We start from the raw sequence: 115,343 nt of genomic DNA on the forward strand, positions 1-115,343 counted from the left end.
CTTCTATCTTTTTCCACAGAATCCTTAACAATATTTCTTAAGTGTGCATCAAAATATCTTCTATTATAACAGTTAGTTAATGGATCCTTTATAGACATTTCCACATTATTAAATAAATTCATTCTCAAGGCATCTTGATACCTTTTGCGTTTCACTTGCAAATTAACCCTAGCTATTAATTCACTCTCATCTAAAGGTACTGTTAAATAATCATTAGCACCTACATCAAGTGCCTTTACTAAATTGCTTTTATCATAATCTTCAGAAAGGATCAGAATTGGTGTATAACGTGTTTCTACTTTACTACGAAACTTAGAACACAACCGTAGGCCGTCAGTTTTTGAAAACTGCATGTCAGAAATAATCAGGTCGTAATTATCCTTAATACCAACCTTTAATGCTTCTTTTGGATCGTGCAGTATTTTAATTGATCTGAAGCGTTGCTTTAGAACATTGTGTATCTGCTCTGCTTGAAAGGTGTCCTCATCTACAACAAGTATGTTAGCATCAAAAATCTGATTAGAATAATCCATAATACTGCTTTCTGCTACTCCACCAATCTCAGCATTAGTTTCTCCTCTCAAGCACAACTCATCTATTATCATCTTTAAGCGCACAAGAGACTTAATTCTTGCAGATAAAGCAGTTTCATCTATCGGCTTAGTTAGAAAGTCATCCGCACCAGCATTAATTCCTTCCACTCTATCATGAGTGTCATGCAGCGCAGTTACCATAATTATTGGAATATAAGTCGTTAAGGGATCATTCTTTAGCTTCTTACAAACCTCAAAACCACTCATTTTTGGCATCATGACATCAAGTAAGATAATATCTGGCTGCTGTTCCGCTACTAAATCTATCGCCTCCTCGCCATCATAAGCTACAATAACTGTATAGTACTCTGCTTTTAGCTGAGCCTCCAAAAGCTTAACATTAGATGGTATATCATCTACTACTAGGATTTTTGCTGTCATTTTTTGTACTATCTACATTGTAAGTAGGATAAAGCTTGCCATCTTCACCAATTATGTAATTGACTTTTTCAACGTTATGCTCTTCATATAATTCTTTAATTCCGGTATCCTTCAACAATTTCCTAACTCTTGATTTTACAACCCAGAAATACCTATATATATTTTTAATAAGATTAAGAAATACAGGTACTTTACTTTTATCAAGAACAATTATACTCACTAAAGCTACAACTAAAACTTCTGACAGACCTATATTAAACATTTTTCCTATGAAGCAAGTATTTTAACTCTTCTGATTATGAGTATTAATTTACTTAAATCAAGTTTATAAGCGACCATCTCATCTAAAAAGCTATTGTAGCGCTCTATATAATCCTTATCATTAATAGCCCAAGTTTGAACCTTGTCTACATGATTATCAGTAGCTTTTATAACTTTAACAGCTAGCTTATGTTGATAATTGCTTAAATCATCTAATAAATCATTAATTAAGCTGCGATCCCAATAGGAAGAATGGCTTTTCATCTTGCCAGCAACTGTTCTAATCATATCAAATCTTAGCAGCGACTTTAATTCAAAGTATATTCTACCAGCCTCAAGGATGGACAAAGATGTCTGCTCAGCAACAGATATAACGTCCAGCGCATAAATAAGAATACGTAGATCAGCAACCCTTTTTGCTAGATCTTTATTTATGTTAAGCTCTAACAAAGAAGCTAATCCATGATTATAGACCTCTAATAGGTGCTCATCTAAAATATCATGGCCTAAAGTTTCAATTGCACCCCTAAATTTTGTAACACCATCTAGTTCTACAAGATTAAGCTTACCAAGATTTTTTACTAACCAAAATGATACCCTACCAATAAATTTTTGCACACTTCTCACTACTTGCAAATATGAATCAACATCAATTTTTCCATCCAATTCATCAATTTTCTGCCAAAGGCTACTTAAATTATATAGGTGATTAACAACGATATATATGTTAACTGCTTCATGTACTTTAATTCCAGTACTCTCGACCAAATTATTAATAAATATACAGCCCATCCTATTTACTACATCGTTTGTAATGCAAGTAGAAATAATTTCCCTACAAAGTTGGTGTTTCAATATGGAATCCTTGAACTCTGTTACCATCCTTTGTGGAAAGTAATTTAGTAAGTAATCACGGCACAAAAAATCTTTTTCAGGTAGCTCAGAGTGTATAACTTCATTTTTTATTGCTGTTCTTGCATAAGACATCAGAACAGAAAGCTGAGGAGAACAGAAACCTTCTCCATCAGTTAACATTCTTGCTACCTCTTCTTCAGCTGGAAGAAATTCTACATCTCGGTTTAGCAGCCCAAATTTCTCTAAACTGAGTAATAATTTATGGTGCTGCTCCAACTTTTCTTTAGCTTGCAAGCACTCAAGAAGCAATGCTTTTGTTTCAATCCTGTTATGGTTTTCAAGTACCTTAGATGCAACTTCATCTATCATGCTAGCCAGTATTTCATTCCTTTTTTCCAAGGAAATTCCCCCTTCTTTCATAATTGCAACAAAAGCAATCTTGATGTTAACTTCAAGATCAGAACATATTACTCCTGCTGAATTATCAATAAAATCTGCATTGATATACCCACCTATTTTAGCGTATTCTACCCTTCCAAGCTGCGTGCAACCAAGGTTGCCACCCTCTATAAACATAGAAGCTCTAATATCATGACCGTTTACTCTTAATTCATCATTTGCTTTATCGCCAACCATGCCATGGCTTTCACTTTTTGCCTTAACAAAGGTGCCAATTCCTCCATTCCATATGAAATCCACTTTTGCCTTGAGCAAATATCGAATCAAATCATTTGGAGATAATGTATCTTCCGTTATATCAAAGCACTTTTTCATTTCTTGAGAAATTTCTACTTGTTTGCTACTACGTTCAAATACCCCGCCACCATGAGAAATCAAATCTCTATTGTAATCCATCCAAGTGGAAAACGGTAATTCAAAGAGCCGTTTACGCTCCACGAAACTCTTTTCCGCATCAGGATTTGGATCAACAAAAATATGCATATGATTAAATGCTCCAATTAAACTCATATTTCTTGAAAGCAGCATGCCGTTCCCAAATAGATCGCCAGCCATATCTCCAATTCCAATAACAGTTGTATCCTGGTAAATATCCTTATTCATTCTCCAAAAATGGCGTTGTGCTGCAATCCATGCACCTCTTGCTGTAATACCCATCTTTTTGTGGTCATAACCTGCTGATCCACCAGATGCAAATGCATCTTCGAGCCAAAAGTTACATTCAGAGGATATTTCGTTTGCATAATCAGAAAATGAAGCAGTGCCTTTATCTGCTGCAACTACCAAATATGGATCATCTTCGTCATACCTAATCACATTTTCTGGTGGAGTTATTTTGCCATCAACTACATTATCAGTAATATCAAGCATTCCTCTGATGAAATTCTTATAGCATTCAACACCTTTCTCCCTTAAAATGTTTTTGTCTTTATAAACTTGCTTTATTACAAACCCACCCTTTGCGCCAACAGGTACAATGACCGCATTTTTTGTCATCTGGGCTTTCATGAGTCCCAAAACTTCAGTGCGAAAATCTTCCGTTCTATCCGACCATCTCAAACCACCACGAGCCAACTTCCCTCCTCTTAGATGTATTCCCTCAAAAAGGTTTGAATAAACATACAATTCACGGTATGGGCGCGGGTCAGGTAAACCATTTATTTTACTTGAATCAAATTTGATAGATAAGTATGGCTTATCATCTTGATAATAACTGGTTCTCAAAATTGCCATTATCAAGTTAAATATCGAACGCAAAACGTAATCATGTGAAACGTTGCTGATCTCTTTTAGTAGTTCTTCAATTTTTTCTATCAAAATGCTAGTAGTTTCTGCCCTATCAATATCTATTTTAGTATCAAATCTTGAATGAAATAATTCTACTAAATACCTTACTACTTTTGGATACTCTGATACTACTTTCTGGATATATTCTGGGTTATAGCTAAATGATGTCTGCTTTAGGTAGGCGCTTAGCGCTCTAATCAGAAGCACTTCCTTCCACTCGAGCCCAGAAATAATGATCAAGCTGTTAAAATAGTCATTTTTTATTTCCTTGCTGAACACTTTTACAAGTGTTACCTCAAACTGCTCTTTTAAAGTAATGTTGTCTATTAATTCATCAACTCTTGACAACACAAAATGATGTATCCATATTCCACCGTTGATTTCTATATAATAACCATTATGAGATAGAATCTTAGCCCCTAAATTCTTAGTAACCTTTAATATCTTTGACAATTCAAGGCCTCCGTTGCTTGGAGTGTAAACCTTCAATTGATAGTTGAGATTGTCACGAGTAAGCCTCAAATCAACTTCACTGACTTTTTTCTTTCTCACTATCTCCAATTTTTTCATATCATAATACGCATCATGAGGTTCAAAATTCTCTTGATAACTTATCGGAAATGCCTTGCAATAGCGGATAAATATATCCTCAACAGTGCTAAAAGTATTATATAAATTGTCTATAAAACGATCTTCCCACTTTTCTGTAATGTTTCTTAACTTGTTTTCGATACGCAAAACTTCATCATCAAAAACGCTAGCGCTTTTGGTTCTTAGCACCACGTGTAATTTCATCAAATCATATTCATTGATAATGTGATTGTTATAAATATCTGAACTTTCTGCATTCGTTTCATCTTTCAATATATCGCGTATCTTAAACATTAGTCTTGCACTAGCATAACGCATCGGTATCAATACTATGCAACTAATAAAGTTCCCTACCTTTCTCAAAAATAATTTGACTCTTGGTCTAATCGCAAGAGACATGATCGAGGTGCAAATTTCAAATAACTCGTCTTCATTTGATTGGAATAATTCGTCACAAGAAAATGCCTGTAAAATGGAAATTAAAGCTTTATTGTTATGGCCACCAGGAACAAATCCTGCCTTTTTTTCTATTGTTGTAACCTTATCCTTTATTACCGGAATAGTTCGAATATCTTGAACTTCTGCTATAGAAGTAAATAGCCCAAAAAAATGCTGTTCCCTTATTACATCACCCTGATCATTAAATTCTTTCACTCCTATACAATTCATATAGGTACGCCGATGAACTATTGAGATTAGGTCTGATCTTAGTATGTATAAAGAATTCAAGCTTTCAGAAAAAATTGATGAATTTTGGTACTCTTCACTTGCTCTCATTAACCCGAGGCTCTCCTTACCACTTAGAGCAAGCTTTCCTTCTTTATTAGTAATGTATTCTTGATAACCTAAAAATACAAAATTGTTATTTTTCAACCAAGCTAGAAAATCTCTGCCTCCAGCATCCAATGCCGGATGCTCAAGAAGCTTCTTGAGCATCCATTGCCAGTCCTTTACAACGCAGTTAACTGCTTTTAGCGTCTTTCGTAGAGATTCTTCTAGTGTATCAACAAAGCTATCACTTATGCCTTTAATAATTACATATATTACTGACTCTTTGATTCCATTACTTTCTTCCAAAAGATGAATTTTATCTATTAGGCTATTTTTTCTTTGAACATTAATTATGCTGTTACTATAATAGCATATAGTTAAACCGTGTGACTTAATAGTGGAAATGACAGAATCCACTAAAAAGGGCATGTCATAATTTGTGATTTTAATTATAGTGAAATTGCCTTCTATTCCTGAAATATCATTTACATTACTTACTGCCAATTTACTTTCTTCTTTTTCTTTTTTAAGAATGAAGTTGTATGCATCTTCTGCAATGTATAAAAGAAATTTATCGTTGACTTTTAGGTCACTATTATAAACAAAATTATAAAAGTACTGTATAAACTCTTTAATTTTTGCTTTCTCTTTTTTATTCCCTTGATCAACTAGCTTAAATAAAGACTCAACATTAACATTATGATTTATACACATTTTTCAAAACAAAAATACACAGCGAATCTAGATCTTTTTAACTAAGATTTCGTTACCAGAAGTATACACTATTAGCTCATCTCCTTCTACTATTTCCCCCGATAAAACTAACTTAGCTAGATTATTTTGAATGCATTCTTGTATTACCCTTTTCAGAGGCCGCACTCCATATTCAGGGTCATATCCAGTTTGTGCTATTAGTTCTTTAGCTTCTTGCGATAAACTAATACTCAGTTTACGCTTAGCAAGCATCTTTTGTAAATAAGAGAATTGAACATCTATAATTTTATCAATGTCATCTTTGGTTAAGCTGTGGAATATAATAATTTCATCCAGTCTATTTAAAAATTCTGGACGAAACGCTGACTTAACTATTTTCATCACCTCATCTTTCACAGATTCGGTAGCTCCTCTTAGCATCACCTCAGCACCAAGGTTAGAAGTTAGAATCAGTATGGTATTGCGAAAATCAATCAATTTACCGTGGCTATCGGTGAGCCTGCCTTCATCCAAGATCTGCAGCAATATATTAAATATATCTGGATTTGCCTTTTCTATCTCATCAAACAAAATTACCTGATATGGTCTTCTCCTTACTGCCTCAGTTAACCTGCCACCTTGTTCATAGCCAACATATCCTGGAGGCGCACCAATTAACTTTGAAACGGAGTGTTTTTCCATATATTCTGACATATCAAAGCGTAGAAGTGCTGATTGATCATCAAACAAAAATTCGGCAAGGGATTTTGCCAACTCTGTTTTTCCAACTCCGGTTGGACCTAAGAATAAAAATGAACCAAAAGGTCGATTAGTATCCTGAACACCAGAGCGGGAGCGCCTTACTGCATTACTTATCGCTTCAATTGCATCTCTCTGCCCTATTACTCTTTTTCCTATTTCATTTTCCATGTTAAGGAGCTTTTCCTTTTCACTATGTATCATGTTATCAACTGGAATGCCTGTCCATTTTGAAACAATATTTGCAATATCACTCTCAGTAACTTCTTTCTTTAGGAAACTATCAGTAACTTTTTCCTGATTTTTTAACTCATTTTCAAGTTGAGGAATCACACCATACATCAATTCCCCTGCCCTTCCTAAATTTCCATTACGCTGAGCCAGTTCCAACTCTTTTCTCGAGTTATCCAATTTTTCAGCTGTTTCTTGTATTTTAGCTATCTTATTCTTTTCCATCTGCCATTTACTGCTTAAGTCAGCAAATTTACTGTTTAGACTCTCAATTTCCTCATTTATCTTTTTTAAACGTTGCTTAGAGTTTTCATCACTTTCTTTTTTCAAAGCCTCTGATTCAATTTTTAGTTGTATAATCTTTCTCTCAAGTTCGTCAATAACCTCAGGTTTGCTATCCATCTCAATTCTTACTCTGCTTGCTGCCTCATCAATTAAATCAATCGCTTTATCAGGTAAAAATCTATCTGTTATATATCTATTAGAAAGCGTTGCAGCAGCAATTATTGCACCATCTGTGATTCTAATACCATGATGCACCTCATATCTCTCCTTCAAACCTCTCAGTATTGAAATAGTATCAGTTTCAGTTGGTTGAGAAATAAACACAGGCTGAAAACGCCTTGCAAGCGCAGGATCTTTCTCTATATGTTGACGATACTCATCTAAAGTTGTAGCTCCTATACAGCGAATTTCTCCACGCGCAAGAGCAGGCTTTAGCAAATTTGAAGCGTCCATTGCACCACTTGTTGCTCCTGCTCCAACTAAAGTATGAAGCTCATCTATAAATAAGATAACTTTCCCCTCTGCTTTTGAAATATCATTGATTACTGCTTTTAATCTTTCTTCGAATTCTCCTCTGAATTTTGTTCCAGCAATTAACGCACCTAGATCCAAAGCTAAAACTTTTGCATCACGCAAACCAAGTGGTACATCATTTGCAACAATTCTGTTTGCTAAACCTTCAACTATTGCAGTTTTTCCAACACCAGGTTCACCTATCAGTACTGGATTATTTTTTGTTCGCCTCAACGATACCTGCATAGTTCTTCTGATTTCCTCATCACGACCAATTACAGGATCAAGCTTACCTTGCATAGCAAGCTCTGTAATATCTTTTGTATACCTCTTTGCCGCATTTAATTTTTCCTCGCTATTTGGAGAGTCTGCACTGCCACCTTTTCTCATTTCTTCAATAACTGAATTTAATTTTTGCGGTGTTACACCACCTTCTGCTAAAATTTTACCTACAATTTCATCTTTTTGTGCAGCAAGGCCCTGCAGTAACCGCTCAACAGTAACAAATGTGTCTTTATTTCTCCTCGCAATACCAATTGAATCATCAAAAACTTTTGCTACCTCTCTTGAAAGCTGAAGTCCACCACTACCTGGTCCTCCAACCACTGGAAACTTTTTAATTGCACTACTCACAGCATCAGAAATATTCTGAACATTTCCACCACAAGCGCCTATCAAATCCTGAACTAAACCTGACTCATCTTCAAGCATTACTTTAAGTAAATGTTCAGGCATAAAAATCTGATGCCCAGCTCCCAATGCTTTCATTTGAGCGCTCTGGATTAGGCTTTTTGCTTTTTCGGTAAATTTATTCAAGTCCATAATACAAATTTAACTCATACTTGCTGGTATATATAACAACTACTTTCTCAATTTTAAACTTAAAGTCATTCATCAATAAAAATTTTCTAAGTTCATACAAAACAAGAAAAAGCAGATTCTCTACAAAAGAGAAAACTTATATTAAAATATTAATTTGTTTTAAAACTAAACTAATGTTAAGATATAAAGCATATAGCTTAATTTTTTTATAAAAGAGCAATGAATATCAATGATTTTAACATAAAGAACTTAACAACAATTTCTATAGTACAAGAAATAAAGAATGGCGTTAGGCTTGTTCCAGACATAATCAAACCTGGAATACAGGGTATATTTTAGGTTCTGTCGAATCTATAAACCATAGGAAAGAAGATCATTAAAGGTGGGATTATAGGAGTTATTAACATAGCAAAATTCTCAAAAGTAGAAACATTATTTAATAATTTGTCTTTTTTGAATCATACGAATATTTTCTATGCCTGTGATGGTAATCTTTGCGGAATGGAAGCTTTTAAACCCAAGCATTGGCTTTATTAGTTTTTTGATAAATCTATCAACAATATTATTTAGATATTTTATTTGAAGAACTGTAATCTTCAGAAATTTCTGCATTCAAATCATCAAGAGCAGCAGTATTACTGCCGCTTTTATCAATTACAATTTTCTCAGGAAGATAGTTACTCCTGAAGGCTTTACGAAAGAATGCAAGTGCTGCAGACTTGTCTCTACTAACACACAAGTCTACAGTATATAAATAAACCCATTTACCGTTTAATTTAATGTAAGTCTCTCCAACTACTACCAACCTGCTTCTTTCTTTTCCTTACTGCCTCATCTATCAGTGGTGATAACCCACCTTTGTAACGTAGCATTTTGCTCCCCTTATACTCATCATTTCTTCCAAATCTCGATAGCTCAAAGAGAATCGACATTTCATGTATACAGATAACATCCGCTGAAAAGCTAAATCCTTTGAAATATGGCAACAATTTTTGATTGATACGAAACATCTTTGCTTTTTTTTAGACAATTATATCATTCTTCTTTCTACTTCCCTACAAATGCGACAGAACCGAAAAACTTCCTCTTATGGCTGTAAAAATGTTATGATAAGAGCTAATTTTCATGAGTAGGGAAATACCCAAATATTACTATCTTTCACCTTTTCTCCCTTCAAATTTTTTAACCATTTCTTTTACACTTACATTCGTGGAAGGTAAATTTTTGCTGGCAAGATGGTTGATCGAAGATTTTTTATTCCCTACTGGAAATGAACGAGATTGTTTTCTCTTCACACTGATATCCGTTTGTGTTACTGAAGCAGTTTTGTTTTCAGCAGGCAACACGTTCTTTACTTGATTTCGCTCAAATCTTTCTTTTAATGCCTTTACTTTACTACTCTCGCGAGTCACTTCTTTTTTCATAGCAACTACTAGTACTTTTGGTCCATCAGCTTTTTTTGCTGATTCTTTACCATCTTGATTTTCAGATTTTAGTGGTAGTGTAGGTTTACTCTCAGCTGATTTTTCCACTACTATTTTTTGCTCTGTGCTTACTTTTTCGCCTAAATCTTTAGGCTTTGGTGGTACTGCAGGTTTATCTTTTTTCGGTTCTTGTCTAATTTTTTGATTGGCAGTAAACATTTTCTCTGGTACTGGTGGTACTCTTGGTGGTTTTGGTGGTGCAAGAGATTGAAGTTGTTGTTTCTTCCTATTTTCTCTTTTTGCTTCTATATGTTCTTTAGGAATTGTTGCATAAATCGGCTCCTCTTTAATTGATTGTAGATTACGCAAATCTTTTGTTAAAGATTTACTTTTTTCCTCTTGATAATTTGATATTTCTTCATACTCAGGATCTTCGTTTAATGAACCTCCATAACCTGAATCTTCTCGCTCATATAAGAGATTTTTCTTTTGCTGTCTATTTTCTAAATTTATTCCATATGACCTATATTTATCTTGACTTCTTTCTATTCGCTCTAAATCTGAAATTTTTTGAATAACATCTGTATATTCGATTGCTGTTCTAGCAGTTGAAGGAGGCAATTTATCTTTTATAAAATTACTTATATTCCTAATCGAAACATCTCTTCCTAATATTCTATTGAATATCCTAAAAATTAATGGCTTTTTATTTGCCTTCTTTACACAATTATTCAAGTCATCACGTATAACAAGTTTAGCTACATCTTCTGCCTTATCTGTAAAACCCTCTAAAGCATGAGATAAATCTGTTACTGTTTTACCATATTGTTTCTCTGAATTCCCTAGCTTTATAGCTTTGATCAGAGAATCGAGATTTTTTTTATAATCCTCACTTTTAAATGGATCATTCATACTAATTGTAATATTTTATTGAAATATAGATCTAAAATATTAAGATCTAGTGAATATTACTTTTTTAGTTCATATATAGCTATAGTTATACGGCGATAATGCGTAGCAGAATAACGATTTCGTCATTCTAGTATCTGCTTTTACCCCTTATCTAGGTGTGTAAAAGTGAAATCTAGTTTCGCTATATAACACAGTCTCATATAAGTAGCTTCTCGATTGAGAGTTGTCTTCTGCATTGAGCTCAACATTATTTACTACTTTTTCAGTAATAATTTCGGCAAACTCAGGAGAAAGTTCTTTTGCAGAAAATGCAGCATGTACAGCATTTTTAACAAAGAAACACGTAGCAAGTGCAAATACTGCTGTTGGTACATAGCACCAATATACTAAAAAAAGTTGTAGAAGCTACTAAAGTAAATATTGATTGAAGCATAATATACTGTTTATCAATGCCAACATATTCAGCCATCAATTTTCTAACTTTGTTATTGCTGCCATATGGCAAAAAATATCTTAATAAAAGCTGTTACACTATTACTAGCAAGATATCAATCACGCTCTATTGGATCTACATTTTGATTTAAAATCGCCTATTTTCTTGCACCTTTTTGCCATTCATAGAATGTTAACTTTAAACCTCTTGGCTACAAATGCTCTACTTTCCCCTACATCCAATGCTTTTTTCCTTAAATCATAACTATATGCTGCTGGCATTTATATCTCCTCGCTACTTTACCTATTCCATCATGTTCACACTATTAGGAAAAGAGCTATAATTTTCAACACTAACAAAACTACTTCCTAATCTTTTACGCAGCAACCTATAGAACTTAATGCTGTGAATATATGATCAACAAAAAAAACTTTGAGAAAAGGAAGAAGACTTCTTCCTTTCACTTAACTACGCTGTTATACTTGACCCTATACTAACTCCTTGCTCTACATTAGCTCTATCTAGATTCTTACTAGAATTTGACATTACATATGTAATACCACCAGCAACAAGTCCAGCTAATACAGCAGCAGCTACAGCTATACCAATTATAGGCAATACCGGTAATGCAGCACCAAAATACAATCCTAACCCAACTGCCAATGCAGCTATAACACCACAAACATTACCAATGATTATTGGTTTATTAGTAGTTTTTACTGTGTCTTTTTGGTCACTTTGCCCTTGATTGTGCAATATATTGCTAGTTTCCTGTTGCAATTTAATTTTGCCAACATTATCTTTACTTTCACAACTAGATATACTCTTTGCAAGTATTTTTAGCCAACCATCAATTTTAGCTTTTTGCTCTTCATCTTGCTCTTGATTTTTTAGTATTTCTAAGAACCTGTCTTGAAAGGAGTTAATTGGCTAATTTAGTAAGCATAGAAGTAATCATATTAAATAAGATATTGTTTTTTGAAGTAAGAGGAGAATGTTCGTAATCCTTGCTCATGCGTCTAAAATTGGAAAGCCAGGCAAAGGTTCGTTCTACAATCCAACGTTTAGGAATAACTTGAAATCCTGTATCAACCAATTTCTTGGTAATCGTTAGCAAACATCCAGTTTCCAACAAACATCGATTTTGTAATTTACCTTTATACCCTTGATCAGCAAAAAACCTACGTAATGTTGGAGCTTTGCATTTAGCTTGAACAAAAAGATTGGTAGCACCATCACGGTCCTGAATGCTTGCGCTGTGTACTTCTGCAGTAATTACAAGACCTAGTGTATCTACAATAATATGACGTTTTCTACCCTTTATTTTTTTACCGGCATCATATCCTCTTGATCCCCTTTTTGAGTCGTTTTCACTGATTGACTGTCAATTATACCTACTGAAGGTGTTTCATTTTTGCCAACCATTTTTCTTACCTCTTTTACTAGCATGTCATGTATTTTTTTCAATTTTCCATTATTACGCCACCTGAGAAAATAGTCATACACCGTTTTCCATGGAGGAAAATCTTTTGGTAGCATTCTCCACTGGCAACCACCCCTCATTATGTACCTTATTGCATTAATAATTGTTCTTATGTTATGTTTTCTTGGTCGTCCTATCGCTCCTTGTGCAACATAGGGCTCTAAAATTTCCCATTCCTTGTCACTTATATCACTTGGATACAACTTACCCTCCTATTTTTTGCTTACCTCATCATACTCTTTTCTTCATTACCTTTCAAGACAGGTTCTAAAATATTCTTGGTTTTGTTAAGATGATCTTTTTTTATACTAGCGAAAACTTTTTCTAACATATCATTATCTTGAGCTACATCTATAATAGCTTTAATACTTTTCTGACTAACTTCCTGATTAGTAAGATTTATAGCACAGCTAAGCGGTGTTAGAGTATGTTCTTGATCATCTGAAAGCCTGATCTTTATATTCTCAGTAGTAAGAACTTTTTCTAATAACTCTTTATCTTTTTTGGCTATATTTAGAATAGTGTCAATGCCTATCTGATTATTAAGAATTATAGCATAGGCAAGTGGTGTTAAAGTAATTTCTTGACCATTTGAAAACTTGATCTTTATATTCGCAGTAGTAAGAATTTTTTCTAATATACTATTTCTTTTAGCTACATCTAGAATACCTTGAATGCTTTCCTGTTGTTTTTGATTTATAACAAAGCCAAGCAGTGTTAGAGTATGCTCTTGATCATCGCAATTAACACATTTCACATGAGTAAGAACTTGCTCCCAATCCTCTTTTGCTGGAATGTCTTCATAAATAGCACAACTAATATCTTCGTAAAGATCATTAATATTATCTTGATTTCGTATTGTAGTCTTTAACTTATCATATAATCCTTGTTGTGTTTTGTTTAACTCTTCATAACTTAGCATATCAAATTCTCCTATTCAAAATAATAATATACTTTAATTATTATATATTTAAGCAAACAAGTCAATAAATCAATAAAATGCTGTGGTGCCAAAAACACTCAAACAAGAAAAAGTGCTCCGGTGCTCATTCTTTGTTTATAAATAATATTCTTAATTCAATCCTTTGCTTTCTTCTCAATATATCTACATATTAGGATAGACAGCTCATATAATACCAACATTGGAATTGCAAGCCCTACTTGGCTTAGTACATCAGGTGGAGTTAAGATTGCAGCAATAATGAAAATTACCACTATCGCAATTCTGCGTTTATTTGACAAACTTTGTGCAGTGATTAGCCCTACTCTCACCATTAAGGTTAGTATGACTGGAATTTGAAATGCAGTACCAAACGCAAACATGAATTGAAGAACAAGGTCTAAATATTCACTAACTGATGGCATAAACTCTATTGGTATACCGAAAGATTTACCGCTATGTTCAAAAGCAATAAAAAATTTCCAGGCTAGGGGAAATATGTAGTAGTAAACTACAGCGGCTCCCGTTACAAACAAAACCGGTGTTGCAATTAAGTATGGCAATAACACTGCCCTTTCTCTTTTATATAAGCCAGGTGCTAGAAACATATAGAATTGCCATGCAAACACAGGAAAAGAAAACAACAGTGCACTCATTATTGCAACCCTGAGATATACAAAAAACGCTTCTGTTAAGTCTGTATAGATTAGAGAAAAATCATTGCTATCTTTTGTAACTTCTATTAAAGGTGCAAGTAAAAAGCGGTATATATTTTCTTTAAAGTAGTAACAAAACCCGAAGGTAACACAAAAAAATAGAAAGCAAAAAATAACCCTTTTTCTAAGTTCCGCAAAGTGCTCATAAAATGAAGCATATTTTTGTGAGTTTTCGTTCATACTTTACAATAAAGCTATATCTAACATTCTCAGTGAAAAAGCCCATTCATTATCGTACCACGCTGCAACTCTACAGATATCACCTGTGACATATGTACCAGCTAAATCCACAATTGCACTATAAGGGTTATGGACAAAGTCTATTGAAACTAAAGGCTCGTTACATACGGAAAGCACATGATTTGCTGAATTCTTAAACATTTCATTTATTTCTCCAGCTGTTACCTTCTTACCAGTCGTAAATTTAAAATCAACCATAGAAACGTTGCTAACCGGAACTCTAATAGCAGTACCATCTAGCTTACCCTTTAACTGAGGAATGACAGAACCAATTGTTTTTGCTGCTCCAGTTGTAGTTGGCACCATAGAAAGGCCACAAGCTCTTGCCCTACGTAAGTCTCTATGGTTGCCATCAAGAATATTTTGATCATTCGTATAGGCATGTATAGTGGTCATAAAACCGCTTTTTATACCTAAATTGGAGTGTAAAACGTGTACAATCGGAGCCAGACAGTTTGTAGTACAAGAACCTGCTGAGATCACTTTATGCTCCTTTTTTAGCATATCGTTATTTACGCCGTAAACTACAGTTACATCAGCATCTGAAACTGGAGCAGAGACAATTACTCTCTCTGCATTATGCTTTGCTGCTTCCGCACGCTTGTTGAATGCACCAGTGCATTCAAGCACTACATCAACATTCCAAGGAATATTTTCAGGGCTACGTTCTCTATATAAAGAAAATTTCCTGCCATTTATAGATAGCCAATTTTCAGACTCGTTAAAATCAATATCGCCGTTAAATTTGCCATGAACAGAGTCATATTTAATCAAATGTGCATGCTGCTCAGCACTGAGCGACCCATTTACCGCCACAACTTCTATTTGCTCGCTATAGTTTTCTACTTCAAAAATAGCACGCAATACACTTCTGCCTATTCTACCAAGACCATTAATTCCTACACGAATTGTCATTTTTCCATCTTAAAAGTTTAATTATAGAGGATATTGCCTGATATTTCATTCTATTCTTTTAGCTGTTAATCCTAATGTTATAATATATTGATTGACTAAAGAAACTGTATCACTTAATTAATAATATCTAAATTTTAACTTGGAGTAGGTTATGCATGGATTACCAATGACAAATTCAGATAATCAGTATCAGCAAAGAAAAATAGAAGCATTGCAAAAAGAAAATAAAGGACTGTCAGAAAAAGTGAAAACACTACAGAAAATGTCAGTGCTGCACAATGAAATGCTAGTAATGCTACAGTGGAAATCAATACCAGAGAAACTGCGCACAGAAATATTAAAAAAACTGCTAGAAACACCTCAAGAAGCAGCAGCATTTCAATTAGAAGAAAGAGATGAAGATCAGCAAGTAATAGAAGACATACTGGATATGCAAGAAGAATTTGAATCTTCACAAAATTTGGAAATGCGGGAGTGTTAAATAAACCATACGCGTCAAGTTAAGGAAAAGTGGTATAAGGAAGAAAGGAAACGAAAAAAAACTATTTTATATATTAAGTAATAAAGTTATTAATTTATAGATTCTTCTGAAAAAATCATCTTCTTCTAGATAAGAACTCCCTAAAAAAATAAATGTAACAAATAAAATGCCCATCTCAAATGTTGCTATATTTCACGATATTTCCTTAACTTGACGCGTATGGTTAAATAAACCATACGCGTCAAGTTAAGAGATTGTGAGCAAATTTAGAGAAGTTAAGGTGGATACTCTAGTTTTTCTGTACTTGTCTTTTAATGAAAACTGCGACCAAGTTATGGTAAGCTTTTTGAGAAAAATATTTAAGCCTTTAATTTTATTATTTAGTGCTAAAAATAACTCTCTAACCCGTCTTTTTAGCTCAATAAATGCCTTTGTTAAGCTAAGCTCCGTATTTTTTTTCAGTTCTGTGCAACCCACTATTCCATGAAATATAAGAATTGCACACAATTTGGCATATAGCTCACATAATACTCTGTATGGCTTTCCTCTCAGCTTATCAAGCCTTATATTACTCTTATATAATTTGAACAATAATTCAATTTGCCATCTTATTCGGTAAACTACTAGTATTTGCTCAGCATTAATCTTACTTTTTGGAACATTAGTTATAAATATCGACCAATTTAGTAACTTTTGGTTCCTTTGAGAAGATGTGTATCCATGTGATCTTGCTAACCTATTAGCCTTTCTTCTTCTAGCCATAGCTTGTTCTTCAGTTAGTTTTTTAAATATAATTCTTACTTTAACCCTTGTCTCTTTTCCTCACAATACCTCCTGTTCTAGAAAAGATCGATCTCCCAAATGTTCTAGTAAATCTATTTTTTGACCTGTCTCTATATCATATATGTTAGTATCGGATTTATAACGACTTATGAAATAAGCTCCTATTTCATTGATTTGTTTAAAAGAACTTGGCACAAAATAACCCAAATCAGATATTAGTAAATCGTTGTTCGATATATTGCTTAAATGGCTTCTATAACCCTGATCTGACCTTATTCCCTCAGTTATATTAAGCTGGTCTAATGTCTGGTTTAGGTAGTCAAAAACTAATTGTAACTTTATTCCAGACTTAGTATTGCTTTCATAACCACTGTAGCTGGTACCATAACCTTTATACATTTCTTCCATACTGTTAGGTAAGCTAATGTAGCTGCTGTCTAATAATTTAACACCTCCAAAGTGCTTCAAGATTCTGCAATCAACTTGTAAGGTATTTTTAAGTAACGTTAAAGATTCATTATACATTCTTTTCATAAATTCCACTGCTTCCTTGGTAAATCTAAAGTCCAGACCTTGTTTTGTTATATTTATCGAGTCTTCATTCAATAATTGACACACTGTCTCTATACTACAATTATCAACCCCTATATTACCCAAAACGATGGCTTTTATGAACGACGAGCCTTTTAGCTTCCTCTTTCTTTTTATGAACCCTGTTGTAGCTGAGATTTTATCTGCTTTTTCATTAAAAAATTCTTTGAGCTTTTTTGAGATGCAAACTATTCTTTTCATTGTATAAGTTCTCCGTTTTCTTTGTTAGATTTAAGAGAACTTATATCTTTTTTTTCTCTTCCTTACACTAAGTTTATTACCACAGTTCCTTAACTTGACGCGTATGGTTTATTTAACACTCCCAACTTGTCCGGGAATTGATAAACTCAAGCATATTTCTCTCCTTAACATAACTCTACTCATAGCCAGATATATGAAATTTTCAGTGAGTAAATCTTATTCTTTCGATAGTCTTCTATTCCTAAAGCAAAAGTCCTTTCTACAACCCACCTTCTTGGCTGTACTTTAAACCCCTCATTGGTAGTAGCTAAGGCGGTGTGTCTTTGTTGACTTAGAACCTACATGAAGGCCTTTTGACAATCTCAATATCCATACCATATTCTTCCTTTATATGATTTTTTAAATTTTCTCCTTGGTATCCCACCACATAGTAAATACCGCCATTTACACCTGTACACAATACATAGAAAATTGCTTCTAATATTTCTCTTTTGCTATACTTTGACGACCTTCCTCCTTTCCTGTATGATACTCTGGAGTAGCTTTCTATTCTTGTCCATTCCCTTTGACTTAGGTCTGCTGGATGCTTTTTTCTCATCTTTACCCAGCACTAAAACTTTAGATATTATAGCCTTTTACTAATCTCTGGACAAGCTCTAGCTTCGGTAAACTCAGTAGAAGGTTCTTTTGCAAAAAATGCAGCATGTACAGCATTTTTAATAAAAAAACATGCAGCAAGTGCAAATATTGCTGTCGGTACATAGCGCAAAGGAGAAGCTATACTAAAAAAAGTAGCAGAAGCGACGATTAAGCAACAACAAGTCAGTATCGTTTGATCACGTAGATAACGTCTATCAACTCCACCGTACTCAGCCATCAACCTTTTAACTTTATCATTGTTACCGTATGGCAAAGTAAGCGTTTTAATCCAATTCATTATACCATTATTAATGAAATATGGAGCATACTCTATAACTCTGGAGCCATTAACCTTCTGATTAGGATCTGCACCATACTTTAGAAGCAACTCTACATATTTTTCGCGTTTATCGTTGTCAAAATTGATTGCTTGATATAATGGACCTCGATCATTTTTATCTAACATATTAGGATTAGCACCATATTTCAAAAGTATTTCCATAGTATGATCATCATAACACAAAAACGCTTCAAACAACGGATTTTTACCATTTCTATCTACCATATTAGGATCAGCACCATATTGTAACAATAACTCTACAATTCTGCTGTCATCGAGAACCATATAATAGTGTAACGAAGCTTCATTATGTAATAGCTTTATATTAGGATCAGCACCATTTTCTAAAAGAAGTTTCAGAATACTATAATTTCTTGAATCTAAAGCAATAGATAATGGAAAGTAAATATAAATTTCTTCATTGATGTAATCACCAAATCTTTCATCTTTACCATTTTTGAATTTGGAAAAAAGCTTTTTAAGAAACGCTATATCCTGATTGCGGATAGCCCAATATAAGTAAAACCTCAAATCTTCAGGCGAATTAATTCCATTTAAATTTTCGTCAGTTAGATTTGTAACCTCTTCTATATTTTTCTTAGTGAGAAATTCATATGCAGAACCTAGCTGCTTAAATTTCTCTTCATTTTGTTTCTTCACAACCTCATTTTTACCTGAATGTTTATCAGGATGATATTTCAAAGCTAATTTTCTATAAGCTGATTTAATTTCTTGTTTACTAGGCTCATCACTTGATTCAAAACCTAATATTTTTAAAGCTTCGTCTCTTTGTATGGTCATAATGTTTCTTTAATAAATTTATATATATAGTTTATTATATAATATCTATGATATAAAATCAAGTAATTCCCGATAATCTAGAAAAGCAAATTTTTCCATTAGCTGGTTTTTAGAAAAATTTAATCCCCTCTAATAAAATTCATTTTTCACATCAGATTTACAGTAATCATGAACCTGTCACGTGTAATGCTTCTCCACATAATCACTAATAATTGCCTTAAATTCTTCAAAAATATTATCACCTTGTAAAGTTTTGAAATATTTGCCGTCTTTGTAGACTGCTGAAACAGGTTTTTCTCCATACCCAGGCAGGCTGATCCCCAGATTTGCATGTTTGCTCTCTCCAGGACCATTTACTATGCATCCCATAACAGCAACTTTCATATACTCTACACCAGGATTATTTTTCTTCCATACCGGCATATGAGTTTTTATGTAGCCATTTACTTCCTCAGTTAATATACGAAAACGATCGCTACTTGTGCGTCCACAACCAGGACATGAACTCACCTGAGGGTTAAAGTGACGTAAACCTATAGACTGTAGTATTTCCTGACATACTACCACCTCATTAGTGCGTGATTCACCAGGGCGCTGAGTTAAAGAAGCCCGGATAGTGTCTCCAATACCATTTTGCAATAAATAAGTAAGCCCTGCTGTGGTATTTACTACGCCTTTGTTACCCATACCAGCTTCGGTTAAACCCAAATGCAGCGCATAATTGGAAGATTGTGCAAGTGCCGTATAAACTAAAATTAAATCTTGCACTCTACTGACTTTACATGAAATGATTATTTTCTCTGCATTAAGGCCAATCTTTTCAGCTTTTTTTGCACTACCAAGAGCAGACATTACAAGCGTCTTACGTAATATAACATCAGAAGTTTTTGGATTACTAGACAAGGAGTTTTCATCCATTAATTTTTGTGAAAGGTACTTATCAAGACTACCCCAATTTACTCCAATTCTGACAGGAAGATCATGCGTTATTGCATACTCTATAATTTTTTCAAATTTTTCATCACGTTTATCACCAAAGCCTATATTACCTGGATTTATCCTAATTTTACCCAGAATTTTAATGTTGTCTGGATAATCCTGAATCAGCCTGTAGAGCTCATATTGTCCACAGCCTACTAATATCTTACCATCAAAGCCTTCTTTATTTATTTCCTCTACTATATAAGGTATTGCTTTTGCTACTTCCTCTGAGTTCAAAGCAATTCGCACCAATTCTGAACCTGCATGCGCTAGTTCTATTACTTCTTTTGCATATTTCTGAGCACTACTTTTTATGTTGTCAGAATCTATATGTGCACCAAGTGCCATGGATTGAACAACTATAGGATTATTTCCACCTATCTTCACTTGTCCAACTTTTACAGTATGAGTTTTATGCCTGGAAACCGGCGATGACTCATATGCATCATCACTCAATGTCAGGTCTCTATCTAGCATATTATTAATCGTGACACTATTTTACTGTGTCAACTACACTGCCAAATGAACTTGAACCATTTAAACTATGCTGTGGTGTTCTATTTAGATCAGTAATAGAATCATGAGAGCACGTTCTTCTTGATGGACTTTCTTTTATAGTAACATTTATAGGGGAAACTTTTTTTTCTCGTGTTGAAGTAACTTTTTTCCCTTTTTGTTGTTCACTTTTATGCTGCTTACTTTCATACTGAGAAACTGGCTCTTGATCTATAAATACAGCACCCTTTAAACGTGCAAGATTAATACCATGCTGATTGATCATAGCATCCTCCCCATCTTCAACTATGCAAGCTCCCACGTTGTTTGGCTCGTTATCAAGGCTAGCAATTTTTTTTTCTTTTAATTTTTTGATTAGATCTTCTTTATTTATGTTAGCATTAGATTGCACTTGTAACTTTTTTTTCTTGAGAATCTCCCTACGCTTTTCATATAATTTATATGAATCAGCAAATTCCTCATCTTCATGAAAGTTTGCACCACCAGGATTACCAGGAGGTATGTATCTCTTACTGAGCTTTACTTTAGACTTAGCTTCAACATTATGTACAGTTAAGAAACTAGAAACCAAAAGTATTAATGTAAATAAAACTTTAGAAAAGATCTTAAGCATGCTATAGTGAATATTGTACTTTAAAAGATACCAATTAACGAACTTTAAGTAAATCAGAATCTCTACTAACTTTATAATACAAACATCTTTCTAAAAAATTTACTACCAAAACCTGCAAAATCTAAAGAAAGTTTAAGGTGTTACAAATTTTACGTAACACCTTTTCAAGAAGAGCATTATCAACTCAAAAAGTCAATCAGTGGTGTTTCATGACTAACAACATTGCTTGCGTCAACTTTTCCATTTGGTGTACCTTGAGACAAGTCATTTTTCTTCTCTTTATCAAGTTTAACTCCCTGATAGATACAGAATGCAACAAAACTAGTTACAGCTATTGCAGCAACAGCACTGACTATGGCACAAGTTAGTATTGCTTGTTCTTGTCCCCCTACCATGTCTGCAAATGTTTCTACTTTTTCTTCTAAGCCTGTAAATTTTTCTTGCAAGCCGCTTAAGTGCTCTTGCATAGCTTGAAACTGCTCAGTACCAATCTTGTCTTCTAATGCACCAAAAACTCTTTCAAATTGCTCAGCATCTATCTTTTGAGCTTCTTGCCATTCTTTTAATGCACTAAATACCTCTTCAAACTGTTTAGCATCAATATTTTGAGCTTCTTGCCATTTTTTTAATTCACCAAAAACTTTTTCAAACTTCTCAGCATCTATCTTTTGACTTTCTTGCAATTCTGTTATACCTAACCAATTGCGGAAAATTCCTTTTACCATTTTAACCCCCTAGCTAATTAATATATTATAATTTTACATTCCCAATGTTTAAATTATTATTAAATTAACTATCACTATACATTGATCTTAAAATAACTTTCCTTGGTTTAAGTTAAGGGTTATTCTACCAATATCTCTCTCTTTCCTGAGTAACTCGGAGCGCTGACAATGCCTTCTTTCTCCATTCTTTCAACAATATTTGCAGCTCTGTTATAGCCTATTCTAAGCTGTCTTTGAATATAACTAGTTGAAACCTTTTGATCCCTCTGAATGATGGCTACTGCTTGCTTGTATAGATCGTTCTCTTCATCTTCTGTTTCACCTTCTGATTCCGCGAAAGAATTTTCATCTTCTTGAGTGATTTCCTCCATGTAGTTTGGCTCACCTTGCGTTTTTAGATGATCAACTATATTTTGCACCTCATCATCACTTACAAATGGACCGTGAACTCGAATAATCTTACCACCAGAGGCCATATAAAGCATATCACCCATACCGAGCAATTGTTCAGCCCCTTGTTCACCAAGTATTGTACGGCTATCTATCTTAGAAGTAACAGCAAAACTAATTCTCGTTGGAAAGTTTGCTTTTATCACACCTGTTATCACATCTACAGATGGGCGTTGTGTTGCCATTATGATGTGTATTCCTGCAGCACGAGCCATCTGAGCTAAACGTTGAATAGAGCATTCTATATCTTTGCCAGCAACAAGCATTAAATCTGCCATTTCATCTACAATCACCACAATATACGGAAATGTCTCCATTTTAATCGGTATTTTTTCAAACAAAGGTTTACCAGTTGTTGAGTTAAAGCCAATCTGTACAACACGTTCCAATTCTATTCCGCTATTCATCGCTTCTGTAATTTTTTGATTATAGTTTATTACATTCCGCACATTTAAATATGACATCATACGATAGCGATTTTCCATCTCTTTCACGATCCACTTAAGAGCAATAACAGCTTTTTTTGGCTCTGTTACCACTGGTGTTATTAGATGCGGTATTGCATCATATATTGAAAGCTCAAGCATTTTTGGATCGATCATTATCATCTTGCATTCATCAGGACTTAGTCGATAAACAAGCGACAGAATCATCGTGTTAATTGCAACCGACTTACCTGACCCTGTAGTTCCGGCAACAAGCAAGTGGGGCATTTTAGTCAGATCTGCAATAACTGGTTTTCCGCTTATTTCCTTGCCAAGCGCAATTGGAAGATTTAAGTTTGCATTTTGGTATTCTGGCGATTCAAGTAAATCACGCAGCATCACAATCTCTCGCTCCTTGTTTGGCAATTCTATTCCCATGGCATTTTGTCCACGAATTATTGAAATACGTGCAGAGAGTGCACTCATTGAACGTGCAATATCATCTGCAAGACCAATTACTCTTGCAGATTTTGTACCTGCTTGTGGTTCAAGTTTGTATAAAGTCACAACCGGTCCATAACATACACTTATAATTTTTCCTTGCACGCCAAAATCACTCAGCACCTGTTCGAGCAGAGATAAATTCTTATTGCTCTCTAATGCATTCAACTGTTTTCTCTGCATAGATTCTTCTACTTTAGAAAGTAAGTGAATGCTTGGAAACTCAAACTCGCTAGAAGGTGGTTTAAAAATCTCTTCGGTAGCTTTTTTCTGTCTTTCTTTTGATTGTTGTCTAGTGGTTCTATATTTTCCCTCTATTACTAATGGTGCTATTGAATAATCAGTAGTTTTACGTAACCTGAAAAACAGAAACTTTGCAAAAAAGGAAGCTATTTTTTTGCATAGGAAAAGTAAAGAATAAACTGTTCTCTTCCAACCAACCAACCCTACAACACCTATTGATGCTACTACTGTGAATATGTAAAATGGGCAGTGGTCAATTAGAGCATTACCGACTATTCCACCGTGCATGTATCTAGCAGTAATGCCAAGCGAAAGTTGCGACAATATAGCATATATTGCTACATTGATTAACGTTAGGTAGATAATTTTCAGCAATGATGCTCTGAAAATTAAAAAGTAAACTATGGTTGTAGCTATTGTAATACTAGCGAGTCCAAAAAATTGAACTAATATATCAGCTAAATATGAACCTACTATTCCACCTAAATTTGTTACTTTCTCATCTGTAGCTGTATTTAAGGATGGATCTTGATAATTATAGCTAAAAACCGATATATATATATACATTAAGAGTAACAGGTATATCGCTGATTTTAGCTGTTTTTTTAACATCTACTTAAAGTAATAAGTAATTGTATATTTTACAAAGTGAATTGCTATTATCAATATCATCACGGATAAATCTAATCCATTGAACGGTTGTATATACCTTCTGATAACCTTTAGTGGAGGATGGGTAAGTCGGTTTAAAGTTTGCATTATGTTGCTTACAACTTCATTATACATGTTCACTACATTCAATTTAATCAACAAATCGAGAACAACTGAGCATATTAGAATGAAGCTGTAAAGATCAAGTAGCAGGTTAAGTAAGTATATGATTGGATGCATATTACTAATTTATACTAAAGTCTATTATGTGTAGTGATATATATAAAATCAAGCCTCACAATAATTTTCATGCTGAAATAGGTATAAATAATAACTGATTAGTCTGTTTATCAACTGATATGTCGGTTCTGTCGCATCTATAAACCATAGGAAAAAAGCTGAGATTATAGGAGTTATGAAGCCATTAACATAGCAAAATTCTCAAAAGTAGAAACATTATTTTAATAATTTGTCTTTTTTTTAATCATACGAATATTTTCTATGCCTGTGATGGTAATCTTTGCGGAATGGAAGCTTTTAAACCCAAGCATTGGCTTTATTAGTTTTTTGATAAATCTATCAACAATATTATTTAGATATTTTATTTGAAGAACTGTAATCTTCAGAAATTTCTGCATTCAAATCATCAAGAGCAGCAGTATTACTGCCGCTTTTATCAATTACAATTTTCTCAGGAAGATAGTTACTCCTGAAGGCTTTACGAAAGAATGCAAGTGCTGCAGACTTGTCTCTACTAACACACAAGTCTACAGTATATAAATAAACCCATTTACCGTTTAATTTAATGTAAGTCTCTCCAACTACTACCAACCTGCTTCTTTCTTTTCCTTACTGCTTCATCTATCAGTGGTGATAACCCACCTTTGTAACGTAGCATTTTGCTCCCCTTATACTCATCATTTCTTCCAAATCTCGATAGCTCAAAGAGAATCGACATTTCATGTATACAGATAACATCCGCTGAAAAGCTAAATCCTTTGAAATATGGCAACAATTTTTGATTGATACGAAACATCTTTGCTTTTTTTTTAGACAATTATATCATTCTTCTTTCTACTTCCCTACAAATGCGACAGAACCCTTAATCCACTCTATTATGTTCTGAGACCATACATCTAAGACTTTTACTTGTTACAACTACTGTGCCTGCAATCTTATCGTGCCAAGTTTGGCAACGTTTGTCGAAGCTTGCCCATATGAAACCTAAGAATAGTGGTGAAGTTGACAATATAAAGGAAAAAAACCTCTTTATTGCTTGTTTTAGAGTCAATTTTTCAAAAGTTTGTGCATTTACAACTCTGAGTCCAAGTAATAACTTTCCAGGTGTAGCGCCAAATCTTATCCACATATATGCTACATAACTAAAAAGCATAATAAATTGAACTATCTGATTTAGAACTAGTAACTTGATTAGTTTACTCTGCATTGCTGTTTCCTCTGCAGATAATGGTGTTTGCATCTGATATTTCGCAGCAATTTGGCCTAATATTTTACTGCTCTCTGAGTTCATGAAGAGTTGGCTTAAGGCTTGGCCGCAAAGCTGCAAGAACAAAACGATGATAATTAAATCAAGCAGCACTGACAAATAGCGTCTAAGTCCTGTTACGTAACATATTCCATTTTCATCTTTCTTTACCCTTTGAATAGCATTTATCGAAGAAAGAATGGAAAATAAACGATTAAAAAACTTGTGTAACATAAAGCATTTTCCAATATTTGAGTGCCCCTGGCCGGACTTGAACCAGCATGCTTTTGCAAGCAACAGATTTTGAGTCTGCCGTGTCTACCATTCCACCACAGAGGCCTACTTTAATGCTATAAGCAACACAGGATTAGTCAAATTTTTTCTCTTTCAAGTAAGGACTGAATATTCTACAATAATCAATCATTACTCTGAAAAATTAAAATGAATGAATTAGCCAATCTTATTGATTCAAGAGAAGAAATATGTAAATTGCCACACAATTTAGAAGCAGAGCAAATGCTCATTGGTGCAATGGTTCGTGATAATAGAATTTGTGATGCAGTCGAAGATATAATTGCAGCAGATAATTTCTATGATCCACTACATCAAAGCATTTTTACCCAGATATCTAAAACCAGAAAACACGGTATAGTTGCTAATGAACTGAGCCTCAAGATGTTTTTCGAGAATGATAAAGCATTTGCCGAATGTGGTGGAGTTGAGTACCTAGCAAAACTTGCAGCAAAGGCAAGCATTGCGCTTGACATCTATAGCTTGACCAGAATAATCCGTGATACTTATTTAAGGAGATGCTTAATCAAGCTCGGACAGGAGATAGTTGACGATAGTTACAACTACGACATTGAAAATCCTGCACAGGTACAAATTGAGCAGGCAATGACAAAGTTGTTCAACTTAGCAGTAAAAAAGCAAGGTGATAAGACATATATAAAGCTTGCAAGTTCAATTAAAGATGTGGTTGAGAAGATCAGCAAGCTGAAGAATAACCCAGAGGCTCTAGGTATTACAACCGGACTTCAAGACCTAAACCAGCTTCTTGGTGGTTTGCAGAAATCTGATCTGTTAATTATAGCTGCAAGGCCCTCAATGGGAAAGACAGCATTGGCGCTGAACATCGCACTTAATTCTTGTAAGATTTTGCAAAAAAGAACAGATAAACAACATTATGTAGCATTCTTTTCACTTGAAATGTCAGCAGAGCAATTGACCGCAAGATTGATTACTATAGATTCAGGCATTGGTTATTATAAGGCACTGACTGGGAGAATTAGTGATTTTGAATTACACGAATTCATTAATGCTAGTACAGATCTATCCGAATTACCTTTCATCATAGATGACACTCCTGCGTTATCAATTAGTGCTCTTCGTACCAGAATACGTCTTCTCTATCAACTATATAATGTAGAGTTGGTCTTTATCGATTATCTGCAGTTAATTCGAGGAACAACAAAAAGGAGTAGTGAAAATAGAGTGCAAGAAATCTCAGAAGTGACGCAGGGTTTAAAAGCAATTGCAAAGGAACTAAATATTCCCATTGTTGCACTATCACAGCTCTCTCGTTCTGTTGAGCAAAGGGATGATAAAAAACCACAACTTTCTGATTTACGTGATTCAGGAAGCATAGAGCAGGATGCGGATATAGTAATGTTCCTTTATAGAGAAGAATATTATGAATTAAGAAAGCAACCAAATGAAGGAAGTAATAAACATCGAGAGTGGCAAGAGAAAATGGAGAAAATTAGAAATATTGCAGAACTGATCATTGCAAAACAAAGAAACGGGCCAATTGGTAGTGTGAAACTACATTTTGACTCCAATAGAGGTGCATTTAAAGATTATACAGAAAGATATAGTCTGTAGCGGTTTTGAGTAATTCTGGAAGTGTTTAACAAACCATACGTGCCAAATTAAGTAGCTATCGTGAAATATAGCAATATTTAAGATTGGCATTTTATTTGTTACATTTATTTTTTTAGGAAATTCTTATCTAGGATAAGATATTTTTTTAGAAAAATCTATAAATTACTAACTTTATTACTTAATATATAAAATAGTTTTTTCTTATTTCCTTTCTTCCTTACGCCACTTTTTCTTAACTTGATGCGTATGGTTTATTTAACACTTCCGATATACAACTAAAAAATAGCAAATTCTCTATAACTTGAATATAATTTTAGCTTTACCTAAACAGAAAGATGAATTACTTAATGGATTTTGTTTTAATATCTCTTTCCTTGCCACTTTTTATTACTGAGAATTATTTGTTAATTACTGCGTTGATCCCACTTTTAAGTGCATTAGCTATTTCTTTTACTAGTAAATGGCCAAGAGTAAGCAGTGGCGTTACTGTTGCTTCTTCTATGCTTCTATTTGCGTATACATCTCTATGCACTTTATATTTGGTATATGGTGATCATTCTCAATTTATTCTCATGGATTTTGGTAATAATTTGCATATTAGTTTAAAGCTAGAGTCTAGTGGAGCAATATTCAGTTTATTAATATCATTTTTGTGGGTACTAACCAGTATATATGCAATATGTTATATGAGAAATAACTATGCTGATAGCAATCACTCAAGTTTTCTATGCTTTTTTTCAACATCAATCAGTTGTGCAATGTTTATTGCTTTTTCTGGAGATTTGCTCACTACATTTGTCTTTTATGAGCTTCTAACTATTAGTACATACCCTCTGATTACTTACAACTCAACAAATGAATCAGTAATTGCAGGACGCTATTACTTTGGTTTACTATTTTTCTCTTCTTTAGTATTATTTTTTCCTGCAATAGGCCTATTATATAATGAATTCCATACTTTAGATTTTGTAAGTGGTGGAATATTCAAGTTTGATACTTCACTCATCACTTTTATTGCAGTGTGTTTTGCTATGCTGATTTATGGAATAGGAAAAGCTGCATTAATGCCAATGCATTTTTGGTTACCAAAAGCAATGGTTGCACCAACTCCTGTGAGTGCACTATTACATGCTGTTGCTGTTGTGAAATCCGGAGTTTTCATCATCATCAAAGTTATATTATACACTTTTGGCGTCGATAATATGCAACGTTTTGTGCAGCAAAATTGGTTTGCTGGAGGGTGGCTTCCGTACGCTGCTGGATTTACTATCATTACTGCATCGTTGATTGCATTAAAGCAAAAGGAATTAAAGAAATTGCTTGCTTACTCTACCATCTCCCAATTGTCGTATATTATATTGTTCGCTTCAATTTTTAGTGAATTCAGCATGAAGATTGCAATCTTTCAATTAGTTTGCCATGCATTTGCAAAAATTACTTTATTTTTTTTTGCAGGTATCATAATAACGAAAACGGGTGAAAAATATATAGATAGAATTCACGGTATAGGACGTAGTATGCCAATTAGCATGATAGCATTCACTATAGGTGCATTGTCCATGATAGGAGTACCTCCTGCTCCGACTTTTTGGAGCAAATTTCTCATCTTTCAAGCTGTTTTCAACTCTAGTAATGTAACACTTTCTGTGTTTGTAACTCTAGTGTTAATTGTTAGTACTATACTCAATGCTCTATACTTTTTACCAATAATTTACAACGCCTTTTTCTCAAAACCTTCTAGAAATTATTTTATTAAAAAGACACCAATGCTTCTAGTTTTACCCCCAGTTATTACTGCTATATGCACTTTAGTTATTTTTTTTAGCTACCAAATAATGTTATAAATATAATCATCTATATTTATAGCTATTAACAATAAATTTAAATGGCACTATTCCAGCTAGAGTTGCTTTTATATTTGACAAAGTGAAGCTGACCTCCACAGCATAATCTTTCATCTTCTTATTTTGCTCAGCTGTAAAAACTACAGTAGCGTTTCCAGCAAATGTAACTAAGTTCTTGGTCAACCGGTCAATAGATAATGTTGTTACGTTTATGTTGGTAATTTTTCTTGTGGATGAAACAGCTTCATTGTTCACTTTTTCCTGAAAGTTTTGGTAGATTTTGTATACAGAATTGTTTTTTATAAAATTTTCTTGATACTTTGGCTCAACAGTCCGAGAGGACTCATATGTTTCAATATATTTACTTATTAAATACCTTGCTATGGAAATGTACTCATCTTCTTTTTTACTAAAACTAAGTTTATGTATTGCAGAGAACTCATCTTCTGTGTGGTTCATATACTTCACAAAATTTAAATCTTTTTTAACAGGAAGTAATAGGTATATGTTTAGTAGTGATAAAAATAAACATACTAAGAGAAGTAACGCTATTAACGCCATCCAAGATCTTTCTACAACGCAGAACAGGTATCTGTGGCAATACCATTCAACTGCTTTCCTGAAGTAACTTTTGTTTTTTACTGATTCAAGTAATTTATCTTCCATAATACAAACCCAATTATATAATATACTGGATACTCTAAAAAACTTTAAAATATGTCTAAATTTTCCAAAATGGGATGAATTATTATATCACCTTGTTCTGCAATAAGGTGAAATTTATCAATTTTGCTCACATCTAAATTTATCATTTTTACACTGAAGCTTTCAGGATCATAAGTATTACTTTCTGCACTTTTGTGATAATTATAGTAGTGTAATTTATTTTGATCATCAAAATAACCAAATTCATCAGCAAGAGTTCCCACTTTTTTGCCTTTACCGTCTCTGACTAGCTCAAATAGATCAATTACATGGTTTTCAGATCCAGGCTCAATAGATCCTTCTACAGCAAAAAATTTAGGTGCATGACCAACATACTCCTTAAGTTTTAGATTATTAGTCTTTTTTATACTACCAAAATCCATGAGTTTATATTCATCTGAAAGACCAGAATATTGTGGATCATACTTTTTATATTCAAAAAACTCATTACCTAAAAAATTACAAAACGTTAATTTACAATCATCGTGATTGGATTTAACAACTTTAAAGTAATGAAAATCTCTAGGGATCTTTACTTCCTCTTTCGTAATATGATTACGTACAACAAGTTCATCATTAATCATATAATAGCCAATTCTTGGCAAAGTAGCTATATTGATTGCCTTGTTTAGCTTAAAATTTGCCTCATAGATGCCACTTGATAGCTCCTTCCCTTTTTCTAAAGTGACGTCTTGATCTAAAGATGTATTCTTGATTAAACTCAATTCTTTCTGCATGTTCAGTATAGTGTTTGTTAAAACTTCTATTGATTGCCATACAGTTAATTTATTATCATTCAAGTTATATACTTTCAGTATTAAATTAGCAGAATTTTATCATAAATTTATGTTAAAAGTATTACATTTTTGTGTCATGATGTTAACTACATTAGCTAAAACATGCTTTTTATCTAAGCGAAATTGCTTTGCAGCAACGAAAAGTTCATCTATTTCTTTCCATTGACTTAGTAGAATTTCAACATTATTTACTTCTTTCTTTATACTTTCTAAAATGGAGGTTTGAATTATATGTGATGCTAGTTCTAGCTCAATCTCACTATTAATTATTTTATTAACTATATCAGAATTATTTAGATTACGGAAAAATGTATAAAAATGCTTATGTGACTCATAAGCACCACTGTTTATTGCATTTATTATTACTCCCGGAGTTCCAGGAAACAAAGTAATGATCTCACTAAATATTTTATCGTCGAATTTACACTGAGATGAAACAACCTGCTTTGTTTCATCGTAAGTTAATGGAAGTAAATTCAGCTGAAAACACCTACACCGGATGGTGATTTGTACATCATATGGCTTATGGCTAATTACAAATATTTTAGAATTTTGTGGCGGCTCCTCTAATATTTTTAATATTGCATTTTTAGCATTATTAGTCATTGACTCTAAGCTATCTATTATAGCTATTTTATATTCTGATTGAATGGGGCTTAAGTGCAAAAAGTTTTTCATTTCTCTCACCTTTTCCACTCCTATTGTATCACCTTCAACAATGTGTAAGTCTAATGCTACTTCATCGTAATTTTTTATAAGAAACCAATTAGAAAAGGATTTTGCGAATGTTGCTTTTCCTATACCTTTTTTACCACAGATCAGCCAAGATTGAACAGACAAGTTGTTCATTATCTTTTTTTTTGCTTGGTTGTGGCCTATCACCTTTTTCATTCTTTCTCCTATAGATCTTAGTTTGAAAATTCGTTATTTATTGTTTGTAATGAAATTTTACCTTTTCTTAAAACCTTAATCTTGTCTCCAGTTAAGTCAATAATAGTAGATTCTATACCAGAAACTAATTCATCATCTTCAATTACTGCAGATAAGTGTTGCTTAATAGACTGAGGTATATCTCTTGCTTTGCATATACTTTTTTCTCCTGAAATGTTAATACTAGTTGCAACTACTGGAGTTTTCAGTTCATTTAATATTGAAATCGCAATAGGATGATCAGGAATTCTTATGCCTATACTATCTTTAAAGAACTCATTTGGTAATATACTGTTATCTTGAAGTGGTAAAATATAGGTCATTGGTCCAGGAGAAAAATAGTTTATTAAATCGATATACTCTTCCTTTACCTTTGCTATATTTATCAAACTATCAATATTACTAACAAATACAGAGAGCGGCTTGTTTTGAGAACGCTTTTTTATTCGATATATTTTTTCTATAGATTCGTTACCTAGCGCATTACAAGAAAGAGCATATACTGTCTCTGTTGGAAAGCATGCTAACAAATTATTTTTTATTGCATTTATTACTTCAAATACCATATAGCTAAAACTTATGTCTACAATAGCTCTGGGTTTACAGTTATCTCGCTATATGGTAGCAATTAAGATACCGAAATGGCTAGCACGCATCTGTTGTATACTTACAGTAAATTTTATTAGCAACTGCTCGTTTTTACAACAGATTTACTACAATCCGAACTCCGCATTGATTTTATCGACTATCTCCTGTGGTGGATCATCTCCCCATCCTGAATATAAAATCTCTCCATAATCTGCAACATCTATAGAGCCAGTTCTACTTTTTGCCAGAAACATTTCTCTTTTATCTTTATCAACTAATACATAGTGCCAAGCTGATCTTCCTCGATCTTTACCACGAACTAGATATATGAGATCTGATCTACTTCTTCTTGTTGCATCAGCAAAGGATCTTTCGTTGATAGTTCTGCTTTTACTCTTTATGCCGCCACTTTCAGAAAAAGCTTCCTTGGCTTCAGCTTTTTTGTTTGCCAATTCAGAAATTTTTCCTTTTGCTCCTAGTGCATGTTCTTTGGTATTTTGAGATGAATACTTACTGGAAAAACCTCCTCTTGTCTCATTAGAGGTCCTATTTGTAAAACGCTTAGTAAACGAGTTATCGTTATCATTTTCTGCCATAAAAGTCTCCAAATTTTAGATTGTAGAATCCAAATTTTTACTACACCCTATCATAGGTTAGTTAAATTAATATAAATGAAGGATAATATAGTAATTATTACAGGAATTACAGCCTCAGGTAAATCAGAATTATGCGATAACTTGATAAAAAAGTATAAAAACATTAGCATAATAAACTGTGACTCAAAGCAGGTATACAAAGAGATTCCCGTAATTACTGCTCAACCACCAAAGCAGAAAGAATTTTATAGGCTATACGGTTATGTTTCAGCAAGAGAAAATTATTCCGTAGGTTTATGGCTAGAGGATTTAAAGAGGGAAGTTAACAACGCGCTGAAAAATTCACGAATACCCATCATCACTGGAGGAAGTGGGCTTTACATTAGCAGCTTAATCAAGGGATTATCATCGATTCCACAAATAAGCCAGGAAGTGAGAGAAAACGTAAATGAACTTAGGAAAAATTTAAGTAAAGAGGAATTCTACAAATTAGTGCTAAGCAAAGATCCAAGGATTCAAGGTAAAATATTTATTAATGACTCACATCGCCTCTCAAGAGCACTTGAAGTTATCACTGAAACTGGCAAGACAATCTTTGTATGGCAAGAAAATAGACAGCCTCCTTTGTTCAATAATTTTAAGGTATATACAATTCTACCTAAACGTGAGGATATATACCGAAAAATAAATTCTCGTTTTATTGAAATGGTTGAAAATGGAGCAATTGATGAAGTAAAAAACCTACTTAGCATGAACCCATCTCCACATTTGCCAGCTATGCAAGCACATGGAGTACCAGAAATTATAAGATACTTAAAAGGGGAGATTACTTTAGACGAAGCAATACAGATTGCTCAAACAAACACAAGGCATTATGCAAAACGCCAGTACACTTGGTTTAAAAATCAATTTCCGAATTCTCAAGTGATTGACTGTGCAAATAAATTGACAGAATTTTAGATATTTTGATTATTATGTATTATATTGCTATGCCTATGCAAACTTTTCTTGATAGTATTAAACTTTTTTCTTAAAGAACTTTCATCATTGCCTAAATTGTGATTATTAAATTCTTTGTAAAAATATTCTTACTTATGAAGCGCTACTATACCTGTAAGAGCCTTTATCACTAAATGAACTATATCACGCAATATTTCATCCTCAATTTTTCTATATTCTCTCACTAATCTTGTAACCACAATCTCCACTTTCATATCCTTGTATAGCTCTTCTCATAATAGTAGGAACAAGATAAGATAGTGATTTAGTATAACAAGAAGGTAAAAATGCCAGCAGCGTACAGTTATGACTTAAGGAAAAAAGCCATTCAGGCGTTGGATGAAGGAGAGAGCAAAACAGCAGTAGCAAATTTTTGGCCCTCTCTAATAACTTCAACATCACTAAATTCAAGGGATTGGCCTTCTATTATTTGGAATCTTTCATGTCCTTTTCCTGCAACTAGCAGAATCATATTTTCATCATGTGCTATATTTATACCTTTCTCTATAGCTTTTTTTCTATCTCCTATCTCCAGTGCATCAGGGCAATGTAACAAAATATCGTGACGAATTTTCCCCGGATCTTCATCACGCGGATTGTCATCTGTGACTATAACTTTACCTGCAAGCATTTGTGCTATTTTACCCATCTCTGCACGTTTTGTTTGATCACGATTCCCGCCACAACCGAACACTAGAACTATCTTTTTATTGAAGTGCCATTTTAAAGACAACAGAGCTTGTTTGAGTGCACTTGGAGTATGAGCGTAATCGACAAATGCAAAAGTGTTCACTTTTTCCATTCTTCCAGGTGGAGAAGCGAGTTTATCTATACACATTCTTTGATAGTCCATACCAGATGAAATAACTATACCGATTGCACACAACAAATTATATGCTTGAAATTGCCCAAAAATCGGAAAAAATGCGTTATAAATTTCATCACCGATTTGAATTGTTAGGTATTGACCATTGGCAGTGGGTATCTGCTTTAATAAAGTAATGTCAGAGTTTTTTTTTCCATAGGTTATAACTTTGTTGCCACGCTTTTCAGCTATGTTGAGCAACTCTCCATATTCGCCTATATCTGCATTTAAAATCGCTGTTTTTTCTTTTGGCAATACCTCATCAAACAACCTTTTCTTGGCCTCAAAATACTCATCGATACTTTTGTGATAGTCCAAATGATCTTGAGAAAAATTAGTAAAAGCTGCAGCATTGAGCCTGAGTCCATGGATTCTGTATTGATCGATTCCATGGCTTGAAGCTTCTAATGCTAAGTGTTCTACGTTCTTATTATTTATGTCACGCAATGTGGAATAAAGATCATCTGCACTTGGCGTTGTAAGGCTATTATCTTTTCTATTATTATTGACACATGTTCCCAGTGTTCCTATAGACGCTGCATTATCTTGCCAAATCTGGCGACAAAACTCCACTACTGAAGTTTTACCATTCGTACCAGTTACAGCAGCAATATATTTAGGTTGTTTGAATTGATAAAACCTGCTGACTATTTCACTGTATATTCCTTGAGGGTCCGAGTGGTAAAGCACTGCAAAACTTGGAGTACTTGTCATTCGAGTAGCGGACACTGGAATCCAGTTTTCATTATACAATTGTCTAGTATGCTTATTTACAATTAAATTTTCTGGATCCCAGTGTCTGAGCACTGGGATGACATCTTTCTTGGCCCCTTGTATTACAACGTCTACACAGTTGTGTACACATCCATTAGGAAGACATGTTACGTGTTCTTTACTCCTTTCTGACACACAAACAAAAAGGTAACCTTCTTTAACTCTCTTAGGATTACATGTGACGCCTTTGATTTCAATATCAAAGTCAGCATTTACAATGTTATGCAGTAGCTCTTTCAGTCTCACAATCATCTTTAACACTTGAACATGGCAGTCTTATTAATGCAGTATTCAAGTCAAAAATCAAATCTTCAGGATCTTCTAGTCCGCAAAATATTCGCACAAAACTTCCACCATAATCTGAATTCATGACAGATCTTGACATAGATCTATGGTCTACTGGTAGTATCAAACTGTCACATCCTCCCCAAGAAGCACCAATGCCGAAAACTTTCATGTGATCAACCATGCAGCCTAGTTCTTCACATGAATATTCTCTATCGAGTACTATACTAAATACGCTACTTGCCCCTTTGAAATAACTTTTCCATAATTCATGTTGAGGATGGGGGGGAAGTGCTGGATACAAAACTCTTTTGATTTTTGGATGTTTTTCCAGCCACTTTGCCACTTGCATTGCTGTACTTTGATGCTTCCTCATGCGTGTTTGCAGTGTTCTAAGTCCCCTGTGTGCAAGGTAACAGTCATGCGATTGAATGGTGACTCCATAATTTTTATAGCTCTCATAAAGCAATTTAAAAGTTTCACCTTCAGCAACCATAGCTCCCATCACTAAATCTGAGTGACCAGCTAGATACTTTGTCACCGCATATAGTGCAACATCAATTCCATAATCAAGCGGCTTAAACAACAAAGGAGTGGCCCATGAATTGTCACAAACGGTTACGATTCCACGTGCTTTAGCAACTTTTACTATATGCTCTATATTTGAAATCTCAAACGTTATAGAACCAGGAGTCTCAATCATGATGAGTGAAGTATTACTCTGAACTAAATCAGTTATATCCTGTGTCGGATTATAAAAAGTTACTTCTACTCCTCTTTTTGGTAGCTCATTTTCGGCAAATCTCTTTAGCCTATAATAACTATTATCTTGTATCAGGACATGTGAACCTGCTTTAGTGAAAGTCAAAATAGCAAAAGTAAGTGCAAATAATCCAGAAGGGTAGATGAGTGCTTGTCCCCTACCCTCAATTTCAGCCAGTGCATTTGAAAAATAATGAACAGTAGGCGTACCAACATTACTGTAACTGTAATCCCTTGCAACACCATCATTGATTACATCGTATATACTTTCTCCATTTGCTGCATTTAAGTAGTCCTTGTAAGTAGGAAATAATATAGTAGAAGAATGATAAACTGGTGGGTTCATCGACCCTTTATAATCATTAAATTTTCTTCCTGCTTTAACTAATAAAGACTCTTCGTTCACATTTTTATTATTTATTTTTTAGATTGTATTCGCTTTGCGTATACAAGTGAAGAGAAATCGCATGTACTCGTTCTATTTCACTCTTTAATAATTCATAGATCAATTTATGCCTCTTTAAAGAGCTCATTCCAGAAAAGTCGTTAGATATTAATACTAATTTGATATGTGAAGGTAGTGTCGAAGAAGAAGCAAAATAATGATCTACATGCTTTGCTGATTCATCGATAATATTAATATCAATTACACCTATTGAATCGCGTAATTTTTCTTCTATTGTCTTAATAATATCCACAATAGTTCCTTTAAGCAACAATACGCTCCTCTTGTCATCCCACAGTATCTGGGCACTGGGATGACAATCGAATTACTTATTCTCTTCTTTATTATCCATGTCTTGATAATCAGAATCTACTACTTTTTCTTCCTTATCATTTGGATTTCCTTCTGATGAAAAGCCATTTTCAGCACTGTTTTGCTGAGATGCTTGATACATAGCTTCTCCAAGTTTCATAGATAACTGAGAGAGGTTAGTAACTTTCTGTTGTATTGAATCAGCATCATCAATGTTGTCAGATTTACTCACTTCCTTTAACTCATTAACTGCATTTTCAATAGCAGATTTATCTTCTGGAGAAATTTTATCACCATATTCTGTCAGAGATTTTTCTGTAGAATGAACTAAACTATCCGCTTGATTCTTCACTTCAATAAATTTCTTACGCTTTTCATCTTCTTGTGCTTTTTCCTCAGCTTCTCTCACCATGCGATTTATTTCATCCTCCGATAAACCACCTGAAGACTGAATACGTATTTTTTGCTCTTTTCCAGTAGCTTTATCCTTTGCAGAAACATGTGCTATTCCATTTGCATCTATATCAAATGTCACCTCAATTTGAGGAACCCCGCGAGGAGCAGGTGGTATTCCTTCTAAACTAAACTGACCAAGCAGTTTATTATCAATCGCCAATTTTCTTTCACCTTGATGTACCTTAATTGTAACGGCTGTTTGGTTATCTTCTGCAGTTGAAAATACCTGAGATTTTTTTGTGGGAATAGTAGTATTACGTTCAATAAGTGGAGTGAACACTCCCCCTAGAGTTTCAATACCAAGAGAAAGTGGAGTTACGTCAAGTAGTAACACATCTCTTACATCACCTTGAATAATTCCTGCTTGTATTGCAGCCCCAATTGCTACAACTTCATCAGGGTTAACTCCTCTATGTGGATCTTTGCCAAAGAATTCTTTAACTTTCTCTATGACTTTTGGCATACGAGTCATGCCACCAACAAGAACTACTTCACCAATTTGACTAGCAGACAAACCAGCATCTTCAAGAGCTTTTTTGCAAGGAATTATAGTCCTTTCAATCAAATCATTCACTAAGCTTTCAAGCTTTGCTCTTGTTAGCTTCATATTTAAGTGTTTTGGGCCACTTGCATCAGCTGTAACAAACGGTAGATTTACTTCTGTTTCCATTGCACTTGACAATTCTACCTTTGCTTTTTCTGCAGCTTCTTTGATTCTTTGCATAGCCATTGGATCGTTTTTCAAATCAATGCCATTACTTTTCTTGAATTCACCCAGTAAATAATTCACTACTGCATTATCGAAGTCTTCCCCTCCAAGGTGAGTATCACCATTTGTAGCCTTTACTTCAAAAACTCCATCACCTATTTCAAGAACTGAAACATCAAATGTACCACCACCAAGATCATACACTACTATTGTGTGTCCGTGCTTTTTATCAAGACCATAAGCAAGTGCTGCAGCAGTTGGTTCGTTAATTATTCTGAGGACATTTAATCCAGCAATTTTTCCTGCATCTTTTGTTGCTTGACGTTGAGAATCATTGAAGTACGCCGGCACTGTTATCACAGCATCCTTTACTTCTTCCCCAAGATAAGCTTCCGCTGCTTCTTTCAGGTTTTGCAATATAAATGCACCAATTTGACTAGGAGAGTATTCTTTACTATCAGTTGTTTTAACCCATGCATCACCATTTTTTGCTGCAAATACCTTATACGGTACACCTAGATTCTTCATTTCAGGATCGCTATATTGGCGACCTATCAATCTCTTAGTTGCAAAAAAAGTATTACTTGCATTGGTAGTTGCTTGCCTTTTTGCTGGAGCACCAATCAACCTTTCTCCAGATGAAGTAAATGCAACTATAGATGGAGTAGTTCTTGCTCCTTCTTTATTCTCAATTACTTTTGTATCCTTACCTTGCATTATTGCAACACAAGAATTTGTCGTTCCAAGATCTATACCTATTGCTCTTCCCATAATGAATACTCCCTTTTAAATATTATCTGATGTAAAATATATAAGTATAAAACTCGTTAATTACAAGTCCCGTTTAGTTGTTAGAGCCCAAAAGGCGCGAAAGCCATTTAGTTAACCAAAAGTTGCCCGGTAGTTTATCTGAACTACCAGCTTCTTTATCCCTGCTATTCACAATTTGACATCCAGAATTCTGCAATGGCTTATAATCATTAAAATTAATATGGTCTCCTTGCTTTAAAATAAATGTATCTGCATCTAAACTATTATCAATACTAACATTTAATGTAATATTGAACTCTTTTTCGATTGTAGAAACGATATCACGCTTATTATTAAAAATGTGCGCTATAACTGCACTGCGTGCTATTAAATCAAAGGACTTATTTTGATTTTTATTAGCAATATGTTGCAAATCCCTTAGTATCGATGCAACAACCACTTCGTTTGATTTTACTCTTCCAATACCTTTACAGCGTAAGCACTCTGTAGTATTAATTTCCTGTATATTTGGTTTAATTCTTTGTCTTGAAAAGACCATTAAACCAAAGTCATTGATAAAGCTAAATTGAACTTTAGCTCTATCATCTTTAAACGCCTGCTTGATAGCAAATTCAACATTTTTGCAATACTCAAGTTTCAACATGTCAATAAAATCAACAACTATTAACCCTGATAAGCCCCTGAGATTCGCTTGCCTTGATATTTCAGATAATGCCTCCATATTAGTTCTATAAGCTGTTTCTTCTATGTTATCTTCTCCTGTCATTTTCCCTGAATTTACGTCTATTGAAACAAATGCCTCAGTTAAGGTTATCACCAAAGACCCACCAGATGGTAATTCTACTCTATTGCTATATAATTCAGAAATTTGATCTTCGACTCGATAGTAAGTAAAGATTGGAACAGAGCCTCTATATAACCTAGGACGTAATTTTCCTTGTAACACATTTTTAGTGTATTTTCTTACCGCTTCACAAACTTCTCTATCAGATACTATAATTTCTGTATCATTACTACAAAAGTCACGTACAGATCTCATAATTACATCTGCTTCGTTGTAAATTAATGATGGAACATTTAAAGAAGAGAAGTTTTGCTGGATATTTTGCCATAATAAGGTCAAATTATCGTAATCTTGCTCAATTTCTTTCTTACTTTTTCCTGCACCAACAGTTCTTACTATTAAACCTGAGCCTTTTGGTAAATTTATTGAATTTAATATATCCTTTAACTGTTTTCTAACGTTGGTATCTTCAATTCTGCGAGATACTCCACCCCTACTTATGGAATTGGGCATGAAAACACAGTATCTACCGACCAAAGTTACGTATGTTGTAAATGAAGCTCCTTTATTTCCTCGTTCTTCTTTAGTTAATTGAACCAATAACTTTTGATTTACTGAAATCACATCTTGTAACTTATATTTTCTATGTAAAGGTACCTCCCTCACAAAACCACTGCTGGATTCATTACTAGCTGTAGAATCTAGGCCTTCTTCTGTGCAATTATCATTTGAACAGTCCACACCGCTCGAATAGCCTTCGTCAGGGAAAATTTCCTTCTCTTTTTCTGGAATATTAAAGTAATTGAGAGATATCTCAGAAAAAGACAAAAAACCTTGCTTATTTTTTCCATACTCAATGAACACGGCCTGCAAAGCAGGCTCTATACGCTTTACATAAGCAACGTATATATTACCTCTTAATTGTCTTTTTTCCTTGAATTCTTGTTCAAACTCTACAACTCTACCATTAACTAGTAGGGCAACCCTTACCTCGTTAGAACAGGTAGTACTTTCTATCAATAATAACCTTTTGCCATCACTCGCCACTTATTTACCGTCTGCTTTTCATTCTGAAATCTTTTTATACTACTTAATATATTATTGATTGTCAAGAATTTTGCGACCTGCATTATTGGGTTGACTTTCAGTGTTTTGCGTTCTAAACTTGCATAGAGTTTATTATATCACTAACAATTATGGCGAAAAAAAATGCTTCTTTGCTTGTCAAGCTAGTTAGCACTGCAACTAAAACAACAAAAACTGGAGAAGAGAAACTAACAGGCTATTTTTGTGTAAAAAAACGTAATCCTAAGAACCTTCCCAAAAAGCTCGAGTTTAGGAAGTATGACCCAGTGGTCAGAAGACACGTATTATTTAAAGAAGAAAAATTAAAGTAAGTTTATTGTTATATATAGTTTATAATCAAGTTATACTCTAATAATAGAGCTCAGAGATATAATGGAAGGGAAGGTGAAACTCATAGTGTTGATCATTACACAATTAATAAACATAAAGTATAAAACACAGAAAACGCTCTAAAACCTAAAGTGTCACACGTTAGTAGGTCAAAAATCTAAGGGTTTTCCTTAGAGGGTTTATTGGACCATACGCGTCAAGTTAAGGAACTGTGGTAATAAACTTAGTGTAAGGAAGAGAAAAAAAAGATATAAGTTCTCTTAAATCTAACAAAGAAAACGGAGAACTTATACAATGAAAAGAATAGTTTGCATCTCAAAAAAGCTCAAAGAATTTTTTAATGAAAAAGCAGATAAAATCTCAGCTACAACAGGGTTCATAAAAAGAAAGAGGAAGCTAAAAGGCTCGTCGTTCATAAAAGCCATCGTTTTGGGTAATATAGGGGTTGATAATTGTAGTATAGAGACAGTGTGTCAATTATTGAATGAAGACTCGATAAATATAACAAAACAAGGTCTGGACTTTAGATTTACCAAGGAAGCAGTGGAATTTATGAAAAGAATGTATAATGAATCTTTAACGTTACTTAAAAATACCTTACAAGTTGATTGCAGAATCTTGAAGCACTTTGGAGGTGTTAAATTATTAGACAGCAGCTACATTAGCTTACCTAACAGTATGGAAGAAATGTATAAAGGTTATGGTACCAGCTACAGTGGTTATGAAAGCAATACTAAGTCTGGAATAAAGTTACAATTAGTTTTTGACTACCTAAACCAGACATTAGACCAGCTTAATATAACTGAGGGAATAAGGTCAGATCAGGGTTATAGAAGCCATTTAAGCAATATATCGAACAACGATTTACTAATATCTGATTTGGGTTATTTTGTGCCAAGTTCTTTTAAACAAATCAATGAAATAGGAGCTTATTTCATAAGTCGTTATAAATCCGATACTAACATATATGATATAGAGACAGGTCAAAAAATAGATTTACTAGAACATTTGGGAGATCGATCTTTTCTAGAACAGGAGGTATTGTGAGGAAAAGAGACAAGGGTTAAAGTAAGAATTATATTTAAAAAACTAACTGAAGAACAAGCTATGGCTAGAAGAAGAAAGGCTAATAGGTTAGCAAGATCACATGGATACACATCTTCTCAAAGGAACCAAAAGTTACTAAATTGGTCGATATTTATAACTAATGTTCCAAAAAGTAAGATTAATGCTGAGCAAATACTAGTAGTTTACCGAATAAGATGGCAAATTGAATTATTGTTCAAATTATATAAGAGTAATATAAGGCTTGATAAGCTGAGAGGAAAGCCATACAGAGTATTATGTGAGCTATATGCCAAATTGTGTGCAATTCTTATATTTCATGGAATAGTGGGTTGCACAGAACTGAAAAAAAATACGGAGCTTAGCTTAACAAAGGCATTTATTGAGCTAAAAAGACGGGTTAGAGAGTTATTTTTAGCACTAAATAATAAAATTAAAGGCTTAAATATTTTTCTCAAAAAGCTTACCATAACTTGGTCGCAGTTTTCATTAAAAGACAAGTACAGAAAAACTAGAGTATCCACCTTAACTTCTCTAAATTTGCTCACAATCTCTTAACTTGACGCGTATGGTTTATTTAACACTCCCTATTTCTCTAAAAAATACTATCTTCAACTTGAATATGTTGAAAAATATTTTGCGTATTATCCAAAAAGTCATCCTTTATAGCAGCTAGCTCGGATTGTTTTTGAGATAGATTATCTTCTATTGTTCTATTGAAACAATCAAGATCATTGCATTTTAGTTGAGAGTGCATGTCTCCATTTTCATATAAACCTCGTATAACGTCATAATATGCTCGAGTTTCATCAGTTTCTGGTTGTTGCTTTTCTTTGAGTATTGCCTTTAATTTCGAATCTATGTCTAATTCTTTTTTTATAGCTTCAGTAGCATTTTCATGATACTGTTTATAATCCTCAAGACTCTTTGATATTTTATTTTTTACTTCGTTTTGTAACATTCCTAGAAAATCTTTAGCATGAGATTTTTCAATTTTTTCCTTCCACTCATCATACGTATATTCTTGTCGACTACCATATTTTGTATCTTGACACTCACTTCCTATGTTAAACAGCTCTTTGTTACAGATTTTATCACCCTGATAAAAGTAATCGCTTATATTAATTTTATCGCTAGTTAAAGTTTGTCTAATTGCTGCTTTATTTTCTGCAAGTTCTTCTCTATATTTAGAGATACAGTTTCTCATTTCTTCTTTACAATCTGTAGTCATAAGCTGTTTCCTTTAATAAAATTAAAACCTATTTTAGCATAAAATAATTAATACTTTATTACTAATCTGAGGTATACTAAGGTAGTGATAAGAAGTCCAGCATCTACGAAGTTTATTTAAACTATTTTCAAAACGAATAAAATGTAATTTTAGGTAAATAAAATGAATTACGATGTAATCATTTCAGGTAGTGGGCTAATTGGTCTTATTACTGCTATTGGCCTGAGTAATGACTCTGTATCTGTAGCCGTAATTGAGAAAAATAGTTTACCACGTGCAGTTGATGATAATCGAGCATTTGCTATTTCTCAAGGATCAAAAAAAATACTAGAAAAATTAGGGATTTGGCGGCTCTTAGAAGGCGAAGCTGAACCAATACTTGATATATGCATATTAGATGGAGATAGCCCATTTACTGTGCATTATGACCATAAAATGGTTGGTGAAGAGCCAATGGGCTACGTAATCAAGAGCGCTATTATATGGAATGCAATCAATAACAATTTTTTGCATAAACTCAATATATATTCTCCACGTTCCTATAAAACAATCTCTTGTGACGAAGGATACATGGAAGTTACTCTTGATAATGATCAAAAATTGATATCATCACTATTTATCTGTGCTGAAGGTAAAAACTCTAAGTTGCCAGAGTTGTTTTCTATACCAATGATAAAATTTGATTATAAACAAAATAGCATGGTATTTAATGTAAAACATGAATTACATCACCAAAACTTAGAACCTGTCTTGAAAGGAGTTAATTGGCTAATTTAGTAAGCATAGAAGTAATCATATTAAATAAGATATTGTTTTTTGAAGTAAGAGGAGAATGTTCGTAATCCTTGCTCATGCGTCTAAAATTGGAAAGCCAGGCAAAGGTTCGTTCTACAATCCAACGTTTAGGAATAACTTGAAATCCTGTATCAACCAATTTCTTGGTAATCGTTAGCAAACATCCAGTTTCCAACAAACATCGATTTTGTAATTTACCTTTATACCCTTGATCAGCAAAAAACCTACGTAATGTTGGAGCTTTGCATTTAGCTTGAACAAAAAGATTGGTAGCACCATCACGGTCCTGAATGCTTGCGCTGTGTACTTCTGCAGTAATTACAAGACCTAGTGTATCTACAATAATATGACGTTTTCTACCCTTTATTTTTTTACCGGCATCATATCCTCTTGATCCCCTTTTTGAGTCGTTTTCACTGATTGACTGTCAATTATACCTACTGAAGGTGTTTCATTTTTGCCAACCATTTTTCTTACCTCTTTTACTAGCATGTCATGTATTTTTTTCAATTTTCCATTATTACGCCACCTGAGAAAATAGTCATACACCGTTTTCCATGGAGGAAAATCTTTTGGTAGCATTCTCCACTGGCAACCACCCCTCATTATGTACCTTATTGCATTAATAATTGTTCTTATGTTATGTTTTCTTGGTCGTCCTATCGCTCCTTGTGCAACATAGGGCTCTAAAATTTCCCATTCCTTGTCACTTATATCACTTGGATACAACTTACCCTCCTATTTTTTGCTTACCTCATCATACTCTTTTCTTCATTACCTTTCAAGACAGGTTCTTAGCTGTAGAGCGGTTTTTTCCTGGTGGTCCATTTGCAATTTTGCCAATGAAAGGTGGCTATACTTCTTCAATAGTTTGGACAGAAAAATGCGAAATTTCAAAAATGCTGATGAGCTTATCTGAAGAGGAGTTTATCATAGAACTCAAAAAAAGATTTGGTTCTTATTTGGGAGAAATTGAATTAGAGGGTGAAAGAAAATCTTACCCTTTGAGTTTTACTTTTGCGAGAAAGCTTCATAAAAGCAGAATTTTGCTGATTGGCGATGCAGCACATTCAATCCACCCGGTTGCAGGTCAAGGACTTAACCTTGGAATGAGAGATGTAGAGAGTGTTATTAGACAAATAACTGCTGCAAAATCCTCTGGCATTGATGTTGGCAGTAATTATCTATTGAAGAAAATTTCACGTGATAGATACTTTGATAATTTTACTATGGCACTTGCAACTGATGGACTAAATAGAATATTTTCCAACAGAATACTTTGCGTTAAAGTTCTGAGCAATCTTGGTTTAATGATAGTTGAAAATTCAGATTTTCTTAAAAAAAGCTTCGTTCGACATGCTATGGGGTTGGTTCTGTCGCATTTGTAGGGAAGTAGAAAGAAGAATGATATAATTGTCTAAAAAAAAAGCAAAGATGTTTCGTATCAATCAAAAATTGTTGCCATATTTCAAAGGATTTAGCTTTTCAGCGGATGTTATCTGTATACATGAAATGTCGATTCTCTTTGAGCTATCGAGATTTGGAAGAAATGATGAGTATAAGGGGAGCAAAATGCTACGTTACAAAGGTGGGTTATCACCACTGATAGATGAGGCAGTAAGGAAAAGAAAGAAGCAGGTTGGTAGTAGTTGGAGAGACTTACATTAAATTAAACGGTAAATGGGTTTATTTATATACTGTAGACTTGTGTGTTAGTAGAGACAAGTCTGCAGCACTTGCATTCTTTCGTAAAGCCTTCAGGAGTAACTATCTTCCTGAGAAAATTGTAATTGATAAAAGCGGCAGTAATACTGCTGCTCTTGATGATTTGAATGCAGAAATTTCTGAAGATTACAGTTCTTCAAATAAAATATCTAAATAATATTGTTGATAGATTTATCAAAAAACTAATAAAGCCAATGCTTGGGTTTAAAAGCTTCCATTCCGCAAAGATTACCATCACAAGCATAGAAAATATTCGTATGATTCAAAAAAGACAAATTATTAAAATAATGTTTCTACTTTTGAGAATTTTGCTATGTTAATAACTCCTATAATCCCACCTTTAATGATCTTCTTTCCTATGGTTTATAGATTCGACAGAACCTTTTTTTTGACTCTGTTGAATTAAAAAGGCTAACTACAGAACGGCCAACTCAGTCTAGTCTTGTAACGGCTTACTAAGGATTCTTTAAATATCGATCCTCAAAAAAATCGGCGTAGGTTTAGGCAGTGTAATGCCTAAGCTTACACATGCGTTGCACAGAGATTTTAAATCACGTTGTTCTTTTGGAATTTGCAACTGATCGAGTATCATTTTTGCTGACTTTGGAGCAATTGGCTGCAGCAAAATGCCAATCATTCTAATGTATTCAAGTAATTTGTAGATTACTAAATCCATGCGCTCTCTATCGGTTTTACTGAGTGTCCAGGGTGCACTTTTATCTATGTAAGCATTGGCCTTGGAAGAGATATTGATAATCAGGAGTATAATCTGGTTAAATTCATACTTTGATAGATGATCCATTACTTGATCAATTATGGCTTTGCAATTTGGTAAACTCTCATCATCTTTAAGCAAATTGCGATCGACCACTGGTACAACTCCAAAGCATTGCTTGTGCAGAAATGAAATTGTTCTTTGCACTAAATTGCCTATATTGTTTGCCAGCTCTGAGTTTATGCGGCTGATCATGTTCTTCTTACTGAAATTACCATCTTGACCGAAACTTGCTTCCCGAAGGAGAAAATAGCGTAGTTGATCAACACCAAACTCTTCTGCCAGACCAATTGGATCTATAACGTTACCAAGGGATTTGGATATTTTTTCCCCCTCGTTCAGCCACCAACCATGAACTGCAATTTGCTTTGGCAGTGGTAAATCTGCTGCAAGAAGAATAGCTGGCCAGTATACAGCGTGAAAACGCAATATGTCTTTACCGATCACATGAACGTTGAAGGAGTTTGTCCAAAATTTCTTATATTCCTCATCTTCTATATTAGGAAAGCCTATTGATGTGAGATAGTTAGTGAGCGCATCTATCCAAACATAAATTACGTGCTTGTCATTCCCTGGTACTTTTATTCCCCAATTAAAACTAGTACGAGAAATCGAAAGGTCAGTAAGTCCTGATTTTACAAACGATACCACCTCGTTTTTTCTGCTCTCAGGAAAGATGAAATTCGGCTGATTTTCGTATAACTCTAGTAATTTATTTTGCCAACTTGACAAACGAAAAAAGTAGCTCTCTTCTTTTATCCACTGAACTTCAGCACCTGTTGGTGCTCTGCCATCTATCAACTCTGATTCCTGATAAAACGCTTCATCACGAACTGAATACCAACCTGAGTAAGAATCCAGATATATTTGCCCTCTCTCTTCAAGCCTATTCCATAGAGCTATAACTGCTTTTTCATGACGTTCTTCTGTGGTGCGAATAAAATCATCATAATCAAAGTTCATTAGCTCAGCCAATTTTCTGAACGTAACACTTATTTCATCTGTAAATTCTTTTGGCTCTATTCCCTTTACCTTAGCCGCTTTTTCAATTTTCTGTCCATGTTCATCTGTACCAGTGGTAAATTTGACGTTCTTTCCAGCTAATTTCATAAATCTAGCTGTAACATCACAGATAAGGGAAGTATATGCGTGGCCGATATGTGGCTTGTCGTTTACGTAATATATTGGCGTAGTGATGTAAAAGCTCTCAAATTGCTCCATCTTGTAGTGCTTAAAGCTTTATCGTATCTGTACTAGTAATAAAAATCAATATATATCCTATCGTACAAGCAATCTGAAAAGCCATTATACCGCTGCGTTTGCAGCGGTATAATGTGAGTAACTTACGTTTGAGTTGCTATGATATTGTTGTCCATAACTTCACAACTGTACAAACATTCATCTGTGAAAGCAGTGTGTTAAATATTATAGCAGATTTTGCCTCAAACACAAAAATGTCATCCCAGTGCCCAGACACTGGGATCCAGAAAAATTAATTGTAAACAAACGACTATACAACATGTTCAATAAAATTACAAAAAAGCTGGATTCCAGTGTCAAGCACTGGAATGACACTATTTGCTGTACAATTTACCTTCTAAAATCAATATTATATCCATGATTTCCAGAATGTTTTTCCGCATTAGAATGAGAAAACAACCCACCAGGTCTGGTGTCATCATAAGAAGAAGCACTTGAAACAGTATTAGGATTTTGAGAAAAGTAAGAAGGTGGTGGTGAATCATAACCTCCACAACTAAGCCCTTGTCCAGAATAGCTATCTACCGCTTCTTCAGCCTTCTTAATATTTTCTGACTCTTTCTTATGTTTCATATGAAAAGCCACACCACCAGCAAGACACACAAGAGAATTAATGCCAAGAATGACTAAACCCCAAACTGGTAAGACTGGGTTAATAGCGAAACCTATCAAAGCTGCTAAAGAAATTGCACCAACTGCAAATTCTATATTTCTGAACATTTTAAGTTGACTATCTAGATAATCTATTTTTTCTGACTTTCTAGCCGTTTTTTCGCTGCTGTTGTACCAAACACACATTAAAGCATGGAAAGCAACACACGCAACTACAGCTACTATCCCTAAAGCTAATAATTTCCTGCTGTCTTCTGAGTCTTTTTTCTTATCTTCTCTGCTTTGGTAGCCAACAGTATCAAAACCAGGGTTATTTATAACTGTAGTACGACCACCAAACAGGTTGCTAAGTAGTAAATAATCCCAAAAATCTAAACCTCTATTATCGTTTATATGTACGTGCGTGACTTGAGGGCCTGTAGTTTGTTGCCTATTGCTTCTATCATATTCTGTACTGTTCTGCTCATTAGTTAGATTACTGAGCTTAAATTCCTTATACGCATCTTCAAAAATTTTATCACTCCAGTTCTCAATATTTTGCATACCACGAGAACGTAAAAATTCTTGAACACCATTGTCACTGCCATTTTCTTTTATATAGGCAAGTGCATACCTTTTTAAAACACTACTACGCATAAAAATTCCCCCAGAATTAAGATTAAATTAATAAAGACTTATTATAACAGAGTAACGTTTTCTTGTCAATTCAACCATACCCTAATACCCAGTTAATATCCTTTCCACCAATTCTTTTACTGTCGGTACGTAGCCATTCTCATAAAATGGGTCTTGCTTAAATCTGTAAACATTGTGTCCAGAAAACATGAGTTCATTTTCAACATTGCCGTCATGTACAATGTTTTGCAGTGTCTTTTGTATACAGAAACTCCGTGGATCTGGCTTTCGCCCTGTTGAATGGTCACCATGATCTTTCCAATTGCTAAACAGACAATGGCTCAAACATCCCATGCAATTAATTTGATCTTGTCTTATCTCCGCAAATTTGCTTGGTGTCACAAAAATAACAGTTGTATCTGGAGTTTTCATTGCCTCTGTATAACCTTCCTGAGTCCACTTATCTGCCAGTTCTTTGTCTTGTGCAGTAAGGTAAATCTTTCTACCTCTGCTGCCCATTGCAAATTCATTGTTAAACTCTCCGCTTGCACTTTCCGAAAATTTTATTTGACGTGAATTCCTCTCCTGTAGCTCACGTATGAAGTTATTTCTTACTGCAGATGAGTAAAACCCTGTTGGACTAAATTTGTTTAAAAATACATCACCTTCTTCTAAAGTAAGTAACTTCTTTTTCCACTCTGTAGAAATCGGGCTTTCTTTTGTTAAAAGTGGACGAGTACCAAGCTGAAAAGCTATTGGTCCGATTTGTAAATTGTCAAACCAATGTTCCCAATCCTTCAAATGCCACACTCCCCCTGCCATAACAATTGGCGTTTCAGCAAGACCAACTTCGTTCATGAAAGATCTAAGCTCTGCAACTCTTTCAAATGGAGCCTGTAGTAATTCCGGATCTTCACTATTACTTAGTCCATTGTGACCACCAGCAAGCCACGGATCCTCGTATACTACTCCACCAAGTAAAAAAGAAGATATTTTTTGGTAAGCACGTTTCCATAACGCTTTAAAAGCGCGCGCTGATGAGATAATAGGGTAGTAATAAACTTGATATTTAGCTGCAATTTCTCCGAGTCTGTAAGGCATACCAGCACCGCAAGTGATGCCATGAACTAAGCCTTTTGCTTTTTCTAATATACCATGAAGTACATGTTCTGCTGCCCCCATTTCCCAAAGCACATTCATATGTACTCTCCCATGGCCTTTTGATATTTCATTTGCTATTTTTACTTGACTAACTCCAGCCTCAATGCTATATTTAATTAATTCTTCGTGCTTTTCATTTCTTGTTTTACCTTTATAAATTAGTGGTACCAGCTCGCCATTGCCATCGATAAGTTTAGCATTTGCACCAGAAAACGTACCAACAGCATCCGCTGCAGCAAATGCCCCACTTGATCCTCCATCACTGATTGCAATACCTTTACCGCCCTCAATGATTGGCCACACTTCTTTCCCTGAAATCACTATCTTTTTTATCTTATCTTTCAAAATTTCCTCTTAATCTTTCACTCTATTTTACTTAATTACTAAAAAAATCATAGCTTTTCTTTTTATACCTATGCATTCAGTTTTAAATAGGCATAGGAGATGCTATAAATATAGTTTTATAAGAAATTTGCTATATGATCATAGGTTTAACAGGTGGGATTGCAGTTGGAAAGAGCTTTGTAGCCAATTGCTTTAAAGAATTTGGTGCCGCTTTGTTTGATGCCGACTCTGTCGTACACCAGCTTTATAAAGTGGACAAAAACATAATAAGTTATGCAGAAGAAAAATTTCCTGGGGTAGTAGTAAATGGAAAAATTGATAGAACAGTATTGTCTAAATATTTTTTAGCACATGATGAAAATTGGAAGCAATTCCAGTCTTTATTACATTCCGCTGTGCAAAATGAATTAGAATTTTTTATTGCTCATGAGAAAGAAAACAACAGAAAACTTCTAGTTCTAGACATTCCACTCCTGCTGGAAACGAGATTCCATTTGTATTGCGATTTTATTGTTTTTATCCATGCAGATAGCGTTGTGCAAGCTCAAAGGATTAGTGAGCGTAATATGGATAAAAAAAAGCTGAATCTAATGTCTAGTATTCAGCTCCCTATTGAAGAAAAAAAGCAAATGAGCGACTTTATCATCGATACCAGCGCAAATGTTTTTTCTCAAGTGAAAGATATAATAAACTCGTTAGACCTCAACACGTGATACGGTTATTCTCCACAAGATTACTCCGAATTTTAGCTGTACTATCAGCAGATTTTACCATTAAAATTTCAAACCTTGAGCCTGCATTCAAAAACGATTCTACTGATCTGCCGAAAAAATCATATCTCCATCCCTTGAACAATTTATCTATCTTCCCAGATATTGATCCAGCTAACTCATCTTTTGACGAAACTAACTTTCTCGATATGTTATTTTCCTTACATTTGCTCTCTAAAATAATCGAGAGTATATCAAAGACAGATTTATCATAATTATCCGACAGAGTATAATTTTGCTGCACAAATTCCTTCTCATTCTCATTGAAAATATCTATAAATTCTAATAAATCTTCCTCTTTTATATTTTTTGTGTTTCTCTTAAGGTCATCTAAAATGTCATCAATATGTTCCACGTTTTTTTCAATTAAACCAGTTATTACGGCATTATTGACTACCTTATTACGATTTATATTGTAACGCTGTGCTAAGGTCTCTTGCCACTCACTAACTGCTTTAACAACTAACATTAGCCTCGGATTTGCTTCATAATTAAATTTAATCCTCTTCCATGCATCTTTTGGATTATGCAAATACTTATTGACATCAACTATTGATTCCATTTCTTCTTGAAACCAGCCCATCCTATTATTTTCTTCAAGTTTATTGCACAATATTTGGTGTAGGTCATATAGGTGTATCACGTCATTTACTGCATAATCTAATTGATCCTCAGATAATGGCCGTTTTAACCAATCTGAATTTTTAGCTTTAATTTTATCCAGCGCTACCCCCTGATATTGCTCTACTACTTTTGAATAACCAATAAAGTCGTGATAATAATGACAAAACATAGCAGCAACTTGGGTATCAAAAATGGGAGTAGGAACACATTTAAGCACGGTGAGTAAGGATTCTATGTCTTGCCGACAACTATGAAAAACTTTGGTTATTTCTCGATTCAGCATTATTTTCTTAATAAGCGATAAGTCAATTTCTGGCACTAATGCATCTACAATAAAACTCTTCTCTCCGTAAGAAATTTGAATTAACGATAATTTTGGGTAGTAGGTTAAATTATTTCTAATGAACTCCGTGTCAATTGCTATAAATTTTGGATCTTTTTCCATCAATTCTTTACATGCATTTTCCAGTTCCGATGTCGTACTAATTAGCATATATTTTTTATTCAGTGGCTATATTTTACCACTTATATTAAATCTTTACAATTGATTGAAATTGAGAGCACAATTGTATAATAACTAACTCTTCTGTAAATATACAGTTTTGCCAGACACAACGGTACGTACTACGTGCCCTTTCACTTTGCGTCCACCGAAAGGCGAATTCTTTGATTTACTAGCAAAGTTGTCAACTTTAATTTCCCATTCATGATCCAAATCAACTAAAATTAAGTCCGCTACAAGGTTTTTCTGTATGCGGCCACGTGGCATATGTATGATATCTGCAGGCTTATATGTCAATTTTGCAAGCACATCAAGTAGACCCATTTGTCCACTATGATATAGTTCAAGTGAAAGGGGCAGCATTGTTTCAAGGCCAATAATACCAAATGCAGCATTTTCAAGTGGCAGATCTTTAGAACTAAGATCATGCGGAGCATGATCGGTTGCAATGCAATCAATCACACCTGTCTTTAAACCTTCAATCATAGCTAAACGATCCTCTTCAGTGCGAAGCGGCGGGTTCATTTTTGCGATTGCTCCGTGTTGTTTTACTATATCTTCAGTTAAAGTAAAGTGATGAGGAGTTACTTCACATGTAACATTTAATCCCAAATCTTTTGCACGTTTAATAGCATCAAGTGAATCTTTTGAAGAGACATGTAAAATATGGTAGTGTACATTTTCTATGTCCTTCATTAGCAGTATATCACGAGTTACCATAACCGATTCCGATTCACTCAAGATTCCCTTTACTCCCAATTCTTCAGAAATCTTACCCTCGTTAATTACGCCACCAGCAGATAGATTCAAATCCTCTGCGTGTTGAGCAATAGGAACACCAAGCATACTTGAATAAAGCAGTGCCTGTCTCATAATCATTGGATTCATAACTGGCATACCATCATCGGTGAACCCAACTGCACCTTCTTCCTTTAAGAGTGCCATTTCAGTTAATTTTTCTTCCGAAGTGGTGATTTTAGCGTAAAATTGAACATTCACATGCGAAGTTTCAAATGCTCTATATTTCAAATACTTAGCCAAGACAACACTATCAATCGCTGGAACAGTGTTTGGCTGGCAAACTACAGTTGTAACGCCCCCTGCAGCTGCAGATTTGCTGCCTGTATGTATAGTTTCTTTATGCTCTTGACCTGGTTCACGAAAATGCACGTGAATGTCAATAAGACCTGGCATTAGAACAAGCCCTTCACAATCTATTGTTTCATCAACTCCACTTGTTGAAAATAATGATTCGCCAAAATCAACAATTTTACCCCCTTCAGTCAATAATGAACCTTTTATATCAAGTTTAGTTTCCGGGTCAATAATACGAGCATTGGTATACGCAATTTTATAGCCTTCCTTTTGCCCTGTCTGCAATAAATTCCAAATCATATTTGAGTATCGATTATAAAATAAATCTAAAGTTTTTTTAGTAAAATACAACCAAATTAAAGTGATGATATAAAACTAGCAATAAAGAATATTTAAATTAATACTCAAGCAGCTATTCTATAACTACCATTTTCGATTTCAACGTTATTAAGTGCGGTATTTGCGTTATAAGAACAGTAACATCCTACTGCAAGAAAAGTTAATGCAGCTACAGCAAGCGAAACACACATTGCTAAATGAACCATTGTTAGACTTGTACCAACAGCAAATGCTCCAGATAATACAAAAGAAACAGAAGCATAATTACCTTGCCTTTTACTATAAATTTTTGCTTTCAAGAATTTTTCATTTAGCTCTTCATCCTTGCTTTCAGATTGTTTCTGTTGAGTTACTTCATCAGTTAGACCTTGCCTTGTATCATTCAGCTGCCCTTCCGGTTCTGTCGAATCTATAAACCATAGGAAAGAAGATCATTAAAGGTGGGATTATAGGAGTTATTAACATAGCAAAATTCTCAAAAGTAGAAACATTATTTAATAATTTGTCTTTTTTGAATCATACGAATATTTTCTATGCCTGTGATGGTAATCTTTGCGGAATGGAAGCTTTTAAACCCAAGCATTGGCTTTATTAGTTTTTTGATAAATCTATCAACAATATTATTTAGATATTTTATTTGAAGAACTGTAATCTTCAGAAATTTCTGCATTCAAATCATCAAGAGCAGCAGTATTACTGCCGCTTTTATCAATTACAATTTTCTCAGGAAGATAGTTACTCCTGAAGGCTTTACGAAAGAATGCAAGTGCTGCAGACTTGTCTCTACTAACACACAAGTCTACAGTATATAAATAAACCCATTTACCGTTTAATTTAATGTAAGTCTCTCCAACTACTACCAACCTGCTTCTTTCTTTTCCTTACTGCCTCATCTATCAGTGGTGATAACCCACCTTTGTAACGTAGCATTTTGCTCCCCTTATACTCATCATTTCTTCCAAATCTCGATAGCTCAAAGAGAATCGACATTTCATGTATACAGATAACATCCGCTGAAAAGCTAAATCCTTTGAAATATGGCAACAATTTTTGATTGATACGAAACATCTTTGCTTTTTTTTAGACAATTATATCATTCTTCTTTCTACTTCCCTACAAATGCGACAGAACCGAAAATATTCGTATGATTCAAAAAAGACAAATTATTAAAATAATGTTTCTACTTTTGAGAATTTTGCTATGTTAATAACTCCTATAATCCCACCTTTAATGATCTTCTTTCCTATGGTTTATAGATGCGACAGAACCTTTTTTATACGTTAGCTACAGTTAAAACATAATTGACTTTGCCTAGTTAATATTTCAAATTATAAAAAAGGCAAATAATTCTATGATATTGCAGGGCAAAAAAGGGTTAATAACCGGAATAATAAATAAAAGGTCAATAGCATATGGTATAGCACAGACCCTCTCAGAACATGGAGCTGAGCTTGCAATCACTTATCAAAATGAAACAATAAAAGAGAAATTATTACCAATAGCAAGTGAATTAAATGTAGAGTTAATATTGCACTGTAATGTTTCAAATGAGGAAACTATAGATAATGCTTTTAAGGAAATAAAGGAGAAGTGGGGTGCTATTGATTTTTTGGTACATGCAATAGCATTCTCCGATAAAAATGAGCTAAATGGTAAATATGTCAATACTTCACTAAACAACTTTATTAATGCAATGCATATATCGTGCTATTCTTTTACTGCTTTAGCGCAAAGAGCGGAAAAAATGATGTTAAATGGCGGTAGTTTACTTACTTTATCCTACTATGGTGCTGAAAAAGTTATGCCAAATTATAATGTGATGGGTTTATGTAAAGCAGCACTTGAAGCAAGTGTAAAATATATAGCATGTGATCTCGGACCACAGAACATCAGAGTAAATGCAATTTCTGCTGGTCCAATCAGAACTTTGGCATCTTCTGGAATAAGTGACTTTCACTCCATATCGGAATGGAATAGAAGTAATTCTCCACTTAGACGCAATGTTACAATAGAAGATGTTGGCAAGGCAGCACTATACTTATTAAGCGACCTGAGTAGTGGTACAACTGGAGAAATTTTACATGTTGATTCAGGGTATAATGTTGTGGGAATGAAGATAGTAGACTAATACAGTACTGCAGATGCATGTGAAGCCTGTGTTTTTTTGTTATCCGAGTAATTGACATTGGAGCCCAGTGTCAGCTACTCGAATGACAACATTTTTTAATTAAATCTCGCACATTAACCATAGAGTTATTATTTTATAAGTATTTGTTGCTGCTGATCTTCTATTTTTACTTCCTCCATTTGGGTTAAGAGATTGTGCGTGAGGGTTGCTCTTGAAGTTGCCTTGCAAGGAAAAAGTCTTTTTCCTCCCGATCTTGGAGTTGCTTTGCAAGCAAGAAATCCTATTGTTCTTGTGTTTGTTTTGCTAAGACTTTATTCTTATTAAGCAGTGGTTAAAAATGAGCATGGCTTTTATTATAGAATGCCCCCCTATAGAAGTATATAGACTATGAAGACTTATCTTACAGGTTGTGGTACTTGTTGTTGATAAAATGTTTTTTCTACACGTGCTTCTTCCACACTGCACCTTCTTGATAAGACTGGCTCCTCAAGGCATTTTATACGTTGCTGTACATCATTAATGCACTGCCCTATAACATCACCAATTTTTCCATCAGCATTTTTTGCCAATAACTCATCAAACTCCCTCTCAATCTCTACTCTCTCAGAGATATCCTTTGAAAGATCACAATATTCCAAAATTTCATCTATCTGAAGTTGTTTTGCTAATAGAAAGTCTTCTTGCTCCTGCTGCTGTTTTATTAACTCTTGAGTTACAATTTTAGCCCTAGAGTAATGATTTCCTTCAAGATATATTGTTTCTCTCTCTTTACTACCCCATAACTCGTCATTTAATTTATAACTCGCACGATTAAACATCTGATTTAGTTGATCATTGTTTATCATTTCAGGATTTGGTTCAAACTTTTGTTGTTTCTCTCTGCCGCTAACTTTACAATGGACATTAATTTCAATGTTAGCTAAAGAAGCTAATAATTGAATTTCTTCAATAAAAGGAAAATAACTTTTACTTTCTATTGCTTCTAGATAGGATTGATAGAGTTCAGGTTTGTCAAGAAATGAGCGTGTAATAAAATCACTGTTATATTCGGCATTATAGTCACTCTCACCAATGCCATCAAGAGCCTCTGCATATTCACTTAGATTAAGCACAGCTTGATTATGCGATATATTAAATTTGCTAACAGCTCTACTTACTAACCTCTTCACATTACCTTCAGCATTTTCAATTTTCCTATTTGTTTGCTTAACCAGACCCTTTATTTTATCAGACTTGCCAGTTAAATCCCCTGGCTTATTAAAAAACATATTAAAAACCTTTTCTAGCTGATCCTTTAAAGGAGCTGGCATACTTGGATCATCTAAAGACGTAAATCGACTTAAAAATTTGTGCCATTCCATTCTCATATCTTGCGCTCTTTCAGCTTTATATGTACCAGAACTGTTATCACCAAACACTGCATGAAAAAAGCAATTGCCATCACCTGCAGTATCATATTTAACTACTTGGTTATTAGAAGGTTCTTTTTCTACATTACTCTCTGAAGTCTTGCGTCCTTTAGCATTTTCAATACTGTCAAAACCATTTGGTAATTTCCGTTTTCTAAGCCCGACCATAATTTCTACCTTAATTCAAGCTATATGTTATTATATTAACTAACTTATTAATAAGTAACTAATTAGGTATAGCAAAAATTTTTTAATTATGCAATAATTAAGGCTTTAAATAGCAAATATGAGCTTTAACTGTGGTATAGTTGGGTTACCAAATATAGGAAAATCAACTTTATTTAATGCACTTACAGAGTCAAGTGCAGCTGAAGCTGCAAATTATCCTTTTTGCACAATCGAGCCAAATGTTGGCAAAGTGCCAATACGAGATCAGCGTTTGAAACAAATTGCCTCGATTGCTCACTCGGGGAAAATAATCTACAATCAACTGGAAGTTGTCGATATTGCCGGCTTGGTTAAGGGTGCGAGCAAGGGTGAAGGACTAGGAAATAAATTTTTGAGTCATATCAGAGAAGTTGATGCCATTGTTCATCTGCTCAGGTGCTTTACGGATGACGATATCAGCCATGTAAACAGTAAAATAGATCCAATATCAGATGCTGAAATAGTGGAAATGGAGTTAATTCTAGCTGATATTGATAGCATAGAAAAAAGGCTTCCTCAATTGGAAAAGAAAGCAAAGCAAGGTGATAAAGAGCTAAAGAGACAACTTGAATTAATGCAAGAGGTATTAGCTACTTTAAAATTAGGTAAACCGGCAAGAAGCTTGGAGAATATCGATGAAGATGAGATGAAGTTGCTTCAATTGCTAACAACAAAGCCTGTTATGTATGTATGCAATGTTGAAGATACGAATATCATAACTGGTAATGAACTATCTAAAAGGGTGGAAAAAATGGCGGAAGAAAATAAAAGCAAATTTTATTGTATTTCAGCGAAACTTGAAGCAGATATTGCAAATCTTGATAGTGAAGAGGAAAAACAGAATTTTTTATCAGAATTTGGCTTACAAGAATCAGGACTTGATGGAGTAGCACGTATTATGTATGAAGTGCTAAGTATGATAACTTTTTTTACTGTGGGCCCCAAAGAAGCACGTGCATGGCCAATAAAGATAGGATCAACAGCTGACAAAGCAGCAGGTGTAATTCACACTGATTTTGAAAAGGGCTTTATAAAAGCAGAAACCATAAGCTTTGAAGACTATATAAAATATGGAAGCGAATTAGCTTGCAAAGATGCAGGGAAAATTCGCTTCGAAGGCAGAGATTATATCGTGCAAGATGGCGATATAATGCACTTTAGGTTTAATGTGTAGTATACATCTAACTCCCAAAGAACCAGGGAATCGAGCCTTTCTTTATGGCTTCCTCTTCGCTGATCTCATCTAGTTCCACGTCATGGAGAATGGAGCTAGGTGTTGTAACAACTTCTTTCCCCTGTGGTTGTATATTCTTCTCCTCCTCACATAGTACGTACTCCAGACGTTCTTCTAAAAATTCATGTAAAGCTTTACCTTCTATAAGCACATCTTCGCTTTGCTCAGCTAATTTCAAAATTTCGTCTAGTTCAACATCTTTACCATTAATAGTTGCCTGACCAATCTCAATTTCACTAAGATTTACATTTAAACTAATAAAGCAGTTAACAGAATTACCTTTCCCATCTTCTGCACTCCACCTAATTTTCATATCGCATGTTGCATCTTTTGCAAAGCGGTATCAACTATGTTTTTTAAAAATTTTTTTATTTGTGTAATTTTGCAAATTATATGGGTAATAAAAACCCGCTTGTCATAGAAATAGGATCCTATATCAAACAGCTACCACAGCAATTTTTACTTAAGCCAATGAATATGTGAATAAGTACTTTAAGTCTGTGTGAACGTACTTATTCACAATATTCATTTCAGTTACTGCTGTGTAAATTTTTAAATATGCAAATTAAATTCTTCTTTAAGTCTTGTATTAGCAATTACTATAATTTTGCGCATTAGTGCTGTTATAGCCACCATCTTCTTCTTACCACTTTCAACAAGCTTAGAATAAAATGCACCAAGTACAGATTTGGACTTTGCGGCAGCCATAGCAGCTGTAAAGAGCTTTGAACGAACGTTACTTCTACCACCTGTAATCCTTCGGTAACCAACAGCTTTACCACTTTCTTTTGGATGCGGTGCAACTCCGGCAAGACTTGCTACTTCTTTTCTGTTTAAGTAACCAAGCTCTGGCATTAAACACAAAAAATCTTGTGATAACTTTTTACCTATTCCAGGAACTGTTTTAAGGATTTTTTGGCGTTGTTGTAATTCGCAGCTTTCATCAATAATCTTTTGTATGGTATTATTGAGTTCGTTTATTTGACTATTGAAAAACTCAATGGTCTTTTGACAGCTTTCTTTTATATGATCATTTTCCGGTGCCTCTAGTCTGCATTTTTCTTGAGCTCTCATTTGCGTAATGTCATCACGACGTTGACAAAGTGCAGTCAAGGTTGATTGTTCTGTAGAGGTAGGTACAAATAAAGAGAGAGTTCTATGGCGTTCAAATCCATATTGAGCAAGAGCTCTTGCATCTGATCTATCAGACTTTGCTAAAGTTCCGTGAGATAAAATAAAGCTTTTTACTTTACGAGTATTAGCTCGATGCACAGCAATATTTTTGTCGGTAAGAAAATGTGATAAGCCAAGTTCATATTTCCCTGTATTTTCTAAAGTCACTAAAGAATTAGGTAGAATATCTGAAAACTCTTGAAACAATTGTTGCCAACCAGAAGCATTATTATCAAATTCGACAGCATTCTTCTGTTTGTGAATTGCGACGACATTTTTAAATTTTCCGATATCAATGCCAATAAAATTTTGATAAGATGTAACCATAATAAACCTCGATAGTTTTAGTGAATTTAAGATTGTAAGCGGGTGCATATATATGTCCCAAACAACTATTCAAACGTATCGAGAGATAGGGCTAGTGTACCTTGATACCGACGGTTGTAATACCAATTTCTTCTCGGTTGCACATGCCCGTGATAGCCCTATTCCTAGTGAGCAGGGTTATCTTTCTCTCTTATCTCTTTTATATCACGTTTTTAACTTACAATTTCTTCCTTCAGTGTGCTGCAAATTGCTTGATGTAAATCTTTCAAATTCATCCTTTATAGCTCAATTCACGTTCAAAAAATTTTGTAAATACTTCCTCAACCTCATAATTAACAAGATTTCCTATTATCCTTGAAGCCTCAGGTTCTAGTGGCAACTTAATTTCCTTTATTGGCAGGGCTGTTCTTCCTTCACGCTTAAAAATACCGCTATTTCCTTTTGGCATAACTGCTGCAAATCCTCCTATAAACTCATGCTTTCCTACTTTCGATCCTCTTCTTGTTTTTTGTATTTTGCCAATTGCCGATGCTCTAATGTCATAGAGATTTGCTCTAATTAACACTTCTAATCTGCTAGTTTTCGCCTTAAAAATTCTTAATCTCTTTCTTATCAAACTTTTCTTTTCCTCACTAATTTCCTTAGCTGCTTGCGCTTTTAACCATAGTGCCGTTCTGTTTAATGCACTCACTATTGCTAATTCTATTTTTCTTCTTTTAGCGTTTACACTTTCTATTACCTTATTACTATTAACTTCTATATGAATAGACATTCTATACCCCAGATGCTTCGATTCGCCAGATCATTCCAGATTTATCTCTAAGTGGTGGTGAGTGCACCTTATACTTACAGTTACCAATAACGAAGATATCTCCTACCATTGGCTTTAATATATCAAAGACACTCACCTCCAAAATCAACATCTCCCCCACAAATTGTCCTTCACCAATCTCGTATAATTTATCTGGCTGTTGCTTTAATACTTGTACCATGTATGCCTTATCCTTTGATTTATATAAAGCCACCTCTCCTAAATGGGCAAAACAATCTTTAAATAATCTCTTAATATTCTCTTGCACGTTTCTCCGCTATATACTAACATTTATATGCTAAGAAGAGGTAAAGCATTCTTCTGCCTCACACCGCTTTATATTTGCTCTACCTATGTTGCAATGATCTTGACTAGTATCGCTGGACGGTGGCACATTGGCAGAGGGTTTGACTGCGTATGCAAATCAGTCCCTCTATCAAATCTTCTTGGCTCTTGTTTTGCATAGAGTGGCTGTCCAAGAGTATTTACTGTTTCATTAAAGTCTGCTGGTGCAAAATATGTTGTAAATGTACTTGCTGTTCCTAGTGGAAAACAGTGCCCTGTATCTTTTTCTATAAATCTTCTTACTGTTCCTTCAGGATCAGTTGCTTGCCCTCTATATTCCTCAAATGTTATACCACAAAACGTAAATCCTGACCTCATATCATTTCGAAGCGCTGCTCCTTCTTGCCATCTCTCGTATGCTTCTTTCACTTTACTATGCGAAGTTAGTGCATCAAAAAACTCAGGGCTTACCAAGGCATGAATTCCGGTCATATATTCGCCACTTAAGTTGTCTTCGATATGTCACAATACCTCCAGACACTTACGCTTGACATCTGTTGTTGCTGTTCCAAGGGCAAAATTTACTACTTTTGGTGTGATTTCAAATTCGTTGTACAAATTTAATAATTCTGACCCGTCAGCATCAAGAATAATTCCCTTCAGCGCTCCCATTCGCAAATGCTCTAATGTTATTGCATGTTTGTTTCTCATTGATTGCAAATGATCAGTTATTACATCTGCCAGCGCTTTCAGTTCACTCTCTGATCCAAATGCCCTTATTCCTTGCACTTCCTCTGGTAACACCACATCATCATGAGGAATATGAGGAATGGTAAATGTTCTTACCTTTCTTTTACCACGTTTTCCTACTGTTGCTGGTGCCCCTGGTACTTGCGTTGGTAGTAGACTTAAAACTCCATTATGTTCTTCTATGGTAATATGTCTAAATCTTACTGACTTACTTGGAAATAAATTTAAATTTTCAACTCGTCCATAATTTATCGGCAATATATTCATCGCATTTGTTAGTGCCGTCATGCTAAATGCTGTATTTGTAAATGGATTTTGCATTTTTTATTTTCCCCTTTTGTGTTTTTAATAGTTTTTTTAAGCTCCCTTGCGGATAATGATCCCTCGTGCTTCAAGTTGCTTTATTGCTTCAGCTTTCTGTTCTTCAGTGATATTTGCTGGCCACACAACTGCATGATCTGCTAGTATTGCACCACGAGTAATAATTACTGCTTTGGCATTTTCTGTCGCATTTACATCACTTACTATTGCACCTACTGCTGTTTGTGTGCCGTCTGTTCCAGTGGGATTAAGGACTCTAATAAAACCATCTTCCGTCTTTTTGGCAACTACTGCACCAAGCTTAAGATTTTGACCTTTAGCTACTGTTATTTGGTCTCTTGAATATAGATTTGAAACTTCGTATTTCAGAAGATCCCCAAGGTTATTTTGTTCTGTTATAGTACTCATTCTGCTTTTCCCCTTTATTTTTTACTCTTGTTATACTATGAATATTCTAAATGCCAGATTGTGCACGACTTCTTGCTACCTGCATCATTAAATCTTCTGACGAATTCTGTGGTAATGTGCTTAAAATTTCAGTCTTCATTGTTCGTTCTGCAAGTATCGACATTAATATTTCTTGTGCTTGTTTGCTGCTAACATTCTGCTCTATAAATTCTCCTATTTTCTCTGGCATTCGTGATAAGTTGCATAAACGTATTAATTCAAGAACTTCAGCATGATAACTGTCATTTTTGATTTTATTAGTTAAATTATCAGTTTCTAGGTCAGTTGTAGTTTGTTCATTCATAGTAATACTCCTGTTTTTATTAATAGATGAAAGAATTGTCATTCCGTCTGCAAGGCCTATTTCTACTGCTTTCTCCCCAAAATATAGCCCTGCTTCCGTTGATTTGATTGCTTCTATAGAAAGATTTCGATTCCGTGCTATTAGCTGGACGAACATCTCATATAAACGATCTATTTCCTCTCTCAAACTTTTTAAACCTTCAGAGTTAATAGGCTCATGCGGATTTAAATCATTCTTTCGACTGCCAGCAAAGATTGTGGTGTATTTTATTCCCTGTTTTTCATCAAACCCACTTTGATCTATATGACTTGCTATTACTCCTATACTCCCAACTCCTGAAGTGCGGGTGAGAAAAATCTTTTCAGCGCTAGAGGCTATAGCGTACGCAGCAGAGTATGCATCATCATTTGCTAATGCCACAATTCTCTTTTTTGCTCTTGATTCATAAATAAAATCAGCCAGGTCAAATATACCGTTTACCTCTCCTCCGGGGCTGTCTATTTCCAGTATAATTGTCTCTATGCTACTATCTGCTAATGCTTGTGTAATTTGTTCTTCTATTTGCTCATATGATGTCATTCCCAGAAAGACGTCAAAAGCTCCTGGTTTTTTGGTCAAAATTCCATGTATTGCTATTACTGCTGTTTTTTCTATATTCTGATTTACTGCATGTTTTATATTTTTAAAGATAGGTTGTTTTCCGTTATATAGTGACAACAGGTCAAAGCTTTTTTGCTCTATCATCATCGGCCTACATAGCCAGTTGGTTTGTAAAATTTCCATAAAGTAAACGAGATTTATTTTGTTTGTGTCCTAACATCAGAATCAAAGAAAAGGTTGAGAGAATCAGCACGCTTTTGATCTTCTGCTATTTCTTGGTCAATTTCTTCTACATCGTAACCCATTTCTGATACTACTTCTGAGCGGCTCTTGAAGCCATTTCTTACCGCCATTTGCTGTGCTTGCTGGTCTTTCAGTGGATCTACCCAATCAAATCCCTGTGGTATCCATTTTACTTCTTCTTTCGCTGCTTTTACTACTTTTTCATCTATACTCAGTTCTCCACAAAGTACTGCTAACTCTAGCCATTTACTCCATACTGGTCTGCAAAATTGAAATACCATAATGTTATGTTGCAGCATAGCACATCGACGACGAAACTCTATTAATCCTGCTCGAATGGATGAATAATTAACACCTGTTAAATCTCCTGTTAGCTGCTCATATGTTATTCCTGTACCTATTGCTATTGCCCTCAGTTGCTGTCTCATGAATGCTTCATAACTTCCTCCTACATCTGATGGCTCTGAAAATTTTATGTCCTCTCCTGGGTCTAAAAGTTGCATTGTTCCAGGTTCTAGGCCAGATAGTGCTACTCCTTGCTCATTACTTTCACCTTCTCCTAAAATATTTGCTTCAGGATCGAGCCTTGTAATAAACCCTGCAAACATCGCTGCTGTCTTTTTTCTCACTAATTCTGCATCATCATATTGATCAAGTTCATAGAGCTTTAGCAGTATACTCGAAAGCCATGGCTCTCCTCTAATTTGCCCAGGTCTCAGTGGTTTATAGATATGTAAAACATCGTTTGCTGGTACTCTAACTGATTCGCCAAATGAGCCTTCTCCTGGATGTTCTCTAAATAAGTAATATGCTTCTCTTTGCCCAAGCCTGTTAAACTCAATCCCGTTTCTTATTACATTACCATTTCCTAAAGTTTGATTTGTTTTATTATCTAGATGTTCGGACTCAAGTACTTGCAGTTGTAATGGCACAGAAAATCTATCTTCCAGCTTTCTCGTTCTTAAACGTACAAAACATTCTCCTCCCTCTATCATACTTCTACATACTAGAGCTTGTAATCCATAAAAATCACTTACTCCATTACTGTCTGCTTCATCTGTCCATTTTAGCCATAATTCTTGTACTTTTTTGCGAAATTCTCCATCTCTTGCTTTTGATTGTGGTTTTATTCCTGTTCCAATAGAGTTACTTACTATCGTATCAATTATATTTGCTGCATATGGATTTTTTCTCACCATATCACGTGATCTACTACGCAGGTGCTCAAGGCTTTGAGAAAGCAAATTATTTATGCTTCCCGCTTCTCCTTGCCAATACATTACCCTTCTTCCTGAGCCCGCTGCATCCCATGCTAAACTTTTTATCTTTGGTTTGCTAAATAATTGCTTGAACGATTTTAACAGCATTACTTTTCCTTATCTGAAACTTTGGATAACTCAGCCTCTAGCTCTTCTATTGTTGGCAAGGCTGTCTTTACATTCTCTGGTAGATTTTCAGTAATTTTATATTCTGCCAACCCTATCGGTTTATTTATGTCTTTCAGTGTATACTTAGCTAGTACGTTATCCTTTGACTTGCATAAAATTAATCCTATAGATGGTTGATCTGTCTCGTGCTTTAGTAAATCATCAACGGCTGAAAGATAAAAATTCATTTTACCTGCATATTCTGGCTTGAAATCTTTGTCTTTTAGCTCAATTACTACAAAGCAACGTAACTTTAAATGGTAAAACAATAAATCAATATAGAAGTCTTTATTTCCAACATCTAAGTGAAATTGCCTACCTACAAATGCAAATCCTTCCCCTAGCTCAAGCAAAAACTTCTCTACATGGCCTACAAGACCTTTTTCCACTTCTCTTTCATGAGCGTCATCTCCTATACTCAAAAAATCAAAAATATATGGATCTTTTAATGTATAATGTGCTAAATCTGACTGGGGAGAAGGTAACTTATCTTTGAAGTTAGTAACAGCTTTTCCTTGACGTTTGTGCAATTCACGTTCGATTTGCATCACCATTATACTACGTGACCAACCGTGCTCTATAGCTTTTTGAAAATAAAATAGTCTTTCTTTTGGATCTTTTACTTTATCTAAAATAACTACAATATGAAACCAAGGCAATTGTGCAGCAACCTGCTGCGTAAATTCAGTATCTTGATATTCTGCAGCAAATTGACGCATATAAGTAAGATTCCTAGCACTAAATCCCTTCATTTCTGGAAATGCGCTTCTCAAATCCTTACTTAGCTGATCTATGATTTTAGCACCCCAACCATGTTCTTTTTGGCGCCTTAAGATCTCTGTACCAATATAGTGATAAAGCACAATGAGTTTGCTATTTACTGCTAGTGCTGCTTTATAACGACTAGTAGCAATCTGTTCTTTGAGCTGCTCTAAAAATTCTGTATATTCTTTTGCTATAATTTTTGTCATACGGTTCCTTTTAACGATTTTTATCATTATATGATCCCTTTACTCGTTGAAAAAACAATTTTCCTCTTTGGCCTCATGCCTGCAACTTTTAACCCCGCTTTTATTCGTTGCCTGAGCTCCAATAAATCCTTTATTTGAACTTCCCCGTACCGCACAACATGGTCACCATATGCAATTGAGACAACTCTTTCTCCGCTTTGCAGTTTTTGAATTGCTTTCTCAACTTGAGTTAAATATTTTTCACTGTACATTTTGATTACCAAGCCACTTACTCTGTCTTACTTTTTTAGGCTTTTTGCTTTCCATTTTTCCACTCAAACTATTCCATTTACTCTCTGGCCAACGATCAATTCCAAGTGCAATAGATGCAGCTCTTGCATAAATTCGGCAATCTAGTACTTCATTTCTTTCTCTTACTTTTTGCCACTCTTGTTTGGTGTATCCTTTTACTACCTTGCTGACTAATTGCTCTGCCGTTAGCTGCTTAAAATATTCAGGTGCATATTCGGGAAAATGACAATATCCTGCTGGCACTTTCTCTTCTTCTTTTAAAATATTAAGTAATTGAAAAAGTTCTGACTTTAATATCGATACTCCTACTGGCCAGAGCTTTATTCCTCTCTTTAGCTTTTGACCACCAACTGTTATATCTACTCTACTTGGGCTGCTAAGTGGTACTAGTGCTTTATTTACACCTTTCACTGCCATTACTCTTCCAGAGCCTTGATGACCTCTTACCCAGTTGTATACTTCCTGTGTTGCATATCCTGCATCAACTGCCATCATGCTTATCATGTACTCAAGCCCATTTTCACCGATAAAATGATGATTTAAGAGCTCCGAAAGTTTTCCCCATACTTCTCCTCCTCCAGTATCACCTTCAAATACTCGGTAGTCTATTGACCAACTTTCACGACTTTTTCCCCATGCTACAACTTCCACCTCTAGACGATCTTTTTGGACATCTACTCCTGCAGTAAGTACCACTTCTCTCCTTGGCACTGTGCCAATCTGAAAAAATTCTCTCCTGTTAAATAATTGCTTCCAATCAGGTACTTCTCCTTTATCTACCCAAGTTTCTCCAAGCGTAGTATTTATCCAAACTTTCAGTAATTGTTCACTTTCTTTTGCATGGAGAAAATCTTCTACTGCTTGTTGCCAACTATACCAGCCAACTGGACTATAAAGACTTGAAAGATGAAATCCTTTTTTCTCATCTTTTACTCTATTAGTAGGCCTCCATTCTCCACGCTCAAGCATCTCTGTCTTTTGATGATTTTCTATCTTTTCACCACATTCTATACATATATAGTGTGCTGTATTTGGATTTTTATCTTCCCATTTTATTTGTGACCATTTTAATATTTGGTAATAATTACAATGTGGACATGGTACAAAAAAGTATCTCTTATCTGTTGCTTCAAATTCTTTCTCAATTCTGCTTATTCCATGAATCGTTGGCGTTGACACTAAAAAAATCTTTCGCCGTGCAAATGTATTAGTTCGAGCAATACTAAGCAGTACTGGATCTCCTTCTCCTCCTGAATCTCCTGGATACGCATCTATTTCATCAAGAAAGAGATATTTTACTGGCATAGACCTCAGTCCTACACTGCTGTTTGCTCCAGTAATCACAACTATTCCACCTGGAAATTCCTTACTTTGCACAGTATTGCCCGAATCTCTTGACCTTGGGTCTTTTACTTTACTTTTTAAGCATGGTGTACTCTCTATTAACGGCGCAAACCTTCCTTTTGACCAACGCTTTCCCATTTCAACTGTTGGCTGTACTACTAGCATTGGACCTGGTGTTTGATCGATAATATAGCCTATCCAATTGTTACCAGCTTCTGTTCCCCCAATCTGCGCTCCTTTCATGAATACTACTTTTTCTGCAGGTGAAGATGGTGATAGTGAATCCATTATTTCTTTTAAATAAGGAGTTCTTTCTGTTCTCCATTTACCTGGCTCTGATGCTGCAGTTGATGCTAGAACTCGATACTCATTCGCCCACTCTGATACTTTAAGCTCTGGATCTGGTTTTAAACCTTCAGAAAAAGATGTAGCATATATCATATCGCTAGCTCTTCACCATCATTAGATGATACCTCAACATCACTTAAAATAGAACTGCACTCACTTGTTTTCTCACTTTCAAGTTCAATAAACATTTTCTTTTCAAGTGCTTCTTCTATGTACTTCTGAGTTAAATTACTCATTGTTATTGCAGCTATGAACGCAACTATTCCCACCATTACCGCAGCTATAATGTTAGGGTAAATTCCCACTATCGCTATTGCACATACTGTTATAGAAACACAGACGATATTGATATATTTCTTTATTTTTTTGTCTGCTATTTTCCTTTCTTCAAAATATTTATTGCTCAATAAATGAAATGTTGGAAAGTTCTTCTGTCTTCCAAATAGCACTATTTCCTTCTCTTTGCTCAGTAATTTTATTAATTTTGCGTTGTTCGTTATTATTGCATACTGAAAAACATCCGTGGCATCTGCTCCTCTCTTTAGCAACAACTTTACTACGTTAAAGTGACCATGCTTTGCAGCAACATAAATTCCCGTTTTTCCACTCTCATCTACAGCATCTATTTCAACTCCTTCACCAAGAATACCGTCTATTAGGTCTTCATATCCTTTTCTGGCAGCTAAATGAAGCAAACTGTTTTTATCAGCTCCGTATCTATTACTTGCTAAAATCTTTACTATATCTAATCTATTTGCTTCTTTTGCATAACAAAATGGTGTCTTGCTATTATCATCCTTAATTAAAGGGTCTATATCTTCTCGCGTTAGTAAAACTTCTATTGTTTTCAGCCTTTCAGCATAATGTAGTGGCGTTTTATTTTCATAATCTTGTAAGTTAACCCCAGCATTAGGAACATTTATTAAGCATCTTACAATATCTAAACATAAGTCCCTTTCGTCGTAATTACTACTACTTATAGCTACGTGCAAAGAAGATAATTTCATTGCATTTCTGCCGCTACCAGCTATATTGACATTCGCACCAAGATTTGAAAGTAATTTTACTACTTCTAGCTTCTTGTTGTTTACTGCATAATGAATTGCTGCATGATTTCTCACGTCAAGAACATCCTTATCCGCGTTTCCTTCTCTAATTAAAATTTCTACTATTTCTTCATGTCCAGCTCCTGCCGCTAAGTGTAATGGTGTATGTAGTAAAGCATTCTGCTCATTAACATTAACTCCTTTGTTAAGTAAAAATCTTACAGCATTTGCTTCATTCAACATCGCAGCTAAGTGAAGCAAGCTATCTCCCTCTGATCCATATTTATGATTGATTAGTGCTTGTAATATTTCTTCTCTTGCACAAGAAAGCGCACTTTTACCATCATCATCAGCGATCAGTGGATTAATATTTTTCCTGTTCAGTAAGAGTGCAACCATACTAAGCTCGTTAATTTCTACTGCATAATGCAGTGGTGTCTTTCCGTTTGATCCTCTGACATTAACATCTAATCCAGGTTGATTAATGAGGCACTTTATTAATTCTAAACTTAACTTAGCAGACATTATTCAAATTTAGCGTTAGATAATTCTTGTAATGAGTTTGTAATCTCTTCGGTTAGCGCCATATGAATCTTTTCAGTGTCACTCAGTGATGCAAGCAGTGCTGAAACTCTATTTGGAATATTAAGCAAATTATTACGGACAACTCTTGCTACGTTAAATGCATCGCGCTTTACTTCCTCTACTGCTACAAGTTCTCCTATTTCAGCCTTAGCTTTTGCCTCAAGCAATTTACCACGTTCCATCTCATTTTTTATTCGCGTTTTTAGCAACATTGTGGAAAGCTTTTCTCCGTTTTCTGAATAGTTTTTTCTTCTCAGCGGTTGACTTGGATCTCTGATTGTTTCTATAGCCCTATTTGCTTGTTCTCGGTCAATGAGTCCATTCTCCAGCTCAACTATTCCTTTCTTTACTAAATAACAGACGTATTGCTTTGAAAATCCTTGTTCTCTTGCCCACTCTGTTTGTGTGATTTTTTCCACTCTTTTCCTCCTCTCTTTATTGCTCCTTTTTACGAATTTTCTTCTTGAATTTCTGCAAAAGTTTTACCAGTACTGGCTAAAAGGGCATCTCTTCCGGTATATATTTGCCAACGTTTTATGGTTACATCTACAAATTTTGAATCTAACTCTATTGTCCTACAATTCTTCCTGTTCTCTCACATGCAATCAGTGTACTTCCAGAGCCGCTAAATGGATCAAGAACTATGTCTCCTGATCTGCTGCTGTTTACTATTGCTCTCTCCATTAGCTCTACTGGCTTCATCGTTGGATGTAGTGTATTATGTGTTGGCTTATCATAAAACCATAGATCACTTTGATTTCTACCTCCATGCCACTCACGTTTATTGCCGCTTTTCCATCCATAAAGCATTGCTTCGTATTGTCTTTGATAATCTGATCTTCCTAGCGTAAAGTGATTCTTCGCCCAAATGATAAATGTCGACCAACGACCACCTGCTTCTTCAAATACTTTTTGTAAAGTTGAAAACTCTGATGATGATACGCAGATGTAAATTGCACCTTTCGTATATGCTAAAATATTGGAACAGATATCGTAGAGAAAAAGCTCGTACTTTTCACCTTGATTATCGTTTAGTATTTTTTTATCTTCTCTTTCCTGACTGCTACCGTAATCAACGTTATATGGAGGATCACAAATAGTAATGTCTGCCATTTTATCATCTAACAGTGCTTTATATGATTCAATTACAGAGCTATCACCACAATAGATTCTATGATCACCTAAAATCCATAGATCACCTAGTTTTGTTATTTCTACCTTTTTGTCATCAACAACTAAGTCAGAAAGATCTTCTTTTTCACCATCAAAATCATCGAGAAACCGTTGAACTTTTTCCAATTCAAATCCTGTCATTTTAAGGTCAAACTGCAAATCTTCTAGCTCTTGAATTTCTACTTTCAAAAGCTCATCATCCCACTTTGCCCAATTAGCTGATTGATTTGCCAGTAATCGAAAAGCTTTAGTTTGTGGTTCATTTAAATTATCACTTAAAACCACTGGAATACTCTCCATACCAAGCTTTCTTGCTGCTTTAAGTCTTAAATGACCATCAACCACAGTACCATCGCTTTTTACAACTATTGGAATACGAAAGCCAAATTCCCTAATTGAAGCACACATTTTGTTTACTACATCGTCATTTTTACGAGGATTACGCTCATATTCAACTAGGTTTCGAGTAGGATAGTAGTGGATTGCTAAATTCATATCTTAATAATTAAAAAGTTAATATTCAAAATATCTCTGACGCTAAAGAAGGCCTGGGGTCTGACCCACCAAACCCGCCAGTATGGCCGAAAGGACCCACTTTCTATGGTATTTTTAATATGTTAAAATCTTTACCAAGATTCATAGCGTAAAACATTAAAGCAAGGGCATCTGCCTCATTATCATCTTTGGATAAAAAACCTTTTTCCTTTACAGCTTCAATAACTTCACTCTTACTTGCATTGCCTTTGCCTGTGATAAAGCGTTTTATAGTCTTAACAGGAACACTCTGATAGGGAATATGATTCTCTTCACACCAAGCAGACAAATGTGCCAAGAAACCTCCGTAGCAATGAGCAGCATCAGTTCCTAAGTGTCTTCTAACTTCCTCAAAATAAACGGTTTCAATACTTGGAAATTTTTCCTTCATTTGATTCAACCACTTACGAAAATTTAAGAAGTGCATGCCACCACCACTAAAACGACTACCATGAAAACTTTCACTACCACTTTGAATCACTCCGTTGTGAAGAATAGACCATCCTGTTTGTTTGCCTAGATCTAGTGTTAGTATTGACATCTGTATTGTAAAACTTGAAAGAAGAGAATTTGAGTTATATGTTATATATATACAAAGCAAGTTTCATTTTTTCTAAAGGAAAACAAAAAAAATTTAGAATTATAAAATTTCTTTAGGTAGATCTGTTTGTTTGCCTAGATCTAGTGTTAGTATTGAAACCTGTATTGTAAAATTTGAAAGATTCCTCGCTAAACTCATACCTACCTCACAAAGTGATATGTTATACATACAAAGCAAATTTCATTTTTTCTAAAGGAAAGCAAAAAAAACTTAGAATTATAAAATTTCTTTAGTATCAAAGTTATTGAAATGCAAATAAGCCAAGCTCCTCTTTTTTAACTTTTTACTCCACCTAACTATAAATTATCAGTTTCATAGTATATTACATTTCACCATTACTTTATATTATTCTATATATATATGCATATATATTTACATATATTATATAATATATATAGATTTTCGGAAACCGGAAAGCTGGCCATTTTAGAGGATTTTAAAGCGTTCTGAACTGCCAAATTTTTTGGCAATGGAAATGCAATTTCTCCATATACTTAATTATAAAAAGTATTGAAATTCAATAGCTTATATTAAGCATGCTTTTATTTCCAAATTCTCAAATTTTACTGGAAATCATGGAAATTACAAAATTCAGATCAGCTTTTAGACCCCATTAAACTCATAAGAAATCTTATACGTATCCTATCTCTTTGTATACAAAAACTGGCATTCTGTAGGCCTTTAATTAATAAAGGTCATTTTATGAAATCAAAAAATATTTATAAAGGTATAAATCCTACAATCATCAAGTATGTTAAGTATCATGCTCTAAAACTTAAATCTAAGAGTTGCTTTGCCGATGAAAGTCTTGAAGACATTGAACAAGAACTTATTTGTCAGATTTGGCCTTACCTTAGTCATTATGACGAAACAAGAAGCAGTTTTAACACTTTTATTGATAGACTAGTTAATTCTCGTGCTCGCAATTTATTGCATAAACATCAATCTATGAAGTATAGCATGGTGTTTGGTCTTGATGATAATATACCTGATTATAAGCATTTTGAAGATGAAGTCTCATTGTACTTTGATATGGCAGATATTATTTCGACACTACCTGAAAATTGGAAAAATTTATGCATATTACTCAATGACTTCACTGTTGCTGAAGTAGCGGAAATTACAGGAATACCTTTATCTTCTGTCTACTATATCTTGAAGCAAATGCGTAATAAATTCTTACTGGTCAAATAATTTTTTTTTGCACCTTTTAGAAGATTTAAAAATTGCTTTGTATATATATCAAGTACATCGGGAGTAAAAATGAAAATAATGAACAGCAATGAACGGCTAAAAGTTCAAACAGGTGTAAAAATGGTCATCTTTGGACCTTACGGTATAGGTAAAACAAGTCTATTGAAGACTATAGATGACCCAACACTTTGTCTTGATTTTGAAGCTGGTTTACTTGCTGTTCAGAATTGGCAAGGAGATTCAATCAGTATTCGTACTTGGAATGAAGCGCGAGATATTGCCTGCTTAATTGGTGGTCCAAATCCTGCATTAAAATCTGATTCAGCATATAGTCAAAGACACTATGAGCACGTATCTGCTAAGTACAAAGAGCTTTTGCCAGAACTATCTAAATATCGCTGTATTTTCATTGATAGCATCACAGTAGCATCACGTCTGTGTTTATTGTGGGCAAAAATGCAACCTGAGGCTTTCTCTGACAGAAATGGCAAACAAGATATGAGAGCTGCATATGGCTTACTTGCTCAAGAAATGATGGCTTGGCTTAATCAGTTTCAACATATTCCCAATAAAGACATCATTACAGTCGGTACTCTTGGACAATATCTTGATGATTTCAATCGTCCAACATGGCTACCACAATGCGAAGGAGCTAAAACTGCCAGTGAAATACCCGGTATTGTTGATGAAGTAATTAGCATGGTTGCAATCAAGAAAGATGATGGCACAGAGGTACGTTCCTTTGTTTGTCATACCCTTAATTCTTGGGGATATCCAGCTAAAGATCGAAGTGGATGCCTTGAAATGGTTGAAGAACCACACCTAGGAAAGCTGCTTACAAAAATCAGAACTAAAACTTTTTCTAATGCTGTATAGGAGATCATTATGATACAAAATTTTTTCTCTATTAACCAAAAGGTTCCTTTTTTCAGTGTTAAGGAATACTTGGACGACCAATCACCAATACCAGAGGATATCATTCACCCAAGAATTTTAACTCAGAGGGGTTTATTGGTTCTAGGTGGCCCTCCGAAAATTGGCAAAAGTGACTTTTTGATTTCTTGGCTCGTTTGCATGGCTGCAGGAGTTTCCTTTCTTAGTATGACTCCAAGTAGACCTTTAAAAATCTTCTACATGCAGACTGAAATTGAATATGAATATATGAAAGAACGATTACAACAACTGCAACTAAATAAAGAACTTTTGAATATAGCTGCCAATAACCTACTTATTACACCAAGAGTACATTTATCATTTAATAATGAGGAAATAGATGAAATCAAGGAAATTGCGAAAGAACGCTTTAAACCTGATGTTATAGCTATTGATCCATTGCGAAACATATTTAGTAGTGAGTATGGAAATGAAAATGATAATAGTGCCATGCTATTCTTCCTTCAGAAAACACTTGAAAGGTTACGTAATGCTGTTAACCCCAATGCTTGCATAATCTTAACTCACCATACGAAAAAATTATCAAAGAAGATGCTTGAAGAAGATCCATTTCAAGGGCTAAGTGGCGCTGGATCTCTGAGAGGATTTTATAGCACTGGTATGGTTATGTATGGGCAAAATGAGGAGAGTTCCACACGTCAGATAGTTTTCGAACTACGCAATGGTGAACGTATACCAAATAAACTTGTCGATAAGATAAACGGTATTTGGCAAGTTGTTGATCAATGGAGTATTTAACCTTTTTATGGAGACTTTATGTTAGAAGAGTATTTAACTGATTTTAATACTGCAAAACTACAGAGTAGTTTAATACCTAAAGGTACAATAGTCAAGGTAAAAATGGCAATTAAACCTGGTGGTTACGAAAACTGGTTTACTAAAAGCTACGATACTGGAAGCATCTATTTAAACGCTGAATTTACTGTAATTGAAGGTCCATACGCAAATTGTAAGATTTACCAAATAATTGGTATTAAAAGTGGCAAAGCAGAAGGAAAAGAAGATACTTGGGGAGAATCTGGACGTTCTATGATTCGCAGTATTTTGGAGTCAGCTAGAAATATTCATGCAAATGACACTTCAGAAAAAGCAGTTCTTGCAAGAAAAATCAACTCAATTGCAGACTTAAATGGTTTAGAATTTACAGCAAAAATAGGCATTGAAGCGAATAATACCTATGGAGATAGGAACAAAATTGCTACGGTCATTACTCCTGAACAACAGAACAATTCAGAAGTTGATTGGGTGCCATTTTGAAGTACGACGAAGGAAAGTTGTGGGCTGCTGTTATTACTAGAGCTATTCAGGATGCAGCAGGAAAGAACCTAAAACTGAAAAAAGAGGCTTGTCAATGGATTCGCTCACGATCCTTTGAAACTGTTTGTGAGCTGGCTAATTTTGACTTTCAACGTCTAAAAAGTATGTTGAATAAATTTGGAATAAATCAGGAGGATTCTATGAATTTTTCATCTAAAAACGTTTTGAAAATAAAATTAATTGATAATATCAAAGATTGTGTATCTTATTTGCTACCTGATGGCAAATCTTACCAAAATAAATTTTATATTGGCAGTATAAACGGAAATAAAATAATAGTTGAAATAGAAGGAGAAAATGTAGGAAATTGGTACGATCTGATCGAAGAAAAGAAAGGAGATATAGTAGATCTTTGGACTTTAGTTAAAGGTGATGTAGATTCTGCTAAGGCATGGTTGAACACTAAAGGAGATGAAAAAAGCTCAACATTAGAAGAAAAAGCATTTTTCGTAAAGCATTACCTAAATGATAAGTCACCAATGCCACAAGATATAATAGGTCCAAGAATTTTAACTCCAGGTGGCCTTTTGGTTATAGGTGGTACACCAAAGGTTGGCAAAAGTCATTTTCTTCTTTCTCTGTTAGCACATCTTGCAGCAGGGTTATCATTTCTTGGTATGAAATCTACAAAACCGCTAAAAATATTCTATCTACAAAACGAAATGGAATATGATTATATTAGAGAACGTATACAACAACTCATCACTAATCAAAAACTTTCTAATTTAGCAACAGAAAATTTAGTTGTGACGAAAAAGATGAAATTGACCTTAAATGAAGAAGGTATAGAAAAGATAAAAAGCATGATAGCAGAAAAATTTGATTTGGTTGATTTAATTGTGATTGATTCTCCTTATAGTTCGGTTAGCTATGGTCTGCAACATGGAATAGAAAAACTACGCTCCAGAATTAATCCTATGGCTGGTATAATCATTACAAACCATACCAAAAAAGTATCTACCTCTACGTTGGAAAAAAATCCATTTCAAGCTTTAGTTGGTGCTAACGCTTTAAGAAGTTTTTACACATCTGGAATAGTAATGTTTCAACCTAATAAACGTACAAATATCTTGCAAGTAGTATATGAACTGAGAAACGGTAGATCTATACCAACGAAATTCATCAACAAAGTTAATGGATGTTGGAAAAATGCTAAAGTTATAGCTAGAGCATAATGTAGGTAGGTATGAATATATATTGTGATTTTAATACAGCAGCTCCACAAAGAAATAGTAATTATACATTATCGATAGAAAAGGAACGAATAAAAGATCAACTTTTACTAAGCATTAGATCTTGTCTTTCTTATTTACTGCCAAGAGGAGTTTTTCGTGGTGATAAGTTTTATGTAGGTGATGTACAAGGTAATAGAGGAAAGAGTTTAGTAGTAGAGCTATCCGGCAGTAAAGCAGGAGTCTGGCACGATTTTGCAACAGGAGAAGGAGGAGATATATTTGATCTTTGGGCTGCTGTTACTGGAAAAAGTCATTTTACCGAAACAATTGAGGACATTTCTAAGTGGCTTGGTTATTCAAAAGAGCATAGAACTAATGAAATTATAGGTCAGCCAACTACATCTTGGAATTATTACGATGAAAATAATCAGGTTATTGCTAGAGTTTACCGTTATGATACTGCTTCAGAAAAGCGATATCTGCCTTTTGACGTTAAAAAGTCTAGTTTTACTACACCAGAGATCAGACCTTTATACAATATTCCAGGTATTTTAAAATCTGATAAGGTTGTTTTCGTTGAAGGTGAAAAATGTGCAGATGCGCTGATAGAACAAGGTATTACTGCCACAACTGCAATGTCAGGGGCAAATGCACCAATAGAAAAAACAGACTGGTCACCACTTAAAGGTAAGCATGTTATTATTTGGCCAGACAATGATGTACCAGGCAAGAAATATGCTGAAAGAGTTGCTAAAAAGCTTTTAGAAATAGGAGTTGCATCACTTGTTACTCTCAAAATTCCACAAGATAAACCTGAGAAATGGGATGCAGCTGATTGTATATCAGAAGGAATAAATGTTTCAGAATTTATTGAAAAAAACTTAAGAAAAGCCAATTCACTTAACATTTTAGATTGGAGCGTAAGTCGCTACTTAGGCAAAGTTCCAGTACAAAAATTTCTTGTTGATGAGTTATTTCCTTTGGGAGTTGTTTCTATATTAGCAGCAATGGGAGATACCGGTAAAGGAATGCTTCTGCTTGATTTAGCACTTAAAGTTGCAAGTGATACAGACCAGATATGTGGTTTTGGTCCTCTTGTTAAAGAACATGGATCAGTGGTAATTTTCTCTGCAGAAGATGATGCAAATGAGCTACACCGACGTCTTGACCGCCTTGATCCTGAAGGTAAAAGAGCAGAGTACAGCAGTCGATTATTTATCGTGCCTATACCTGATACAGGAGAACCTTTTTCAGTAATTAAGACTAATATGCGTGGTAAATGTCCTGTAACTTCAGAGAAATTTGCAGATATAAGAAGACAATTAATTTCAGTAAAGAATTTAAGACTTATAGTTTTCGATCCACTTATGTCATTTGTTCATGCTGATATAAATTCAGATCCAGAGATTGGATGGTATGCTATGGGTTTACTTGCAAACTTAGCATCTGAAACAGGAGCATCTGTAATTGCTGCTCATCATATGAGAAAGCCAAAATGTGGATCGATCACAACCGTAGAACAGGCTAGAGATGCAATTAGAGGTACAACTGCACTTGTAGATGGAGTTAGATGTTCTTTTGCGTTATGGCCTGCACCTATGGAGCATTATAATTTTGTATGTAATGCATTAAGAATTGATAGAAATAGCAACACAATTTACCAAGGAGCAATAGTAAAATCTAATGGAGCAGCAGATAGAAGTGTAAGAACTTACTTACGTTCAGCAACAGGTTTACTTGAAGACATCTCTGAACAGATTATGGCGAATAAATCCTCTGATGAGAGTTTACAAAATATTCTCATTCAGTATATAAAACTTTTTGCAGAAGAAGGACATCCATTTACTCATACAGGTGGTCCAGGAATCTTTAAGCAACGTCATAAGTTACCATCTATGTTCCATAACCTTAGCAGACATAGACTTGAGCGACTAGTACAGAATTTATTAAATAAGGGCAAAGTAATAAAAGGCATGTCTATGGATTCAAAGGAAGACAAGTGGCTTGATATACCAACTGGTCCTTTTGCTAGAGGAGAAGGTAAGTTTAATCTAGGTGCAGGAAGTTTTCAAACAGTTAATTTATAGTTTTGCAAAAAAAATATTTTCATCTTTTTTAGAAAATTTTGAAATTGCTTTGTATATATATTATAGAGCGCATTAGTTTTTCACTATGTCAATTCTCACACAATCAGGCAGAGCAGCAATAGCAGCAAGCATAAAAGAACAACCCTTACATCTTGCTTGGGGCAGTGGTGATGCAAATTGGGAAAGTAGCCATAGAGTAGAAAAAACTTTTACCAATGGTGAAATAATGCTTGATCACTCTCCAGTGAAGAATGTCAAGGTTTTTACAGGAGAAACGATTTATCAGCCAAGTGTTGACTATTTAGTTGATAGCAATACTGGAATGATTAAATGCCTTGAAAATAGCCCTATTGCAGCAAGTAGCATAGTAACTGTAGAATACACTCAGAGTACACCGCCAGAGCTCATTACTTCTACAAAATTATTAAAGGAAGTTGGACGTCGCGTAGTTGATGAGGTACTTTTCTGCACAGGTGATGAGAATGGAGAACTAATTACTCCCTCAGGACGGTTTAAACCTTCAAATGTACCAACCAATAACTTGTACCTTAAATTTACTTTCGATTTCACGGACGCAGCAAATCAAGTGATACGGGAATTAGGAGTTATGGTTGGTACAAAAGTAAAAGAGGCAGGAAAGAGATATTTTGAACCACAAGATATTGAAAACTTTGGTATTTTATTGATTCTAGAGCATACAGTACCTCTTATTAGAACCGCTGCCACCCGGGAAACTTTTTCATTTGTTGTAACTTTTTGAATTTTTCTAGCATAAAATGACTTTAAACGCCTATTACAATCGCTTTAATCCTGACAAAGAATACGAAAAAAGCTTGTTCCTGGCAGGAAGAGGTTTACAGTCTGCAGAATTAAATGAAACTCAGGAGTATGCTCTTTCTAAGCTTAAAGGCATAGGAGATGCAATATTTCGTGATGGTGATGTTGTAACAGGAAGTAATTGTATTATAGATAGAGAAACTGGTAAAGTTACACTTGAGTCAGGAAAAATCTATCTTCGTGGAGCAGTTAGAAAAGTCGAAAAAGAAGAGTTTGTTATTCCACTGAGTACCACAGTTCGTATAGGTGTTTATTATCTAGAATCTACAATTACAGAACTTGAGGACGCAAATCTTCGTGATCCTGCTGTTGGTACACGTAACTATCAGGAAGTAGGCGCAGCAAGGCTTAAAGTTTCCACCATTTGGGGTTATCAAGCAGAAGGTCTTTCTCCACGTTTTTCTGAAGGAGAATTTTACCCAATTTACAATATTGAAAATGGAGTATTGATAGAACATTCACCGCCACCACAAGCAAATATAGTAACTACAGCTCTTGCTCGTTATGATAAAGAAGCCAATGGTTCCTACGTTGTAAATGGCCTAGAGGTAATGTTTCTACATAAAGAAGGTGGAAAAGAAGTATTCGTGATTAATGAGGGCAAAGCTCATGTTGATGGCTATGAAATTGAGTTACCTCATAGTATTCGTGTTTCTTTTGATGAAGATCCAGATATAAAATCAGTTGAATCAGAACCACATACTTTTCAGCCAAATAGCCAAAGAGTAATGGAACTGAAGGTGAATGATTTTCCAATAAGTGAAATTAAAAAAGTAGATATAACTGTTCAAAAAACCATTACCATTACTCACGGTTCATATTCAGGAGCCATTGATCCGATACCTGACTCTGCAGTACTTGAGATTATTCAAACTAAACAAGGCAATGTTATTTATGAAAACAGTATAGACTATAAGTTAAATGCAGGAAACGTTGATTGGTCACTACCTGGCAAAGAACCAGCACCTGGAAGTAGTTACCTGATAACCTACCGCTGTCGCACTCATGTAAGCCCTGAAGATATAAATGAAGAGGGATGTAAAGTAAGGGGAGCAGTTGATAACAGCTTGGTTCTGATTGATTACACCTGGAAAATGCCACGCTTTGATTTAATTACTATCGATAGCAAAGGAGTGGTAAGAAGAATAAAAGGAATTTCCCATTCTTGGAGACCATCAATGCCTAAAGCGCCTAGCGGACAACTTTTGCTCTGCTACATTCATCAGACATGGAAAAACGGAGAAAAAGAAGGGGTAAAAATAGTGAATAATGCTATTCATGCTGTACCGATGAATGAGCTTGAAGCAATGAAAAAAGGAATAAATGATCTTTATGCGCTGGTTGCAGAGGAACGTCTACGCAATGATGCAAATTCAAGAGAACCTACCACCAAAAAAGGAGTATTTGTTGATTCATTCTTTGATGATGATATGCGTGATCAAGGAATTTCGCAGTCTGCAGCAATAGTAAATAGAGAGCTAGTTCTGCCAATAGATGTAGAAGTTGCAGATATTGAAAAAGGTGGGGAAAGATATCTTTTGCCTTATAAACTTGAACCGGTACTGGAGCAGCTTTTACAGACCAAAGGAGAAAAGATCAATCCATATCAAGCTTTTCCGGCGCAAATTACTCTAAATAAAAACATTGACCACTGGACAGAGGTTACCACGAATTGGAAAAGTCCAGTAACTAGAGTGTTTAATACTAGAGAAACAACAGAGCTATTGTCAAGTAATTCTTATGAAACTGAATTTATGCGAGAAGCAGTACAGAATTTTGAGATCGAAGGCTTTGAGCCAAATGAAAAGCTCAAGGAGGTGAAGTTCGATGGTATCTTCATTCAGCCTACTGCGTAAGAGGTAAAAATATGCTCACAGCCAACAACCAGGGAAAATTAAAGGGAAAGATAAAAATCCCAGCAAATATTCCAGCAGGTACTAAATTAGTACAGTTTTATGGGGATAAAGGAAGCTATGGAGAGGCAACTTATACTGGTAAAAAAACAATTACCATAGAAGAAAGAAGAAGAGTGATCTCAGCAAGACGAGTTGATCCTTTAGCGCAAACATTTACTCTAAATGAAAGCAGGCACATAGGAGGTCTAGAGTTATGGTTTATAAATAGAGGCAAAAAACGTGTTGCTGTGCAGATTAGAGAAACAGCAGTGGGAATGCCCTCACAAACTGTCATTGCTGAAAGCTATATTGAGCCAAAAGATATAAAGATAGATGGCACAGCAACACGTATAAAGTGGTCACCAGTGTTTTGCCATGCAGGAGAGGAGTATGCAATAGTACTGCTTACTGATGATCCTGGTACTGCAGTCAAAATAGCAGAACTTGGCAAATATGATGCAGTAAATAGCCGTTGGGTAACAAGTCAGCCATATCAAGTAGGAGTATTACTTTCATCTAGCAACGCAAGTACTTGGACACCACATCAAAATTTAGATCTAACTTTTAGGCTTTTAGCAACGAAGTTCACTGAAAATTCTCACGTTATTGATCTTGGTAAAGTTACTGCAAATAACGTATCAGATTTAATTGTTTTGACGAACGTCGAAAAAGTAGCATTTGATACTAATGTAGAATTTATTCTGACAGATGAAGAAGGAAAAGAAAATTTTCTATCTGATAACTTGCCGCTCGCGCTGCGTGAAAGATTATCTGGAGAGCTAACAGTAAAGGCAAATTTAAAAGGGTCAAAAGAAAAAAGTCCTGTTCTCTATCCTGGGTTACAGCTAGTTCTGGGTAATCTTTCAGAGTTCGGAGATTATGTTACAAGAAGCATTACAGCAGGAGCTAACACTAAGATAACAATTACCTATGATGCGCTGATACCTGGCACTGCAGACATTAAAACTTATGTAGAGAAAAACATGGGAGAATGGCAATTAGTCAATTTAACATCAGGAAAACCAATAGGGGAAAATTGGGTAGAGAGAACTCATGTGCTATCAAATTTTAATGCTAGTGAGACTAGAGTAAAATTAGTTTTGAGTGGTACGGTTGTCTATCGTCCAAAGGTAAAAAACTTGCGGATTGTTATAACATAAAAAAAATGCCAAATGATAAAACAAGCAGAGACTATCCATTACCTCATCCAGAAAATATTGCAGTTCAAGATGTGGTACGTATTCGAAGAGCTATAGAAAAAATAGATGAAGATATTACCGAAAGAGAAGATGAGCATAATCAACTAAAAAATAATTTTAAACGATTTAGATTTGAAACTTTTTTGAATTTTTGGGAATGAAAGAAGCAATAGAAGCGTTACATCAAAGGATAAAGGATTTAGCAGCAAGTAGCACACCTGATCAACTGGCATATCTTGCAAAATCGCTGGAATTGATAGCAGATAAAAAAGCTATTTCCAACGTTGTGCAGATGACTGAAGTAAAAGGAATAATTGATGCACTACAAAAGAGGCTTAAGGATTTAGCAGCAAACAGTACACCAGATCAATTAGCATATCTTGCTAAAGCATTGGAATCAATAGTCGACAAAAGTGCAGTTTCTGAAATTGTACAGATGACTGATGGTAAGCTAAAAGAACTTCTTGATAGTGCAAAAAAACACCTAAATGATATAAACAGCAATAAAACAAACTCAATATCAGCAATAACTGCAGTAAAAACAGATTCTGTTAATGAAATCAACAAGCTTAGGGATAATTCCTTAAACACTTTAAAAGCATCATCAGATTCACATGTATCGCTACTTGATACGAGAAAGAATGCCAATATTGCAGCAATAAATAGCATTAGTAATAGTCATAAAGATGGTCTTAAAGGTTTAGTAGAAGATTTTCGTGCTGTTAATAATGTACCACCTGGCTCATCAATTATAGGAGAAATAGAAACTCGAATAGAAAACATCTCTAATGAGGTAAAAACTAGAGATGATCAATTAAAAATGTCGCTTACAAACGAAATAAAAAAGCGCAATATGGTTGAACCAGGTTCATTACCTTTCTTATTTGGTGTACTGGGCAGAAAAAATAATTACTTTGGTCACGGAACTTTTACGACAGAGCTTGGAAAGTGGAGTAGTGATATAACAAAAACCGACTGTATGTTGCAATTACTAGCAGGTAGCCATACATATGATACAGATTACGTTAGTTTTTATCGGCCAAGACAACTCAGTTTTATAGAGGGAAATAAAGGAACATTTATTTATGGAGAGTTATGCGCAAAAAGTTTTTCGGGTAGTTATGATGAGATATACTATTACCCGTATGCTGCACTTGGAGTAATATTTGTAAAAAATACAACGAATGTGAACATAAATAAAACAATAGAATTTGTTGGATCATCATACTCTAGTACGGAGTACGGGGGTGCAGGACTATTTGTGGGAACATCAGATAATACCAATTCTAATAAATCAAGTATTTCAAGAATAATATGGAAAAATGTTTACCAATACACGAGTTCTGATAGCAAGTTAGCTGGATCTGGTAATGTGGAAATTCCAGCAGGAAAAACAGTTGCAATATTACTTTATACATCATCTTACCTATGTTCCAGAACACAAGTCAGTCAAGGTATGCTTGCATCAAATTATGTATACAACTATGGTCAATTTATTCAGTGGGGAGTATATAACATACGTAGCAATTTTCTAACCACGGGGCTTGAAATAGATGTAGAGAGAACGCTAAAAGCTTGGCAATGTCCTGGGTTATCTGAAACTTATGAACTCTGGAGGTAACAAAGAATGTCTATCTACATTAGATTTGAAAATGATAAACAAGTAGAAACAACAACACTTGAAAGCAAGCCAACTGAAAATGATTGGTATGAAGCACCAGAAGATTTTGATTGGCAAAAAAGCTATTGTTTAACAGAAGGGGAGAAAATTGTTGAAAGGAATAAGGAAGATATTGAGCTGGAATTATTGGAAAATGCAAAACTTTCTGCACTTTCTAGTCTCCGTACTTATTATAATAACTATACTCACCAATACGCAGGATATTCTCATCAGAAGCTTAAGTCGTACGAAATACAAGCAAAAGCCGCAGAAAACATTCTAGCAGCACCAGAATCTATAGACGAAAAAGATGCAGAAATTATAGAGCCATTAGCAAAAGTACGTGGTATTACAGTTACTGAAATGGCAAGAATCATTGAAGAAAAAGTAAAAAAAGCAGTAAAAGAAATAATGAAATGTGAAGAGTTGGAAGACATTACCAAGAAGAAAATTGCAGAAGCCAAAAGTGTAGAGAACTTACTAAACGATTTTAAACAAAAGATGCAAAGAAATGGCTGAAGAATTTTTGCACGGAGTAAATGTTATTGAGGTAACCTCAGGGGCCAAAGCAGTACGTACAGCTAAATCATCAGTGATAGGTGTAATTGGTACTGCACCTGAAGCAGATGAGCAAAAATTTCCGCTAAATAAACCAGTGTTAGTTGCAGGAAGCTTAAAGGAAGCAGTAAAGCTCGGAAAGAGTGGAAGTTTACCTTCTGCAGTAAATGGAATATTTTCCCAGATTGGTGCAACAGTTATAGTAATTAGAGTTGAAGAGAGTGAAAACAGCGATCCAAAATTAAAAGAAGAAGAGACGCTGAAGAATATAATTGGCGGTGTTGATAAAGAGACTGGAGAGTATCAAGGGATAGAGGCATTCCTCAACAGTGAAAGTATAGTTCATGTTGCTCCAAGAATATTAATTGCGCCTCAATTTACTCATCAATTGCCTGAATCTAAAAACCCAGTAGTAGCAGCTTTGATAGGAGTAGCAGAAAAGCTAAGAAGCATAATAGTAGCAGATGGTCCAAATACCAATGATGAAGAAGTAATAAAATGGAGAAAAAGTGTAGGCAGCTCAAGAGTTTACGTAGTTGATCCTTGGGTTAAGGTATTTATTGAAGGAAAAGAAGAAATTTTGCCAGCAAGCCCATTTGTAGCTGGTTTAATAGCGAAAGTAGATAGTGAGCAAGGATTTTGGCATTCACCTTCAAACAAAGAGATAAATGGTATTGTTGGAACAAGCAGGCCTATTGATTTTACGCTCGGTGATACAAGTTGTAGAGCAAACCACTTGAATGAAAATGAAGTAACAACGATAATTCATCAAAACGGCTACAAACTTTGGGGCAATAGAACATGTTCAAATGACTCAAAATGGGCTTTTTTATCAGTGAGAAGGACTGCAGATTTAATCAATGATAGTTTACTTCGAGCTCATCTCTGGGCAGTTGATCGAAATATTACCAAAACTTATATAGATGATGTAATTGAGGGGGTGAATTCTTATTTGGCCAATTTAAAAGCACAAGGAGCTATTATTAGCGGAAAATGTTATGCAACACCTGAACTCAATACACCGGCAAATATTGCAAGCGGGAAAGTATATTTTGATTTCGAATTTACACCACCATATCCAGCAGAACAGATTACTTTCAGGTCACATCTTGTGAGTGGTACAATATTATAAAAATGGGAGAAAGAGATGTTACCGAAGATTTTAAAGAATTTTAATGTATTCGTAGATGGTCGGGGTTATGCAGGAAAAATTGATGAGATAACGTTACCAAAGCTCACCATAAAAACCGAAGAATATCGTGCTGGTGGTATGGATATCCCAATAAATATTGACATGGGCATGGAAAAGCTTGAAGCAGACTTTACTTTCGCTGAGTATGATTCAGAACTATTTAGACTTTTTGGCTTGATAGATGGAAATTCAGTATCTTTAACGCTCCGTGGAGGAATGCAAGGAAGTGGTAGCAATGATATTGAAGGAGTAATAATCAATTTAAGGGGCATATTCAAAGAATTTGATTTTGGTAGCTGGAAACCTGCTGAAAAAGCAACGCTGAAGTGTACTGTAGCTGCCCATTACTATAAACTTACTATCGGTGGTAATGAATTAATAGAAATCGATGCTGAGAACATGATCCGTAAGATTAACGGTGTTGATCAAATGGCCTTGCTGCAAACGGTTTTAGGTATTTAGGTTTAGTTTTAAAAAGATTTTAGAATTTTATTTTTTAGGAGAAAGTATGACAACAGTAAAACTTGATAATCCAATAACAGTTGATGGTATTTCTATCTCAGAGCTTACCATTAGACGTCCAAAAGTTAGAGATTATCTAGCTATTGAGAGACTTAATGGTAGTGATCTAAGTAAGGAAGTAACTTTGACTGCCAACCTGACATCAGTTGCAAAAGAAGCAATTGAAGAGTTGGATATTGCTGATTATGTGAAAGTGCAAGAGGTATTAAAGGATTTTTTTTCACCGATTATCCAAAAAACTTGAGATTAGAAATACTAGTACTTGGCTCTATCATAGGTGGTGGAGTTGAGCACATTCTTGATATGGAGATTAGTGAGTTTATTTTATGGAGCAAATTAGCTAGGAAGTTCAAATGTCAGTATTATCGATAAAAATAGGTGCGGTACTTGATGGCAGTTTTAATACTGTAATAAAGGGCAGTAGTAATCAACTTACTTATCTTGGTGAGAATATAAGAAAGCTTGATTCATCTTTAAAATCAGTATCAAAGTTTAAGCAGTTGGGTAGTGATGTTTTGACTAGCAGGAGGTCGTGGAAGGGCTTTGAAGATCAGGTAAAATCTTTAGCTAAACAAATGAAAGCAATAGAGAAACCAAGCAAAACTTTAAAAGCTGAGTTTGATAAAGCTAAGTTTTCTGCAACAAAAGCAAAAGAAGCATATTTGAAAAAGAGAGATGCTTTGCATTCATTTAATGAAGAAGTAAGAAAAAGTGGAAGAAATATTAAGTCATTAGTAAGTAATCAATATAAACTTGGCTCATCTGTTGAAGCGCTAAAAGGTAAGTATGGTAAGCTTGGGTCTGCAATACGTAATCACCAAAGTTTTTTAGCAAGCAAAGCACATTTTAAGTCACAAATTATAGAGACTATTGGACTAGGTCTTTCGCTTGCAGCTCCGATCAAGGTTGCGATTGATTTTGAAAGTGCTATGGCTGATGTAAAAAAAGTAGTAAAATTTGTGCAAAATGATACTAAAGATGAAGCATCAAAGTTTGCTAAAGAATTAAAGAAATTATCTCGTGAAATACCCTTGTCAGCTGCAGAATTAGCACAAATAGCTGCAAGTGGTGGTCAACTTGGTATTGACAAAGATGATCTTATGAAGTTTACAACAGTAGTTGCTAAAATGACCACAGCGTTTGACATGTCTTCAGAAGAAGCTGGTAATGCTATTGCGAAAATATCCAATGTCTATGGAATTAAAGTTGATGGTATGGAAAATGTAGGTAACATAATAAACCATCTTTCAGATAATACTGCTGCCAAAGCTAAGGAAATGGTTCTTACACTGAATAGAATTGGTGGTAATGCTAAACAGTTTGGTTTAGAAATTGATCAAGCAAGTAGCTTAGCAAGTGCGTTCATAAGCTTAGGTAAACAACCTGAAAAAGCAGCAACTGCTATAAATAACTTTCTTAGTAAACTACAGACTGCAAGAGAGCAAAGTCCTGAATTTCATGATGCATTAGATGAGATGGGAACAAGTATAGAAGAGCTTGAACAAACCATTAAAAAAAATCCTCAAGAGGCAATATTGCAATTTCTTGAAACTTTAAAAGAAATAGATGATCAAGAGCGTGCCGGTATTCTTATGAATCTATTTGGTGCTGGGTTTCAAGATGACATTGCTCTTTTAGTAGGAAGCTTAGACATTTACAAGAAAGCTATTGAACATTTAGCTGATAAAGAAAAATATAACGCTTCAATGCAGGACGAATTTAACAATCGGGCAAATACTACAGCTAATAAATTACAATTACTTAAAAATGCAGTATTTGAAGCTGGCATGAATCTAGGGTCAGTAATGTTACCTACTTTAAATTATGTAGCTGGAAGTTTGAAAACAATAACAGAGCGTATAGCTTCTTTTGCAGAAAAACATCCAACTTTAACTACGGCAATCATGAGTACTTTAGCAGCTTTGATAAGTTTAAAAATTGCAGCAGTAGGACTAGGATACGGATTTACATTGCTAGGAAGTACGATTTTTGGTCTGAAAGCAAACCTACTTGGAGTATTTTCATTTTTATCAGCTACAGTTTTTCCTGCAGTAATAACAGGACTAAGAGCAATAACGTTTGCTGTAATGAGTAACCCGATTGGACTTTTAGTAGCAAGTCTTGTCACTGGTGCAGCTCTTGTTATCACTAACTGGCAAAAAGTGAAAGACTTTTTCTCTAGCTTTTGGAAATCACTCATTAAACCTATAGGAGAAGCTTTTTCATGGATGGGAAATACAGTAAGTAGTATATTTGCTGAGAATAGTCCGATTAGAAAATTTGAAAATAATGGAAATGTTGTTAATGAGCTTTCTAAAAATAGCATTTTCAGTAACGGAACCTCATTGACAAATAATAGTGCTATTAAACAATTTTCAGAAAATAGCAAAAGCAATTTTGAGAATTTTAAAATTAAAAGTGTTATAGAAGAAAAAAGAGCTATAGAACAAGAAGAAGTTGAGAAAGCATTCAAGAAAAGTAGATATGAAAATAGGGAATCGAAAGTATATAACCAAGCATTCTATCAAACGTTTAATATCAACATTAAGTCTGAAGATGTGCGCAGTGTTGCTGATGCAGTAATAGAAAGGTTTAGAGAACAAGCACGTGGAGCACTTTTTGATATAGTTGAAGAGTTGCATTAATGTTGCTTGGGAAATGTAAGCTTGAACTAACAAGCCTAAGATACATTAAAGAAGAAAGGTGGTATACAATTGAATGTATTGAAAAAACGTCGCTACAAAACATTGGCTCAGGAATTGAATGTATTGATTTGACAGGAGTGATTTATCCACATTATCAGAGTAATGGCTTAGAACAGCTAAAAAATATACGTGATACTCAAGAACCACACGTTCTAGTTGATAATTCAGGAAATGTGCTTGGAAATTTTGTCACTACTAATGTAGAAGAAAAACAGATATTATTTTTTCCTGATGGAAAACCAAGAAAAGTTGAGTTTATTTTGAAGTTAAAAAGTTACAGCAAGTGATTTATTATTACACTAAAGAAAACGAAATGTTAGATGAAATTTGCTGGAAACATTATGGATACAGTAGTGGAGCAGTGGAGGAAGTATTGCTTGAAAATCCAGGACTTGTAGAACATGGAAGTTTTTTGCCCGCTGGATTAAAAATTAAGCTTCCTAAAATTCAGAGAATATTGAAAGAATCTGTTATAAATATTTTAGATGAATGACACCAGATTTTGATATAGTAGCAAAAAATAACCCAGTAACAGAGGTTTTAAAAAAGAGTTTAATATCACTACGTGTAACTGATGGATCCGGTACTACAAGTGACGAAGCCGAGATATATATTAGTTATAGCTCTAGCGCTTTAGAACTTAAGGGTAATTTACAAATTTTTCTCGGATATAAAGAAACAGGTTTACTACCTATGGGAGTATATAAGGCAAATCAAATTACAATACAAAGTCCACCACAAACTTTAAGAATAAAATGTGATGCTGCAAGTTTAAGAGGATCATTAAAGGAAAGAAAATCAAAGGAATGGAAGGACATTACCTTAGGAGATTTAATTAAAGAAATAGCACAAAAGCATGGGTATGAAAGTAAAGTCGCTGAAAGATTTGAAAATATATTTGTACCACATATCATCCAAGCAGAAGAAAGCGACATGAGTTTTTTGGAAGGATTAGGGAAAAAATATGATGCACTAGTAAAACCAGCAGGAGGATATATAATTTTTATTCCAAAGGGAGAAGCAAGATCAGCAACTGGAAAGATGTTAGGCACAACAGTACTTACACCTAAAGATGTTATAAATTGGGAGGTAAATTTTAATGTGCGTAACAAATATGGATCTGTTATTGCAAAATGGCACAGTTATGAAAAGGGAGAAACTATAGAAGAGGAAGTGGGAAATGAGGGTCCAAGTTATACTCTGCAAACGCTTTACTCTACTGCAGAATCAGCAATTAGTGCAGCAGCAGCTAAGTTAAGACAATTAAAACGTAGTACATCAAATTTAAATGTAACTGTTCCTGGTAATCCAGAATTATTTGCAGAAGCTAAGATCAGCCTTTCAGGATTTTGTCAGGAAATTGAAGGTGAATGGGTAATTAGCAAGGCAGAACATATTCTGAATAACAGAGGATATCAAACTATAGTAGAAGCAACAGTGAGCAAAGCTGTTTAAGTGAAACTTAAGCAAATGGTTATTTAATTCTAGATGGGTATAATTATTGCAGTACTACATGAGCAGAAATGTAAGAAGGCTTTTTCATAAAAATTCAATTATACGTCAAGGAGAATTTGATGGATTAATTTTTCTTATAGTGCTAACGGTGTGTATTGTGGTTATATATTTTTCCTTGTTTAAAAAAGGAGATGAGAGTTACAGCGCCACATTAGAAATCGCAGCTAAGAACTGTGACTTAGAAACTGTGAAATCCTTGATAAAAGATAATATAAGTATTGGTGAAAAATCATTACGTTATGTTGCAGGAGAAGGATGTTTAGAAATCGTAAGGTTTTTAGTAGAAGATGGTATTGATATTAATGCTACTAATAAATTTAAATGGACAGCGCTACATTCTGCTGCAGATCAAGGCTATTTAGAAATCGTTGAGTTTCTATTAGAAAAAGGAGCGAATCCTAACATAAAGGATAGCAATGGAAAAAGCCCTAGAAGAATAGCTGTAATGGCATCAAGGCACAACAAAGATAAACCTTACAGAGAAATAATAAAGCTACTTGCAGAAGCAGAGGATCGATACAAATCAATAGAAAGAAATCACTAAAGCTGTAAGTTTTCTATAATCTGTATATAAACTTCTAAAACTATCCATAACAAGTTAATATCTTCACATGAAAAAGCAAAAAATCCCAATCACAGTAATAGTAACGATAGTAATACAGACCATAGCAACAATTTGGTGGCTCGCTAAGCTTGATTTAAAAGTACAAATTCATGATCAATTTATAGAACGAAATCACGAACTAATGGAAACAGTTTATCGCCTTGAGGAGCGGGTAAAAAACCTCATTGAAGAAGTTAATGAGCTTGAGCAAAAACACAAATAAATTTCACAGTGGCAAAATACATCCTTTCAGTTGACGGCGGAGGCATAAGGGGCATAATACCAGCCATTATTCTAGCAGAAATAGAAAAAAGAACAAGAAAGAGGGTAGCTGAAATCTTTCACTTAATGGCAGGAACCTCAACTGGTGGAATTGTTATTGCTGGATTATGTAAAAAAGATAAACCTCAATATTCTGCTAATGATTTAGTCGAGTTCTATCGGGAATATGGACCATATATTTTTAAGTCTTCATTCTTTAGGCGATCAATATTATCTTGGTTTAATTGCACACAATACCCACATAAAAATATTGAATTTGTACTGGATAAATATTTTGGAGAGGATATTCTAAAAAACACATTAAGTAAGGTACTGATAACAAGTTATGATATTCACAATAATCGTCCATTTTTCTTTAAAAACTGGAAAGAAGGTAATATTAAGCTGAAAGATGCACTCAGAGCTGCAACGGCTGCACCTACTTATTTCATACCAAAACATCTAAAAATTGACCAGATAGATAGAGTATTAGTGGATGGAGGGGTTTTTGCTAATAATCCAGCGTCTTGTGCATATGCAAGTGGTAAGAGGTTATTTCCAAATGATGATATTCTACTGTTATCGATAGGTACTGGAAGAACAGATAGAAGCATAGAGTATGCCAATTCAAAGAGATTTGGAAAAATAGGCTGGATAAAACCTTTGTTAAATGTGATGTTTGCCTCTGGATTGGACTGCGTAAATTATCAGATGAATCAAGTAATAGGCAATAGATACGTAAGAATACAATCGCAATTGAAGCTAGCGTCGGCTGACATGGATAACATTACATCAAAAAATATCAAATCTCTTCAACAAGAGGCAAAGGCAATGATAGAGGACAATCAGAAAGTGATAGAAAAATTCTGTATAGATATATTAAATATATAACTATTCTCTCTAATATTTTAATATATTATTTATGAGTCAGTAAACTACTGCTGTTTTTAACCCAGATTAAGTTTTGAAAGCATAATTTTCAAGCTCCTCAATAGATAAATCTGTTATTTTAGAAATAGCATCAATAGAAACGTCCAACATACGTAGATTATTCGCAACTTTTATTGCCTCTGCTTTGTAAATCTTTTCTTTGTAAACTTGCTTTCTTTGCGATAAAAATTCTACCCATATTTCCAGTTCATCTCGTGATTCTTGATTGTTAATTTTTTTTAACTCTCTTGCCAAGCTTAATAGCTCTTTTTCTCCTTCATCATCCTCATAACAATCTTTTTCCCTTATCAAATCTTCAGCATTCACCGATAATTTTTCTGCTATTTCCCATAGCCTTTCACTTAAAATTGTCACACTCCCCTGTTCATAATGATGTATCTGCGAGGGTCCCACATTAAGCTTTTTTGCTAACTCTTCCTGCGTATATCCTCTTATTATTCTCCACTTTTTTATCTCTTGTCCTCCGTTTTCGCTTGTACAATGTATACTCTCTTTATCAGAATATTCTTCAGTTGATAAACCTACTGCTCGGTAAATTATATCATTAGTAAACCCTGCCTTTAAAATATTTTTTGCTATTTTTATTCTTGCAGCTTTTACATTACTTTCCTCTTCAGCTCCAATAGATTTAGTTAATGCATAAATTGCCTTGCGTCCTCTTGTTTTTGCTATAAAATTATACATCCATTCGATCTTACTTTCGTCGAAACAACCACTTTCTCTTAGCGCTTTTCGCCTAGGAAATAGATTTCTAACATGGATTGATAATCCCTCTGCTATCACTTTTAATTTTTTAGTTGGAATGCCACATATTCCTTGCTCATATCTTAGTAATGTATGATATTTTATGCCTGTTTTTTCTACTAAATCTTTTAGGGTATACTTTTGTTTTAATCTCCAGCTTCTTACTTTTTGTGCTATTTTATATCTTATAGAGATATTTGCCATATCGTAACAATTTTACTGAAATAAACATCTGTTATTTTACTATAACTTAAATTTAGCTTATAAAGAGTTCGCAATTTTGTGGTTGTAAGTAAAAAGGGAAGAAAACCTCCCCTCGTTTAAAGTTTCCGGGAAGTTTCTTTACTACCTCCACACACCTTATCAACCCACGATAATGTTTCGCTATTACTAATTGCCTTTTCAACCTTATCTTTACTCCACTTACCACTCCTAGGAAAATTTCCTTTTTCTACTGCTTCTGTGACCGTCATTCCTCCAAAAAGGCAGCCTTTTCCTATAGTTTCTTTTCTTTTTTGTAATTCAGACCACATTTCTTTATCTGCTACTCTGACTTCTACTTGACTGTCATTTTCCGCATTATGATAGACTACAATTTTTAGGCTACCAATACTTGTAGAAAATGTTATCTCAAATACACCTACGACAATGTTGCAAATTTTTATTTTCCTTTCCATTATGTCCAGAAGAGTTCGGTAGCTCTTTTACGCGAAATACCACATTTACGTCCTCAAGGTTAATTTCAATTCTCTTGACCAATGTTCTGATAATATCACGTTTAGTTAACCAGTCTGCGTTATCAAGGTTTAACGTAATATTGGAAGAAAAGTCTTCTAAATTGGCCACAACCAGAGTTACCTCCTGTTCTAATTCCTTTTGATAAAATATCTTTTTCTTCTCTTCTTTAATTGTTTTTAAGCTTTGTTTCATTGCTTTAATTCGTGGTTCAAATTCCTCTTGATTGATATATTCTTGAGCATAACTATCGATAAGTCTAGCAATACCACGTTTTAATTTATTTTCTTGTTTCTCTAGCAGGTCACTTTTTTGATCCAATGATGATTTTTTTAGTTCTGAAAGCCTACGCTTGTATTCTTCTAAAATCCTGTTTGGATTTTTCAATAACTGCTTAACCTCTTCCCACACAGCTGTTTCTAATGCATCTGAGCGAATGGGTTTATTGTCACAAATCTTATTACCACCAAAACGGTAAGAATCTTTACCACTACAACGGTAATATGCATAATGACCACCTTCTTCTTCTCGTCTACTTCTCATGCAAGTTCCGTAACATCCGTAATTACAACGCTTACATATGACTAAACCTTGTAGTAAGTACTTTGCTCCTCTTTTTCTTGTCCTTGCTACTTTTCTATTTTCAGCTAATTGTTCTTGAACAATATCAAATATATCTTCATCTACTATATTTGGCACTTTAATATAAATCCAATTTGCTTTTTCAACAGGATAGACAGAGTGGTTACTTTTTGGCTGCTCACAAGAGCCTTTCTGTGGTCTTACTTGCTTTAATCTTACTCCTAACCTTCTTCTACCAAAAGCTGCTTGTCCTTTGTAAGCAGGGTTTTTCAACATACTCCAAATTGTACCTTTATTCCAGCGTTCTTTTCCTTTTTGTGTCTTAATGGACATAGTATTTAGCCGACGACATACTTCCCCAATACTTGTTCTTTCTCTGCCTATCCACAAAAATACTTTACGAACGACATCAGCTTCTTTTTCGTTAATCTCAAATAAAGCTTGTCCTCCTCCCATATGCTTATCTATATAACGATAACCATAAGGAGCTCCTCCCATTACATTTACATAGCCTTTGTTAGCTGCATAGATTTTACCACGACGACTTCGTTCCATAATTTTCGCACGTTCATATTCTGCTATCATACCTTGCATTTGTAACAGTAATTGAGATTCTGGGTGGCTTTGTTGCATCGCTATCTACGGCGGATTAAAGATAAAAAAGATGAAGAATATCAGTAGCTTATTATTCTAGCATTTATAGTAAGGACGGTCAGTGAATATCTAAATTTGAGTAAAAGAAATTTTACTACCATTCACTAATCTAGCTAAAATTCAAGAATTTCAATGCTTTAGCTATTTTAAGTAGAATTAAATTTACTAATACAAACAATAAATTACTATTCTTAAATTTGATCAGATTGACTGCAAAAAAATAAGATTTTCAATAAGTTGCTTGTATAGTTAGCCTTTCATAGGTAGCGATGCAACAAAGCCATTCTGGGTTACCGTTAATCTCATAATTTAAAAAAACCACTTTTGCTCCTGCTTTTTCAAATTCTTCAATCAGCACCATTTGATATGCATATTTTCTAGATAAACGATCAGGAGAATGAATGTAAATCTTATCAATTTTACCTTCTGTTACTTTATCACGTAATTTTTCTAAATCAGGGCGGACTAAATGAGATCCACTGTAGCCGTTATCAATAAATTTATACTCACTTAACAATCTGTATCCGTCCAGATTAATTTGCTTCTCTAAAGCTGCAATTTGACTTTCTATCGTATTTCCTTCTACTTGTTTCCCCGAAGAAACTCTCGCATATAAACATACTGTTACCATTTGACCCTCCTTGAATCCCATTTTTATGTTTTAAGTTTTTTTGACTTATTTCCTTTGACACTACCTTTTCATAAGCATCTGATAAGCATTGTTCTGCTAACCGATTAGGTTCATAGCTACAGCTAATTTGGATAGCTAATCTCTTGTTTCTCATGACTTTTCCTTGAAATAATATGTTCATATCATTCCTTAAAGCCGATGGTTAATTGATTATTAGCGCTATAAGTAAATCGGACTCTTGGTTCTGGACACAGAAGTTTTCGAGAAATGGTTTTCTCTAGTTTTATTTTTATGTTTTTTGCAACATTGTCGGTAGTGTAAAAGCACTATTATCAGACACATCAACGTAATCCCTTTCACCTTCTTTTCCACTTCTAACTTCAACCTTACTATTTCCTATTTCTATAACATCACCTCCTAATTTTACCTCTCCTGTGGTTAATCCTAAATTTTTTGTACCTTCCAATACCCTTGCAATATTTACCTTACTATTCTCAGAAAATTTCATAAAAAACGTCTGATTATCCATTTCCACGTCTTCTATGATTCCTTCATTTTCAATAGCACTTTCACCGATTTCTCTCAGTTCTTTAAGCCACTCATCTATCTGTGGACGAATCTCTTGATACAGTTTGTTATGCATTTCACTTATTCCCTTATCCTGCAATAGATCGTAACTGAATATTGCTCCATTTAGCATCAATTCACATATTATGTCTTCCTTCTCATTTTCTTTGCATTTGATCGAAGGCATTTTCGATATCACCGTATCAGCAAAACTCTTCTGTCCTTCACTATACGCATTTATCCTGATTCCAGTACTTAGTGCTTGGTCTACAATTTTGTTCAGCTCGTCTACGCTTTTTGCCTTTACCACTGCATTTTTAAACCATCTTAATTTTGCATTTTCACTCGCACTTGGCTCTATCTTGCTTAAGGCTGGAATAAACGGATTTAGACTTTGACGATTTGAAGATTTTTTGTTATAAACTCCACGTCCTTCTCCAAGATTGATTGATTTTTCAGAAACATCGCTAGGGGAAGGCACACCTTCAGGATTCTCAAACCTACTTTTATCATAAAATATTTTCGGTTTATTATCGGTCTCATCTACAAATACAGACTGCTGGGTTTTCTTACCAGTACGCCTAATAGCACTATATAGTCCTTTTGGTAGCTTTTTAGAATCAATGATTAACTCATAAGTATTTCCATCTGTATCATCAAATGATACTGTTTTTTTAGTATTCATATAACCTCTCATATTAAGCATATTATTCAAGTCTATAGAGCAATTTATTGCTTTACGATTAACTTAATACGCAAATTATAAAAAGATCTTGTATATTCTGCAACTATTTATAATAAAAGAATAGCTTTATCAGGACTTTTATTCTTTAACTACAACTTAATATATAAACTATACAAAGATCTTTTATATTTTGTAATTCTCCAATACAGATTCTTGACTAAGTCTTTTTGCTACTTGATTTTATATTTCATTGTGTAGCCAAACTTCTCAAGCAATTGAAATTTGGTTTATAACAGCTCTCTTTCCTTAAAACTGCAATATCCTTTGTCTGTCATAATAATGTGATCCTCTAGCTCAATTCCCACTCCTTGACACGCTGACACTAATTCTCTAGTCATTACCTTATCATCTTCTGATGGCTCTAAACTTCCTCCTGGATGATTATGGGATAATATTATCGATGCTGCTTCCATTGATAATGCCTTTTTTACCACTTTCCTTTCAGACAGGTGTACTTCATCTATTGTACCAAAATACACTTCGTCTCTTATCAAACGGTTCTGTTTATCCAAATATATTATCTGGACAGCCTCTTTTGCTGAAAAGCCTATATTTACCCTTACATACTCTATCAGCTTTTCTTGGCTATCCATTACTGGGCCTCTCTTTAATCCTTCTCTGAGTGCTCTTTTATAAGCTTCTTTTACACATTCAATTGCTGCAGCTGCATGTTCGGTCATTCCTTCTATCATTTTCAGATCATCGATTTCTCGTCCCAAAATTTCTCCTATTCCTGGGCAGTTATCCATTAGAGTTTTAGTAACATCTTGTGCTTGCTTTCTGTCATGAACTGCTCCTAGAAGCACTGACACTATCTCACGATCAAATAGAGCACTTCCTCCTCCGCTTTGTAGTACTCTCTCAATTTCTTCTGTAAGTTTTTCACTATTATTCATAAAATATACTCCTCGTTAATAACAAATTGTTTTTAATTATTTACTGCTGTTTTTTATCAGCATTGGCATAGAGCCATAGCTTTCGAGTGAAGTCAAATCAATTTCTCAATCTTTTTTACTTATTTTTTCATTAAAAAGTAAAGATATTAATATGTGCTTATTTATCTAATTGAAAATTAATTCTTTATGTAAAAGAAGTTGTTACTATTTTAGAAATAACATCAGTAGAAAAACCTAACTTGAGTAAATTATTTGCAACTTTCATTTCCTCTGTTTTGTAAATCTTTTCTTTGTAAATTTGCTTTCTTTGCAATAGAAATTCTACCCATATATTTAGCTCATCTCGTGATTCTTGATTGTCAATTTTTCTATATTCTCTTGCCAAACTTAATAATTCATTTTCTCCTTCACCATCTTTACAATCATTTTCTTTGTATTCCTTTATCAGATCTTCAGCATTCACTGATAATTCTCTTGCTATCTCCCACAACCTTTCACTTAAAAGAGTAACGCTACCTTGCTCATAATGATGTATTTGCGAGGGCCCTACATTAAGCTTTTTTGCTAACTCTTCTTGTGTATATCCTCTGATTATTCTCCACTTTTTTATCTCTTGTCCTCTGTTTGGCTCGTATCTCTCTTTATCAGCATATTCTTCAATTGATAAGCCTGTTGCTCGATAGATAATGTCATTATCAAACCCTGCCTTAACTAGATTCCTTGCAATTCTTATTCTTGCTGCTTTTATATTACTTTCTTCCTCAGCTCGGATAGATTTGGTTAATGCATAAATTGCTTTGTGTCCTCCTGTTTTTTCTATAAAATTATACATTTCCTGGTTCTTAGCTTTGTCGAAACAACTACTTTCTTTTAGTACTTTTCGTCTAGGAAAGAGATTTCTAATAGGAATTGATAACGACTCTGCTATGATTTTTAACTTTTCAACTGGAATGCCACATGTTCCTTGCTCGTATCTTATCAGTGTATGATAGTTTATGCTTGTTTTGTCTACTAAGTCTTTTAGAGTATATTTTCTCTTTAACCTCCAGCTCCTTACTTTTTGTGCTATTTTGTACCTTATAGAGATATTTGCCATAAATATTATACAGGTTAATACTACCAAATAAAGATATACAAAAGGGATGCTTCTTTCTATGTTTGAATTTTAGTTGAATATTTCCTCAGAATTATGTATAATTACTAATACTTTCTAGGTTAATTCGTCATGGCTCTTTCAAAATTTTTAGATCCTAAGCTTGATTTAACATTTAAGAAAATTTTTGGTACTGAAAAAAATAAGAATATTCTTATCCACTTTTTGAATGATATTTTGGGGTTTACTGAAATAAATACTATACAAGAAGTTGAATTCCTTAGCACCATTATGGACCCTGAAATTGCCTCTGATAAGCAGAGTATTGTCGATGTTCTGTGCAGAGATTCCACTGGGGCCAGATACGTGATTGAGATGGTGCGACCTGAAAGTCTTCGGTCATATTGTTTAAAAGGAGAGGAATTCATTCAGAAAGAAACTGAAAGGATTCTAAAACTTATTAAACCAGATGTTTTGCCGTCTGAGTCTACGCATCAGTGCGAATCGGGCAACCGGTTGGTGCCAAGCGATGCGGACAATGAACCTCCTCTTGAAAAAGAAGATGCTCAATCGTGAGAGGGGCATAAACTGCAAGCATCATGTGGTTGGAGGGCTAGGCTAGTGGTATGGTGAACGTAAGTGAAGCTTTATAAGTACCGATACGATGAAAGAGCTAAAGATGCTGATAAGCTCTGACCAAAAGGTAATGTGGATAAGTTACATTTTTCATTTCTAGATGTACGCAAATAATAACTCCACCGGTATAGAGAAGCCACCTAACCCACTGTTGTATGACTGGAGAAACAGGGTAAGCCTGTATTTTCGCCTACATGGCAAGCAAACCGCAAGGAATGCTGATGGAAGTGCAGGTAAAGGAGAATGGAGAAAGCGAATGCCATTTTGTAACGAAATGGATAGAATTTGTAACATTAATTCGCGTGAAAACGAGCAGACTTCCATTTGGTCCCTCGTGACAAGAAACTTTGTTAACCACTTAAGGTAGGAAAGCAGATGATTACAAGTAAACCCGTAAGTGCATCTACCGAAAGCTTTGAAGCATGGAAGCAATTGCCATGGAAGAAATGCCAGAAAGTTATTGTGAGGCTACAAAGACGTATTGTTAAGGCTGTCCAAGAAGGAAGATGGGGTAAGGTAAAAGCTTTACAACATCTTCTCACACGCTCTTTTAGCGGAAAAGCTTTGGCTGTTAAGAGAGTAACTGAAAACCAAGGAAAAACCACAGCAGGTGTAGATCGTCAACTATGGTCAACTTGCAATGCTAAATTTCAAGGAATAAAGCAGTTAAAGCAAAGAGGATATAAACCTTCTCCGCTAAAACGGATTTATATCAGTAAATCTAATGGCAAAAGAAGACCTCTTGGAATACCCACGATAAAAGATAGAGCCATGCAAGCATTATATCTGTTTGCTCTGGAACCGATAGCTGAAACGATCAGTGATCGTCACTCCTATGGCTTTAGACCTAAAAGATCCTGTGCAGATGCTACAGTAGCTTGTCATTTGTTACTGGCAAGTCGTAATCAACTACAATGGATACTTGAAGGTGATATCAAAGGATGCTTTGACAACATTAATCATGAATGGCTTATGAAGCATATTCCTATGGAGAAAAAAATTCTGCATAGTTGGTTAAAAGCTGGCTTCCTAGAATCAAAAACTCTGTATCCCACAACTGCAGGTACCCCGCAAGGTGGTATAATTTCTCCAATACTAGCCAATTTAGCCTTAAACGGACTTGAAAAGTTATTGGAAAGTCGATTTGGTAAACTCGGCAGTAGAAAAAGAAACAAAATCAGAAGTGGAGTGAATGTAATCAGATACGCAGACGACTTTATTATTTCAGGTTTCACACATGAAGTACTGGAAAAGGAAGTTAAGCCTTTAGTATCATCTTTTCTTCATGAGCGAGGTTTAATTCTGTCAGAAGAGAAGACAAAGATTACATCTATCACAACAGGGTTTGACTTTCTTGGTTGTAATGTACGTAGATATAATAAGAAGTTAATTATTAAACCTTCGAAAGAAAGTATTAAAAGACTTCTTAATAAAGCACGTACATTGATAAAAGCAAATATAGCGAACACTCAGGCTATAGTAATTAAGTCACTCAACTCTCTACTGAGAGGATGGGGAAATTACTATCACCATGTGTGTGCTAAAAAAGCGTTTAGAAAGATCGACAATGAAATTTGGCATAGTTTATGGAAATGGGCAAAGAAAAGACATCCTCGTAAAGGATTACGTTGGATAAAGAATCGTTACTTCAAAGTAATGGGTCAACGCCAATGGGTTTTTGCTGCACCCATATGCAAGAACAAACCAAAAGAGATACGGTATTTAAGACTGCTTAAGCTGATTGATATACCTATCAGACGACATGTTAAAATCAGAGCGGATGCAAATCCCCTTGACTTAAAATGGAAAAAGTATTTTGATGAGAGAGTGAAACGAACAAGAATGTTAGCAAGCTCTTTCTCAAGAGAAGGTTCTCTACTGTTGGTGTCACCATTAAGAATGATGTTTCCTGAGGAATCATGAAGGACAAGCCGGTTCTAGAAAAGAAGAACTTAGATAAGGGGCTCAAGCGTAGTGTGGGGAAACCTGCATGCTGCGTTTCTAAGGGAGGGGGTAGTAGTAATACTGCTTCCTTACCTGACCAACTCGCTCGTGATAAAGGCTTCGAAAAACGGGCTCAATTATATGCTGCTAAGGCTTACTCAAGGCAGGCTGATAAAGGTGGTAAGTACATTGATTTAAAGAAGGTTTTCTTTATTGCTATTTCCAATTGTAATTTATTTCCTGATAAGCTTGATTATATATCTAGCCATACCATAAGAGATGAAAAAACTAATGAGCATGACTTAAAAGATTTTCAATTTATCTTCATTGAGTTACCAAAGTTTCCCAAAAGTAGAGAAGAGCAGCTAGAAAATGTAGTAGATCGTTGGCTATTTTTCTTTAAATATGCAGAAGAAACAACTGATGAAGATTTAAGAAAAATAGCAGAAAAATCACCAATAATAAAGCTAGCATATGATGAATTAGATAAGTTCCATTGGAATGAGAAGGACCTATTAGCTTATGAAGAAAGGGTAATGGATTTACAGAAAGAAGCTGCTATCTTGGAACAAAAACTTGATGATGCTAAACATGAAGGCATCCAAATCGGCCATCAAAAAGGTAGGGAAGAGGGAGAAAAACAAGCTAAAATAGCTGTGGCCAAAAACCTACTTAAGGCTGGCGTGTCTGTTGACTTAATAGCTGAATCTACAGGCCTTTCTCAAGCTGATATTTCACAGCTCAAGGAAAAAGCTTAAGTACTGTAGCTCCCTTAGAGCGCTTTTCAACTTATTATACTTCTTTATCCATTAGTCTGATATATTAAAGCCTACATCTAAACTGTATTAGATAGAACTTGATCTGACACTTTAAAAAAGTAAGTTATAAAATAATGAAAATAAGGAGTGTTAGAAATGAGTACAATACAGACAAAAATATTAAAACCAAAGCTAGGATTATTAGAACTAGCAAAGCAACTAGGAAATGTATCTCAAGCATGCAAAGTGATGGGATACTCAAGAGATAAATTTTATCGCTTTAAGGAGTTATATGAAAATGGAGGAGAGGAAGCATTACGTGAAATAAGTAAGAAAAAATCGCTATTAGCGAACAGAGTTTCCGACGATATAGAAAGAGCAGTGATTAGTATAGCAACAGAATTTCCAGCATATGGACAAGAAAGAGCTGCAAATGAACTGAGAAAAAGAGGTATAATAATTTCTCAGGGAGGAGTAAGGTCTGTATGGCTCAGAAATGACCTTGAAACTCTCAAAAAGAGACTTAAAGCACTAGAGACAAAAGTAGCTCAAGACGGAATTGTTTTAACTGAAGAACAACTTGCAGCTTTAGAAAAAGTGAAAGAACAAAGGGAAGCTTATGGTGAAATTGAGACGCAACATCCAGGTTATTTGGGTTCTCAAGATACCTATTATGTGGGCAATATCAAAGGTATAGGGCGAATTTATCAGCAAACTTTTGTCGATACTTATTCTAGAGTTGCAATGGTTAAACTTTACACGGACAGAACAGCTATTACAGCTGCAGATCTTCTCAACGATAGAGTCATTCCATTTTTTGATGAGCAGAAAATTCCATTATTACGCATTTTAACTGATAGGGGTACGGAGTATTGTGGCAAGCCCGAAAATCACGCTTATCAGCTTTATTTGGGAATAGAAAACATTGATCATTCTAGAACTAAAGCCAACTCTCCACAGACTAATGGCATATGTGAAAGGTTTCATAGAACTATGCAAGATGAGTGTTACAATATCATCTTTAGAAAGAAAATCTATAGTTCTTTAGAAGATCTACAGATCGATGTTGATTATTGGTTGCGTTCTTACAACGAAACAAGACCTCACTCGGGTAAATATTGCTATGGTAAAACACCTGTACAAACTTTTCTTGATAGCAAACATATTGCTTTTCAGAAAAATATTAGTAGCATTAAACAAGAGACTGATATTAGTTTTAACTACCTCAATTGTCCTGTCAGTTAACTCTTGTCTGTCAGGTCAAGTCTTGTCTTTTACACTCTCTTGCTTCTACTACTTTGCCCCACACAACTATTTGGATCAAATCTCTTTCCAGGCTGCTGCTGACTAAAACTAAAGATAGAGCTATGAATTACTTTAACAGAAGCAAACTCATTTTTGCTCATTAAGATAAGAGAATCTGCATTACTTGCACCTTTATCAAACACAACACCCATAAAGGCCACTTCCTTTCCATCTGTAAGTGTTTTATAAGTTACACCTTTCGTATACTCATCACTTATTTGTTTATTTGCCTCATCTTTTAATGCATTAGCTGTCTTACCTTCTCTGGGTCCTTTAAGTTCTAATCCTACTGGATCGTATTCTTTCGCGTTTCCATCCTTATCTGTACTGATGCCATGAACAACCATATCAATACGTTTTCCTCTCCCTGTTTGAAACTCCGTTAATATCAATGCTTTAGGAGATTCTTTTAATTTTAAATCACTATAATAACTAAACGCCCCATGTAACACTCCTTGAAAATGCGCCTCTTCACCAATAAAATCCTTAAAAGAAAACATACCTTCTCCAACTTTCTTTGTTAGTGAATCATATTTATCTACTGATAGAACCTTACCTGCTGCAGGAGTAATTTGAGACTTGAACGCTTCATCAAATGCTTCTCTCAATCCATTAAGATAGGGAACTTCTTTTAATTTTCCTTTGAAAAAATCTTTTCCTTTTTTATATTCACTCAAGGAGTCATACCTATTAACTTCCTCTATGTTAAAAAAATCTGACTTCTTTTGCTCACTTAAACTTATATACACCTCTGTGATTTTGCTTTGTTCTGTTAAGCGATCAGGCATAAGTATCTTTTTACTGCTACGATCCCCTCTTCCTCCTTCTCTAATATGAAAAATAAATACCTCTTCATTACGACCTCCTCTAACCAACGTAAAAGTTGTTACAGGCTTTCCGGATTTTGTGGTAGAATCGAGTGGGTATTCATCGTATAAAAATATAAATCTCTTTAGATCTACTCTTTTGAACTCATTAGCAAGAAGAAGTTGCCCTAACATGAATCTACTGAAGTAATTACCTCCTTTCTCTGGCGTACCAGGAAATGTGTGATAAATACGTTCTAGTGGCTGCTTTATTTCCTTTTTAAGATCAGCGATCGCACTTTCTTCACCACTCCAACTTGAAGTTACTTCTAGAAGTTTCTGTATCGTAGGTCGTGCAGGCTTCCTGTCAGCAGGTGGAGATATATGCATTGAAAACTTTTCACCTTCAGCTGAATCCAAATTTAACCCTATACATAACACATTATCTGAAACGGTTAAAACACGCATTGTGTTTGGCTGAAAACCTTTTGCATAATCTTTTGCTTGCTCTAATGCATCATCTGGTGTTGTACGAGCACCTGTTCCTGCTTTTAATTCAATAATAATGGGAACAGCGTTTAATGACCTATCCTTACCACGAGGCACTAGAACAATATCAGCATAACCTCTTCCTGCAAATTGCTCTAAGTAAACCCTAAGATTATGTCTATAGCGAAAATTTACTAAAGCTCCTGCTACAAACCCATGATGTGCTGCTTCTCTTGCTTGATCAGCATAAACAAACGAGCCCTTGTGTTTTGAGTGAACTTTACTGATTCTATCAATGACTTTCTTGGAAAATTCTTCAACTTTACTTGCATCAGAATCAGTTAACTCAGCTATATAATCTTCAGGCTTGCTTTTTGTATTATCATTTAGATCTTTCCATATTCCTTCCTCTTTTTTTATTTCATGAAATCTGTGACTAGCAGCAGAGTCAACTATTTCTTTGTCTTGTGTTTCAACAGAAATACTCTTTTCACTTTTATTGATTTGCACTAACTTAGATTTTACCGTACCTTTAACTCTATCTTTAATACCCCGAACCTTACCGATCTTGTTTTCTCTTTCGATATCGGGATGTGAATTTTCTCTTAATATATATTCCAATTCACCAGAAGTAAATTGATGGCGAGAATTAACATCCTCTGAAATAGAAAATAGCCCTATACCTTGAATAGCATCCGCATCACTTCTAATTTGACTATTTTTAACAACTACTACTTTTAATGTTTTTGCAGTGTCAAAACGAAAGTAAACTTTTTTAACACCTAATTTTTCTGCAATTTGTGTATCCGGCAAGATAGAAAAGCTTCCCAAGAAAAAATGAGGGAAAAAACCTTCTTTGCTTACTGAATGTAAATATGATGGAATTTGGTCAATATATGATTGAAACCTTGCCTCAAAAGACTCAAACTTGCCCCTTTGCGCAACACTTGCACTAGCCCCCTTACCAGAATATACCTCTTGAATAAGTAGCTGCATTAACTCAAAATCCTGTACTCCTCCATCTTGTGTTTCTCCTTGCTTTCTTTTAGGCATATAACCCTCCTTTTAGACATATAATGTTTTAATGATCACCTAACCCCACATCAGATTGTTTACTTAACTTAACTTCAGCCAAATCAGCACTTACACTATCCTGATCAAGATTTTTCTCTATAGACTCACCATAGGCTAAAAATTTATTTAATAAATTATCATCTCTTTGTTCTAAAAGAGAACGTATATAATCTGCTTTTCTAGAAGACATAAATTCCTTGATTTGATTAGAATTAGCTTTATCTAATATTGTCCATAATGATTGCATACAGCCTTTTTCAACTAAGGGTAATAACAACTTCCCTTGAAAGGTAGAATTGTTCATCATTTCTTCATTTAATGCTGAGGTACGATGACTATCAAGCCCATCTTTCATCAACATATGCATCAAAAGCTTCACACCTGCATTTAAGTATTGTCCTGAATAACCTCCAATTTTTATATTTCTCAACCAGGTACAATAATAACGATCTACGACCACATCACTTGGCTTTAAGCAGTCGAATAATCTTTGAAATTGATCAAAGTTAGACATTTCTAACATTCTACCTAAAGAACCATAATAACGATTTTTCTCCAAATCTCTTTTCAAAAGCTCTGGATATTTATCAGGACTTATCTTACTTAAACAAAATTCAAACACATCAGGATATCCATTATCGTGTGCTGCATGCACTGCAATTTTCATGAAAACTTCATCTTTTTCCTGAGGACTTAACTCACTTTCAGGTAATGATTTTATCTTATCCCAAAAGAACTCTACTGCTTCTACACGTCTTCTATCTGAGCTCATCGCTGCACGGTTTAAACCAAACACATACGGATGCTGATCTTTTAGATCTAACTCTGAAATATATCCACTAACGAAATGTGACCAAAATTGCATCATTGTGTCCGTATACCAACTCCCACTTACTGATTTGACTAACTTTTTTAATGCATCTGAATCTCCCTCATTTATTTCATCTTCCCGTTTAAAATGTTCAAATATAGAGATTATGTCTTCTTCTAAGCAACACCAACATGCAACCTGGTAACGATCAAAGTCATCTAGTGGATTACTTATACCCTTAGAACTTTTTGGTTCTATCATCTTTTTAGCCACTACTCTTCTATTGAGTTTGATACCATGTATTGTATCAGTTTTTTCCCAACATTCTTCATTTGATAATATATCCAAAAAGAACGGAAGTTTTTTTTCACCCCAACTGTCAAATATTTCCAAAAATGCACCGCACCAATTTTTCAATTGAAGTTGTTTAGATTCTTTATAAGGATCATCATCTTTAATAATAGAGAAAACAGCTTTTCTGAGTTCATCACAGTCCATAATTCTTACCTCACAAACAAAACCATATTAAGATATAGAGCTATAATAATTTATAAACTCTATACTAATTCCAACATCATACTCCACTTTTGTAACCTGTCAATCACTATTTTAGAAAAATTTTCTAACCTAAAGTGGTTTTCAGTAAAAGGCTCTTAATAGGCTTATATAAGGTCTTTTATTAGCTATACACATTTTTGGAATTTGGTTTAAATTTTTTCAAACTATAGGTTCAACGCATATCAGTAAATAGAGTAGACGAAAATTAAAGTAATCTATGTGATAATAGAAAGGTTTTTCTTATTTCATCATAATTTTACAGATGTATAGTGTTTCTTTATTTAGAATTTTTATTTTCGCTCTTTTTTTTATTTGCCACTTCTTGCACAAGAAAAGCTGGATGTTTTTTACGATCCAGAAAGTAATTTGCAGCTACCAATAACTGGTAATATGATTATAGATGATGATAGTACTGCCCTGATAGCTCATTACGAAAATGACTCTCTCATAAAAAACTCAAAAAAAGTTGTCTCATTCGAAATTGATAAGTCTGATATCTACCACTATTACATAAGAGGAGATGTGCTAATTAGCAAGGGTGATGTTTCAGAAGAAACATGTTATAGTAGTTACCCAACATGTATGAATTACGAACGTCATGTTAACAGTACAGGAAAAGTGTTACCAGATAAAATATTGATAGATGGGTATCACTTTATATATCTTTATGCAGATGAAGGTGCAGCAGGTACTGCTTATGGTACATATATATACAGAGGTATGATTGATGGCAAGTGCGTTTTCTTTGACATTCACTCACGTATGACAAATCCTTATAACTACTTCGTTGATGATAAAACTTCAGTAGAAAATGCATATCGCTCTTTTAATGATGATATTGAAACTGTGAATAATATTATAAGAAATGCAAAATTTAATATTAATAAATAAGTCCACTAAAAGGTAAAAAAAGGATTACTTGCTGTGATCCCTATAAAAGTTTTTGTTACTTGTTGGTTAAATTAAAGGGCCAGTAATATTGTAGAAAATTTTAGACTTGAAATAGTTTTCAATAAAAGCCTCTTGATAAGGTCAATCTGATCTTTCATTTTTTTAAATTCTGTTTTTATCATACGCTTATTAATTCTTCCGCAAGTAAAATTCTATTAATTTAGCAAAGTATATTATTAAGATCTCAAGCAAAATAACCATTTCCAGCGCTCAAAATCAAGGACGATGAGAACTATTTTCTTTGGGATCTTATGGTCTACCAAACGATACATACGAACTTTTCTAGATAATAATTTCATTATACGCTGAAATCAGCTATATTGGCTCACTTTTACTAAACCTACGTACGAACTGTTTTGCCTAAGCTTATGAAAATAATTTAAACCTTCTATTTTTATAACCTTATTTCTATGCGGCTTGTTCTCGCAAATATACGACCTTTTTTGCAATTTTAGAAAGAGTCAATAATTCAAATTTTTGCAGCACTAAAATAGACGTTTCTTTAGTTACAACAAGGTCTATTTTTTCGTAAATAAAAATGTTTTATAATAATTAATTATTAGAATGAAAATATCATACTTGGCTCTCAAGAAATTTCCTGTTGTGCAGTGGTACTTACTATTACCCACAAATATAAATGGACATAAAAATAAAGTATTACAACATTAAAGTTTGCAAACATTGAGGGTAAAAAATGGCAAACAGGAATAATGAATGGGCTGAAAATGAATTTGGAGATGCTGTACTTGGAGATAAAAGGTTAACTGACCGATTAGTAAATATTGCTGATAGTTTTACAAGTTTACCTGAAAGCTCAATCAATCAGGCGTGTGGAAGTTGGTCAGAAGCAAAAGCAGCATATCGTTTTTTTCAAAATGAGAACGTGAAAGAAGGCGATATTCTAGCTTCACACGTTGCTAAAACAGTTGAAAGAACAAAAGCCCATAAAAAAATTTTTGTGATCCAAGATACAAGTTATATTTCATACACAGACCATGAAAAAACAAGTGGATTGGGAGTTATTACAAGAAAACATAGTCAAGGTATTATAATGCATACAGCTCTAGCTGTTAGTATAGAAGGTTTGGTACTAGGGATACTAGATCAAAAAATTTATTCAAGACCTGAAGAATCTGAAAACATAAAAAAAAAGAACAATGACAGTATCCGCATTGAAGATAAAGAGAGTATAAAATGGTTAGAAACTTTAAGCAACACAAACAACATTATTGATTCAACTCAAACTGAGACTATAACTATATGCGATAGAGAAGCAGATATATATGAGTTTTTTGAGCTTGCACATAATCTTAATTCGGCAGTGTTAGTTAGAGCTTCCAAAGATAGGGCAGTAAATAGAAAATCTCGATATCCTGAAAAAGGTGAGCAGAAGTTATGGGAATTTATTAAATCCTCTCATTGTGCAGGTACGGTAAAAGTTGAAGTTCCTGCAAAAGATAATAAGCCAAAAAGAACAGCACATTTGGAAGTTAGATTCGGAAAGTTTATTATGCATCCATCTAAGAATAGTATTAGGCATAAGAAAGAAGAATTACTTAAATTACCACACTATGCAGTTTACGTTGTTGAAAAAGACTTTCCTTCTGAAACAAGTCCGCTAGAGTGGATGCTTTTAACAAATCTTCCAGTCAATACCTTTGATGAAGCTGTTGAAAAAGTTAGGTGGTATTGTCTTAGATGGAAAATAGAAATATTACATAAAATTTTAAAATCTGGTCTCAAAGTTGAAGAATGTAGGCTTGGAACAGCAGAAAGGTTGATGCGATATTTAACAGTAATGAGTATTATTGCTTGGAGAATTTTCTTTATTACAACAATTGCAAGAACTGATCCAACATTACCGTGTACTACCTTATTAGCCGAAGAAGAATGGAAAGTTCTATATGTAAAAATACATAGAAAACCATGTTCAAATGCAACTCCTACTATAAAAGAAGCTGTTTCATGGGTTGCTCAACTTGGAGGACATTTGGCTAGAAAAAATGATCTAGAACCAGGACCCATTACTATTTGGAAAGGATGGAGACGTCTCTTTGATCTAGCAGAAGGATGGCGACTTGCTCACGAACTTTATATTTGTGGGTAATAGTAAGGCAGTGGTAAGGTTTGGAGAAAAAGATTGACTTGGCAACGATAATTTACTAGACTAAAGTTTATATTAAAATACAAAATGGGGTTGCGGGTATGGAATCTGGTTTGGATCACAATTACAATAAAATACTTGATATATTAAAAGGTGCTATTAAAGGTGACGATAATCAAGTTAAAGCAAGAAAACACCTTAGAGTAGAAAGATGGTTGAGGGCTTATATTCAATTAATTGAAGATTTTGATGAGGAAAAACTAATTTTTTTTTCTGATATATTCTCTGATAATTCTTGTTGGGATGGAATAAAATTAAAGAATAAAGCTGTTGGTGAAAGGCTAACTGAAGAAAAAAATAAAAATGGAAAAGAAAATCCGCTTGATCTTGCAGATAGATATTACTTGGCATGTAAATATTGTCTAGAAGATAAGATTCCTGGATTATTTGAACAAGTATTTATGAGATTTAAGAGAAGTGCCTTTGAAGAAGATGGATCTGATGATGATCTGAGAAGAGAATTATTGGAAAATATCGAAGAAACTAGCCCTATAGAAGCTTTCTGGTCTTTTCTTATTGATAAGCAGATTGGAAAACTAAACGAATATAAATCAGTTGAAGGTTTGCAAAAATCCATACAGATAAATTCTAATAAAAACTGGGAAGAAGGTATAGAGTTCTTCTATAATAAATTACACAATGATTCCAGTATTTCTAGTCAAGATAAAGATGATCTGTTAATTGAAGCAGCTTTATCTGCAGTAAAGGGTTACAAAGAAGTAGACACCATAGAGTTTTGCCTGTCTAAAATGGATGATGAGCAAAAGAAAAAATTACTAGATAGAGATTATAAGGAAAATACTTATTATGCAGTGTTGAATGTGCTAGTAGGTCAGTATTACTTTGATTCTTTTATGGAATTAATCCGATTGTGTAGTCAGATTGAATGTGAACGTTACACAACTTTTTTATCTTCATTATCAGATCAAGTACTGAAGAATCCAGATCTGTCTGAAGAAACAAAAAAATGTATGATGAATGTTTGGGAACGTATAATAAAATTAAAAACTCAAGACCGCGGGGAGCAATCTATTTCCTCTATTTTTGTAGACTATTCAGTTACATATACAATAGCAAATTTAATTGTGGATCCAAGTAGACAAGGGGTAAGTAAAGAAGAAATATTAGGGAAGATATTAAAGCACGTAAAAGAAATGAGTGGTGAAGAGATGATAAAGGTTAAAGATTCTGTATTAAGTAAAATTCAGTTATTTCATGGGGGTAAAAAATTGCAGTTAGGAGAACAAGTATTTTCTAAATTAGCTCAAGAAGCTTCTAAAGAATCAATTTTGCGTGAAGCTGGTGATACTTTGCCACAGTCAAGTCTCAGTACGACTGATACCCCATATAATATAAAATCTTTAAGCCATAGCAAATAGGAGTAATATGCCAAGTAATGTCAAGCCGCTTGAGTTGGTACAGCTTCTGTTAATGAGAAATAAATCAAAAGACGAGTTCCTAGATTTTCAAAAAAGGTTCCAATCGTTTATCAATCAATCTCCTTCTTTTTTGCATTCAGTTGGAAAGCCAGGCTTTTTCCCTAGTTTCTTTTTTGGTATGTTTGCTACTGTATTAGACACAGAACTTGCTACTAAAATTGGTATTAAAAAACTTCATTTTCGTTTTGATGATAATAGAACTTTAAAAATAGCTATATTAACTAATGAGGGACTTAAGTGTATAACGATGTCTGATCAAGTTGATGGTAACATGCATCTAAAGTTCTCTCAAGGAGAGTTAGAAAAAATAGCACAGAAATGGAAAATGGGAGCAGAGTTTGATAAACTAGAAAAAGAAGAGCATGAAATAACAATTACAGGAAAAGAAGTAAAGTACGGAAAGGTTGATCCAGCTTTTAGTAAAAAGACTGATTATTCACAAAAAGGTTTTACAGAAATAGAAAAAGATCGTGACCAACAAGACCTAGAGAGCTTAATTTCAAAATTGAGTAATCAAGATTTCGAAGAAGTAAAAAAGAACGCTAGAAGAATGTTTAATTATATTACAAATGTCTATAAGAAATATGAAAAAGAAACTCTATTTAGCGGTAAAGAATCAAGTCATCATGGGTTTTTAGCTGGGTTTTTGATAAATTTTAAGTATCGTTTTCACCTAAAACTTTATCTCGAATTATTTGCTGGAAAAGGTTACGCAGACATTATTTTACTTGTGCGCGGTTCTGATAAGTCGCTAAGCTCTATTCCTATTATTATTGAGCTTAAAGCAGGTACTGGTGAGATAAGTACAGTGATAAAAGCATTGAAGCAAGCACAAGATTATGTTAAGGGCTCTTTTTCTAACTCTATAAGAATGATTACTATAGCTAATGAAGCTATTTGTGTAGGATTAAATTTTGACATGGTTCATCACGAAAATGTTAAAATTGATGTAGAAAATTTTCTTAGTCGAGAAGGTAATTCTGTAATAGAAAAGTTACTTGGCACTGAAGCAGCGAATGCTGAGGTGATAAGAACACAGCTAGAGTATCTTTACTATGGAATTGTTTGGAGCAATGGTGGAAGTGATAATATTAATTATGTCAGCAGAATGATCTTAGGTCAGCTAGTACTTATTTCTAATATTATTAAGCGTGAAAAGTTAGGTAAACATATTTTTATTTATGATCAAAATGATAAAATGGTTACTGGATCACAGAAACGCCCAGAAGCAGCAAAAGAAAGTATTGAGGATTGTGTTACAACTATAGTGCTAACTTTAGGTAAGAAGGTGCTTATACTCAACATAAATGAAAAAAATGAATTTGCATTGAGAGTGCCAGATAATAAAGGAATTCCTATTGAAAATATTAGGAGAATTCAAAACGTCAATGACATAAAGATACAAGAAATAACCTGTAACTTATACAGTACGCCTAGTAATAAGAATCCATTTGATCAGTACTGTAATAAGAATAAGGGAATTACAGTAAATACGTATGACTCATTGGACAAATACAAAAGAGGTAAAGAAATTTTACAAGGTAATTTTACTCGAATTGTGGAAAATAAAAAATTTAAAGCAGCTTTGAGCAAAGCTATAGAATCTGGTAAATATGATGATTACAAAAAACTATTTGAAGAAATTTCTCATATACTACATCCTTTCAAATCATTAATAAGCAATGAGGCTACATTTCAAGCTGTATTGCATGGTTTATTTAGTAGCTACGGAGAAGATAATATAAAAGT

Annotated in this window: 94 protein-coding genes, 1 tRNA gene and 14 pseudogenes (2 of these 109 only partly in view); 42 read left to right on the forward strand and 67 right to left on the reverse strand. The window is 34.4% G+C overall.

Going from position 1 to position 115,343, the window contains the following annotated elements; genetic code table 11:
* The 12 genes and pseudogenes from ABWU56_RS03405 to gap form a co-directional block, all read right to left on the reverse strand.
* Positions 1 to 974, reverse strand: the 5' portion of a protein-coding gene (locus ABWU56_RS03405) for a PleD family two-component system response regulator (RefSeq protein WP_010401888.1). Its footprint begins 403 nt before the window's first position; only the first 974 of its 1,377 coding nucleotides appear in the window; its start codon is at positions 972 to 974; the stop codon falls past the left edge of the window.
* Positions 946 to 1,236: a hypothetical protein gene (locus ABWU56_RS03410; RefSeq protein ID WP_010401887.1), complete on the reverse strand. Its 291-nt coding sequence runs from the start codon at positions 1,234 to 1,236 to the stop codon at positions 946 to 948. Before ABWU56_RS03410 ends, ABWU56_RS03405 begins: the two co-directional genes overlap by 29 nt.
* Positions 1,237 to 1,241: 5 nt before the next feature.
* Positions 1,242 to 5,912, reverse strand: a complete 4,671-nt coding sequence (locus ABWU56_RS03415) for an NAD-glutamate dehydrogenase (RefSeq protein WP_353281886.1) — start codon at positions 5,910 to 5,912, stop codon at positions 1,242 to 1,244.
* 27 nt (positions 5,913 to 5,939) lie between these two features.
* Positions 5,940 to 8,501 carry an ATP-dependent chaperone ClpB gene (gene clpB, locus ABWU56_RS03420; RefSeq protein ID WP_353281888.1) on the reverse strand — a complete coding sequence of 854 codons (2,562 nt, stop codon included), beginning with the start codon at positions 8,499 to 8,501 and terminating at the stop codon, positions 5,940 to 5,942.
* Positions 8,502 to 8,836: 335 nt separating this feature from the next.
* Positions 8,837 to 9,511: pseudogene (locus ABWU56_RS03425) on the reverse strand (IS6 family transposase).
* A 141-nt stretch (positions 9,512 to 9,652) separates the two neighbouring features.
* A complete protein-coding gene (locus ABWU56_RS03430) occupies positions 9,653 to 10,837 on the reverse strand; it encodes a hypothetical protein (protein ID WP_353281890.1) in 1,185 nt (394 codons plus the stop codon).
* A 561-nt stretch (positions 10,838 to 11,398) separates the two neighbouring features.
* Positions 11,399 to 11,551: pseudogene (locus ABWU56_RS07480) on the reverse strand (IS630 family transposase); the annotation flags it as partial.
* A 187-nt stretch (positions 11,552 to 11,738) separates the two neighbouring features.
* Positions 11,739 to 12,050, reverse strand: coding sequence for a hypothetical protein (locus ABWU56_RS03440; RefSeq protein ID WP_353281891.1), 312 nt, complete (start codon positions 12,048 to 12,050; stop codon positions 11,739 to 11,741).
* Between the two features lie 142 nt (positions 12,051 to 12,192).
* Positions 12,193 to 12,956, reverse strand: a protein-coding gene (locus ABWU56_RS03445) for an IS5 family transposase (protein WP_353281091.1) whose coding sequence is annotated in 2 segments (ribosomal slippage) — positions 12,193 to 12,602 and positions 12,602 to 12,956 — 765 coding nt in all. Because the reading frame shifts where the segments join, the coding sequence is not laid out codon by codon here.
* 20 nt (positions 12,957 to 12,976) lie between these two features.
* On the reverse strand, positions 12,977 to 13,675 hold the full coding sequence (locus ABWU56_RS03450; RefSeq protein WP_353281892.1) for a hypothetical protein: 699 nt from the start codon (positions 13,673 to 13,675) through the stop codon (positions 12,977 to 12,979).
* Between the two features lie 155 nt (positions 13,676 to 13,830).
* The gene (gene tatC / locus ABWU56_RS03455) at positions 13,831 to 14,589 is read right to left on the reverse strand and encodes a twin-arginine translocase subunit TatC (RefSeq protein ID WP_010401503.1); all 759 of its coding nucleotides are present in this window, start codon (positions 14,587 to 14,589) and stop codon (positions 13,831 to 13,833) included.
* A gap of 3 nt (positions 14,590 to 14,592) precedes the next feature.
* A complete protein-coding gene (gap, locus tag ABWU56_RS03460) occupies positions 14,593 to 15,564 on the reverse strand; it encodes a type I glyceraldehyde-3-phosphate dehydrogenase (RefSeq protein ID WP_353281893.1) in 972 nt (323 codons plus the stop codon).
* A gap of 151 nt (positions 15,565 to 15,715) precedes the next feature.
* Between gap and ABWU56_RS03465 the strand changes: the two genes are divergently transcribed.
* Positions 15,716 to 16,045 carry a hypothetical protein gene (locus ABWU56_RS03465; RefSeq protein WP_064085722.1) on the forward strand — a complete coding sequence of 110 codons (330 nt, stop codon included), beginning with the start codon at positions 15,716 to 15,718 and terminating at the stop codon, positions 16,043 to 16,045.
* Positions 16,046 to 16,291: 246 nt separating this feature from the next.
* Here the strand turns inward: ABWU56_RS03465 and ABWU56_RS03470 are convergent.
* The 11 genes and pseudogenes from ABWU56_RS03470 to ABWU56_RS03520 all read right to left on the reverse strand — a co-directional run bounded on the left by ABWU56_RS03470 (position 16,292) and on the right by ABWU56_RS03520 (position 26,330).
* Positions 16,292 to 17,620, reverse strand: a pseudogene (locus ABWU56_RS03470) (IS4 family transposase).
* A gap of 108 nt (positions 17,621 to 17,728) precedes the next feature.
* Positions 17,729 to 18,218: pseudogene (locus ABWU56_RS03475) on the reverse strand (hypothetical protein).
* Positions 18,219 to 18,245: 27 nt separating this feature from the next.
* The gene (locus tag ABWU56_RS03480; protein ID WP_264687224.1) at positions 18,246 to 19,400 is read right to left on the reverse strand and encodes an ankyrin repeat domain-containing protein; all 1,155 of its coding nucleotides are present in this window, start codon (positions 19,398 to 19,400) and stop codon (positions 18,246 to 18,248) included.
* A 177-nt stretch (positions 19,401 to 19,577) separates the two neighbouring features.
* Positions 19,578 to 20,858, reverse strand: a complete 1,281-nt coding sequence (gene ispG, locus ABWU56_RS03485; RefSeq protein ID WP_353281895.1) for a flavodoxin-dependent (E)-4-hydroxy-3-methylbut-2-enyl-diphosphate synthase — start codon at positions 20,856 to 20,858, stop codon at positions 19,578 to 19,580.
* Between the two features lie 16 nt (positions 20,859 to 20,874).
* Complete coding sequence (locus ABWU56_RS03490; protein ID WP_264337096.1) at positions 20,875 to 21,510, reverse strand: TRP75-related protein; 636 nt, start codon at positions 21,508 to 21,510, stop codon at positions 20,875 to 20,877.
* Between the two features lie 179 nt (positions 21,511 to 21,689).
* Entirely contained in the window at positions 21,690 to 22,235 is a 546-nt protein-coding gene (locus ABWU56_RS03495; protein WP_264375565.1) for a hypothetical protein, read from the reverse strand.
* 119 nt (positions 22,236 to 22,354) lie between these two features.
* A complete protein-coding gene (locus tag ABWU56_RS03500; RefSeq protein ID WP_264375564.1) occupies positions 22,355 to 24,466 on the reverse strand; it encodes a DNA translocase FtsK in 2,112 nt (703 codons plus the stop codon).
* Positions 24,467 to 24,745, reverse strand: a complete 279-nt coding sequence (locus tag ABWU56_RS03505; RefSeq protein WP_010401649.1) for a YggT family protein — start codon at positions 24,743 to 24,745, stop codon at positions 24,467 to 24,469. It abuts the gene before it with no gap.
* Between the two features lie 221 nt (positions 24,746 to 24,966).
* A pseudogene (locus tag ABWU56_RS03510) lies at positions 24,967 to 25,541 on the reverse strand (IS6 family transposase).
* A 66-nt stretch (positions 25,542 to 25,607) separates the two neighbouring features.
* Positions 25,608 to 26,225, reverse strand: coding sequence for an RDD family protein (locus ABWU56_RS03515; protein ID WP_264374840.1), 618 nt, complete (start codon positions 26,223 to 26,225; stop codon positions 25,608 to 25,610).
* Between the two features lie 22 nt (positions 26,226 to 26,247).
* Positions 26,248 to 26,330 (reverse strand) — tRNA-Leu (locus tag ABWU56_RS03520).
* A 102-nt stretch (positions 26,331 to 26,432) separates the two neighbouring features.
* On the opposite strand from ABWU56_RS03520, the gene ABWU56_RS03525 reads away from it, so the two are divergent.
* Together ABWU56_RS03525 and ABWU56_RS03530 are read left to right on the forward strand one after the other, a co-directional pair.
* Positions 26,433 to 27,875: a replicative DNA helicase gene (locus tag ABWU56_RS03525; protein WP_353281897.1), complete on the forward strand. Its 1,443-nt coding sequence runs from the start codon at positions 26,433 to 26,435 to the stop codon at positions 27,873 to 27,875.
* Positions 27,876 to 28,222: 347 nt separating this feature from the next.
* Positions 28,223 to 29,719, forward strand: coding sequence for a proton-conducting transporter membrane subunit (locus ABWU56_RS03530; RefSeq protein ID WP_264687250.1), 1,497 nt, complete (start codon positions 28,223 to 28,225; stop codon positions 29,717 to 29,719).
* 6 nt (positions 29,720 to 29,725) lie between these two features.
* Here ABWU56_RS03530 and ABWU56_RS03535 read toward each other — a convergent pair whose 3' ends face one another.
* The 5 genes from ABWU56_RS03535 to ABWU56_RS03555 form a co-directional block, all read right to left on the reverse strand.
* Positions 29,726 to 30,385: a VirB8/TrbF family protein gene (locus ABWU56_RS03535; RefSeq protein WP_139686506.1), complete on the reverse strand. Its 660-nt coding sequence runs from the start codon at positions 30,383 to 30,385 to the stop codon at positions 29,726 to 29,728.
* 44 nt (positions 30,386 to 30,429) lie between these two features.
* Positions 30,430 to 31,224 (reverse strand): hypothetical protein, encoded by a 795-nt coding sequence (locus tag ABWU56_RS03540; protein WP_264337251.1) that lies wholly within the window; start codon positions 31,222 to 31,224, stop codon positions 30,430 to 30,432.
* A 36-nt stretch (positions 31,225 to 31,260) separates the two neighbouring features.
* On the reverse strand, positions 31,261 to 32,112 hold the full coding sequence (locus tag ABWU56_RS03545) for a DNA polymerase III subunit delta' (protein WP_353281899.1): 852 nt from the start codon (positions 32,110 to 32,112) through the stop codon (positions 31,261 to 31,263).
* 17 nt (positions 32,113 to 32,129) lie between these two features.
* A complete protein-coding gene (locus ABWU56_RS03550) occupies positions 32,130 to 32,717 on the reverse strand; it encodes an L-threonylcarbamoyladenylate synthase (protein ID WP_006013379.1) in 588 nt (195 codons plus the stop codon).
* 147 nt (positions 32,718 to 32,864) lie between these two features.
* Complete coding sequence (locus ABWU56_RS03555) at positions 32,865 to 33,335, reverse strand: hypothetical protein (RefSeq protein ID WP_127464170.1); 471 nt, start codon at positions 33,333 to 33,335, stop codon at positions 32,865 to 32,867.
* Positions 33,336 to 33,410: 75 nt separating this feature from the next.
* Between ABWU56_RS03555 and miaA the strand changes: the two genes are divergently transcribed.
* Positions 33,411 to 34,295 (forward strand): tRNA (adenosine(37)-N6)-dimethylallyltransferase MiaA, encoded by an 885-nt coding sequence (miaA, locus tag ABWU56_RS03560; protein ID WP_264375543.1) that lies wholly within the window; start codon positions 33,411 to 33,413, stop codon positions 34,293 to 34,295.
* A gap of 367 nt (positions 34,296 to 34,662) precedes the next feature.
* Here miaA and ABWU56_RS03565 read toward each other — a convergent pair whose 3' ends face one another.
* The 5 genes from ABWU56_RS03565 to ABWU56_RS03585 all read right to left on the reverse strand — a co-directional run bounded on the left by ABWU56_RS03565 (position 34,663) and on the right by ABWU56_RS03585 (position 41,544).
* Positions 34,663 to 36,225 (reverse strand): Mur ligase family protein, encoded by a 1,563-nt coding sequence (locus tag ABWU56_RS03565; protein ID WP_010407420.1) that lies wholly within the window; start codon positions 36,223 to 36,225, stop codon positions 34,663 to 34,665.
* On the reverse strand, positions 36,194 to 37,426 hold the full coding sequence (metC, locus tag ABWU56_RS03570) for a cystathionine beta-lyase (protein WP_353281901.1): 1,233 nt from the start codon (positions 37,424 to 37,426) through the stop codon (positions 36,194 to 36,196). Before metC ends, ABWU56_RS03565 begins: the two co-directional genes overlap by 32 nt.
* 7 nt (positions 37,427 to 37,433) lie before the next feature.
* Positions 37,434 to 37,718 (reverse strand): BolA family protein, encoded by a 285-nt coding sequence (locus tag ABWU56_RS03575; protein ID WP_264682652.1) that lies wholly within the window; start codon positions 37,716 to 37,718, stop codon positions 37,434 to 37,436.
* 72 nt (positions 37,719 to 37,790) lie between these two features.
* Positions 37,791 to 39,713 carry a molecular chaperone DnaK gene (dnaK, locus tag ABWU56_RS03580; RefSeq protein WP_264682651.1) on the reverse strand — a complete coding sequence of 641 codons (1,923 nt, stop codon included), beginning with the start codon at positions 39,711 to 39,713 and terminating at the stop codon, positions 37,791 to 37,793.
* A gap of 73 nt (positions 39,714 to 39,786) precedes the next feature.
* Complete coding sequence (locus ABWU56_RS03585) at positions 39,787 to 41,544, reverse strand: Rne/Rng family ribonuclease (RefSeq protein WP_353281903.1); 1,758 nt, start codon at positions 41,542 to 41,544, stop codon at positions 39,787 to 39,789.
* 149 nt (positions 41,545 to 41,693) lie between these two features.
* On the opposite strand from ABWU56_RS03585, the gene rpmG reads away from it, so the two are divergent.
* Positions 41,694 to 41,894: a 50S ribosomal protein L33 gene (rpmG, locus tag ABWU56_RS03590; RefSeq protein WP_012481745.1), complete on the forward strand. Its 201-nt coding sequence runs from the start codon at positions 41,694 to 41,696 to the stop codon at positions 41,892 to 41,894.
* A gap of 313 nt (positions 41,895 to 42,207) precedes the next feature.
* A pseudogene (locus ABWU56_RS03595) lies at positions 42,208 to 43,536 on the forward strand (IS4 family transposase).
* Positions 43,537 to 43,573: 37 nt separating this feature from the next.
* On the opposite strand, the gene ABWU56_RS03600 reads toward ABWU56_RS03595, so the two are convergent.
* Positions 43,574 to 44,209, reverse strand: coding sequence for a hypothetical protein (locus ABWU56_RS03600; protein ID WP_353281905.1), 636 nt, complete (start codon positions 44,207 to 44,209; stop codon positions 43,574 to 43,576).
* A gap of 162 nt (positions 44,210 to 44,371) precedes the next feature.
* On the opposite strand from ABWU56_RS03600, the pseudogene ABWU56_RS03605 reads away from it, so the two are divergent.
* Positions 44,372 to 44,950, forward strand: a pseudogene (locus tag ABWU56_RS03605) (FAD-dependent monooxygenase); the annotation flags it as partial.
* A 19-nt stretch (positions 44,951 to 44,969) separates the two neighbouring features.
* Here ABWU56_RS03605 and ABWU56_RS03610 read toward each other — a convergent pair.
* Positions 44,970 to 45,733 (reverse strand): IS5 family transposase gene (locus ABWU56_RS03610; RefSeq protein ID WP_353281091.1). Its coding sequence is split into 2 segments (ribosomal slippage): positions 44,970 to 45,379 and positions 45,379 to 45,733, totalling 765 coding nucleotides; the frame shifts between segments, so codons are not numbered across the junction.
* Between the two features lie 65 nt (positions 45,734 to 45,798).
* Between ABWU56_RS03610 and ABWU56_RS03615 the strand changes: the two are divergent.
* Positions 45,799 to 46,392 (forward strand): annotated as a pseudogene (locus tag ABWU56_RS03615) (FAD-dependent monooxygenase); the annotation flags it as partial.
* A 46-nt stretch (positions 46,393 to 46,438) separates the two neighbouring features.
* Positions 46,439 to 47,057, forward strand: a pseudogene (locus ABWU56_RS03620) (IS6 family transposase); the annotation flags it as partial.
* Positions 47,058 to 47,195: 138 nt separating this feature from the next.
* Here the strand turns inward: ABWU56_RS03620 and metG are convergent.
* From metG to ABWU56_RS03640, 3 genes are all read right to left on the reverse strand, one after another.
* Positions 47,196 to 48,725, reverse strand: coding sequence for a methionine--tRNA ligase (gene metG / locus ABWU56_RS03625; RefSeq protein ID WP_353281907.1), 1,530 nt, complete (start codon positions 48,723 to 48,725; stop codon positions 47,196 to 47,198).
* 369 nt (positions 48,726 to 49,094) lie between these two features.
* Positions 49,095 to 50,012 (reverse strand): hypothetical protein, encoded by a 918-nt coding sequence (locus ABWU56_RS03635; RefSeq protein ID WP_353281910.1) that lies wholly within the window; start codon positions 50,010 to 50,012, stop codon positions 49,095 to 49,097.
* A gap of 81 nt (positions 50,013 to 50,093) precedes the next feature.
* Positions 50,094 to 51,497 carry an NAD(P)H-dependent flavin oxidoreductase gene (locus tag ABWU56_RS03640; protein ID WP_264730662.1) on the reverse strand — a complete coding sequence of 468 codons (1,404 nt, stop codon included), beginning with the start codon at positions 51,495 to 51,497 and terminating at the stop codon, positions 50,094 to 50,096.
* Positions 51,498 to 51,631: 134 nt separating this feature from the next.
* Between ABWU56_RS03640 and coaE the strand changes: the two genes are divergently transcribed.
* The gene (gene coaE, locus ABWU56_RS03645; protein ID WP_353281912.1) at positions 51,632 to 52,210 is read left to right on the forward strand and encodes a dephospho-CoA kinase; all 579 of its coding nucleotides are present in this window, start codon (positions 51,632 to 51,634) and stop codon (positions 52,208 to 52,210) included.
* Here coaE and ABWU56_RS03650 read toward each other — a convergent pair.
* From ABWU56_RS03650 to ABWU56_RS03665, 4 genes and pseudogenes are all read right to left on the reverse strand, one after another.
* Positions 52,200 to 53,384, reverse strand: a complete 1,185-nt coding sequence (locus ABWU56_RS03650) for a ribonuclease D (RefSeq protein WP_353281914.1) — start codon at positions 53,382 to 53,384, stop codon at positions 52,200 to 52,202. The genes coaE and ABWU56_RS03650 overlap by 11 nt on opposite strands.
* Positions 53,385 to 53,468: 84 nt before the next feature.
* Complete coding sequence (locus ABWU56_RS03655) at positions 53,469 to 54,788, reverse strand: dihydroorotase (RefSeq protein ID WP_353281916.1); 1,320 nt, start codon at positions 54,786 to 54,788, stop codon at positions 53,469 to 53,471.
* Between the two features lie 104 nt (positions 54,789 to 54,892).
* Positions 54,893 to 55,171, reverse strand: a pseudogene (locus ABWU56_RS03660) (lipase); the annotation flags it as partial.
* Positions 55,172 to 55,277: 106 nt separating this feature from the next.
* Positions 55,278 to 55,895 (reverse strand): annotated as a pseudogene (locus ABWU56_RS03665) (IS6 family transposase); the annotation flags it as partial.
* A 283-nt stretch (positions 55,896 to 56,178) separates the two neighbouring features.
* Between ABWU56_RS03665 and ABWU56_RS03670 the strand changes: the two are divergent.
* A complete protein-coding gene (locus tag ABWU56_RS03670) occupies positions 56,179 to 56,955 on the forward strand; it encodes an enoyl-ACP reductase (protein WP_010406361.1) in 777 nt (258 codons plus the stop codon).
* Between the two features lie 395 nt (positions 56,956 to 57,350).
* On the opposite strand, the gene ABWU56_RS03675 is transcribed toward ABWU56_RS03670, so the two are convergent.
* Positions 57,351 to 58,532: a hypothetical protein gene (locus ABWU56_RS03675; protein ID WP_264704412.1), complete on the reverse strand. Its 1,182-nt coding sequence runs from the start codon at positions 58,530 to 58,532 to the stop codon at positions 57,351 to 57,353.
* 118 nt (positions 58,533 to 58,650) lie between these two features.
* Here ABWU56_RS03675 and ychF point away from each other — a divergent pair, with 118 nt between their 5' ends.
* On the forward strand, positions 58,651 to 59,745 hold the full coding sequence (gene ychF, locus ABWU56_RS03680; RefSeq protein WP_010406370.1) for a redox-regulated ATPase YchF: 1,095 nt from the start codon (positions 58,651 to 58,653) through the stop codon (positions 59,743 to 59,745).
* Positions 59,746 to 59,752: 7 nt separating this feature from the next.
* Here the strand turns inward: ychF and ABWU56_RS03685 are convergent, their stop codons facing one another.
* From ABWU56_RS03685 to ABWU56_RS03755, 15 genes and pseudogenes are all read right to left on the reverse strand, one after another.
* The gene (locus ABWU56_RS03685) at positions 59,753 to 60,118 is read right to left on the reverse strand and encodes a hypothetical protein (RefSeq protein ID WP_353281917.1); all 366 of its coding nucleotides are present in this window, start codon (positions 60,116 to 60,118) and stop codon (positions 59,753 to 59,755) included.
* 239 nt (positions 60,119 to 60,357) lie between these two features.
* The gene (locus ABWU56_RS03690; protein WP_253307293.1) at positions 60,358 to 61,305 is read right to left on the reverse strand and encodes an IS110 family transposase; all 948 of its coding nucleotides are present in this window, start codon (positions 61,303 to 61,305) and stop codon (positions 60,358 to 60,360) included.
* Positions 61,306 to 61,576: 271 nt separating this feature from the next.
* Positions 61,577 to 62,077, reverse strand: a complete 501-nt coding sequence (locus ABWU56_RS03695; protein ID WP_353280016.1) for a phage tail protein — start codon at positions 62,075 to 62,077, stop codon at positions 61,577 to 61,579.
* A 1-nt stretch (position 62,078) separates the two neighbouring features.
* A complete protein-coding gene (locus ABWU56_RS03700; RefSeq protein WP_353281919.1) occupies positions 62,079 to 62,384 on the reverse strand; it encodes a hypothetical protein in 306 nt (101 codons plus the stop codon).
* 83 nt (positions 62,385 to 62,467) lie between these two features.
* Positions 62,468 to 63,472, reverse strand: a pseudogene (locus tag ABWU56_RS03705) (major capsid protein).
* A 36-nt stretch (positions 63,473 to 63,508) separates the two neighbouring features.
* The gene (locus tag ABWU56_RS03710; RefSeq protein ID WP_353281920.1) at positions 63,509 to 63,880 is read right to left on the reverse strand and encodes a head decoration protein; all 372 of its coding nucleotides are present in this window, start codon (positions 63,878 to 63,880) and stop codon (positions 63,509 to 63,511) included.
* 46 nt (positions 63,881 to 63,926) lie between these two features.
* Entirely contained in the window at positions 63,927 to 65,006 is a 1,080-nt protein-coding gene (locus tag ABWU56_RS03715) for a S49 family peptidase (RefSeq protein WP_353281922.1), read from the reverse strand.
* Between the two features lie 14 nt (positions 65,007 to 65,020).
* Positions 65,021 to 66,433 (reverse strand): phage portal protein, encoded by a 1,413-nt coding sequence (locus ABWU56_RS03720; RefSeq protein WP_262986459.1) that lies wholly within the window; start codon positions 66,431 to 66,433, stop codon positions 65,021 to 65,023.
* A complete protein-coding gene (locus tag ABWU56_RS03725; protein WP_096097252.1) occupies positions 66,433 to 67,464 on the reverse strand; it encodes a YhcG family protein in 1,032 nt (343 codons plus the stop codon). The genes ABWU56_RS03720 and ABWU56_RS03725 overlap by 1 nt, the downstream gene beginning before the upstream one ends.
* A 26-nt stretch (positions 67,465 to 67,490) precedes the next feature.
* Positions 67,491 to 67,715, reverse strand: a complete 225-nt coding sequence (locus ABWU56_RS03730) for a gpW family head-tail joining protein (protein ID WP_172758858.1) — start codon at positions 67,713 to 67,715, stop codon at positions 67,491 to 67,493.
* On the reverse strand, positions 67,705 to 69,540 hold the full coding sequence (locus ABWU56_RS03735; RefSeq protein ID WP_353281924.1) for a phage terminase large subunit family protein: 1,836 nt from the start codon (positions 69,538 to 69,540) through the stop codon (positions 67,705 to 67,707). Before ABWU56_RS03735 ends, ABWU56_RS03730 begins: the two co-directional genes overlap by 11 nt.
* The gene (locus ABWU56_RS03740) at positions 69,537 to 71,018 is read right to left on the reverse strand and encodes an ankyrin repeat domain-containing protein (RefSeq protein WP_353281797.1); all 1,482 of its coding nucleotides are present in this window, start codon (positions 71,016 to 71,018) and stop codon (positions 69,537 to 69,539) included. The genes ABWU56_RS03735 and ABWU56_RS03740 overlap by 4 nt, the downstream gene beginning before the upstream one ends.
* Positions 71,018 to 71,497, reverse strand: a complete 480-nt coding sequence (locus ABWU56_RS03745) for a hypothetical protein (RefSeq protein WP_262986455.1) — start codon at positions 71,495 to 71,497, stop codon at positions 71,018 to 71,020. Before ABWU56_RS03745 ends, ABWU56_RS03740 begins: the two co-directional genes overlap by 1 nt.
* Positions 71,498 to 71,526: 29 nt before the next feature.
* Positions 71,527 to 72,746: pseudogene (locus tag ABWU56_RS03750) on the reverse strand (DNA modification methylase).
* Between the two features lie 103 nt (positions 72,747 to 72,849).
* Complete coding sequence (locus ABWU56_RS03755) at positions 72,850 to 73,326, reverse strand: Holliday junction resolvase (protein ID WP_341810098.1); 477 nt, start codon at positions 73,324 to 73,326, stop codon at positions 72,850 to 72,852.
* Positions 73,327 to 74,088: 762 nt separating this feature from the next.
* Here ABWU56_RS03755 and ABWU56_RS03760 point away from each other — a divergent pair.
* The 22 genes from ABWU56_RS03760 (at position 74,089) to ABWU56_RS03865 (ending at position 93,952) form a co-directional block, all read left to right on the forward strand.
* Entirely contained in the window at positions 74,089 to 74,580 is a 492-nt protein-coding gene (locus tag ABWU56_RS03760; RefSeq protein WP_353281927.1) for a sigma-70 family RNA polymerase sigma factor, read from the forward strand.
* A 69-nt stretch (positions 74,581 to 74,649) separates the two neighbouring features.
* A complete protein-coding gene (locus tag ABWU56_RS03765; protein ID WP_341810100.1) occupies positions 74,650 to 75,456 on the forward strand; it encodes an ATP-binding protein in 807 nt (268 codons plus the stop codon).
* 9 nt (positions 75,457 to 75,465) lie between these two features.
* Entirely contained in the window at positions 75,466 to 76,272 is an 807-nt protein-coding gene (locus ABWU56_RS03770) for an AAA family ATPase (protein WP_341810101.1), read from the forward strand.
* Between the two features lie 18 nt (positions 76,273 to 76,290).
* A complete protein-coding gene (locus ABWU56_RS03775) occupies positions 76,291 to 76,791 on the forward strand; it encodes a hypothetical protein (RefSeq protein ID WP_341810102.1) in 501 nt (166 codons plus the stop codon).
* Positions 76,788 to 78,026, forward strand: coding sequence for an AAA family ATPase (locus tag ABWU56_RS03780; RefSeq protein WP_353281929.1), 1,239 nt, complete (start codon positions 76,788 to 76,790; stop codon positions 78,024 to 78,026). The genes ABWU56_RS03775 and ABWU56_RS03780 overlap by 4 nt, the downstream gene beginning before the upstream one ends.
* Positions 78,027 to 78,037: 11 nt before the next feature.
* The gene (locus ABWU56_RS03785; protein ID WP_353281931.1) at positions 78,038 to 80,113 is read left to right on the forward strand and encodes an AAA family ATPase; all 2,076 of its coding nucleotides are present in this window, start codon (positions 78,038 to 78,040) and stop codon (positions 80,111 to 80,113) included.
* Between the two features lie 85 nt (positions 80,114 to 80,198).
* Positions 80,199 to 80,873, forward strand: a complete 675-nt coding sequence (locus ABWU56_RS03790) for a hypothetical protein (RefSeq protein WP_353281933.1) — start codon at positions 80,199 to 80,201, stop codon at positions 80,871 to 80,873.
* 16 nt (positions 80,874 to 80,889) lie between these two features.
* A complete protein-coding gene (locus tag ABWU56_RS03795; protein WP_353281935.1) occupies positions 80,890 to 82,806 on the forward strand; it encodes a DUF4815 domain-containing protein in 1,917 nt (638 codons plus the stop codon).
* Between the two features lie 11 nt (positions 82,807 to 82,817).
* Positions 82,818 to 84,005, forward strand: a complete 1,188-nt coding sequence (locus tag ABWU56_RS03800; protein WP_353281936.1) for a hypothetical protein — start codon at positions 82,818 to 82,820, stop codon at positions 84,003 to 84,005.
* Positions 84,006 to 84,010: 5 nt separating this feature from the next.
* A complete protein-coding gene (locus ABWU56_RS03805) occupies positions 84,011 to 84,205 on the forward strand; it encodes a hypothetical protein (protein WP_353281938.1) in 195 nt (64 codons plus the stop codon).
* Complete coding sequence (locus ABWU56_RS03810) at positions 84,202 to 85,665, forward strand: hypothetical protein (protein WP_353281939.1); 1,464 nt, start codon at positions 84,202 to 84,204, stop codon at positions 85,663 to 85,665. The genes ABWU56_RS03805 and ABWU56_RS03810 overlap by 4 nt, the downstream gene beginning before the upstream one ends.
* A 6-nt stretch (positions 85,666 to 85,671) precedes the next feature.
* Positions 85,672 to 86,223: a hypothetical protein gene (locus ABWU56_RS03815; protein ID WP_353281941.1), complete on the forward strand. Its 552-nt coding sequence runs from the start codon at positions 85,672 to 85,674 to the stop codon at positions 86,221 to 86,223.
* Entirely contained in the window at positions 86,216 to 87,394 is a 1,179-nt protein-coding gene (locus ABWU56_RS03820) for a phage tail sheath subtilisin-like domain-containing protein (RefSeq protein ID WP_264377708.1), read from the forward strand. The genes ABWU56_RS03815 and ABWU56_RS03820 overlap by 8 nt, the downstream gene beginning before the upstream one ends.
* Before the next feature lie 15 nt (positions 87,395 to 87,409).
* Positions 87,410 to 87,916, forward strand: a complete 507-nt coding sequence (locus tag ABWU56_RS03825) for a phage major tail tube protein (protein ID WP_208571690.1) — start codon at positions 87,410 to 87,412, stop codon at positions 87,914 to 87,916.
* A 46-nt stretch (positions 87,917 to 87,962) separates the two neighbouring features.
* A complete protein-coding gene (locus ABWU56_RS03830; RefSeq protein WP_264376465.1) occupies positions 87,963 to 88,220 on the forward strand; it encodes a phage tail assembly protein in 258 nt (85 codons plus the stop codon).
* 109 nt (positions 88,221 to 88,329) lie between these two features.
* Complete coding sequence (locus ABWU56_RS03835) at positions 88,330 to 90,621, forward strand: phage tail tape measure protein (RefSeq protein ID WP_264376466.1); 2,292 nt, start codon at positions 88,330 to 88,332, stop codon at positions 90,619 to 90,621.
* Positions 90,621 to 90,968 carry a phage tail protein gene (locus tag ABWU56_RS03840; protein ID WP_226079687.1) on the forward strand — a complete coding sequence of 116 codons (348 nt, stop codon included), beginning with the start codon at positions 90,621 to 90,623 and terminating at the stop codon, positions 90,966 to 90,968. Before ABWU56_RS03835 ends, ABWU56_RS03840 begins: the two co-directional genes overlap by 1 nt.
* A gap of 26 nt (positions 90,969 to 90,994) precedes the next feature.
* Positions 90,995 to 91,174 (forward strand): tail protein X, encoded by a 180-nt coding sequence (locus ABWU56_RS03845; protein WP_264685729.1) that lies wholly within the window; start codon positions 90,995 to 90,997, stop codon positions 91,172 to 91,174.
* A complete protein-coding gene (locus ABWU56_RS03850) occupies positions 91,171 to 92,136 on the forward strand; it encodes a phage late control D family protein (protein WP_353281076.1) in 966 nt (321 codons plus the stop codon). The genes ABWU56_RS03845 and ABWU56_RS03850 overlap by 4 nt, the downstream gene beginning before the upstream one ends.
* A 58-nt stretch (positions 92,137 to 92,194) precedes the next feature.
* Positions 92,195 to 92,740 (forward strand): ankyrin repeat domain-containing protein, encoded by a 546-nt coding sequence (locus ABWU56_RS03855; protein WP_214303457.1) that lies wholly within the window; start codon positions 92,195 to 92,197, stop codon positions 92,738 to 92,740.
* A gap of 67 nt (positions 92,741 to 92,807) precedes the next feature.
* Entirely contained in the window at positions 92,808 to 93,023 is a 216-nt protein-coding gene (locus tag ABWU56_RS03860) for a hypothetical protein (protein ID WP_006015629.1), read from the forward strand.
* Positions 93,024 to 93,031: 8 nt separating this feature from the next.
* On the forward strand, positions 93,032 to 93,952 hold the full coding sequence (locus ABWU56_RS03865) for a patatin-like phospholipase family protein (protein ID WP_341818982.1): 921 nt from the start codon (positions 93,032 to 93,034) through the stop codon (positions 93,950 to 93,952).
* Between the two features lie 66 nt (positions 93,953 to 94,018).
* On the opposite strand, the gene ABWU56_RS03870 is transcribed toward ABWU56_RS03865, so the two are convergent.
* The 7 genes from ABWU56_RS03870 to ABWU56_RS03900 all read right to left on the reverse strand — a co-directional run bounded on the left by ABWU56_RS03870 (position 94,019) and on the right by ABWU56_RS03900 (position 100,662).
* On the reverse strand, positions 94,019 to 94,960 hold the full coding sequence (locus ABWU56_RS03870; protein ID WP_353281077.1) for a helix-turn-helix domain-containing protein: 942 nt from the start codon (positions 94,958 to 94,960) through the stop codon (positions 94,019 to 94,021).
* A 116-nt stretch (positions 94,961 to 95,076) separates the two neighbouring features.
* Positions 95,077 to 95,433 carry a hypothetical protein gene (locus tag ABWU56_RS03875; RefSeq protein ID WP_353281078.1) on the reverse strand — a complete coding sequence of 119 codons (357 nt, stop codon included), beginning with the start codon at positions 95,431 to 95,433 and terminating at the stop codon, positions 95,077 to 95,079.
* On the reverse strand, positions 95,387 to 96,706 hold the full coding sequence (locus tag ABWU56_RS03880; protein WP_353281079.1) for a recombinase family protein: 1,320 nt from the start codon (positions 96,704 to 96,706) through the stop codon (positions 95,387 to 95,389). Before ABWU56_RS03880 ends, ABWU56_RS03875 begins: the two co-directional genes overlap by 47 nt.
* A gap of 250 nt (positions 96,707 to 96,956) precedes the next feature.
* Positions 96,957 to 97,379 (reverse strand): recombinase family protein, encoded by a 423-nt coding sequence (locus ABWU56_RS03885; RefSeq protein WP_353281080.1) that lies wholly within the window; start codon positions 97,377 to 97,379, stop codon positions 96,957 to 96,959.
* 268 nt (positions 97,380 to 97,647) lie between these two features.
* On the reverse strand, positions 97,648 to 98,610 hold the full coding sequence (locus tag ABWU56_RS03890; protein ID WP_353281081.1) for a hypothetical protein: 963 nt from the start codon (positions 98,608 to 98,610) through the stop codon (positions 97,648 to 97,650).
* 287 nt (positions 98,611 to 98,897) lie between these two features.
* Positions 98,898 to 99,566, reverse strand: coding sequence for a RadC family protein (locus ABWU56_RS03895; RefSeq protein WP_353281082.1), 669 nt, complete (start codon positions 99,564 to 99,566; stop codon positions 98,898 to 98,900).
* Positions 99,567 to 99,750: 184 nt separating this feature from the next.
* Positions 99,751 to 100,662, reverse strand: a complete 912-nt coding sequence (locus ABWU56_RS03900; protein ID WP_353281083.1) for a helix-turn-helix domain-containing protein — start codon at positions 100,660 to 100,662, stop codon at positions 99,751 to 99,753.
* 129 nt (positions 100,663 to 100,791) lie between these two features.
* Between ABWU56_RS03900 and ABWU56_RS03905 the strand changes: the two are divergent.
* The 4 genes and pseudogenes from ABWU56_RS03905 to ABWU56_RS03920 all read left to right on the forward strand — a co-directional run.
* A pseudogene (locus ABWU56_RS03905) lies at positions 100,792 to 101,037 on the forward strand (PD-(D/E)XK nuclease family transposase); the annotation flags it as partial.
* 633 nt (positions 101,038 to 101,670) lie between these two features.
* Complete coding sequence (gene ltrA, locus ABWU56_RS03910; RefSeq protein ID WP_149168704.1) at positions 101,671 to 103,218, forward strand: group II intron reverse transcriptase/maturase; 1,548 nt, start codon at positions 101,671 to 101,673, stop codon at positions 103,216 to 103,218.
* Positions 103,215 to 103,997, forward strand: a complete 783-nt coding sequence (locus ABWU56_RS03915) for an Rpn family recombination-promoting nuclease/putative transposase (RefSeq protein WP_353281084.1) — start codon at positions 103,215 to 103,217, stop codon at positions 103,995 to 103,997. Before ltrA ends, ABWU56_RS03915 begins: the two co-directional genes overlap by 4 nt.
* Positions 103,998 to 104,153: 156 nt before the next feature.
* Positions 104,154 to 105,242 (forward strand): IS481 family transposase, encoded by a 1,089-nt coding sequence (locus tag ABWU56_RS03920; RefSeq protein ID WP_353281085.1) that lies wholly within the window; start codon positions 104,154 to 104,156, stop codon positions 105,240 to 105,242.
* A gap of 29 nt (positions 105,243 to 105,271) precedes the next feature.
* Here ABWU56_RS03920 and ABWU56_RS03925 read toward each other — a convergent pair whose 3' ends face one another.
* Together ABWU56_RS03925 and ABWU56_RS03930 are read right to left on the reverse strand one after the other, a co-directional pair.
* The gene (locus tag ABWU56_RS03925) at positions 105,272 to 107,650 is read right to left on the reverse strand and encodes a hypothetical protein (protein ID WP_353281086.1); all 2,379 of its coding nucleotides are present in this window, start codon (positions 107,648 to 107,650) and stop codon (positions 105,272 to 105,274) included.
* A 28-nt stretch (positions 107,651 to 107,678) separates the two neighbouring features.
* Positions 107,679 to 108,980, reverse strand: a complete 1,302-nt coding sequence (locus ABWU56_RS03930; protein ID WP_353281087.1) for a hypothetical protein — start codon at positions 108,978 to 108,980, stop codon at positions 107,679 to 107,681.
* Between the two features lie 372 nt (positions 108,981 to 109,352).
* On the opposite strand from ABWU56_RS03930, the gene ABWU56_RS03935 reads away from it, so the two are divergent.
* The 4 genes from ABWU56_RS03935 to ABWU56_RS03950 form a co-directional block, all read left to right on the forward strand.
* Positions 109,353 to 109,931: a hypothetical protein gene (locus tag ABWU56_RS03935; protein ID WP_353281088.1), complete on the forward strand. Its 579-nt coding sequence runs from the start codon at positions 109,353 to 109,355 to the stop codon at positions 109,929 to 109,931.
* Positions 109,932 to 110,685: 754 nt separating this feature from the next.
* A complete protein-coding gene (locus ABWU56_RS03940) occupies positions 110,686 to 112,098 on the forward strand; it encodes an IS4-like element ISWosp2 family transposase (RefSeq protein ID WP_264686125.1) in 1,413 nt (470 codons plus the stop codon).
* A 98-nt stretch (positions 112,099 to 112,196) separates the two neighbouring features.
* Positions 112,197 to 113,534, forward strand: a complete 1,338-nt coding sequence (locus ABWU56_RS03945; protein ID WP_096097233.1) for a hypothetical protein — start codon at positions 112,197 to 112,199, stop codon at positions 113,532 to 113,534.
* A 7-nt stretch (positions 113,535 to 113,541) separates the two neighbouring features.
* Positions 113,542 to 115,343 carry the 5' portion of a hypothetical protein gene (locus ABWU56_RS03950; protein ID WP_353281089.1) on the forward strand. The gene runs 397 nt beyond the window's last position, so the window shows 1,802 of its 2,199 coding nt (coding positions 1-1,802); the start codon lies at positions 113,542 to 113,544; the stop codon falls past the right edge of the window.

Origin of the sequence: Wolbachia endosymbiont (group B) of Horisme vitalbata, from assembly GCF_964028625.1 — a bacterium.
Lineage (GTDB): Bacteria > Pseudomonadota > Alphaproteobacteria > Rickettsiales > Anaplasmataceae > Wolbachia.

Bases quoted from the DNA above. Each gene is read 5' to 3' on its own strand.
- ABWU56_RS03410 (WP_010401887.1), bottom strand. From the start codon at position 1,236: ATGTTTAATATAGGTCTGTCAGAAGTTTTAGTTGTAGCTTTAGTGAGT.
- ABWU56_RS03415 (WP_353281886.1), bottom strand. From the start codon at position 5,912: ATGTGTATAAATCATAATGTTAATGTTGAGTCTTTATTTAAGCTAGTT.
- clpB (WP_353281888.1), bottom strand. From the start codon at position 8,501: ATGGACTTGAATAAATTTACCGAAAAAGCAAAAAGCCTAATCCAGAGC.
- ABWU56_RS03430 (WP_353281890.1), bottom strand. From the start codon at position 10,837: ATGAATGATCCATTTAAAAGTGAGGATTATAAAAAAAATCTCGATTCT.
- ABWU56_RS03450 (WP_353281892.1), bottom strand. From the start codon at position 13,675: ATGCTAAGTTATGAAGAGTTAAACAAAACACAACAAGGATTATATGAT.
- tatC (WP_010401503.1), bottom strand. From the start codon at position 14,589: ATGAACGAAAACTCACAAAAATATGCTTCATTTTATGAGCACTTTGCG.
- gap (WP_353281893.1), bottom strand. From the start codon at position 15,564: ATGACAATTCGTGTAGGAATTAATGGTCTTGGTAGAATAGGCAGAAGT.
- ABWU56_RS03465 (WP_064085722.1), top strand. From the start codon at position 15,716: ATGCATGGATTACCAATGACAAATTCAGATAATCAGTATCAGCAAAGA.
- ABWU56_RS03480 (WP_264687224.1), bottom strand. From the start codon at position 19,400: ATGACCATACAAAGAGACGAAGCTTTAAAAATATTAGGTTTTGAATCA.
- ispG (WP_353281895.1), bottom strand. From the start codon at position 20,858: ATGCTAGATAGAGACCTGACATTGAGTGATGATGCATATGAGTCATCG.
- ABWU56_RS03490 (WP_264337096.1), bottom strand. From the start codon at position 21,510: ATGCTTAAGATCTTTTCTAAAGTTTTATTTACATTAATACTTTTGGTT.
- ABWU56_RS03495 (WP_264375565.1), bottom strand. From the start codon at position 22,235: ATGGTAAAAGGAATTTTCCGCAATTGGTTAGGTATAACAGAATTGCAA.
- ABWU56_RS03500 (WP_264375564.1), bottom strand. From the start codon at position 24,466: ATGTTAAAAAAACAGCTAAAATCAGCGATATACCTGTTACTCTTAATG.
- ABWU56_RS03505 (WP_010401649.1), bottom strand. From the start codon at position 24,745: ATGCATCCAATCATATACTTACTTAACCTGCTACTTGATCTTTACAGC.
- ABWU56_RS03515 (WP_264374840.1), bottom strand. From the start codon at position 26,225: ATGTTACACAAGTTTTTTAATCGTTTATTTTCCATTCTTTCTTCGATA.
- ABWU56_RS03525 (WP_353281897.1), top strand. From the start codon at position 26,433: ATGAATGAATTAGCCAATCTTATTGATTCAAGAGAAGAAATATGTAAA.
- ABWU56_RS03530 (WP_264687250.1), top strand. From the start codon at position 28,223: ATGGATTTTGTTTTAATATCTCTTTCCTTGCCACTTTTTATTACTGAG.
- ABWU56_RS03535 (WP_139686506.1), bottom strand. From the start codon at position 30,385: ATGGAAGATAAATTACTTGAATCAGTAAAAAACAAAAGTTACTTCAGG.
- ABWU56_RS03545 (WP_353281899.1), bottom strand. From the start codon at position 32,112: ATGAAAAAGGTGATAGGCCACAACCAAGCAAAAAAAAAGATAATGAAC.
- ABWU56_RS03550 (WP_006013379.1), bottom strand. From the start codon at position 32,717: ATGGTATTTGAAGTAATAAATGCAATAAAAAATAATTTGTTAGCATGC.
- ABWU56_RS03555 (WP_127464170.1), bottom strand. From the start codon at position 33,335: ATGGCAGAAAATGATAACGATAACTCGTTTACTAAGCGTTTTACAAAT.
- miaA (WP_264375543.1), top strand. From the start codon at position 33,411: ATGAAGGATAATATAGTAATTATTACAGGAATTACAGCCTCAGGTAAA.
- ABWU56_RS03565 (WP_010407420.1), bottom strand. From the start codon at position 36,225: ATGATTGTGAGACTGAAAGAGCTACTGCATAACATTGTAAATGCTGAC.
- dnaK (WP_264682651.1), bottom strand. From the start codon at position 39,713: ATGGGAAGAGCAATAGGTATAGATCTTGGAACGACAAATTCTTGTGTT.
- rpmG (WP_012481745.1), top strand. From the start codon at position 41,694: ATGGCGAAAAAAAATGCTTCTTTGCTTGTCAAGCTAGTTAGCACTGCA.
- ABWU56_RS03600 (WP_353281905.1), bottom strand. From the start codon at position 44,209: ATGACTACAGATTGTAAAGAAGAAATGAGAAACTGTATCTCTAAATAT.
- metG (WP_353281907.1), bottom strand. From the start codon at position 48,725: ATGGAGCAATTTGAGAGCTTTTACATCACTACGCCAATATATTACGTA.
- ABWU56_RS03635 (WP_353281910.1), bottom strand. From the start codon at position 50,012: ATGCGTAGTAGTGTTTTAAAAAGGTATGCACTTGCCTATATAAAAGAA.
- coaE (WP_353281912.1), top strand. From the start codon at position 51,632: ATGATCATAGGTTTAACAGGTGGGATTGCAGTTGGAAAGAGCTTTGTA.
- ABWU56_RS03650 (WP_353281914.1), bottom strand. From the start codon at position 53,384: ATGCTAATTAGTACGACATCGGAACTGGAAAATGCATGTAAAGAATTG.
- ABWU56_RS03655 (WP_353281916.1), bottom strand. From the start codon at position 54,788: ATGATTTGGAATTTATTGCAGACAGGGCAAAAGGAAGGCTATAAAATT.
- ABWU56_RS03670 (WP_010406361.1), top strand. From the start codon at position 56,179: ATGATATTGCAGGGCAAAAAAGGGTTAATAACCGGAATAATAAATAAA.
- ABWU56_RS03675 (WP_264704412.1), bottom strand. From the start codon at position 58,532: ATGGTCGGGCTTAGAAAACGGAAATTACCAAATGGTTTTGACAGTATT.
- ychF (WP_010406370.1), top strand. From the start codon at position 58,651: ATGAGCTTTAACTGTGGTATAGTTGGGTTACCAAATATAGGAAAATCA.
- ABWU56_RS03685 (WP_353281917.1), bottom strand. From the start codon at position 60,118: ATGAAAATTAGGTGGAGTGCAGAAGATGGGAAAGGTAATTCTGTTAAC.
- ABWU56_RS03690 (WP_253307293.1), bottom strand. From the start codon at position 61,305: ATGGTTACATCTTATCAAAATTTTATTGGCATTGATATCGGAAAATTT.
- ABWU56_RS03695 (WP_353280016.1), bottom strand. From the start codon at position 62,077: ATGTCTATTCATATAGAAGTTAATAGTAATAAGGTAATAGAAAGTGTA.
- ABWU56_RS03710 (WP_353281920.1), bottom strand. From the start codon at position 63,880: ATGAGTACTATAACAGAACAAAATAACCTTGGGGATCTTCTGAAATAC.
- ABWU56_RS03715 (WP_353281922.1), bottom strand. From the start codon at position 65,006: ATGGAAATTTTACAAACCAACTGGCTATGTAGGCCGATGATGATAGAG.
- ABWU56_RS03720 (WP_262986459.1), bottom strand. From the start codon at position 66,433: ATGCTGTTAAAATCGTTCAAGCAATTATTTAGCAAACCAAAGATAAAA.
- ABWU56_RS03725 (WP_096097252.1), bottom strand. From the start codon at position 67,464: ATGACAAAAATTATAGCAAAAGAATATACAGAATTTTTAGAGCAGCTC.
- ABWU56_RS03730 (WP_172758858.1), bottom strand. From the start codon at position 67,715: ATGTACAGTGAAAAATATTTAACTCAAGTTGAGAAAGCAATTCAAAAA.
- ABWU56_RS03735 (WP_353281924.1), bottom strand. From the start codon at position 69,540: ATGATATATGCTACATCTTTTTCTGAAGGTTTAAAACCAGATCCAGAG.
- ABWU56_RS03740 (WP_353281797.1), bottom strand. From the start codon at position 71,018: ATGTCTGCTAAGTTAAGTTTAGAATTAATAAAGTGCCTCATTAATCAA.
- ABWU56_RS03755 (WP_341810098.1), bottom strand. From the start codon at position 73,326: ATGTCAATACTAACACTAGATCTAGGCAAACAAACAGGATGGTCTATT.
- ABWU56_RS03760 (WP_353281927.1), top strand. From the start codon at position 74,089: ATGAAATCAAAAAATATTTATAAAGGTATAAATCCTACAATCATCAAG.
- ABWU56_RS03765 (WP_341810100.1), top strand. From the start codon at position 74,650: ATGAAAATAATGAACAGCAATGAACGGCTAAAAGTTCAAACAGGTGTA.
- ABWU56_RS03770 (WP_341810101.1), top strand. From the start codon at position 75,466: ATGATACAAAATTTTTTCTCTATTAACCAAAAGGTTCCTTTTTTCAGT.
- ABWU56_RS03775 (WP_341810102.1), top strand. From the start codon at position 76,291: ATGTTAGAAGAGTATTTAACTGATTTTAATACTGCAAAACTACAGAGT.
- ABWU56_RS03785 (WP_353281931.1), top strand. From the start codon at position 78,038: ATGAATATATATTGTGATTTTAATACAGCAGCTCCACAAAGAAATAGT.
- ABWU56_RS03790 (WP_353281933.1), top strand. From the start codon at position 80,199: ATGTCAATTCTCACACAATCAGGCAGAGCAGCAATAGCAGCAAGCATA.
- ABWU56_RS03795 (WP_353281935.1), top strand. From the start codon at position 80,890: ATGACTTTAAACGCCTATTACAATCGCTTTAATCCTGACAAAGAATAC.
- ABWU56_RS03800 (WP_353281936.1), top strand. From the start codon at position 82,818: ATGCTCACAGCCAACAACCAGGGAAAATTAAAGGGAAAGATAAAAATC.
- ABWU56_RS03805 (WP_353281938.1), top strand. From the start codon at position 84,011: ATGCCAAATGATAAAACAAGCAGAGACTATCCATTACCTCATCCAGAA.
- ABWU56_RS03810 (WP_353281939.1), top strand. From the start codon at position 84,202: ATGAAAGAAGCAATAGAAGCGTTACATCAAAGGATAAAGGATTTAGCA.
- ABWU56_RS03815 (WP_353281941.1), top strand. From the start codon at position 85,672: ATGTCTATCTACATTAGATTTGAAAATGATAAACAAGTAGAAACAACA.
- ABWU56_RS03820 (WP_264377708.1), top strand. From the start codon at position 86,216: ATGGCTGAAGAATTTTTGCACGGAGTAAATGTTATTGAGGTAACCTCA.
- ABWU56_RS03825 (WP_208571690.1), top strand. From the start codon at position 87,410: ATGTTACCGAAGATTTTAAAGAATTTTAATGTATTCGTAGATGGTCGG.
- ABWU56_RS03830 (WP_264376465.1), top strand. From the start codon at position 87,963: ATGACAACAGTAAAACTTGATAATCCAATAACAGTTGATGGTATTTCT.
- ABWU56_RS03835 (WP_264376466.1), top strand. From the start codon at position 88,330: ATGTCAGTATTATCGATAAAAATAGGTGCGGTACTTGATGGCAGTTTT.
- ABWU56_RS03840 (WP_226079687.1), top strand. From the start codon at position 90,621: ATGTTGCTTGGGAAATGTAAGCTTGAACTAACAAGCCTAAGATACATT.
- ABWU56_RS03845 (WP_264685729.1), top strand. From the start codon at position 90,995: ATGTTAGATGAAATTTGCTGGAAACATTATGGATACAGTAGTGGAGCA.
- ABWU56_RS03850 (WP_353281076.1), top strand. From the start codon at position 91,171: ATGACACCAGATTTTGATATAGTAGCAAAAAATAACCCAGTAACAGAG.
- ABWU56_RS03855 (WP_214303457.1), top strand. From the start codon at position 92,195: ATGAGCAGAAATGTAAGAAGGCTTTTTCATAAAAATTCAATTATACGT.
- ABWU56_RS03860 (WP_006015629.1), top strand. From the start codon at position 92,808: ATGAAAAAGCAAAAAATCCCAATCACAGTAATAGTAACGATAGTAATA.
- ABWU56_RS03870 (WP_353281077.1), bottom strand. From the start codon at position 94,960: ATGGCAAATATCTCTATAAGATATAAAATAGCACAAAAAGTAAGAAGC.
- ABWU56_RS03875 (WP_353281078.1), bottom strand. From the start codon at position 95,433: ATGGAAAGGAAAATAAAAATTTGCAACATTGTCGTAGGTGTATTTGAG.
- ABWU56_RS03880 (WP_353281079.1), bottom strand. From the start codon at position 96,706: ATGCAACAAAGCCACCCAGAATCTCAATTACTGTTACAAATGCAAGGT.
- ABWU56_RS03885 (WP_353281080.1), bottom strand. From the start codon at position 97,379: ATGGGATTCAAGGAGGGTCAAATGGTAACAGTATGTTTATATGCGAGA.
- ABWU56_RS03890 (WP_353281081.1), bottom strand. From the start codon at position 98,610: ATGAATACTAAAAAAACAGTATCATTTGATGATACAGATGGAAATACT.
- ABWU56_RS03895 (WP_353281082.1), bottom strand. From the start codon at position 99,566: ATGAATAATAGTGAAAAACTTACAGAAGAAATTGAGAGAGTACTACAA.
- ABWU56_RS03900 (WP_353281083.1), bottom strand. From the start codon at position 100,662: ATGGCAAATATCTCTATAAGGTACAAAATAGCACAAAAAGTAAGGAGC.
- ltrA (WP_149168704.1), top strand. From the start codon at position 101,671: ATGATTACAAGTAAACCCGTAAGTGCATCTACCGAAAGCTTTGAAGCA.
- ABWU56_RS03915 (WP_353281084.1), top strand. From the start codon at position 103,215: ATGAAGGACAAGCCGGTTCTAGAAAAGAAGAACTTAGATAAGGGGCTC.
- ABWU56_RS03920 (WP_353281085.1), top strand. From the start codon at position 104,154: ATGAGTACAATACAGACAAAAATATTAAAACCAAAGCTAGGATTATTA.
- ABWU56_RS03925 (WP_353281086.1), bottom strand. From the start codon at position 107,650: ATGCCTAAAAGAAAGCAAGGAGAAACACAAGATGGAGGAGTACAGGAT.
- ABWU56_RS03930 (WP_353281087.1), bottom strand. From the start codon at position 108,980: ATGGACTGTGATGAACTCAGAAAAGCTGTTTTCTCTATTATTAAAGAT.
- ABWU56_RS03940 (WP_264686125.1), top strand. From the start codon at position 110,686: ATGGCAAACAGGAATAATGAATGGGCTGAAAATGAATTTGGAGATGCT.
- ABWU56_RS03945 (WP_096097233.1), top strand. From the start codon at position 112,197: ATGGAATCTGGTTTGGATCACAATTACAATAAAATACTTGATATATTA.